83 protein-coding genes, 2 tRNA genes and 1 pseudogene (1 of these 86 cut by a window edge) are annotated in these 88,172 nt (G+C 67.5%); 41 read left to right on the top strand and 45 right to left on the bottom strand.

The window, feature by feature from the left end; all coding sequences use genetic code 11:
• From IG98_RS0104285 to IG98_RS54180, 3 genes are all read right to left on the bottom strand, one after another.
• On the bottom strand, positions 1 to 739 hold the 5' portion of the coding sequence (locus IG98_RS0104285; protein ID WP_030905720.1) for an ABC-F family ATP-binding cassette domain-containing protein. Its footprint begins 872 nt before the window's first position; only the first 739 of its 1,611 coding nucleotides appear in the window; it begins with the start codon at positions 737 to 739; its stop codon lies beyond the left edge, outside the window.
• A gap of 387 nt (positions 740 to 1,126) precedes the next feature.
• Positions 1,127 to 1,732, bottom strand: coding sequence for a hypothetical protein (locus IG98_RS0104290; protein WP_030905723.1), 606 nt, complete (start codon positions 1,730 to 1,732; stop codon positions 1,127 to 1,129).
• Between the two features lie 77 nt (positions 1,733 to 1,809).
• Positions 1,810 to 1,935, bottom strand: a complete 126-nt coding sequence (locus IG98_RS54180; RefSeq protein ID WP_281178424.1) for a hypothetical protein — start codon at positions 1,933 to 1,935, stop codon at positions 1,810 to 1,812.
• 315 nt (positions 1,936 to 2,250) lie between these two features.
• Here IG98_RS54180 and IG98_RS0104295 point away from each other — a divergent pair, with 315 nt between their 5' ends.
• Positions 2,251 to 2,838: an RNA polymerase sigma factor gene (locus tag IG98_RS0104295; RefSeq protein WP_030905726.1), complete on the top strand. Its 588-nt coding sequence runs from the start codon at positions 2,251 to 2,253 to the stop codon at positions 2,836 to 2,838.
• Positions 2,835 to 3,779, top strand: coding sequence for a CU044_5270 family protein (locus IG98_RS0104300; RefSeq protein ID WP_030905730.1), 945 nt, complete (start codon positions 2,835 to 2,837; stop codon positions 3,777 to 3,779). The genes IG98_RS0104295 and IG98_RS0104300 overlap by 4 nt, the downstream gene beginning before the upstream one ends.
• Before the next feature lie 240 nt (positions 3,780 to 4,019).
• Here the strand turns inward: IG98_RS0104300 and IG98_RS0104305 are convergent, their stop codons facing one another.
• Complete coding sequence (locus IG98_RS0104305) at positions 4,020 to 4,301, bottom strand: PIN domain-containing protein (protein WP_030905734.1); 282 nt, start codon at positions 4,299 to 4,301, stop codon at positions 4,020 to 4,022.
• A complete protein-coding gene (locus tag IG98_RS0104310; protein WP_030905738.1) occupies positions 4,289 to 5,395 on the bottom strand; it encodes a hypothetical protein in 1,107 nt (368 codons plus the stop codon). Before IG98_RS0104310 ends, IG98_RS0104305 begins: the two co-directional genes overlap by 13 nt.
• A 484-nt stretch (positions 5,396 to 5,879) precedes the next feature.
• Here IG98_RS0104310 and IG98_RS0104315 point away from each other — a divergent pair, with 484 nt between their 5' ends.
• The gene (locus tag IG98_RS0104315; protein ID WP_051751514.1) at positions 5,880 to 7,712 is read left to right on the top strand and encodes an ABC transporter ATP-binding protein; all 1,833 of its coding nucleotides are present in this window, start codon (positions 5,880 to 5,882) and stop codon (positions 7,710 to 7,712) included.
• The gene (locus IG98_RS0104320) at positions 7,712 to 9,550 is read left to right on the top strand and encodes an ABC transporter ATP-binding protein (RefSeq protein ID WP_030905745.1); all 1,839 of its coding nucleotides are present in this window, start codon (positions 7,712 to 7,714) and stop codon (positions 9,548 to 9,550) included. Before IG98_RS0104315 ends, IG98_RS0104320 begins: the two co-directional genes overlap by 1 nt.
• Here the strand turns inward: IG98_RS0104320 and IG98_RS0104325 are convergent.
• Both IG98_RS0104325 and IG98_RS0104330 read right to left on the bottom strand, forming a co-directional pair.
• Positions 9,493 to 9,807: a hypothetical protein gene (locus tag IG98_RS0104325; protein ID WP_030905748.1), complete on the bottom strand. Its 315-nt coding sequence runs from the start codon at positions 9,805 to 9,807 to the stop codon at positions 9,493 to 9,495. The two genes, IG98_RS0104320 and IG98_RS0104325, sit on opposite strands and share 58 nt — an antisense overlap.
• A 29-nt stretch (positions 9,808 to 9,836) precedes the next feature.
• A complete protein-coding gene (locus tag IG98_RS0104330; protein ID WP_030905751.1) occupies positions 9,837 to 10,286 on the bottom strand; it encodes a MarR family winged helix-turn-helix transcriptional regulator in 450 nt (149 codons plus the stop codon).
• A 70-nt stretch (positions 10,287 to 10,356) separates the two neighbouring features.
• Here IG98_RS0104330 and IG98_RS0104335 point away from each other — a divergent pair, with 70 nt between their 5' ends.
• From IG98_RS0104335 to IG98_RS0104385, 9 genes are all read left to right on the top strand, one after another.
• The gene (locus IG98_RS0104335) at positions 10,357 to 10,827 is read left to right on the top strand and encodes a MarR family winged helix-turn-helix transcriptional regulator (RefSeq protein ID WP_245651391.1); all 471 of its coding nucleotides are present in this window, start codon (positions 10,357 to 10,359) and stop codon (positions 10,825 to 10,827) included.
• A 156-nt stretch (positions 10,828 to 10,983) separates the two neighbouring features.
• Positions 10,984 to 11,769 carry a tetratricopeptide repeat protein gene (locus IG98_RS0104340; RefSeq protein WP_030905757.1) on the top strand — a complete coding sequence of 262 codons (786 nt, stop codon included), beginning with the start codon at positions 10,984 to 10,986 and terminating at the stop codon, positions 11,767 to 11,769.
• A gap of 158 nt (positions 11,770 to 11,927) precedes the next feature.
• Entirely contained in the window at positions 11,928 to 12,500 is a 573-nt protein-coding gene (locus IG98_RS0104345; protein WP_157594146.1) for a hypothetical protein, read from the top strand.
• 257 nt (positions 12,501 to 12,757) lie between these two features.
• A complete protein-coding gene (locus IG98_RS0104350; protein ID WP_030905762.1) occupies positions 12,758 to 13,558 on the top strand; it encodes a GNAT family N-acetyltransferase in 801 nt (266 codons plus the stop codon).
• A gap of 483 nt (positions 13,559 to 14,041) precedes the next feature.
• The gene (locus IG98_RS0104365; RefSeq protein ID WP_051751517.1) at positions 14,042 to 14,698 is read left to right on the top strand and encodes a GNAT family N-acetyltransferase; all 657 of its coding nucleotides are present in this window, start codon (positions 14,042 to 14,044) and stop codon (positions 14,696 to 14,698) included.
• A gap of 218 nt (positions 14,699 to 14,916) precedes the next feature.
• Positions 14,917 to 15,516, top strand: a complete 600-nt coding sequence (locus IG98_RS0104370; protein ID WP_030905768.1) for a DUF1707 SHOCT-like domain-containing protein — start codon at positions 14,917 to 14,919, stop codon at positions 15,514 to 15,516.
• A 73-nt stretch (positions 15,517 to 15,589) separates the two neighbouring features.
• Complete coding sequence (gene add, locus IG98_RS0104375) at positions 15,590 to 16,594, top strand: adenosine deaminase (RefSeq protein WP_051751519.1); 1,005 nt, start codon at positions 15,590 to 15,592, stop codon at positions 16,592 to 16,594.
• Positions 16,595 to 16,748: 154 nt separating this feature from the next.
• Positions 16,749 to 17,108 carry a DUF2834 domain-containing protein gene (locus IG98_RS0104380; protein ID WP_051751521.1) on the top strand — a complete coding sequence of 120 codons (360 nt, stop codon included), beginning with the start codon at positions 16,749 to 16,751 and terminating at the stop codon, positions 17,106 to 17,108.
• Positions 17,086 to 17,274 carry a hypothetical protein gene (locus tag IG98_RS0104385; protein ID WP_030905778.1) on the top strand — a complete coding sequence of 63 codons (189 nt, stop codon included), beginning with the start codon at positions 17,086 to 17,088 and terminating at the stop codon, positions 17,272 to 17,274. Before IG98_RS0104380 ends, IG98_RS0104385 begins: the two co-directional genes overlap by 23 nt.
• On the opposite strand, the gene IG98_RS0104390 is transcribed toward IG98_RS0104385, so the two are convergent.
• Entirely contained in the window at positions 17,261 to 18,418 is a 1,158-nt protein-coding gene (locus IG98_RS0104390; protein ID WP_030905782.1) for an erythromycin esterase family protein, read from the bottom strand. The genes IG98_RS0104385 and IG98_RS0104390 overlap by 14 nt on opposite strands.
• A 91-nt stretch (positions 18,419 to 18,509) precedes the next feature.
• On the opposite strand from IG98_RS0104390, the gene IG98_RS0104395 reads away from it, so the two are divergent.
• Complete coding sequence (locus tag IG98_RS0104395) at positions 18,510 to 19,193, top strand: TioE family transcriptional regulator (RefSeq protein ID WP_030905785.1); 684 nt, start codon at positions 18,510 to 18,512, stop codon at positions 19,191 to 19,193.
• On the opposite strand, the gene IG98_RS54185 is transcribed toward IG98_RS0104395, so the two are convergent.
• Complete coding sequence (locus tag IG98_RS54185) at positions 19,144 to 19,431, bottom strand: VOC family protein (protein WP_342666793.1); 288 nt, start codon at positions 19,429 to 19,431, stop codon at positions 19,144 to 19,146. The two genes, IG98_RS0104395 and IG98_RS54185, sit on opposite strands and share 50 nt — an antisense overlap.
• 99 nt (positions 19,432 to 19,530) lie before the next feature.
• On the opposite strand from IG98_RS54185, the gene IG98_RS0104400 reads away from it, so the two are divergent.
• Positions 19,531 to 21,213, top strand: a complete 1,683-nt coding sequence (locus IG98_RS0104400) for a ricin-type beta-trefoil lectin domain protein (protein ID WP_169750064.1) — start codon at positions 19,531 to 19,533, stop codon at positions 21,211 to 21,213.
• Positions 21,214 to 22,680, top strand: coding sequence for a sigma-70 family RNA polymerase sigma factor (locus IG98_RS46555; protein WP_051751522.1), 1,467 nt, complete (start codon positions 21,214 to 21,216; stop codon positions 22,678 to 22,680).
• 63 nt (positions 22,681 to 22,743) lie between these two features.
• Here the strand turns inward: IG98_RS46555 and IG98_RS0104410 are convergent, their stop codons facing one another.
• Positions 22,744 to 23,136, bottom strand: a complete 393-nt coding sequence (locus IG98_RS0104410) for a DUF3291 domain-containing protein (RefSeq protein ID WP_030905794.1) — start codon at positions 23,134 to 23,136, stop codon at positions 22,744 to 22,746.
• Positions 23,137 to 23,334: 198 nt separating this feature from the next.
• On the opposite strand from IG98_RS0104410, the gene IG98_RS0104415 reads away from it, so the two are divergent.
• From IG98_RS0104415 to IG98_RS48345, 5 genes are all read left to right on the top strand, one after another.
• The gene (locus IG98_RS0104415; protein WP_281178428.1) at positions 23,335 to 23,841 is read left to right on the top strand and encodes a TetR/AcrR family transcriptional regulator; all 507 of its coding nucleotides are present in this window, start codon (positions 23,335 to 23,337) and stop codon (positions 23,839 to 23,841) included.
• A gap of 85 nt (positions 23,842 to 23,926) precedes the next feature.
• Positions 23,927 to 24,211: a hypothetical protein gene (locus IG98_RS0104420; RefSeq protein WP_157594148.1), complete on the top strand. Its 285-nt coding sequence runs from the start codon at positions 23,927 to 23,929 to the stop codon at positions 24,209 to 24,211.
• 109 nt (positions 24,212 to 24,320) lie between these two features.
• Positions 24,321 to 24,596 carry a hypothetical protein gene (locus IG98_RS0104425; RefSeq protein WP_030905803.1) on the top strand — a complete coding sequence of 92 codons (276 nt, stop codon included), beginning with the start codon at positions 24,321 to 24,323 and terminating at the stop codon, positions 24,594 to 24,596.
• 52 nt (positions 24,597 to 24,648) lie between these two features.
• The gene (locus IG98_RS0104430) at positions 24,649 to 25,065 is read left to right on the top strand and encodes a response regulator (RefSeq protein WP_030905806.1); all 417 of its coding nucleotides are present in this window, start codon (positions 24,649 to 24,651) and stop codon (positions 25,063 to 25,065) included.
• Positions 25,066 to 25,242: 177 nt separating this feature from the next.
• On the top strand, positions 25,243 to 25,464 hold the full coding sequence (locus tag IG98_RS48345) for an MFS transporter (protein ID WP_030905809.1): 222 nt from the start codon (positions 25,243 to 25,245) through the stop codon (positions 25,462 to 25,464).
• A 224-nt stretch (positions 25,465 to 25,688) separates the two neighbouring features.
• Here the strand turns inward: IG98_RS48345 and IG98_RS0104440 are convergent, their stop codons facing one another.
• Positions 25,689 to 26,660 carry a PLP-dependent cysteine synthase family protein gene (locus tag IG98_RS0104440; RefSeq protein ID WP_211263873.1) on the bottom strand — a complete coding sequence of 324 codons (972 nt, stop codon included), beginning with the start codon at positions 26,658 to 26,660 and terminating at the stop codon, positions 25,689 to 25,691.
• An 87-nt stretch (positions 26,661 to 26,747) separates the two neighbouring features.
• On the opposite strand from IG98_RS0104440, the gene IG98_RS0104445 reads away from it, so the two are divergent.
• Positions 26,748 to 27,425: a winged helix-turn-helix transcriptional regulator gene (locus IG98_RS0104445; protein WP_063766164.1), complete on the top strand. Its 678-nt coding sequence runs from the start codon at positions 26,748 to 26,750 to the stop codon at positions 27,423 to 27,425.
• A gap of 93 nt (positions 27,426 to 27,518) precedes the next feature.
• Here the strand turns inward: IG98_RS0104445 and IG98_RS0104450 are convergent, their stop codons facing one another.
• Positions 27,519 to 28,058 (bottom strand): phosphatase domain-containing protein, encoded by a 540-nt coding sequence (locus tag IG98_RS0104450; RefSeq protein WP_084195124.1) that lies wholly within the window; start codon positions 28,056 to 28,058, stop codon positions 27,519 to 27,521.
• Between the two features lie 274 nt (positions 28,059 to 28,332).
• On the bottom strand, positions 28,333 to 28,599 hold the full coding sequence (locus IG98_RS51805; RefSeq protein WP_169750065.1) for a hypothetical protein: 267 nt from the start codon (positions 28,597 to 28,599) through the stop codon (positions 28,333 to 28,335).
• Here IG98_RS51805 and IG98_RS0104455 point away from each other — a divergent pair.
• Positions 28,592 to 29,989: an alpha/beta fold hydrolase gene (locus IG98_RS0104455; RefSeq protein WP_051751526.1), complete on the top strand. Its 1,398-nt coding sequence runs from the start codon at positions 28,592 to 28,594 to the stop codon at positions 29,987 to 29,989. The genes IG98_RS51805 and IG98_RS0104455 overlap by 8 nt on opposite strands.
• A 376-nt stretch (positions 29,990 to 30,365) precedes the next feature.
• On the opposite strand, the gene IG98_RS0104460 is transcribed toward IG98_RS0104455, so the two are convergent.
• The gene (locus tag IG98_RS0104460; protein ID WP_030905824.1) at positions 30,366 to 30,725 is read right to left on the bottom strand and encodes a DUF805 domain-containing protein; all 360 of its coding nucleotides are present in this window, start codon (positions 30,723 to 30,725) and stop codon (positions 30,366 to 30,368) included.
• A gap of 783 nt (positions 30,726 to 31,508) precedes the next feature.
• On the opposite strand from IG98_RS0104460, the gene IG98_RS0104465 reads away from it, so the two are divergent.
• The 3 genes from IG98_RS0104465 to IG98_RS0104475 all read left to right on the top strand — a co-directional run bounded on the left by IG98_RS0104465 (position 31,509) and on the right by IG98_RS0104475 (position 33,224).
• Positions 31,509 to 31,967 carry an ImmA/IrrE family metallo-endopeptidase gene (locus IG98_RS0104465; protein WP_157594150.1) on the top strand — a complete coding sequence of 153 codons (459 nt, stop codon included), beginning with the start codon at positions 31,509 to 31,511 and terminating at the stop codon, positions 31,965 to 31,967.
• A 226-nt stretch (positions 31,968 to 32,193) separates the two neighbouring features.
• Positions 32,194 to 32,937 carry a dienelactone hydrolase family protein gene (locus IG98_RS0104470; RefSeq protein WP_030905832.1) on the top strand — a complete coding sequence of 248 codons (744 nt, stop codon included), beginning with the start codon at positions 32,194 to 32,196 and terminating at the stop codon, positions 32,935 to 32,937.
• A 14-nt stretch (positions 32,938 to 32,951) separates the two neighbouring features.
• Positions 32,952 to 33,224, top strand: a complete 273-nt coding sequence (locus IG98_RS0104475; protein ID WP_030905835.1) for a DUF6295 family protein — start codon at positions 32,952 to 32,954, stop codon at positions 33,222 to 33,224.
• A gap of 222 nt (positions 33,225 to 33,446) precedes the next feature.
• On the opposite strand, the gene IG98_RS0104480 is transcribed toward IG98_RS0104475, so the two are convergent.
• Entirely contained in the window at positions 33,447 to 33,905 is a 459-nt protein-coding gene (locus IG98_RS0104480) for an Lrp/AsnC family transcriptional regulator (RefSeq protein WP_030905838.1), read from the bottom strand.
• Positions 33,906 to 34,053: 148 nt separating this feature from the next.
• Here IG98_RS0104480 and IG98_RS0104485 point away from each other — a divergent pair, with 148 nt between their 5' ends.
• A complete protein-coding gene (locus tag IG98_RS0104485) occupies positions 34,054 to 36,402 on the top strand; it encodes a transketolase-like TK C-terminal-containing protein (RefSeq protein ID WP_084195126.1) in 2,349 nt (782 codons plus the stop codon).
• 282 nt (positions 36,403 to 36,684) lie between these two features.
• Positions 36,685 to 37,266 (top strand): P-loop nucleotide/nucleoside kinase family protein, encoded by a 582-nt coding sequence (locus IG98_RS0104490; RefSeq protein ID WP_037969308.1) that lies wholly within the window; start codon positions 36,685 to 36,687, stop codon positions 37,264 to 37,266.
• 380 nt (positions 37,267 to 37,646) lie between these two features.
• Here the strand turns inward: IG98_RS0104490 and IG98_RS0104495 are convergent, their stop codons facing one another.
• A complete protein-coding gene (locus IG98_RS0104495; protein ID WP_157594151.1) occupies positions 37,647 to 38,093 on the bottom strand; it encodes a hypothetical protein in 447 nt (148 codons plus the stop codon).
• Between the two features lie 331 nt (positions 38,094 to 38,424).
• On the opposite strand from IG98_RS0104495, the gene IG98_RS0104500 reads away from it, so the two are divergent.
• Complete coding sequence (locus IG98_RS0104500) at positions 38,425 to 38,937, top strand: NUDIX domain-containing protein (protein ID WP_037969310.1); 513 nt, start codon at positions 38,425 to 38,427, stop codon at positions 38,935 to 38,937.
• A gap of 161 nt (positions 38,938 to 39,098) precedes the next feature.
• Here IG98_RS0104500 and IG98_RS0104505 read toward each other — a convergent pair whose 3' ends face one another.
• The 3 genes from IG98_RS0104505 to IG98_RS0104515 all read right to left on the bottom strand — a co-directional run bounded on the left by IG98_RS0104505 (position 39,099) and on the right by IG98_RS0104515 (position 44,314).
• Positions 39,099 to 41,267 (bottom strand): transglycosylase domain-containing protein, encoded by a 2,169-nt coding sequence (locus IG98_RS0104505; protein WP_084195127.1) that lies wholly within the window; start codon positions 41,265 to 41,267, stop codon positions 39,099 to 39,101.
• A gap of 545 nt (positions 41,268 to 41,812) precedes the next feature.
• Positions 41,813 to 42,757 (bottom strand): pectate lyase family protein, encoded by a 945-nt coding sequence (locus IG98_RS0104510; protein WP_030905852.1) that lies wholly within the window; start codon positions 42,755 to 42,757, stop codon positions 41,813 to 41,815.
• Between the two features lie 135 nt (positions 42,758 to 42,892).
• Positions 42,893 to 44,314: an RICIN domain-containing protein gene (locus IG98_RS0104515; RefSeq protein WP_030905854.1), complete on the bottom strand. Its 1,422-nt coding sequence runs from the start codon at positions 44,312 to 44,314 to the stop codon at positions 42,893 to 42,895.
• 571 nt (positions 44,315 to 44,885) lie between these two features.
• On the opposite strand from IG98_RS0104515, the gene IG98_RS0104520 reads away from it, so the two are divergent.
• On the top strand, positions 44,886 to 45,770 hold the full coding sequence (locus IG98_RS0104520; protein ID WP_157594152.1) for a hypothetical protein: 885 nt from the start codon (positions 44,886 to 44,888) through the stop codon (positions 45,768 to 45,770).
• Between the two features lie 188 nt (positions 45,771 to 45,958).
• On the opposite strand, the gene IG98_RS46560 is transcribed toward IG98_RS0104520, so the two are convergent.
• Positions 45,959 to 47,551 carry a serine/threonine protein kinase gene (locus IG98_RS46560; protein ID WP_169750066.1) on the bottom strand — a complete coding sequence of 531 codons (1,593 nt, stop codon included), beginning with the start codon at positions 47,549 to 47,551 and terminating at the stop codon, positions 45,959 to 45,961.
• Between the two features lie 278 nt (positions 47,552 to 47,829).
• Between IG98_RS46560 and IG98_RS46565 the strand changes: the two genes are divergently transcribed.
• The gene (locus tag IG98_RS46565) at positions 47,830 to 48,756 is read left to right on the top strand and encodes an AbfB domain-containing protein (RefSeq protein ID WP_051751533.1); all 927 of its coding nucleotides are present in this window, start codon (positions 47,830 to 47,832) and stop codon (positions 48,754 to 48,756) included.
• 2,279 nt (positions 48,757 to 51,035) lie between these two features.
• Here IG98_RS46565 and IG98_RS0104535 read toward each other — a convergent pair.
• Positions 51,036 to 52,271 (bottom strand): 5'-nucleotidase C-terminal domain-containing protein, encoded by a 1,236-nt coding sequence (locus tag IG98_RS0104535; protein WP_030905864.1) that lies wholly within the window; start codon positions 52,269 to 52,271, stop codon positions 51,036 to 51,038.
• A 912-nt stretch (positions 52,272 to 53,183) separates the two neighbouring features.
• Between IG98_RS0104535 and IG98_RS0104540 the strand changes: the two genes are divergently transcribed.
• Positions 53,184 to 53,948 (top strand): maleylpyruvate isomerase family mycothiol-dependent enzyme, encoded by a 765-nt coding sequence (locus tag IG98_RS0104540; protein WP_030905866.1) that lies wholly within the window; start codon positions 53,184 to 53,186, stop codon positions 53,946 to 53,948.
• Between the two features lie 449 nt (positions 53,949 to 54,397).
• Here IG98_RS0104540 and IG98_RS46570 read toward each other — a convergent pair whose 3' ends face one another.
• Complete coding sequence (locus IG98_RS46570; protein WP_157594153.1) at positions 54,398 to 55,435, bottom strand: RDD family protein; 1,038 nt, start codon at positions 55,433 to 55,435, stop codon at positions 54,398 to 54,400.
• A 15-nt stretch (positions 55,436 to 55,450) separates the two neighbouring features.
• On the opposite strand from IG98_RS46570, the gene IG98_RS44480 reads away from it, so the two are divergent.
• The gene (locus IG98_RS44480; RefSeq protein ID WP_281178429.1) at positions 55,451 to 56,539 is read left to right on the top strand and encodes a site-specific integrase; all 1,089 of its coding nucleotides are present in this window, start codon (positions 55,451 to 55,453) and stop codon (positions 56,537 to 56,539) included.
• Between the two features lie 70 nt (positions 56,540 to 56,609).
• Here the strand turns inward: IG98_RS44480 and IG98_RS0104560 are convergent, their stop codons facing one another.
• Positions 56,610 to 57,023, bottom strand: a complete 414-nt coding sequence (locus tag IG98_RS0104560; RefSeq protein ID WP_030905872.1) for a hypothetical protein — start codon at positions 57,021 to 57,023, stop codon at positions 56,610 to 56,612.
• A 443-nt stretch (positions 57,024 to 57,466) separates the two neighbouring features.
• Here IG98_RS0104560 and IG98_RS50125 point away from each other — a divergent pair, with 443 nt between their 5' ends.
• The gene (locus IG98_RS50125; RefSeq protein WP_157594154.1) at positions 57,467 to 57,880 is read left to right on the top strand and encodes a hypothetical protein; all 414 of its coding nucleotides are present in this window, start codon (positions 57,467 to 57,469) and stop codon (positions 57,878 to 57,880) included.
• On the opposite strand, the gene IG98_RS0104570 is transcribed toward IG98_RS50125, so the two are convergent.
• Both IG98_RS0104570 and IG98_RS50130 read right to left on the bottom strand, forming a co-directional pair.
• Positions 57,823 to 58,113, bottom strand: a complete 291-nt coding sequence (locus tag IG98_RS0104570; RefSeq protein WP_030905878.1) for a hypothetical protein — start codon at positions 58,111 to 58,113, stop codon at positions 57,823 to 57,825. The genes IG98_RS50125 and IG98_RS0104570 overlap by 58 nt on opposite strands.
• Positions 58,114 to 58,123: 10 nt before the next feature.
• Entirely contained in the window at positions 58,124 to 58,381 is a 258-nt protein-coding gene (locus IG98_RS50130) for a hypothetical protein (protein ID WP_157594155.1), read from the bottom strand.
• Positions 58,382 to 58,637: 256 nt separating this feature from the next.
• On the opposite strand from IG98_RS50130, the gene IG98_RS0104575 reads away from it, so the two are divergent.
• Complete coding sequence (locus IG98_RS0104575; RefSeq protein ID WP_030905881.1) at positions 58,638 to 59,075, top strand: HAD hydrolase-like protein; 438 nt, start codon at positions 58,638 to 58,640, stop codon at positions 59,073 to 59,075.
• Here IG98_RS0104575 and IG98_RS0104580 read toward each other — a convergent pair.
• Positions 59,062 to 60,309: an alkaline phosphatase PhoX gene (locus IG98_RS0104580; RefSeq protein WP_030905885.1), complete on the bottom strand. Its 1,248-nt coding sequence runs from the start codon at positions 60,307 to 60,309 to the stop codon at positions 59,062 to 59,064. The genes IG98_RS0104575 and IG98_RS0104580 overlap by 14 nt on opposite strands.
• Before the next feature lie 762 nt (positions 60,310 to 61,071).
• Between IG98_RS0104580 and IG98_RS0104585 the strand changes: the two genes are divergently transcribed.
• Positions 61,072 to 61,278 (top strand): hypothetical protein, encoded by a 207-nt coding sequence (locus IG98_RS0104585; protein WP_157594156.1) that lies wholly within the window; start codon positions 61,072 to 61,074, stop codon positions 61,276 to 61,278.
• A 42-nt stretch (positions 61,279 to 61,320) separates the two neighbouring features.
• On the opposite strand, the gene IG98_RS0104590 is transcribed toward IG98_RS0104585, so the two are convergent.
• The 11 genes from IG98_RS0104590 to topA form a co-directional block, all read right to left on the bottom strand.
• Positions 61,321 to 61,394: transfer RNA gene (locus IG98_RS0104590), tRNA-Thr, on the bottom strand.
• A gap of 64 nt (positions 61,395 to 61,458) precedes the next feature.
• Positions 61,459 to 62,955 carry an alpha/beta hydrolase gene (locus tag IG98_RS0104595; protein ID WP_030905891.1) on the bottom strand — a complete coding sequence of 499 codons (1,497 nt, stop codon included), beginning with the start codon at positions 62,953 to 62,955 and terminating at the stop codon, positions 61,459 to 61,461.
• A 146-nt stretch (positions 62,956 to 63,101) separates the two neighbouring features.
• Entirely contained in the window at positions 63,102 to 63,947 is an 846-nt protein-coding gene (locus IG98_RS0104600; RefSeq protein WP_425427984.1) for a PSP1 domain-containing protein, read from the bottom strand.
• 208 nt (positions 63,948 to 64,155) lie between these two features.
• A complete protein-coding gene (locus tag IG98_RS0104605; RefSeq protein ID WP_030905897.1) occupies positions 64,156 to 64,827 on the bottom strand; it encodes a permease-like cell division protein FtsX in 672 nt (223 codons plus the stop codon).
• Positions 64,824 to 65,318, bottom strand: coding sequence for a SigE family RNA polymerase sigma factor (locus IG98_RS0104610; protein ID WP_245651393.1), 495 nt, complete (start codon positions 65,316 to 65,318; stop codon positions 64,824 to 64,826). The genes IG98_RS0104605 and IG98_RS0104610 overlap by 4 nt, the downstream gene beginning before the upstream one ends.
• 189 nt (positions 65,319 to 65,507) lie before the next feature.
• Positions 65,508 to 66,662: a glycosyltransferase family 4 protein gene (locus tag IG98_RS0104615; protein WP_030905903.1), complete on the bottom strand. Its 1,155-nt coding sequence runs from the start codon at positions 66,660 to 66,662 to the stop codon at positions 65,508 to 65,510.
• Positions 66,659 to 67,411 carry a hypothetical protein gene (locus IG98_RS0104620; RefSeq protein WP_051751539.1) on the bottom strand — a complete coding sequence of 251 codons (753 nt, stop codon included), beginning with the start codon at positions 67,409 to 67,411 and terminating at the stop codon, positions 66,659 to 66,661. Before IG98_RS0104620 ends, IG98_RS0104615 begins: the two co-directional genes overlap by 4 nt.
• Before the next feature lie 484 nt (positions 67,412 to 67,895).
• Positions 67,896 to 69,077, bottom strand: a complete 1,182-nt coding sequence (locus IG98_RS0104625; protein WP_030905909.1) for a DNA polymerase III subunit delta' — start codon at positions 69,075 to 69,077, stop codon at positions 67,896 to 67,898.
• A gap of 64 nt (positions 69,078 to 69,141) precedes the next feature.
• Entirely contained in the window at positions 69,142 to 71,205 is a 2,064-nt protein-coding gene (gene tmk / locus IG98_RS0104630) for a dTMP kinase (protein WP_030905912.1), read from the bottom strand.
• Between the two features lie 203 nt (positions 71,206 to 71,408).
• A complete protein-coding gene (locus IG98_RS0104635; protein ID WP_030905915.1) occupies positions 71,409 to 72,815 on the bottom strand; it encodes a metallophosphoesterase in 1,407 nt (468 codons plus the stop codon).
• Between the two features lie 132 nt (positions 72,816 to 72,947).
• Positions 72,948 to 75,599: a type I DNA topoisomerase gene (gene topA, locus IG98_RS0104640; protein ID WP_030905918.1), complete on the bottom strand. Its 2,652-nt coding sequence runs from the start codon at positions 75,597 to 75,599 to the stop codon at positions 72,948 to 72,950.
• Here topA and IG98_RS54730 point away from each other — a divergent pair.
• Complete coding sequence (locus IG98_RS54730) at positions 75,526 to 75,942, top strand: DUF5703 family protein (protein ID WP_425427982.1); 417 nt, start codon at positions 75,526 to 75,528, stop codon at positions 75,940 to 75,942. The genes topA and IG98_RS54730 overlap by 74 nt on opposite strands.
• 182 nt (positions 75,943 to 76,124) lie before the next feature.
• On the opposite strand, the gene IG98_RS53105 is transcribed toward IG98_RS54730, so the two are convergent.
• From IG98_RS53105 to IG98_RS0104655, 3 genes are all read right to left on the bottom strand, one after another.
• Positions 76,125 to 78,332 (bottom strand): chaplin family protein, encoded by a 2,208-nt coding sequence (locus IG98_RS53105; RefSeq protein WP_030905921.1) that lies wholly within the window; start codon positions 78,330 to 78,332, stop codon positions 76,125 to 76,127.
• Between the two features lie 248 nt (positions 78,333 to 78,580).
• The gene (locus IG98_RS0104650) at positions 78,581 to 79,201 is read right to left on the bottom strand and encodes a hypothetical protein (protein WP_030905924.1); all 621 of its coding nucleotides are present in this window, start codon (positions 79,199 to 79,201) and stop codon (positions 78,581 to 78,583) included.
• Positions 79,202 to 79,310: 109 nt separating this feature from the next.
• Positions 79,311 to 80,618 carry a M20/M25/M40 family metallo-hydrolase gene (locus tag IG98_RS0104655; protein WP_030905927.1) on the bottom strand — a complete coding sequence of 436 codons (1,308 nt, stop codon included), beginning with the start codon at positions 80,616 to 80,618 and terminating at the stop codon, positions 79,311 to 79,313.
• Between the two features lie 165 nt (positions 80,619 to 80,783).
• Here IG98_RS0104655 and IG98_RS0104660 point away from each other — a divergent pair.
• Positions 80,784 to 80,869 (top strand) — tRNA-Leu (locus tag IG98_RS0104660).
• A 208-nt stretch (positions 80,870 to 81,077) separates the two neighbouring features.
• Positions 81,078 to 81,365: a hypothetical protein gene (locus IG98_RS52335; protein WP_211263875.1), complete on the top strand. Its 288-nt coding sequence runs from the start codon at positions 81,078 to 81,080 to the stop codon at positions 81,363 to 81,365.
• 45 nt (positions 81,366 to 81,410) lie between these two features.
• Here the strand turns inward: IG98_RS52335 and IG98_RS54735 are convergent.
• From IG98_RS54735 to IG98_RS0104680, 3 genes and pseudogenes are all read right to left on the bottom strand, one after another.
• A pseudogene (locus tag IG98_RS54735) lies at positions 81,411 to 82,526 on the bottom strand (recombinase family protein); the annotation flags it as partial.
• Positions 82,527 to 82,907: 381 nt separating this feature from the next.
• Entirely contained in the window at positions 82,908 to 83,783 is an 876-nt protein-coding gene (locus IG98_RS46575) for a hypothetical protein (protein ID WP_157594157.1), read from the bottom strand.
• Positions 83,784 to 84,182 (bottom strand): hypothetical protein, encoded by a 399-nt coding sequence (locus IG98_RS0104680; RefSeq protein ID WP_030905940.1) that lies wholly within the window; start codon positions 84,180 to 84,182, stop codon positions 83,784 to 83,786. It lies immediately after the preceding gene.
• Between the two features lie 699 nt (positions 84,183 to 84,881).
• Here IG98_RS0104680 and IG98_RS0104690 point away from each other — a divergent pair.
• Together IG98_RS0104690 and IG98_RS0104695 are read left to right on the top strand one after the other, a co-directional pair.
• Positions 84,882 to 85,229, top strand: coding sequence for a GntR family transcriptional regulator (locus IG98_RS0104690; protein ID WP_051751542.1), 348 nt, complete (start codon positions 84,882 to 84,884; stop codon positions 85,227 to 85,229).
• Positions 85,230 to 85,515: 286 nt separating this feature from the next.
• The gene (locus tag IG98_RS0104695; protein WP_030905945.1) at positions 85,516 to 85,710 is read left to right on the top strand and encodes a hypothetical protein; all 195 of its coding nucleotides are present in this window, start codon (positions 85,516 to 85,518) and stop codon (positions 85,708 to 85,710) included.
• 137 nt (positions 85,711 to 85,847) lie between these two features.
• On the opposite strand, the gene IG98_RS50135 is transcribed toward IG98_RS0104695, so the two are convergent.
• Complete coding sequence (locus IG98_RS50135) at positions 85,848 to 86,123, bottom strand: hypothetical protein (protein ID WP_157594158.1); 276 nt, start codon at positions 86,121 to 86,123, stop codon at positions 85,848 to 85,850.
• Between the two features lie 341 nt (positions 86,124 to 86,464).
• Positions 86,465 to 86,908 carry a hypothetical protein gene (locus tag IG98_RS0104705; protein WP_157594159.1) on the bottom strand — a complete coding sequence of 148 codons (444 nt, stop codon included), beginning with the start codon at positions 86,906 to 86,908 and terminating at the stop codon, positions 86,465 to 86,467.
• Positions 86,909 to 88,172: the final 1,264 nt, after the last annotated feature.

Here is an 88,172-nt window from a genome sequence, read left to right on the forward strand (position 1 = left end):
AGCCGCCGAACCCCCCGCCGTGCACCCAGATGTTGCCGGACTCGACGGTGATGATCCGGTCCGCCGCGTTGGCCAGCAGCTGCCGGTCGTGGCTGACCAGCAGCACGGTCTTCGGGGTCTCCCGGAGCGCCTGCTCCAGCCAGAGCTTGCCCGGCACGTCGAGGTAGTTGTCCGGCTCGTCGAGCAGCAGCGTCTGGTCGGGACCGCGCAGCAGCGCCTCCAGCACCAGCCGCTTCTGCTCACCGCCCGACAGCGTGTTGACCTCGCGGTACTTGCAGTCGTCGTACGACATGCCGAGCGCGGCCATCGCGCAGGTGTCCCAGAGCACCTCGATGTCGTAGCCGCCGGCGTCGCTGTAGTCGGTGATGGCCTGCGCGTAGCGCATCTGGGCCTTCTCGTCCTCGCGCTCCATCATCACGAGCTCGGCGGCCTCCAGCTTCGCCGCCGCCTCCCGCACCCGCTGGGGGGCGACACTGACCAGCAGGTCGTGCACGGACCGGCCGTCCCGGATGCTGCCGATGAACTGCCGCATGATCCCCAGGCCGCCGGAGCTGGCGACGCTTCCGTCGACAGGTTGCAGGTCACCCGCGATCAGCCGCATCAGCGTCGTCTTGCCCGCCCCGTTGGGCCCGACGAGCGCCGCCTTGACCCCCTCGCCGACCCGGAAGGACACGTCGTCCAGCAATGGCCGCCCGTCCGGCAGAACGTACGTCAGATGACCAACCTCTACGTGCCCCACGACGATTCCTCTCCAAAGGTCCTCGCGCAGGTTACCTGCGAACCGGCCTTCCGGACATTTCGATTTCCGCCGTCCCGGCGCCGTCCGCTCGCGCGGGGCCGGGCCTCACAGCCGATAGGGCACCGAGAACTCCCGGCGGGCCCTCGATCGCCTTAGCTTCTGGCGCCGCAGCCGGCTTCGGTGACCGAACAAGATCAGGGCTTCCACGCCCTGGAGCAGGTCGGCCTTCACTACGTCGTCGACCGCGTGACAGAGCTTGGCGTCCGTCCGATCGTCTCAGAGTCGACGCGGCGACACACGAGATCATGAGAGCTCACGATCGTCCGCGGGTCGCCTTCACCGTTTTCGCAGGCCAAAAACCCTCTCAATACTGAAGGTCGCTGTCATCTACCCTTGTGTGTCGATCGAAGGGAAATCGTAGGCTCGGCCAGGAGCGAGGAACCACCCCTCGTCTATGAAGCGGCCTGTCATGCGTCCCACGATGGTCAGAAAAGCGTGCGCCAGCCGTTCTTCGCCCTCGATTGGATAACCGTCCCGGGGAAGCCCTTGGGCATAGGGCTCGAGCAGCTGCGGAGGCAGCAATTCGCCCGATGGCATCCCTGGAATTTCTGCGACCACGTTTCCATCTCGGTAATAGTCGAGGTCGGAGAGGCCATCGATCTCCCGGTGCCAGCTGGCCATGAGCGTTCCTCGGTTTCCGGAGCTGAGCTGCCGCACTCCCGCGCCGGGGCCGCTGGTGCTGATCACTACAGACCAGCCAGGACTGTGGGGCCCGATCCAGAGGCCGTCTTTCACGGACCAGTCCGTCATCGTGGGCGCTTCCTCGATCAGGCGCACGTCACGCCTGGACTGCGGATCCAGGCGCAGGATTCCGGCGAGTTCGTCGAGGTCGTCCCGTTCCACCCAAAGTCCGAAGAAGGCTTCGTCGAACCCGTGCGCCGCCAGCGGTCCGTACTGATCATGTTCTGGCGATGCGGTTCGGGTGTCGGTCATCTCATCGTCTCCAGTCGCTCGGGGCTCACCCGTGTTCGGGCGCCGCCCAGGCGGCACCCGAACACGGCGTTCACAGATCAGTGCGGTCCTGGGATCAGTTGACTATCCAGACCCAGAACTTGTCGGGTGTAACGCGAAGGCAATGGCACACGTTTTCCGGTCTTGGCAGCTTTTGCTTTGGCGGTTTCCAGCACCTTGTCCACGCGTGCGGGCATGGTTTTACCTGTCGAGGAGCCGGTGCCGGGCGGCTGGGTCGCAGCAGTGGGGGACAGGTTATATGTCGGTTTCGCAGGCGAACATTCCGATTTCCAGCCGGTCCGGTTATCACGCCCATGGCGAGCAGGTCTCCCTGGCACTCGTGAGCTGATGGACTCTCCATGAGGCGCATCGCCACCAGGCCGGACGGGGGTCACTGCGCGGATTGCCGCCGCATTCGCAGGTGAGCATCCCGTCTTCCTCGGGCGAGAACCCGTTCCGGCCCTTCGGGAGACAGCAGGCATGGAATCAAGAGGTCCTAAATGACCGCACAGCCAGTGGAGACGGTCGAGATGGATGACGCCGAGCTGATCCGCCGCTCGCGTGATGATCCTGAGCAGTTCGCCGCGCTGTTCGACCGCTACGCCCACCAGATCCACCACTACGTCGCCCGGCGGCTGAGCACCCAGGCGGCCGACGACATCACGGCGGAGACGTTCCTGACGGCTTTCCGCCGTCGCGACTCCTACGACCTGGCCCGGCCGCTGGCCAGGCCCTGGTTGTACGGCATCGCGACCACCCTGGTCGCCAGGCACCGGCGCGACGAGGAGCGGTTCCTGCGGGCGCTGAGCCGTACGGGGGCGGACCCGCTGCCGGAACCGATGGCCGACACGGTGATCAGCCGCGTCGCCGCGCAGGAAGAGGAACGACGGATCGCGAAGGCGCTGGCGGGGCTGTCGCGCGGTGACCGTGACGTGCTGCTGCTGGTCGCGTGGGGTGACCTGTCCTACGAGGAGGTCGCGCAGGCGCTCGACGTCCCGGTGGGGACCGTGCGCTCCCGACTGCACCGCGCGCGCAAGAAGGCAAGGGCCGCCTTCGGCGGCGACCCGACCCGGGAGGAGAAGCAGTGAAAGAGATCCAGCGGTTCCGCGCGTCCGTTCCGACGATCACCCGCGAGGCGGAGGAGTCGGCCCGTGCCCGCCTCCTGCACGAGATCCACACCCCGCCCGCGCCCGCGCGGCGACGCCTGCCCCGGCTGGCCTGGAGGATCGCGCTCGCCGGTGCGTTCTCGGTGGTGGTCGGTGTCGGTGCGGTCCGGTTGCAGGCGCCCCCGACAACGCCCGTGGCCAGCGTCCAAGAACTCAGCGAACGCGCGGCCGAGGCGGCCGAAGCCCGCGGGGGGGTAAAGCCCTCGCCGGGCCAGTGGCTGTACGTGAGAGAGAAGCTGGCCGCACCCGGCGACGGGGTCGGCGTGAATCTCGACGAACGCACCACCGGTGAGATGTGGACCAGCGTGGACGGCAAGCAGATCGCCTGGTACCAGCCCAGCGGCGAACTGCTCGTTCAGGGCACCCATCCCGGAATCTCCGCGGCCGACCTGGCCGAGCCCCCCATCACCCCGCAGGAGTTGCTCAGCCGGATCGACAAGGTCACGGCGGAGTCCATGGCCAGGCAGTTCAACAGTGACGGCAGCCCACATGAGGAGTCCAGGGAGCAGCGGCTCTTCCAGGCGATCTACCAGCTCATGGGCGAGCAGGCACTCAGCCCGGAGGTGCGCGCCGCCCTGTTCCGCGCACTGCCCCTGATCGAGGGAGTGGCCGTGCGTCCGGATGCCATGGACGCCGACGGTCGGCAAGGGGTCGCCTTCAGCTACACCAACGACTGGGCACGCTACGAGCTCATCCTGAGCCCGGATGATTTCCGCTACCTGGGGACGTACGGGGTCACTGTCGCGGACCGCACGATCAGGTACACGGACTCGGACCCGGTCTTCCTACCGGCGGGCACCCCTCTCGTGCTCAGCGCTCAACTGAAGGCCCACCTGGTCGACAAGGCCGGGCAACGACCTTAGGACATCCTGGCCGATCGTCCCCCTTCCAGGGCAGGAAGGGGGTCATGTCCTGCATGTGGGCCGACCAACCTCTACGTGCCCCACGACGATTCCCTTCCTAGGTCCTCGCGCAGGGTACCCGCGAACCGCTCTGGTGGACATTTCGATTTCCGCCGTCACAGCGCCGCACGTTCACACCGGGCCGGATCCCGTGATCGACGAGGCGCCGACTTCACGATCCACCCTGGTGACCAGGGGAGCTCAGACCTCTCCCATGCCTCGGAGCAGTTCGGTCTTGACCACGCCCTCAACCGCGTGGCAGAGCTTGGCGTCCGTGGTGAGCAGAGGGATCCCCTGTTCGAGCGCCGGCTGGGCGAAGACGGCATCGTACATGCGCAGCGTCAGACGTACCGCCAGCCCGGCGGTCCGCTCCAGATGGTCGGCGCCGATCGGGTGGACCGTCACACCGAGATCGTCGATACGGGATCGCAGGCGTGCTTTGTGAGTGGGGATCGTCAGGTTCTCACCGTTCAGTTTCCACACGACCGATCGGGGATACGTGACAGGTCCACCACCGTGTAACGCTTTCCTCCACGTTCCTGCCAGAACAGGATCGGCTCGTCCGGACCCGACGCTCCCTGGGTGATCGCGCCGGCCGGGTCGGCGTCATCCTGCGTTCCCGGCTGTTCTTCCGCCCCGGCCCGTGCCGATCCGCCGGTACAGCGGTCGTACAGGACCGCGGACGCTTCCGGCCCCTCCGTAAGGATGTGCACCGGTCCGTCGTCGTACACGTACGGCAGGCCGAACAGACCGAACCTGTCCCCGATCAGCGGCCCTCCCGACGATGCGGCGACGGTGGTACGGCCCGAGCCGTCCTTTCGCTCCACCACCAGCGTCGTCAGCTCGTAGGGGCGAGGAGGAACCCTTCCCACGCACCATTCGACTCCGCAGCGTGCATCCCGCTCCTGCGGATCGGATGCGGCCATGGGCCCGGCCCCGGCGGGCTCCGGAACTTTCTGCGGCTTGTCCGTGGTGAGAGAGATCCGATAGGCGGCGTCTCCGTCGTACCAGACGGCATCGTCACCATCGATCATCAATTCGTCCTCGAACGGGACGTCATCATGACCGGTCAGCCAGGTCACCAGTCTCATCGACCCGCCCGAGCGCGGCATGGTCCACAGTTCCATGTGCCGCTTGCCGGCGTTCCAAGATTCGGAGCGGTAGACCTCGGCCGTCCAGGTGATCCGCGTCCGGCCCACGGCCACGCTCCTGACCTCGTAGCACATATCGCACTCACCCCATTTTGGCGCCGTGGCCAGGACGCGGTGCCTTCCCGTCCGGCGGTCGTACGCCACGAACCGAGCGAGCGCGAACGGGGTCATCATCAGCACCTCGTTCGCACTCAGCATGGCGACCGGCTGGACGCTGGGCCCTTTTCTGAGCCTCGTGGGCAGGGTGAACACCGCTTCTGGCCACACCGCGGCAACCGCGTCCAGCTCAGGCGGTTCCGGCAACGTGTCAGGTCGCGGCGGTGTCCGCGGGTCGGCGACGGTGATCGTGCAGGCGGAGGCCGAACCGGCCATGCTCGCAGAGATCAGCAGAATCGTCAGCAGCCGGAGAACCCGCGGACGCCTCATGATCCGTAAAACGGATGATCGACTGTCCTGGTTCCCCGGCTCGTTCCCGATTCCCAGAAGCTCCGGGTGCAGCGACCACGGTTCACGGAGGTCACAGCATGTATAACGAAATCTTCGCCGAGGCTCTCGCGTAGAGCCACAAGGCCTTTGAAATCGTCCTTGTTCACAGAGTCGGTGGCCTTGGCCTCCACACCGACGATCCGCCCGTTGTTCCGTTCGAGTACGAGGTCGTCCTCAGCGCTCTGGCCGACCCTCCGGTAACGGAGTCATATCCCGGTCTCCCTTCCCGTGCCATCGCTCCGTCGGCGGACGCCCAAACGGGGCGTCCAGGTGAGGCGGACCAGCGAACAGCCGACGGCCGGCGAGCTGTGGGCCGGGGAACGCGTGACGCGCCGAGGCGAAAACAATTCGGTGGGAAGTCGTCGGTGGCCGGTGATAGAAAACAGGTTCGACTTTCATTCTCGACCTGCTCGGGGGCGAGCCTGTGACCAGCAGTAGTTCGGAGTTCTCCGTCTCCGGTCGCCCGCACGATCGGCGGGGTCCGGTGCGCTGGTTCTGGTCCCATGTTCGCCGCCACCCGCTCCAGCTGACCGGATTCCTCGGCGCATCGCTGATCATGGTCGTGCTCAACGCCACGGTCCCCGGGCTCACCGGCGCGGCCTTCGACGCCGTGCTGGGCAAGGGCGGCGGCGGGGCGCGGGAACTGGGCCTGATCTCGCTGGGACTGCTGGCGATCGTGCTGGCCCGCGGTGCCTTCGACCTCATCGCACGCCTGGCCAGCGAGGTTCTGGCCAAGCGGCTGGAGCGGGACACCAGGGACGAGCTCTATGTCAGCCTGCTCGGCAAGAGCCAGACCTTCCACAACAGACAGCGGGTCGGCGACCTGATGGCGCGGGCGGCCAACGACATCCGGCAGCTCTCCATCATGATCTCTCCGGGCATCGACCTGATCGTCGACTCCAGCCTGACCGGCCTCGTGCCCCTGGTCTTCATCGCCGCGATCGACCCGCGGCTGCTGCTGGTGCCCGGCGTCTTCGCGGTCGTCTTCGTTCTCGCGCTCTGGCACTACATGAGGCAGCTCAACCCGGTGGCGACCCGCATGCGTGAGCAGTTCGGCGATCTCAACGCCGGGCTGAACGAGGCGGTCCGCGGCATCGAGGTCATCAAGGTGTCCGCGCAGGAAGACCAGGAGCGGCGACGGTTCCGGGCGCGCGCGCGACGCTACCGCGACTCCTTCGTCCGCAACGGCCTGGTCCAGGCCCGTTACCTGCCGACCCTGCTCTTCGCCTTCGCGATGGCCGGGTCGCTCTGGCACGGCCTCTACCTCCAGGCCGCGGGCGACATCACGATCGGCGAGCTGGTCGCCTTCATGAGCCTGATGAACATGATCGGTTTCCCGACCAACATGTCGATCTTCACCTTCTCACTGGTCCAGCTCGGCATCGTGTCCGCCCGCCGGATCCTGAGCATCATGAACACCGAGACCGAATTCGGGCGGCGCGCCGACGGCCACGCCGCACCGATCAGCGGGGCGATCCACTTCGAGAACGTGACGTTCGGCTACGGGGAGGACGATTCGGTGTTGCGCGGGGTGACGTTCACCGTGCAGCCGGGCGAGACCGTGGCGATCGTCGGCGAGACCGGCTCGGGTAAGAGCACCCTGACGAAGCTGGTCCCCCGGATCTACGACGTCACCGCCGGCCGGGTCCTGGTGGACGGCGTGGACGTGCGCGAGTGGGACCTCGACTCACTGCGCTCCCAGATCTCCACCATCGAGCAGGACATCGTGCTGTTCTCCAGGTCGGTGGCCGAGAACATCGCCTTCGGAGTTGGCCGGCAGGTGGAGCCGAGCGCCGTCGTGAAGGCGGCGGAGGAGGCCCAGGCCGCCGAATTCATCGGCGAGCTCGACGACGGCTACGACACGGTCATCGGTGAGCGCGGCATCACCCTTTCCGGCGGCCAGCGCCAGCGCCTGGCCATCGCACGGGCACTGCTGACGGATCCGGCGATCCTCGTGCTCGACGACTCGACGAGCGCGATCGACTCCGCCACGGAGGACAGGATCCAGCAGGCCGTCGACCGCGTTCTCGACGGGCGCACCACACTCCTGATCACCCACCGGCTCTCCCAGATCCGCTGGGCCGACAAGGTTCTGCTGCTCCGCCGAGGTGAGCTGGTCGACTACGGCACGCACGACGAGCTACTCGCCCGCAGTCGCCTCTACCGGCGGATCTTCGCCCACTACGACGAGGTCGACCTGGCAGGCACCACCGACCCGGGCGTGGTCCTCACGGACGAGCAGGGAGGGCAGGGCTGATGGGCTTCATCATGGACGGCCTCGACGCCGAGGACTACGACCGCACCTACAACGATCGTGATCTACTCCGCCGGATCCTGTCCTACTTCCGGCCGAAGCTGGGCGCGATGATCCTGGTCGCGATCATGACCGTGCTCTTCTCACTGACCCAGGCGGCCATGCCGTTGCTGGTCAGCTGGGGGGTGAGCGGGATCGAGGACGGCACGATCACCGACGTGGGCCGGCAGCTCACCGTCGGCCTGCTGCTCGCCGGGGTGCTCGGCTGGCTGTTCAACTTCGTCCGCCAGTGGTACAGCGCGAAGGTCACCGGAGATGTCGTGCTGCGCCTCCGCGAGGACGCGTTCGACGCCGTGCTCAAGCGTGACCTGTCGTTCTACGACGAGAACCCGTCAGGCAAGATCGTCAGTCGGGTCACCTCCGACACCGATGACTTCGCGACCGTCTCCACCCTGACGATGGATCTGATCAGCCAGGTGTTGATGGTTGGCTTCGTCACGGTCCTGCTCTTCCTGCGCAGCGTCGAGCTCGCCCTGCTAACCCTTCTCGTGGTGCCGGTCGTGGTGGGCATCGCGCTGCTGTTCCGGCGGGTCGCCCGCAGCAGCACCCGCAGGGCGCAACGCTCGCTGAGCCGGGTGAACGCCACCCTGCAGGAGACCATGGGCGGAATCACCGTCGCCAAGAACTTCCGCCAGGAGCAGCGGGTCTACGACGAGTTCCGGCCCATCAACGAGCAGAGCTACCAGGTGACGCTCAGGCAGGGTTTCGTCTTCTCCGGCATCTTCCCGGTGCTCTTTCTCGTCGCCGGGCTGGCCACGGTCGCGCTCGTCCAGCTGGGCGGTACCGCGGTGCTCGGCGACAGTCTGTCTGCCGGTGACTGGTATCTCTTCCTCCAGGGCGTCGCGCTCTTCTGGTTCCCGCTGACCTCCATCGCCGCGTTCTGGTCCCAGTTCCAGCAGGGCCTGTCCGCGTCAGAGCGGGTCTTCGCCCTGATCGACGCGCCACCCCGGGTCGTACAGACCGACCCCCAGCCGGTCGGCAGGCTGGCGGGCCGCATCGAGTTCCGCGACCTCCGGTTCGGTTACGAAGCCGACAGCACCGTCCTGCGGGACTTCAACCTCACCATCGAGGCGGGCGAGAGCGTCGCGCTGGTCGGTCACACCGGTGCGGGCAAGTCGACGCTCAGCAAGCTGATCACCCGGTTCTACGAGTTCCAGGACGGCCGGCTGAGCATCGACGATCGTGACATCCGCACGCTGGACCTGGCTGGGTACCGGCGGCAGATCGGCGCGGTTCCGCAGGTTCCGTTCCTGTTCAGCGGCACCGTCGCCGACAACATCAGATACCCGAGGCCGGAGGCGAGTGACGAGGAGGTGCTCGCCTCCGCCACGGCGGTCGGCGGCGGCGACTGGGTCGACGCCCTGCCCGACGGCCTGCGGACCGACGTCGGCGAGCACGGCCGCGCCCTGTCCATGGGCCAGCGCCAGCTCGTCGCGCTGGCCCGCCTGCTCATCCAGGATCCGGCGATCGTGGTCCTGGACGAGGCCACCGCCAGTGTCGATCCGCTGACCGAGGCCCAGATCCAGGAGGGCCTGGACCGGGTGCTGGCCGACCGCACCTCCATCGTCATCGCGCACCGGTTGTCCACGATCGAGCACGTCGATCGCATCATCGTGCTGGATCACGGCCGGATCGTCGAGGAGGGCGACCACAGCACGCTGCTGGCTCGCGGTGGTCACTACTGCCAGGTCTACAACACCTACTTCAGGCACCAGTCGCCCGACTACCGTCCCGGTTCCGGGTTCGTCTCCGTCACGGGCCCCGTCACCGGCTCTACGTGATCGAGGTTGCTCGAACCGGGGCCGGGGACGCACTGGAACAGCCGTCCGGTGTTGGACCGCACGACGAGCAGCGATCTATCGTCGGAGGTCTCGGCCTCGCTGTAGGCGGTGGCCGGCGAATATGTGAACGTCGACTCCGCGACGGTGAGCCCGATGATGCTCTGGATCACCCCGTCAAGCGGTCTGGCCGCCTCGGGGAGAGCTTCCTTGATCTTGCGTAGTCGCTCGCGCTCGATGGTCACCTCGTGCGGGGTCACGGAGGACGGGGCCGGCCAAGGGGAGAGGGTCAGCCTTCCCGGTGGCGTTGGCCCAACTCCGCGACGAAGGCCGTGAGCAGGCGGGCGAACTCCCGCCTTTCGTGCTCGGACCAGCCGCACATCGCCGCGTCGAAGACCTCACGGCGGAAGCGGTGGACCCGCTCGGCGTGCCCGGCGCCCAGTTCGGTGAGCTCCAGCGTGCTGCGGCGGCCGTCAGCCGGGTCGGCCACCCTGCGAAGCAACCCCGCCCCGACGGCCCTGGCCACCAGGCGGCTGGCGCGGGGCTGGTCGACGCCCATCCGACCGGCGACGGAGGTCACCGTCGCGGCCTCCGCCCCTTCTTCCACAGCATCGATCACCCCGAAGAGTGCGGGGTCGAGCTCGACGTCACCCGCGAGGCGCTGGAGGGCACGGCGGGTCTGGCTGCGCCGGATCGCCACCATCGCCCGCTCGACGGCGGCCACCTGAGGATCTTCCATGTCCCGATGATACATGCATTAATACATGTTATTGTCAAAATACATGCATCTGCCAAGAAAAGGCGGCACCGTGAACATCTCCGAGATCACCGGTCAGAGGCGTCCCATCGGCTACTGGATCAAGCACCTCCACGGCCTCGTCGAGGGCTCCCTCGACGGCCTCCTCGCCGGCCAGGGACTGACCCGCCGCCACTGGCAGGTGCTGAACGTCATCGCCACCGACTCCCCCACCCTCGCCGACCTCGACACCGTCCTCGCCCCCTTCCTCGACGACCGGCAGCCCTCCCTGCGCCCGTTGGCGGACGACCTGAGCGAGCGGGGCTGGCTGGAAGGAGAGGAGCGGCTGACCCTCACCACCGCCGGGATCCAGGCGCACGAGGAGTTGCGACGGCAGGTGAACGCCGACCGCGCCCGCCTCACCGAGGGGATCGGCGCCGAGGAGTACCTGGCCACGATCGACGTCCTGACGCGGATGTCGGCCAACCTGGCAGGCCCGATGGAACCCACAAAACCAACCGCTAATATCGGAAATATCGCCTAAATCGTATTAGGCAACACCTAAATATCTATTATTGCCACTCCAAAGGGAGGCAGAACGCCAATCTCAGCGAGATGGCAGAATTACTTATGTCACCTTAATACTGTCTATTTTCACCGTCCTTAGGCTCCATACGGAGTGATGGTGTGGCAATGAGTGATGAGCCGCGATGAGAGCGGCGGCCGGCTCCGGCGGCCGCCCGACATCTCCCACCGGACCGCTGCTCTCCCCGACGGGGCGGGACGGCGCGGGGAGATTCCCACCGCCGGAGGTGGGCGCACCAGTGACGGCCGACGCCTGGCCGAGCCGCCCGGGGAGACGGGCAGGACCGAGGAGGCGATCGCCGCCTACCGGCACGCCGCGGAAACCGGGAACACCGACGCCGGCTGGCGGCTGGTCGAGTTGTTCCAGCGGGTGGGCCGGACCGAGGAGGCGATCATCTGGCTGCGGACCCGCGCCGAGACCGGCGACATCGACGCCCTGTGGAAGGCGGTCGAGCTGCTCCAGGAGTCGGATCGGGCCGAGGAGGCGATCACCTGGCTGCGGACCCGCGCCGAGATCGGCGACACCCACGCCCTCGGGCGGCTCACCGTCCTGCTGTACCAGCTGGATCGGACCGAGGAGGCGATCACCTGGCTACGGACCCGCGCCGAGGCCGGCCACCCCGACGCCCTGGCGCATGCGGTCGACCTGATGTACGAGACCGGCCGCGCCCAGGAGGCGATCACCTGGCTACGGGCCCGGGCGGAGACCGGCGACGTGCACGCCCTGGTATGGGCGGTCCTGCTGCTGTGTGAGACCGGTCATGTGGATAGAGCGGTCCTTGTCCACCTGAGCGCCGCCGAACTGGGCCGCCCCGATGTTCTGGCCCAGGCGATCGGCCTGCTGAGACGGCTCGGCCACCCCGACGAGGCCGAACGACTCCGACGGTGCGGGATCACGTGACCCCGGTGTCGGCCCCCGCCGATCGGCTCGGGCGCTCGACTCCCCGGCCAACGACCGGCTTCACGTAGGCGCCCCCACGCCCCGTCCATCGCGATGATCTTCACTGGCTGCCAGAGAGATCCAACCAGCGCACAAGTGCACCGGATCATCCTCACGCCATGAACACCGCAAGAATCTCCCTCATGACGCTCGCGGCCGGCGTTCTGGCGGGATGTACCTTCACCGTCGAAACGGACCAGGAGAATGGCTCATCGCCCCAGAACCCGCCGAAACCCCCGGGAACCTTCGCGACGCCGTTCCCCACCGCGATCGGGGCACTGGATCTCCAATCGGTGACCCCCGCCGAGGAGCGCTTCAAGCTCCCGGACGGGCCGCATCACAAGATTCTCGGCGCCCAGCTCACCACGTTCTACCAGGACACCCCGCGCCTGAAATCCTTCTACGCCACCGGCGCACAGGCCGAGGTGACCAACCCCAAGGCCGCCGTGGACTGGCTGACCGCCCAGGACCGCGAGAGGGAGAACCCGCAGACGGACTGGGTCTACGTGGGAACCGGTCCGCTCCGCGGTGCGGCCTCCTGCCGGAACACCGACGACGGGACCTACTGCTACTGGGCCGACGCCGACACCGTGGGTTTCCTTGAGATTCCGCGCAGCCTCGCCGGGAAGATCACGGAGAGCTTCGCCATGATCAGGGGCGCACTGGAAGGAGAGCCCGCTAAGAGCCGGTGACCGGCGGGACAGTCGACGGCCACGGTGTCGTAGAACTTCCGCGCGGTGCGCGGGAAGGGTGGTCCGGTCATGGCAGAACACCGCGCCCGACGCGGATCCCCGCCGTACCGATCGTGCCGTCGGCCTGGAGGCCGTCCCCGGGTACCGGTCGAAGCTCTCGGTGAAGGGAACCAGGCAGAACCAAGCCCGTCACCGTCGAGGGCGAGCGGACCCCCGCCGGGCTCCCCATCACCGACGGGCGCCGGTACGGTTTGGCCATGGCTGTGCGGTCGTTGGGATACCGGAGCGATCTGATGTTGCTCAGGCTGCAAGGCAGCGTCGTCGACCGGCGCGACGGTTACCTGGCTGTCCGAACGCCCGCCAACCCGACCTATCACTGGGGAAACTTCATTCTGCTGGACACCCCGCCGGCCCCCGGAACGGTGGCCTCGTGGGTGAGCACCTTCCATCGCGAGTTCCCGGACGCCGGCCACGTCGCCCTCGGTGTCGACGGTGTCACCGGCGACGCCGGTGAGCCGGAAGAGCTGGCGGCGGCGAGCCTCGACGTCGAGCGGAGCACCGTGATGACGGCCGGTGCGGTGCACCCGCCGCCGCGCCCCAACCGTGCCGCTCACTTCCGCGTCCTGAACGGCGACGAGGACTGGTCCGCCGCACTGGCACTGCAGGAGGCCACCAACCTCGGTCCCGACGTCGAGGGATACCGGGTGTTCGCGCAGCGCAATCTGGCGGCCATGCGCCGGCTGCAGGAACGCGGGTGTGGCGCGTGGTTCGGAGCCTTCGTGAACGACCGCATGGTCTCCGGGCTCGGCCTGTTCACCGATGGTTCGGGGCTCGCGCGCTACCAGGCCGTCGACACCCACCCGGCACACCGAAACCAGGGCCTTTCCGGAACCCTCGTGTACACGGCCGGCCGACACGCTCTGGAGCATCTGAACGCGCACACGCTCGTCATGGTGGCCGATCCGAGCTACGTCGCGATCCGCGTGTACCGCTCGGTCGGATTCACCGACGCCGAGACACAGGTCCAACTGGAGCCGTCAACGACTGCTCCGGCCTGAGGGTCCCCGTCGGCTCCAGGCGTGAACCCGTGGCTCACCCTGGTGGCCGTCTGCTTCGGGCTGTTCATGGTCAGCCTTGACAGCAGCGTGGTGGCCATCGCACCCCGTACATCAGCGCCGATCTGAACGCGTCCCTGTAGCAGCTGCAGCGGGTGACCAACTCCTACCTGCTGGCGCTCGGCATGCTCATCCTGGTCTTCGGCATCGTCAAGGGCGAGACCTGGGGCTGGGGCTCCGCCGCCACGCTCGGCTGCCTGGCACTCGGCGTCCTCGTTCTCGCCGGATTCGCTCTCGCAGCCAGGTCCCCGTCGACGCCCCGGCCGCCCACTGACCATCGCGCCATCGCCGGCGGACCTGGAGGGGCACCCGCCATTCGTGGCCGGTGTCCTTTTCCTGTTGCCCCAGGCAGGGTCGGCACAGACTTAATGCGACTTACTTGCAATAAGCTGCCGAGGGCAGGAAGTCATCCCTCAGGAGGACGTCATGAGCGTGATCAATCAGGAACAGCCCGCGGCCACGCCCGACGTGGTCCGGGCCTGGGTCGATGGCTGGGCCGTCTCCCGTTCGGTGCGGCCCCCGGTCGAGGTTGCCGGGGGGTTCCGGCTGGAGGTCGGGCTGCCGGGGCATCGCGTCCGCTACGTGCTCTTCGACGCCCGGCGGGTGGCCGAACTGGCCCCGACGCTGACCGCTCCCGGCACCTGGCTCAAGGTGTCCGCGCCCGCCGAGCGGGTCGCGCCCCTGCTCACCCCGGCCTGGACCGTCGGCGAGCCGGAGTACCTGATGAGCGTGCCCCTGTGCCGGGCCACCGCACTCGCTCCGGACGGCTACACCCTGCACACCGCGACGGACGGCCAGATCACGACCGTACGGATACACGACGCCGACGGAACGACGGCCGCGAGCGGGCAGACGGGGGTGGCCGGCCCGGCAGCCGTGGCCGACAAGATCCTGACCGATCCGGCACACCGCCGCCGGGGCCTGGGCAGCGTCCTGATGACCGCCCTCGGCGACGCCGCCGCCGAGCGGGGCGCCACGACCGGCGTCCTGGTGGCCACCCGGGACGGCCTCGCGCTCTACCGCGCCCTGGGATGGACCCTGCGGGAGACGATCACACCCGCGTACATCCCCGAAAACGGGTAGGCAATACGACTCCCCAGGCTTGGAAACCACACGTGACTCGTGGTCGCGGGAGCATCCGCACGACGAGGGACACCTCGTGAAAGCTCTTCGACATCGTCGGCCATGGCCGGCACGGTCAGATCGCGTGACCCGCGGCTACCGCCTCATCCTCGGTCCACGCGGCTTACGGTGATCGGCAGTGGCCGCGTTTGTACCCACTTCTCCGTATCATCGACTACATGACCGCTGAATACCCGGAATCCTTCCGCCGTGGTGAACTGCGCGTCTCTCATGCCGAGCGCGAAGCGGTGGTGGCACAGCTGAACGAGGCGGCGACCGAGGGCCGTATCGACCTGACCGAGCTCGACGAGAGGCTGGAACGGGCGCTGACCGCCAGAACCTACGCCGATCTGGCACCCCTCACCGCCGACCTGCCGCCCGTGGTCCCGCTGGACTCGGGGCAGCCGCTGGTCCTCAAGGGAGGCCTGCACGGCGCGTCGCGCGTCGGGCGCTGGCAGGTACCCGCGAAAGTGATCGCGTACGGCGGCATGGCCGGTGTCAAGCTCGATTTCACCCAGGCCGACTGCCGGCTGCCCGAGGTCGAGGTGGAGGCACACGGTCAGATGGCCGGGGTCACGATCATCCTCCCTGACGGCTGGGCCGTGGAGACCGGCGGGATGGATCCCGGCCTTGGCGGTCTGAGGGACAGGACCACTCCCGACCGACTGCCGGGCACACCACTGATCCGCCTCGCCGGCACCGGCGGCCCGGCAGGCGTGGTCGTCCGCCATCCCAACACCCTCGAACGCCGCAGGCTGAAACGCGGTCAGGCACGGTGAGCGGCAAAGCTCGGCCTGAGAGAGGCGTTTCCTGATCATTGAAAATGATCAAGAGTCGTCAGCAGGCTCTGACGTGAGAGATCTCCGACTGCTGCCCAAGGCCCACCTGCACGTCCACCTGGAGAGCACGGTACGGCCCGGGACCGTACGGGAGCTGGGCGGTCCGCCGGAGCCCGAGGGCCCGTTCGCGAGCTTCCGCGCCTTCGCCGACCAGCGGTCCAAAGTCCGCGAGTCGCTGCGCACGCCCGAACACTTCCGCCGGATCGCGATGGAGTTCTGCGAGGACGAGGCCGCCCAGGGCACCCGTTACGTCGAGGTGACCTTCACCGCCGCCTCACACGGGGAGCGGGTCAAAGCGTCCGAGATGCCGCTGGAGGCGGTGCTCGACGGGCTGGCCGAAGGCAGCGCCAGGTTCGGGATCCAGAGCCGGGTGCTGCTCGACCACTCCAGGCGGCGTCCGGTGGAGCGGCTGTGGCGGACGTACGAGTTGGCCGTCCGCTACGACGAGGTGATCGGCATAGGGCTGGCGGGCGACGAGAGCCATCCGCTGACGCCCTTCGCCGAGGTGCTCGACGCGGCCAGGGAGGCCGGGCTGCACCTGGTGCACCACGCGGGGGAGACGGCCGGCCCGGCCAGCATCCGCGAGGCGCTGGACGTCGGGCACGCCGAGCGGCTCGGGCACGGCATCCGGGTGCTCGACGACGACGCGCTGGTGACGCGGGTACGCGAGAGCGGAATCCCGCTGGAGGTCTGCCCTACCTCCAACGTCCTGCTCGGGCTCGTTGCCTCGCTGGCCGAACACCCGCTGCCTCGGCTACGCGCGGCCGGGCTGGTGGTCACGGTCAACACCGACGGCGAGACGACGCTGGCCGACGAGTACGCGCGGTTGCGTGAGGTCCACGGATACGGTGACGACCTCATGGCCGAGTTGGCTCGTGCTTCGATCGAGGCGTCGTTCGCCCCTCGGGAGCTCAAGACGGCACTGCTGGCCGAAGTCGACGCCTGGCTGACCACGGCATCGCCTGTGGCGCCAAGTGCCACAGGAGTGTCAGTGGACTCTGCCGCCAAATGTCAGTGATGCTGCCACGACAGCGTCCGCGGATTTCCCGCGAAGGGCGATCATCCCGGCATGTTCGCAGCCCCCACCGACACAATGAGCTCTCCTCATCCTGAGTAGTGGTCCGCATTCGGTGCCTTCGAGGACGAGGATGAACCGCACGTCAGGAGACCCGATGAGCACCCCTCGACAACGCCTCTACCTGCTGCTGCTCGCCATTGGCATCATCGTCCCCTATCGCCACGCCATCGGCTGGCTCGGAGAGCACGGGCTCGACCTGCCGCGCTTCGTCGACGACATGCTCGCCAACGACGTCGCCGCGTTCTTCGCCTGGGACGTCGTCATCGCGGTGGTGGTACTGCTCGCCGCGGCCGTCACCGACCGCGCCCTGCACGTCCGCGATCGCGTGTGGATCGTCATCGGTTCGCTCGCCGGCGCCTCGGTCGGGCTCCCGCTCTACCTGTGGCTGCGGGAACGCCGGCGGCGGCCGGCGGAAGGCGCGCCCCCGGCCGATGGCACGCGGCTCCCGCGCTGAGCTGCACGATCTTCCCGCCGCACTGCTCGCCTCGTACGCCGTCGATCCACCGCGAAGCGGCGGCAGGTCGGTGACCAGCCCGCACAGCGGCGATCGCCTGGCGTTCCCGTGCGCCGCCTTCGGCGAGGGGGCGGGCATGGGACGCGCGCATGTCAGCCCAGCCTGACAGCCTGCTTGAGGAAGACGACGCCGTCGATCATGTCGAGCTGGGCCGGGTCCAGCGGGAAATAGGCGAAATCATGGGAGATGCGCAGGGCGGGCTTCGTGACGGCCTCGGCCAGGCGGCGGGTGTCGATGAGGGAGTGGTCCCACGGGAGCGTGGACAGGATGCCCTCGACGGTGTCCGGGGGCGGGGTGTTGTCGCCGACCGTGCCGAGGGCCACGGCCAGGAAGGCGTACCGGTCGCCCAGGTGCGCTTCGGTGATCGCCCCCGCGCTCCACCACTCCAACTGCTGGTCGCCGAACGACATGAGGCTCTTGTTCCGCTGCAGGTGGAGGTTGTGGGCGAAGACCAGGGCCGGGCCGTGCTCGGCGACGGCACGCAGGTTGGCGGCCATCATCCCGTCCCGTAGGCCCGACAGCCTGGCTATCCGGGCCGGGGACGTGTCGGCCATCCAGTGGTGGTAGCGGAGCAGGCCGACGGCGGTGCGCCCGTACAGTGCCGCCCGCTCCCTGTCCTCCGCGCTCAGCCGCGGCGCCTGCGTGTCGAGCAGTGCCACCAGGTCATCGGCGAGCAGCCGCAGCCGCTGGGCGTCGGCGGACCGGCCGATCGACTGGGACGGGTCCATGACCGTGGCCTCGTTCGTCCACCGGTCGTCCGGGCCGAGCAGCGCGTCGAGGGTTTCCACGGTGCAGGGGAGTGGGCCGTCGAGGAGGGCGTGCAGGGCGGTGAGCGCCTGGCGCGGGCTCTCGGCCCAATACTCCAGTGGCCCGTCGAAGCCGAAGAACCGGAGCTTTTCCTCATGCTCCTCGTTGTACGCCCGCATCCAGCGCACGAGTTCGCGGTTGGCCGGGAGTGCGCCGAAGCGGTGGCTGAAGCCGCGCTCCATGACGTCATCGAGCGTGCCCGCGCCCGTCGTGATGTGGTCGTCGACCACGAGCCCCATGAGGCAGTCGCTCTCGATGGCGAACGACCGGTAGCCCTCGTGCTCGACCAGATGCCGGAAGATCTCGTTGCGCAACTCGCCCAGCTCCCCCACGAAGTGCCTGGCCTCGCCCAGGCCGAGCAGCAGGGGCTTGGCGGGAAGCGACCGCAGGAACGCCGAGACGCCCGCGCCATCGAGTTGCCGGGCCGTGTCCTTGATATCCATGCCTTCAACGGTATCGTTGAACTTTCGGTGTAAACTTTCCCGTGAAAATACCCACTTCCATCGCGATGGACCTTCAATCGGTGATGCATCCATGAGGCCGGTGGACCTGGCGCGCGAGCACGGCCTGTCCACCCAGGCGATCAGGAACTACGAGGACGCCGGCATCCTGCCCGCCGCCGAACGCACCGTCCACGGCTATCGCACCTATACGCCGCCGCACGCGCAGGCCCTGCGCGCGTTCCTCGCCCTCGTGCCCGGACACGGTCACCAGACGGCCACGTCGATCATGCAGGCGGTCAACCGGGGTGCCACCGAGGACGCACTGCGGCTCATCGACGAGAGTCACGGCCAACTCCTCGACGACCGCCGCACCCTCCAGGCCGTCGAAGCCGCGCTCCGCGATCTGGCGCCCGTGCCGCAGGAGCCCGGCGACACGTTCATCGGCCCGCTGGCCAGGAGGCTCGGCATCCGCCCTGCCACCCTGCGCAAATGGGAGAACGCCGGGCTGGTCCGGCCGCGCCGCGATCCGCAGACGGGCTACCGGATCTACAGCGCGGCCGACGTACGGGACGTCCGGCTGGCCCACCAGCTCAGGCGGGGCGGCTACCTGCTGGAGCAGATCGCCCCGTTGATCGCTCAGGTCCGCTCCGCCGGAGGCGTCGCCCCGCTGGAGTCGACCCTGCGCGACTGGCAGGCCCGCCTGTCCGCCCGGGGCCGCGCCATGCTCAAGGGCGCCACCGAGCTGGACGCGTACCTCCGCGCCCGCGAACCCTGAGGCCGGGGCACGTCCACCAATGGAAGGTGGGCCGCTGATCCGCGTATCCGTTACCACCGGCCCCCGGGGCCGGTCCCGCTGTCGGGGGGGTCAACACACAGAACTCGTTGCCATCGGGATCGGCCATCAGCACCCGACTGCCCTCGCGCCGACCGATGTCGATTCGAGTCGCTCCGAGGGAGACCAGACGGTCGACCTCCTCCACGGTGATGGGCCGGGTCAAGGCCTCGAACACCACGGAACCCCGACGAGACCGAAAGAAATTTCCGAAGTCGCGTAATCCAGGCGGGTGGGCGGACTCCTTCCCAGTGAGTGAAAGGAGCTCGGATTGAGCGCAATGAGATCTGCCCTCGTGCTGCCGCTGCTGTTGTCGATGGTGCTGGGCGGGGCGGTCCTGGCGGCGCCGTCGCCCGCCGTGGCAGCGGCCCCGGCGGCCCAGTCGCGGTTCGCCTGCGACGAGGCGGATGCCAAGGACAAGGGCTGGGTGCTGCCGATCTACGTCCACCAGCCCGGTCAGGACGCCTGGGAGTCCGACGGCGCCGCCCTGCTGAACACCATCTGGGAGACCGACCAGACGGTCGACTCAAGCGCGGAGCGGTTCGGGGTCTCCCGGCGGCTCCGGTTCGTGCAGGACGGTGACTGCCGTCCGGTGGTGGCGAAGCTGCCGTTCACCAAGGGGCGCAACCGGGCCGAGATGGGCAAGGCGATGGCGGAGAACCTCGCCTCCCAGCCGGCCCTGGTGCGTACGCTCTGGGAGACCAACCGGGTCAAGCCCTTGTACTTCGTCAGGGACAACGAGATCACGGACTCCTGCACGGGCGGCGGCGCCAACGCCGGGCTGAGCACCGGCAACGTCATCCTCCCGCGCTGGTGCTGGAGCGAGGCCGGGCTCACCCACGAGCTGATCCACAGCTTCGGGCTCTCGCACTGCGACGGGGGCGGCGTGAACGGCAACGACCCGGTCTGCCGGAACATGGGCACCCGGAAGGAGTGCACGAGCGACCCCGCGTCCAACTACCACCTCGACTCGTGCCGGATCGACGACTTCCGCTACTTCGAGCCGACGCCGGTACGGCAGCCGGAGCTGGAGAAGATCAGGAACGTCGCGTTCAGCCCGTACCTGATCCAGGACCAGCCGAGCCCGGTGTGGCGGTTCCGCATCAAGATGGTGGACGGCGGCAGATGCCTCGACGCGAGCGCGGCGCAGGTCGTGCAGCGCGCGTGCACGGACGGCTCCGCGCAGACCTGGCAGCGCAGTATCGACGACGACGGGTACCTCACCATCCGCAACGCGGCGAACGGCCGCTGCCTCACCATGGCGGACACCGTCGTGACCGGCCCGTGCGCGAAGAAGGACAGGTCGCAGCAGTGGCTGCCGGAGGCCGGTCAGGACAAGACCAACTTCGCCGCCCGCGCCGGTGGGAAGCTGTCCGTCAAGGACAACCGTGACGGTGGAGCGGTGGTGCGCGACGGCAAGGGTGAGTTCGTGGCCGAGCTGCTGGGCGGCCTGGCCTCCTCCCCCACCCGGCCGGGCACCCCGGCCCCGACGGCCACGTCGCAGCCGACCGCGACACCGACCTCCGCTCCGGAGCCGGCCGTCACGCCGGCCCCGGTCGAGTCGCCCACCCCCGACCTCGCCGAGACTCCCGCGCAGGGCCGGAAGGTCCAGTTCAAGAGCACGTACGGCACCTGCCTGACCGCGTCCGGCACCAGGGTGCGCCTCGGTACCTGCGGCACCAGGTGGAACGTCGTGACGGTCGGCGAGCACGTGCAGATACGTCGGCAGAACCGCTGCATGGCGCTCGGCAAGGTCGGCGGCGGCAAGCGCTCGGTCGTCCTGGTCAAGTGCGGCAAGGCCGGCAAGGGGCAACGCTGGCTGCTTGAGAAGGCCGGCGGCTCGGTCACCCTGAAGGCCGCGACCACGAAGGCCACCCGGCTCATCGCCCTCACCGCCAAGCCCGCCGGCGTCTACGCCAAGGCCGCATATCAGAAGAATTCCATCAAATTTATAATCAGATAAATGACCAAACCGGAAAGTGAGGACCCGGTCCTGACCCGGTTGGTCAGGGCCGGGGACGAGCGTGCCGTCTCCGAGTTGTACGAGCGGCACTACCCGGCCGTCATCGCTTTCGCCCGCCGCCTGTGCCAGGACCTGCACACCGCCGAGGACCTGGCGAGTGAGGCGTTCGCGCGGACCCTGCGCACCGTCCGGAGCGGCCCGGCCGGCCCGACCGGCGACTGGCGTCCCTACCTGTACGCGGTGGTCCGCAACACGGCGGCGGAGTGGGCGCGCTCCGATCAGCGGTTCGTCCTGACCGACGAGTTCCGCGAGGACGATCTCACGACGGCCGCGCCGGAGCCGTCGGACGATCTCGTGACCCGCGCCTACCGCTCGCTGCCGCCACGCTGGCAGACCGTGCTCTGGCACACCCTGATCGAGAACGAGGAGCCCGAGCGGGTCGCGAAGATCCTTGGCATCACTTCCGGCAACGTCGGCGTGCTGGCCTTCCGCGCCCGCGAGGGGCTGCGCAAGGCGTACCTGGCCGCGCACGTGTCCAGCGCGTCACCCCGCTGCCAGGAGTACGCCGAGCCGCTGGCGGCGATCGTGCGCAAGAGAAGCGGCCGCCTGCCGCGGGCGCTGCGCGCGCACCTGGAATCCTGCGCGAGCTGTGCCCGGGCGCACACGGAGCTGCTCGACCTCAACGCCACACTCCGCGCGGCGCTGCCGATCGCACTGTTCCCGCTCGCCCTGGAAGCGGGAGCGGGGACGCCGGGCACGGCAGGGGCCGGGACGTCGGCCGCCGCGTCGAAGGGGGCCGCGATGCCGGGCTGGGCGATCCCGGTGTCGGGAGCGGCGGCGGTCATCGCCGCCGCCGTGGCCGTGTTCGGCCTGTCCTGGGACCCGGCCCCCTCCCCACCCACGCGGGCCGCCGCTCCCTCGCCGAGCGCGTCACCCACCCCGAAGCCCACCCGTGTGAAGACCCGGGCGCCCACCCGCGTGAAGACCCCGACCGTCCGCGTGACGACGCCGAGACCCGCGTCGCGGTCCCCCCGCAAGCCCACTCCCCAGCCGGGCACCCGGATCGCCTACGCGGGCCGGTGTGTCGGCGCGGCGGGCGGGCTGGTGGCGGCGCTGCCGTGCGCCGATCCGCGTACGGCCTGGCGCATGCGGGGCGGTGCCCAGCGGTTCCAGCTCGTCAACGTCGCCGACGGCCGCTGCCTGGCCGCCGGCGAGCAGTACGACACCGTCGCCTTCAACGGCGGCGGCATGCTCGCTGTCCGGCTCAGGCCCTGCTCCTCCGCCCCGGCCCAGCGCTGGCACCGCCCGGCCTTCAGCGACGGCGTACGCCGGCTGGTGAGCGTCCCCTCCGGCAAGGCGCTGTCCATCGGCAAGGAGTTCGCCGGCAAGCGTCCGCCGACGGCGTTCATCCTCTACGGCCCCTACACCGGCTCGGCCGATCAGCGCGTCACCCTCGTGGACGGCTGACCCGCGAGGGCGTGCGGGGCGGCGACGGAGATGCCGGCAGAGGTCCCGTACACCGCGACCGGATCACGCGCGTTCCTTGGCGATGCGCTCCTGGGCCTCCTCCCAGCCGATGGGCGATCGCCCGGCGGGCGCGTCCCAGAAGACGAATGTGGACTCGTGCATCACGGCACGCTTGCGTCGCATGACCGACCTGTGTGGCTCTGTGCTGGCGTAGGAACGGATGTCCGCCTGCCCCTTCCAGGCGGACAGCGTCCAGAATGTGCGCTTGAACAGCTCGGCCTTCAACGAGACGCCGACCGCGCCCGGCGACTTGAGCGCCTGACGCCACAGCGCGAGCGAGGCCAACAGGAAGCCGGGGACGTGCCGCAGTGAACGCACCTCCAGGCGGGAGGCCATGACGACCATGGTGGAGCCGGTTTCGGGGGTGTTGGTCGCGATCCAGGGGATGGTGGGCATGGGCGTCCTTTCAGATGTCCGCGACGATCGCGGCGCCGGAGACTGCTTGGCGCAGGGCACGAGGGAGCGGCATCATGCCGGACCCCAAATCTTGTCAGTGACAAGTTAGTGTCGCAGCTAAACTAGCCACTGACAAGTTTTGTTCCGGAGGAGGCGAGTGCCATCAGCTACCATCACGGCAATCTGCGCAGGGCCATCATCGACGCGGCCGTCGAGACGATCGGTGAAACGGGCACGGCCACATGGAGCCTCCGCGAACTGGCTCGGCGTGCGGGGGTGTCCCACGCGGCGCCCGCGCACCACTTCGGCGACAAGAGCGGGTTGCTGACGGTGGTCGCGGCCGAGGGCTACACACTGTTCGCCGACGCGCTGGCGGCGGCCGGTGACGACTTGCTGGAGATGGGCTCGGCGTATGTACGCTTCGCCGTTGAACACCGGGGGTACTTCGGGGTGATGTTCAGGCCCGAGCTTTATCACGCCGACGATTCCGAGGTGAGCGCCGCGCGGGAGCGGGCGAACATGGTGCTGGCCAAGGGCGCCACGACCGTGCCCGTCGACGCCTCACGGGCCAGGGATGCCCAGCTCGCCGCCTGGTCGATCGTGCACGGGTTCGCCGCCCTGTGGCTGAGCGGCGCCCTGCCCGCCGACCTGGGCGACGACCCGGTGGCGGCAGCCCGTCCCGTCCTTCGCGTCCTCGTCCGGTGACACCGCTCGACGGCCGGCCCGGCGAGGACCTCCACGACGTCGGCCGGACGGGTGGCCGGGATTATCCGCGGTGAACCTCGTAGGCGTGCGCGGAGTACGAGATGCGGGGCCGGCCGTCGCCATGACCGTGGCGGCGGCGATCACCACGGTGGTCACTCCCGCGGGCCTCCCGATGCCGAACGTGCCGATCAGCGACGAGCCGCCCGTCACCCCTACCGGCATGAACATCCCCGACCCCGACGCCGTGCCCGTCACGACCGTCACCCGCCAGATCGTGACGCCGTCCGAAGCGCTGGACAAGTCCGAGGAGACGGCCGACGACGGCAGGGACTCCAGGTCAATCTCTCCTCCGACGTGCTGTTCGCGGTGAACAGGGCCACGCTCACCCCGAAGGCCAAGGCGGCCCTGGCACGCACCGCGTCACCAACGAGGGCGACCGTGAGGTCTGGTTCAACGAGCTGTATCACGCACAGGACTGGATGTCGTACAAGTACCAGGCCACCGGCAATGTCAGGCCGACCGACACTCAGGCCGGGCGCCGGTATCTGCCCAGCCGCCTTCAGGTTCCCGCCGACAACGGCGGCACCTACCTCTACTGTGCCTGCACCGACGTGTCCGGCGTACGGCTGAGCACCGAGAAGTTCGGACCGGGCCAGATACGGGAGTTCTGGAGCCCGTTCGCGCTGCCGGAGGACGCCGCCACGCTGAACGTCAAGATCGCCGACTTCGGGGAACTGGAGGTGCCCGTCCAGTAGCTTCGACGTCCTTATCCTGACAAAGACAGATTCATCACCGTATGGGAGCCGAGTGATCCGCGTTCTGCTGGCCGAGGACATGACCATGTTGCGCCAGGCACTGACCGCCCTGCTGTCACTGGAGGACGACATCGAGATCGTCGCCGAGGTCGCGGCCGGTGACGTGATCGTGGCCACCGCACTGCGCACCCGTCCCGACGTGGCCGTGATCGACATCGAGCTGCCCGGAATGGACGGGCTCAGTGCGGCGGCCGAGCTGCACGCACGGCTGCCCGAGTGCCGGACCCTGATCCTCACCTGCGTGGGGCAGCCGGGCAACCTGCGGCGGGCGCTGTCCGCGCACGTGGCGGGGTTCATGGTCAAGAACTCCCGGCCGAAGGAACTGGCCGAGGCGATTCGCACGGTCGCCGGGGGCGGCAGGGTGGTGGATCCGCAGCTCGCCTTCGCCGCCAGCGACCTGTCGCGGTAGTCGTCGGCCACCGACCTGACCCGGTCCAGCGCCTCCCGCGCGACCTCGACGATCTCGGCCGGCCGGGTCCGCGCACACTCCGTCCACGACGTCGCCCAGCAGGCGCAGCCGCAGACCCTCGCCCACGCCCACGCCCTGGCCGACTCCCCCGCCGGCCAGCTCGCCTGGATCGGCCAGTTGCCGGCCGAGGTCCCGGACCCGGACCTGATCCTCACCAACGCCACGATCTACGCGCTGGCCTTCGGCGGCCTGCTGCTCGTCGGCGGACGGGCCGGCGACCTGTTCGGCCGCCGCCGGATCTTCCGCCTCGGACTGGTGGTGTTCACCCTGGCCTCACTGCTCGGCGGCCTCGCCACCACCGGAACGCTCCTGATCACCGCCCGCGCCCTGCAGGGCTGACCGCCGTCGCCGACGCGGCCACCGCCGGCCAACCGGCCGGCACCGCGCCGCCCGGCGCGCTCACCCACGGCCATACCTCGGGCATCATCGCCGTCGGGGTCCTCTACCTGGCCGCCGTCCTCGTCGCGGCCCTGACCCTCGACCCGCAGGTCGACCGGCAGGAGGCGAAATCCCGGTAACGGTGCCGCGCCACCTCACCGGTAAGAGGGCGAAGATGGCCTGACTCAGCACTGGCGTCGGTACACGCCGGTGCTGAGATATTTCAGTCCCGAGTCCACCAGCAGGGTGACGACCCTGGCCGCCGGCCCAAGGCGTTGTCCGACCTGGATCGCGGCGAGGACGTTCGCCCCTGACGACGTTCCGGCGAACAAGCCCTCCTCCCGAGCCAGGCGCCTGGCCATCTCCTCCGCCTCGGCGGTGGAGATCGGCACGATCTCGTCCGCCAGGGTCGGATCCCACATGGGCGGCAGGTAACCGATGCCGATGCCTTCGATGCGGTGGGCACCGGGCCTGCCTCCGGACAGCACGGCGGACTCGGCCGGTTCAACCGCGATGACCCGAAGCCCCGGATGGCGGCGCCGGAGAGGGGCCGCCGCCCCGCGCAGCGAGGCCGCCGTACCGATCGACTGAACGAACGCGTCGATCCGCCCGCCTGACTGCTCCCAGATCTCCTCGCCCATCGGGTGATAGCCGACGATACTGTCGGCGTTGTTGAGCTGATCGGTCCAGTAGGTGCCCGGTCGGCGACCGAACTCCCTGGCCTTCTCGATCATGCTCAGGATCAGCGCCCTCGTGATCGAACCCCCCTCACTGGGGATGATGGTGAGTTCCGCGCCGAACGCCGCCATCTGCAGGAGTTTGTCCGCACTGAACGCATCCGAGCTGACGATCCGCAGCCGATATCCCTTCGCCGCGCAGACCAGGGCAAGAGAGGCACCTGTACTGCCCCCCGTGTACTCGGCAACGGTGTCGCCGGGCCTCAGCCGCCCGTCGCCCTCGGCCCCGGCGATCATCGCCTGTGCCATGCGGTCCTTCATGCTGCCTGTCGGGTTCCGGCCTTCGACCTTGACGAAGATCTCCGCACACCCGGGCGGCACGACCCTGCGCAGCCTCACCAGCGGCGTGTTTCCGATCGTCCGCAGTACGTCGCCACTGAGGCCCATGGGGCCGCCGGTCCTTTCGATGCCCTCGCTCATGACCTCGATCGTCGAGCCGACCGTACCGTCACCACCAGTTCAACTTCTGAACCGGCGCCTCCGGTCCCTGGTACGTACCATGCACCGATGAACGGATACGGGCAGTTCTGCGCGGTGGCGCGCGCGCTGGAAATTCTGGGCGAGCGGTGGACACTGCTGATCGTGCGGGAGTTGCTGCTGGGCGCTTCGACCTTCACCGACATCCGCCGTGGCCTGCCTCGCCTCCCGCGAGCGACGCTGTCCGCACGACTACGCGCACTGCGCGCCGCCGGCATCGTCGACGGCGGTTACCAGCTCACCGAGGCGGGCGCCGCGCTGGCTCCGGTGGTGCGGGAACTGGCCCGATGGGCGGTCGCCACCGACAGCGTCGCCCTGACCGAGGACGATCTCGACACCGCCGCGCTGACCTGGGACATGCGACGCCGGGTGGACACCGCCGCCCTGCCCGAACGCACGGTCGTGCTCGCGATCGAGTTCACCGACCGCAGGCCGGCCGACAGCAGATACTGGCTGCACCTGTCCCGGACGAGCGTCGACCTGTGCCGGCAGGACACCGGAGCACCCGTCGACGTCTGGCTCACCGCCCCGACGGCAGCGGCGACCCGGTGGTGGCTCGGTGACCTGTCCTGGGCGCGACTGCTGCGACAGCAAGGAGTACGCGTGCACGGTGACCCGGCCCTGCAGCGCCAGATGCACCACTGGTTCAAACGCTACGTGTTCACTCCGGAAGCCCTCGGCCTGAATCCAGGTGCCGATTTCAGGTGAAACCGTCGGTGCTCAGGCCGACACGCCCAGCAGGTCCATCGGATCTCGTGGGGAAGCCGTTGGCGCTCACGTCCATGCCGACCGCGATGTGGCTCAGTGTGATGTCTCAGGATCAGCATCCTGGTCGCGCGGATTCGAGCGGAGGGACGGTGGGAAGCGCAGTACCCAGCGGCGCTGCCACGGGGTCTCGATGGCCCGGTGGTGGTGATGCTCGCGCGTCCAGGCGACGGCGTCGGCCGGTTCGAGGCCGGCCAGGACGGCGAGGCAGGCGACGACCGTGCCGGTGCGTCCGACGCCGCCCCCGCAGGCGACCTCAACCGCGGTGCCCGCCCGCGCCCGCTCGTGCAACGCGCGAATGTGCCGCACGGCCAGATCGTGATCGCGGGGCAGCAGGAAGTCGGGCCACTGGATCCACTCGTGTGGCCACCGCAGCTTGCTCTCGTGGCGACGGCGGAGCCTGTCGGAGCCTAGATACAGGCCGAAGTCGGGCATCGGCCCCTCCGGCAGCGGATGGCGTAGGCCGCGGCCGCGGATCCAGGAGCCGTCCGGGAGTTGGAGGGCGCCTGCGAGCGGCGACCCGCTCACCGGTCTGCCGACCGGGCCGGCTGTCGCGCTGTCCCCAGGGTCTTGCATCGGGTTCTCCTTGTGTTTTCCACTGCGTCTCTCACTGGTCGGCGCTGCCCAGCCGGTGCCGTGCGCGGTGATTGGCGACATTGAGCCGGTTGCCGCACAAGTCAGGCATACAGGAGATGCGGCCCCCCGCGACCGGTGTCGACGAACACACCGCGGCAGCCCGGAGCGACGCGGGCGCGGAACCGGCCGTGGCCGAGCAATCACGACGACCGGTCGGGGCGCGCTCCCTGTAGGAGATCACCAGGGCACGAATCCCGGTGCATTAGATACCCATTTAGGGGACTACTACTGTTTTTTTCCTGTTTCCGCTTTCGGATATATGGTGATCCGCTACGATCGCACGCTTCAGCAAAAGATCAACTAGAAACTGGAGCATCGTGCGAAGAAAAACCCCCTGGTTTGCCGCCTTACTGGCGATGGCGATGGCTTTACCGGTGTCGACGGCCAGCGCGGACACCGAGGCCATAACGCCGCAAACCATTGCTTGGACGCCTTGTGAAGAGGAGCCCACCGCCGAGTGCGGCACGCTGAGCGTGCCCATCGACTGGTCGAAGCCGGACGGAGCGAAGGTCGACATCGCCGTCGCGCGGCGGAAGGCCACGGATCCGGCCGCGCGGGTCGGTTCGCTGGTGATCAACCCCGGTGGTCCGGGCGGATCGGGGGTGGAGGCCGTGTACGGCGCCCCCTGGTCCTACACCGAGGAACTGCAGCGGCGGTTCGACATCGTCGGGTTCGACCCTCGGGGCGTGGGACGCAGCAACCCGGTGATCTGCTCGGCGTCGGTGTACAACCGGATGCCGCACACCGTCATGAGCAGCCAGGCCGACTTCGACGCCTGGAACGTGTTCACCAAGGAACTGCACGCCGACTGCCGCACTCGTACCGGTCCGCTGTACGACCACGTCGACTCCGTCGACGTCGCCCGCGACATGGACGTGCTGCGCGCCGCCCTGGGTGAGGAGAAGCTCACCTACTACGGCATCTCGTACGGCACGCTGATCGGCCAGATGTACGCCGAGCTGTTCCCCAACCGCGTCCGGGCCCTGGGGCTCGACAGCAACATGGACCACAGCCTCGGCGTCGCGGGCTTCCTGTCCACCGAGGCGATCGCCATCGAGGACGCGTTCGACCAGTTCATCGGCTGGTGCGAGCAGGAGCCCAGCTGCGTCCTGCATGGACGCGACATCCATGCGATCTGGAAGGGCCTGCGAGAGAAGGCGCGGCGCGGTGAGCTGAAGTACCCGAGCACGGGCCAGACGATGACCGAGCTACAGGTCGTCTACAACGCCGCACTGGGCACCGAGGGCCCGGCCTGGGTCATCCTGAGCGAGATCATCAACTGGTTGGACGGTGGACCGGAGCCGTCGTGGGTGCCCCCGCTGTCCGGCCGGCAGCCCGTGGAGGGTGACGTCGCGTATCTGCCGACCGCGGTTCTCTGCCAGGACTACCACCTTCAGGTGCGGAACTACGCGGAGTACGCCGCACTCATGCGCGTCTCCAACCTCCTCGCACCCGACACGCGGTACCACCCGTACCCGATCGACGATCTGCCGATCTGTATGAACTATCCGACCACCAACGCGCCGCATGCGCTGCGGTACACGGGTGACGCCCCGTTGCTGCTCGGAAATTCCCTGCACGACCCGGCTACCCCGTGGATCTGGTCTGCCAACGCGGCCCGTCAGCTCGGGTCCAAGGCTGTGTTGCTCACATACGAGGGCTGGGGGCACCGCATCTACGGCAAGGACAAGTGCCAGACGGACATCTTCGACGAGTACCTGATCTCACTGAAGGTGCCGCCGCACGGCACGCGCTGCGCCGTGGGTACGGGTGAGGAGAGCGTGCTCAGGCAGCAGACGCCGTCGCGGACGTGGCCGACCGGCTCGAACCACTGGGCGGCCGGCCCGGTCGCCGCCTCGCCCGTCCCCTAACGGAGAGCCCTGGGTTCCCTCCAGGTCGTTCACGAGGACTGCGCCTACACGCTCGCCTGCGGTACGTAGGCGAGCGTGACGGCCAGGACGATGAGGAGGGAGCCCATGACCAGGCGTCGGGCGCGGTCGACGACCTGCGCACCGACGTGATCAGATCTCGTTGCACGGGATCGCCATCACGAGATCACATCGATCAGCAGCGCTGATCCCAGCTCAAATAGCGAATGGCGGCTGCCGTATTGGTCGCTACCGTTGTACTGCCACGATATTGCGTTGACGTATTGATCACGTTTTTACGTTGGCAGTCAGCAGGGGCCGGGTGCGACCTCGATGGTTGCGCCCGGCCCCTCGCGTTTCCGAGGATTCGGACCCCGGCTCAGCCCAGCCCTGGGGCGAACTTCGGGTTCGAACCGTATGCGTTGCCGCCCGGCTCACCTTCACTGGCCATGAAGACGAGCAGCACGATGAATCCGATCAAGGGCACGAGGCCGATCAACAGCCACCACCCGGATCGCCCGGTGTCGTGCAGTCGGCGAACAGCCACCGCGAGCCCAGGAATCAGCACCGCAAGCGCGTAAATGGAACTGAGGATGTTGCCCTGCTCGATTACAGCGCCGATCCCCCCCAATACGAGGGAGATAACGATATTAAAAAGAACAAACATCCAGTATTCCGTGCGGCGTGCTCGGCCGCTGAAACCGACATAGTTCTTGAGTACGGCCAAGTACCAGCTCACTGCGTTCCTCTCATAGCCCGCGTATGGTCCTTTTTTATCCTGAATCTTGCGAGAGCTGAACATAGAGTACGAAGGACCGCTGGTCAATAGGCCGGAGGAAGAGCCGTGGCGCTTCAGGTGGATCGGCTTCTGTAGCCCGTCCAAGTAGCTGACGGGTGTGAGCCCTCCGGGGAGATCCGCGAGAGAGTTATGTCCAATTTTGAGTGTTATGTCCGAATAAATACCTTATATGCTGGGCAAACAAGGCAAGTGACCAACTGAGCGACAACGGCCCCGCATGCTCGCGGACACCGATGGATGGCAGGGGACGATCCCAGCAGGAAGAGCGTGGCTCCAAACCAGGTTGAACCGGTACCGCGATTGCTTCGCGTCGAAGTGGTCAAGGGTTCGGACTCGTTCGCGCGTGATGGGTGCCGGTGAAGACTTAATGGAGAGTCCCTGCTACGACAGCCGCCATTCGCCGGCCGAGCTGGGTGTATTGGGCGGTCAGGCGGGCACGGCGATCTGCTTCCGCCGTCTTGACGGATGCTGACGATCGGTCGACTCTCAGCATCCCGCGTCGTCGAGATGAATGCGGTACCAGCCCTGCGTCCATGCATCTCCGCTGCACATCAGATCGTGTGGCGAGCTCCGGAGTAACCGTTCCAGAACAGATCACGAGGATCGCCTGAGCGTTCGCCGTGTACGCCATAAACCTCCTGATTCGACAGCCTGGGTCTTCGTCGTGCGCTGCCTCGGCTGCTACAGCTGACCTCTCAGCCTCCTGAACTCATAGTGCCGATAATGCGGGACATCTGCGCGCAGCACGGGGTGGCGGTGGTCTTTGTCGGAGAGATCACCGGTGCGCGCGCAAGCGGGGCCACCAGGTGGATCTCCACTGACAAGGCCATGCTCCTGCTCAGCCTCCGCTACAAGACCGACGACCATCTCTGGTTCACCTTTTTCCACGAGATCGGGCACATTCTATTGCACGGGAAGAGTGACACCTGGATCGAGAACAACATTCCCGATGATGACCCGAAGGAAGAGGAGGCTGATCAATTTTCCTGCGACCTGCTGATTCCAAAGAAGCATCTTGCAAAGCTTCGTTCTCTGAAGTCTCTCGGGTCAGTTCGTACATTCGCCAGCGACATAGGCGTGTCCCCGGGGATCGTTGTCGGCCGTCTTCAACATGACGGCCTCTGGCCTGCCAGGCAAGGAAACGGCCTCAAGCAGGAAGTCGAGCTGGAAAGCGATTTTTAAGTCACGTGTGCACCTTGTGGCAGGACGTCTTCTTATCCACCTGACCTCGTCATCGGCTCCCTGCGGCGGCGGGCGGAGAGCCCCGGAGGCGGCCGCGGTGAACACGGCCGACGGGATGGCTCGACCACGCGAGACCGCCGGGCAAGATCGTAGACAGGAGCGAGGCAGTGGCACCCGACGGATCCGGCTCCGCGTCCGTTCCGGTGGAGCATGAGGAGGCAACGACATGAACGATGCGATGTGGGCCGGGACGGTCACGATCGCCGGACACGAGCAGTCCGAGTTGGAGGCGTACCTGGCCCGGCCGCTCGGCGAAGAGCCGCGCGGCGGTGTGGTGGTGATCCACCACCTGCCCGGGTACGACGACGCGACCAAGGAGATCGTCCGCAGGTTCGCGGCACGCGGGTACGCGGCGATCTGCCCGAACCTGTACTCCCGCGAGGGCGCCGGGGTCAGCCCCGACGACCAGGCCGCCGCCGTACGGGCCAAGGGCGGGGTCCCGGACGAGCAGCTGGTCGGGGACGTCGCCGGGGCCGCGGCGCACCTCAACTTCCTCGACCACGCCAACGGCAGGATCGGTGTGATCGGATTCTGCTCGGGCGGGCGGCAGACGTTCCTGGTGGCCTGCTCACTCCAGATCGACGCGGCGGTGGACTGCTACGGCGCCTTCGTGGTGAACACCCCGCCCGCGGAGTTCCCGCTCCAGCACAAGCCACTGATCTCCAAGGCCGCCGACCTGTCCTGCCCACTGCTGGGGTTGTTCGGCGCCGAGGACAAATACCCGGGCCCTGAGGAGGTCGCGGTGCTGGACGCCGAGTTGGAGAGGCTGGGCAAGGAGCACGAGTTCCACTCCTTCGAGGGCGCGGGGCACGCCTTCTTCGCCACCGACCGGCCCGCGTACCGGCCCGCCGCCGCGGTGGAGGGCTGGAAGAAGATCTTCAATTTCTACGGCCGTCACCTCAGCGCCTGACCGGAGCAATCAGCATGTGCACCTATCTCACCGAGAAGATCGAACTCGACGGCGCGGGCAAGGGCGGCAACGGCTGGTTCACGCTCAGCCAGGGCGCGGTCTACGTCGACCACCCCTACCATGCCTGTCACGAGCACACGGTGAACATCGACTTCACCAACCCGGCCGAGGGCCCCTCGGCTCGGGTCGCGGTCGAGCTCACCGAGGAGTCCGCGCTGGCGCTGATCGACGCCATCCAGAAGGCCCTGGCCGCGGCGCCTCCGGGACTCGCCTCCGGCCGCCGCTGAAGCGTGTCTCGCGGGTCCTGCCGCGGCCGGGATCGGTCAGGGCCCGATCCGCCCGACCCGGTACGTCACGTGGCCGGCCTCCGTGGTGTGGGCACTGCTCGTGCGCCCCAACACCGTCCGCTACCGCCTCGACGACCCCGACGAAAGGGTGGTGTTGGACCTGCAACCGCGTCTGCGGAGCCGTGCACCGGCCGGTGACCTGGGGAAAGACGACCGCGCGGGTCAGGACGGTCGCTCGACCCGGCGCCAGGAGTCCAGCACCATGAGGGTCTTGGTGCCGATGACGTTCTCGTCGCGGCGGATCTGGTCGAGCAGCCGGTGCAGGTGCTGGAGGCTGTCGACCCGGAAGTGCACCAGGGCGTCGGGGTCGCCGGCCACCGTGAACACCTCGGTGACCCCGGGGATACGGCTGGCCGAGGCGGCGATCGACTCGACGTCCGTGTTGCCGCTGAAGCGGACCTCCGCGAAGGCCTCGATGGTGTCGCCGAGCAGACCCTCGTCGACCAGTGTGGTGTAGCCGGCGATGACACCGAGCCGCTCCAGCCGTTCGATCCGCCGCTTGACCGGGCTCGGCGAGAGCCGTACCCGGGTGGCGATGTCGCGCACGCTCCGGCGCCCGTTCTCGACGAGCAGGTCCAGGATCCGGCGGTCGATCGAGTCCAGTTCGGCGTTCGGAGGCATGGGTGGATGGTAGCGCCGAGAGGGCGGAAAGACGCGCCCACTGGACCGCCTAACCGCCTGAACACGCGCAAAGGGGCGGCTTCCTCCGTCTTTCTTGCCCTGTGGGGCATCTCCGGGTGCAATGAACGTCTCCGCAGGAAAGAGATAGATGATGGCGATCCCCCTGCCCCCGCCCGCCGACGAGCGTGCGGAGGCGTCCACTCGGACCGAGGTGCTGCGGCAGGTCGCGCAGCGGGTGCTCTGGCTCTCCGCGGCCATCGTCGACGCCGCCAACCGAGGACGGCCCAACGACACCGGTGTGAAGGTCGGCGGTCACCAGGCCTCCAGCGCCTCGATGGTCGACATCATGGTCTCGCTGTACTTCTCCGAGCTGACCCATCTCGACCGGGTCTCCGTCAAACCGCACGCCTCGCCGGTGCTGCACGCGATCAACTACCTGCTGGACGACCTCGATGTCTCCTATCTGCCCAGGTTGCGCGAGCTGGGCGGGCTGCAGAGCTATCCGAGCCGGCTCAAGGACCCCGACACCGTCGACTTCTCGACCGGTTCCGTCGGCATCGGTGCGACCGCGCCGTTGTGGGCCGCCATCTCGCACCGCTACCTGCGCTCGCGCTTCGCGTCGGCTCCGGCGGCGGGGCGCTTCGTCAGCCTGCTCGGGGACGCCGAGCTCGACGAGGGGGCGATCTGGGAGGCCGTCGCCGACCCGTCCGTCGCCCGGATGGGCGAGCTGCTCTGGATCGTCGACCTCAACCGCCAGTCGCTCGACCGGGTGGTGCCGGACGTGCAGATCCACCGATTGCGGGCGATGTTCGAGGCGGCCGGCTGGCAGGTCATCACCCTGAAGTGGGGACGCGCGATCACCGCCCTGTTCGAGCGGCCGGGCGGCGACGAGCTGCGGCAGCGGCTGGAGCGGATGCCGAACGAGGAGTACCAGCGCCTGCTCCGGGTCGACGCCGCCGAGGTGGGTCCGCGGCTCATCGAGGAACACAGCGGTGCGGCGCTGCGCGCCCTGGTCGCGTCCCTGCCGGACGCCGAGCTGGCGCGGGCGATCCGCGACCTCGGCGGCCACGACCTCGACCTGCTGCTCGACACCTACCGGGAGGTGGACGAGGACCGGCCCACGGTGGTGTTCGCCTACACGGTCAAGGGGCGCGGCCTGCCGACCGAGGGACACCCGAACAACCACTCGGCGCTGCTGACCGAGGCGCAGATGCTCGCGCTGGCCACCTCCTGCGGCACCGACCTCGCCGACCCCTGGAGCGCCTTCGAGCCGGGCACCGCCGCGGCCGACCTGTGTGCCACCCGAGGCGCGGCGCTGCACCGCCCCCCGGTCACCGGCAAGGCCCTCGGCCCGCTGCCGACGACGCTCGGCCGCTCGTACCGCTCGCCGATCTCGACCCAGGCCGCCCTCGGCCGCTTCCTCGTAGACTTCCTGCGCGCCGCCCCCGAGGCCGGCGCGCGGGTGGTGACCTGCAGCCCGGACGTCGCCTCCTCGACCAACCTCGGCGGGTGGATCAACAAGACCGGGGTGTGGTCGGTCGAGGACCGGCACGACTGGTTCGCCGACGACACCGAACGCCTGCTGCGCTGGTCGGAGGGGACCGGCGGCCAGCACATCGAACTCGGCATCGCCGAGGTCAACCTGGTGGGCCTGCTCGGCGAGCTCGGCGCCACCTGGAGTCGCTGGGCCGAGCGTCTCATCCCGATCGCCACGCTCTACGACCCGTTCATCTCACGCGCGCTCGAACCCTGGTCGTACGGCATCTACGCCGGCGGGCAGTCGATCATCGTCGGTACGCCGTCCGGGGTGACGCTGTCGTCCGAGGGCGGCGCGCACCAGTCGATCACGACCCCGTCCATCGGTCTTGAGCAGCCGGGCTGCGTCGCCTGGGAGCCCGCGTTCGCCCGGGACCTGGAGTGGACGATGCTGGCCGCCATGGAACGGGTCGGCGTCGAGGGCGGCACCTCCTCGTACTTCCGGCTGTCGACCCGGCCGCTGGACCCCGCCCTGGCGCGGGTCCCCGAGGACGGGCCGCTGCTCGAACGGCGCCGGCGGCACGCCGTCGCGGGCGGCTACCGCATCACCGACCACGACCCGGCGACCGAGCAGGTCACCCTCGTCGGCGCCGGGGCCGTCATGCCCGAGGTGATCGCCGCCGCCGAACACCTGGCCGAGCGCTCGATCGTGGCCGGCGTGGTCTGCCTGACCAGTGCCGACCTGGTGTACCGGTCCTTCCAAGCCCGGGGCTCCCTCGGCGCGTCCGGCGACGGCATCGTCGACGTGCTGTTCCCCGCCGGCCACCCCGCGCCCCTCGTCACGGTGCTCGACGGACACCCGCACACGCTGTCCTTCCTGGCCGGCGTACGCGGCGACCGGATTCGCAACCTCGGGGTATCCGGTTTCGGCCAGTCCAGCGACCTGCACGACGCCTACCGCATCCACGGCATTGACACCGCCTCCATCGTCGACGCCGCCCTGACCTTGCTCGGCCGCTGACCCCGGCTCCGAGAGACATTGCCACCCGCGGCCCGTAGCTGGTCAAACTTGCCAGAAACGGTACGGGCGTGTCCTGATGGAAGCCGTACTGGATCCGACTCCAGCTCGTCTGGAGCGGGAACTGCTGCCCCAGGTCTCACTCAGATCAGCGACGTCGTGGCTGAGGGCTGCGAACTCCTGTGGAGGCGGTTCGGTTTCCCGAGCGCCACCGGGTGCGGACGGCCACCCGTGCGCCGGCCGGGAACCAGCCGGAACGGCCGTGCTGAACTGCGAGAATGCGCTATGACATTACCGACGCTAGCCGTCGTGAGCGGTCCACCCGGAACGGGCAAGACGACGCTCGCGCACGAGCTCGCCCACCATCTCGGATGCCCTGCGATCATCCGGGATGAAATCAAACAGGGGATGGTCCTGGCCACCCCGGGGTTCACACCCGGCCCGCAGGACCCGCTGAACCTTCCCACGTTGGCCGCGTTCTTCACCGTGCTGCAGGTACTGCTCAAAGCCGGCGTGACAGTGGTCGCCGAGGCCGCTTTCCAGGACCGGTTGTGGCGCCCGAACCTGGAACCGCTCGCCGATCTCGCACACATCCGAGTCATCCGCTGCACGGTCCCTGCAGCGATCGCCCACGCTCGGATCGCCGAACGCGCCGAGTACGGCAACCACCGGGCGGCGCACGCTGATCGAGACCTCCTCGAAGCGATCGCGACAGGGCGACACTCACTTGAGTCCTTCGTGCCGATCTCGCTGGACGTCCCAACGTTGACGGTCGACACCGCGAACGGCTACCGCCCCGATATCCAGCACATCACCGCCTTTGTCAGGACACCCGCACAGAACGATTCCCCGGCCAACGCAAGCTGACCTCGATGACTCAGCGGGTGCAGCAATTGGAAGGACCGCGCGGAATCCGAGTTACGCGCGGCGTCCTCCGCAGAGGATCAGATGGCGCTGCCCGCGCGGGCCGGGAGCCCGCGGGGTGTCGCACCGGCTGTATTGGTGTTCCTGTGCCCTGAGACGGTCGCCGTGCAACGGCCTGGTCGTGCGCCGCCGCCCGCCGAGCAGCACCTGTTCGTGCTCTTCCCCGGCTGCTCCACCAGGAAAATCGTAGTCACGAGGTTGAGGTCTGGCTCCCGGGCAGCGACGTTGGACCTTCGCCCATGGCTTCGACGGCCCCTCGGCGAACAATGCCCCCGCCAGGTGAGCGGGGGCATTGTCATCATGTCCTTGAGGCGATCGTCGGCTCAAACACCCCGGCAGGTATAGGCGTTCAGCTTGACCGTCTCATTGGAAGAGAAGGAGAACCATCGGTTTCCGTTGATCGTGTTGTTACTGCTGACACGGCTCACACCATTGACGGTGAGATTTATCGAACAGCGGTAGGGGACGCCGTACTGGTCCCAGTCGATTCCGTCGTTCCAGTAGCCACCCTTGTGCTGACCCGGGCCGACCGATCCATTTATCCAGGGGCCGCTGTCACTGTCTTTCCGACGGATGGGCCACGATGTGTTGGTGTAATTATAGATGTCACCGCATGGCGGTACCGTGCACTTCGAAAGTACCTTGGCCTGTCCCGCCGAAGCGGATGTGACCAGCCCCGCCGAAGCGGACACGGTCGGCAGGATCGCGGTGAGCGAGGCCATCATGACCACGATCATGGCGAGACGAGAAGTGAAACGACGTGCGTTCATCGGACTCCTGGATGTCTTAATTGAGCTAGATCGATGAAATGCATGTGGCGGATCGGTGTTCGTCGGACCCGCCAGGTCCAGCGAGGTGATCAGTTCAACGATCTCCGACTTGTTCGGGAGGCGATCACTCCGTCAAATAATCGGTCACAGAACAGGTGTACGGAAACCTGGAAGCTTCCAGGATTGACGAAGCGGTTGCCCGGACGACGTGCCGGACGCGCCTCCGATCCAGAAGCGGCATTCTGCCGACATGATCACGTTCCCGGGTTCTGGTTCGACACCGGGAAGACGTCGGCAGCCATTTCGCCGCGTCGGCGCCTATGATCACGGCATGCCCGAAGTGACCCTCCGGCCGTCCGCACGGATTCTGCTGGTCGACAAGCAGGATCGGCTTCTGCTCTATCGCGGGCTGGGGCTGATGAAGAACCCCGGCTACGCCTGGTTCACCCCGGGCGGCGGCGTCAACGAGGGGGAGCCGCTGAATCACGCCGCGGCTCGCGAGCTTCGCGAGGAGACCGGGCACTCGGTCCTGCCAGGAGAGCTCGGGCACGTCGTGGCCACCAGTTCGGGTCACTGGCGTCACGCCGACGGCCGGCTGTTCCTCTCCTTCGACTCTTTCTTCTTCCTCCGCGGCCGGGAACTGGACGTCGACATCTCCGGCATGGAAGATCATGAACGGTCGATGATCGACCGCTTCCACTGGTGGTCACTACCCGAGCTTCGGCACACCGCCGAACAGGTCATCCCACTCGGCCTGGCCGGGCTGATGGAACGTCTGCTCGCCGACGACATCCCACACGAGCCCGTCAACTTTCCCTGGCACCACCCCGACCCCTTCGGCTAGAAACCCCCAGAGACCCGCAGGACGCTCGACCGGACCACCACGGCTCCGCTCATCGACCGGCAAAAGGCATGGCCAAACGCTGCCCCTGGCGGGTACCAAGCCGACCTGACCTGCGACAAGGGCCCACCCCGCGATCGGGCGGGGTGAGCCGCTGTGCCGCGTCAGTCGTCGTAACCGCCGGGGGGAATGTTGATGCGCTCGCCGCCGTCGGGGGCGTCGTCATTCGACGGAGGCGGTGCGGGCTGGCAGCTCTGGCCACAGCCGCCGAACCGGGCCGAGTTGATCGGGGTGAACGACGTCGGCTCGACGTTCCTCAACGCCGCCAGCATCGTGTCCTTCCAGATCGGGCCCGGGATGCTGGCACCGAAGACCGAGCCGTAGTAGCGTCCGCCGATCGTGACGCCGTTCAGCTTGTACTTCTGCGAGCCGCGCGGGTCACCGATGCTGACCGCGCCGGCCAGGTCCGGGGTGAACCCGGCGAACCAGGCGGTGGCGGAGCTGTCGGTGGTGCCGGTCTTGCCCGCCGCGGCGCGGCCGATGCCGCCGACCGCCCGCATCGTGCCTTTGGTGAACACCCCGGACAGCACGTCCGCCGCCGCGTCGGCCACCTCGGGGTCGAGTGCCTGGCGGCACTTGGGCTGGTAGTTGGTGACCTTGCCGTTCCGGTCGGTGATCCGGCTGATCGCCATCGGCGCGCAGTACTTACCGCGCGCGCCGATCGCGGCGTACGCGTTCGCCACGGTCACCGGGTCCATCTCGTTGATGCCGAGCGTGAACGTCTCGTACTCCTGGAGCGCGAGCCCGTCGGAGCGGTGGATACCCAGCGCCTTGGCGGTCTTGACCGTGTCACAGAGCCCGACGCGCTGCTCCAGCACCATGAAGAAGGTGTTCACCGAGCCCCAGGTGCCGGTCTGCAGGGTCCGCCAGCCGGGGCTGCCCTCGTCGTTGGTCACGGTGTGGGTGGGGTCACCGATGTTCTCGCCCTTGCAGTTCTTGAACGCCGAATAGCCCGGGGCCTTGTAACCGGCGCCGACGGTGAAGCCGTCATTGACCTTCATGCCCTTGGTCAGCGCGGTGAGCAGCGTGAACGTCTTGAAGGTCGAGCCTGCCTGGAAGCCCACGCCACCGCCGTGCGCGGCGTTCGCGACGACGTTGTAGGACATCTCGTTCCTGGCCTTGTTCTGGCCGTACGCCCGGCTGGCCGCCATGGCCTTGATCGCCCCGGTGCCCGGCTGAACCAGGGCCTCGGCCGCCACCGGGTTGTCGGTGGGGTTGACCCACTTTCTGATCGCCCGGTCCGCCGCCACCTGCATGGTCGGGTCGATGGTGGTCCTGATCGTCAGACCGCCACGGTTGAGAAACGCCAGGCGCTCCTTGGCCGTCTTTCCAAAGTCCTGATTTTTCAGGATCTCGTTACGGACATAGACGCAGAAGTACGGATAGTCGCTGACCTCGCAGCCGCCCGGTAGCTTCGTACCCTTGTAGCCGAGCTTGGTGGCCTTCGCCGTGGCCGCCTCGGCTGTGGTGATCTTGTCCAGCTCGGCCATCCGGTTCAGCACCACGTTGCGCCGGTTCAGCAACCGCTCGCGCTGCTTCGTCCCCAGGTTGGGATCGGTGGCGTTGGGGTCCTGCACCGCGCCGGCCAGCGTCGCCGCCTGCGGCAGGGTGAGCTTCTCCGCCGGCACCCCGAAGAACCGCTTGGCCGCCGCCTCGACACCATAGGCACCCGCGCCGAAGTAGGCGATGTTCAGGTACTTCTCCAGGATCTCGTCCTTGGAGTACTTCTGCTCCACCGCCATCGCGTGGCGCAGCTCGTTGAGCTTGCGCGCGTAGCTGGCCTCCAGCGCCTTGTCCTTCTCCGCATTGGTCTCGGCGGAGTTGAGCAGCACCTGCTTGACGTACTGCTGGGTGATGCTGGAGCCACCCTGGCTCACCCCGTCCGCCTGGAGGTTCTTGGCGAACGCGCGGATGGTGCCCTCGATGTCGATCGCACCGTGTTCGTAGAACCGGTAGTCCTCGATCGAGACGATCGCGGTCTTCATGACCTCGGACACCTTGTCGAGCTTGACGACCTCGCGGTACTCCTCGTAGAACCGTGCGATCTCCTTGCCCCTGGAGTCCTGCACGACGGTGACCTCCGCCGGTGGAGGCTCGACGAGCTCCTCGGGGTTGAGGTTCAGCTCGTTGGTCGCCGACACGATGCCGAGCCCCGCACCCCCCACGGCCGGTAGCGCGATCCCCGCGACCAGCACACCCGCCGCCACCCCTATGGCGGCAAGGCGCATGATCTTTGACGCGGTCCCCGACTGATCCTTAACCCACTCCGACATAAGCGTAGATTCTAGACTTTAAACCTGTTTTGTGCACATAAAGCGCTTTCTTTTACATAGCGCATGGCTCTCTCCCGGGACAGCCCGACCGGACAGCCCTGGATCACCCGTGAGCACCCACCCTAGGGGAGCCCGTCGAAGGCGCGGACCAGGATGGCGGCGACCCGGCCCACGGCCGGAGGTCCGAGATCGCTCGCTGGACCGATACGACATCGGCTTGAGCTCCTCGCCCGGCCGAACGGCTTCTTCCGCACAGGGGTCGACCGGCGCCAACCGAGGAGTTCGACCTGACCGCACCCGCGACGGGGTTGATCTGGACTTCCGGGAGCCGGAGGGCATGGCGATCCAGATCGCGGGCGGCAAGCCCCGACTGTGCCCGAGGCTCGCCTCGGGCACAGTCGGGAGCGAGGAAGGCCAGCATCTTCTACAAGACCACCCTCGTCTGACGCCCCGGTTTCCCCCGACGGCGGCTCCGCCGCCGGGGAGACCGGGCACCTCTTGGAGATGAACCACCGCTCAACGACGGGCCGGTCACCGAGGTGGCCTCAGAGGCCGATCTTGCCCACTCCGGCGCCCGCGGTGACGGTCGCCTTCACCGAGCAGTTGCACTCGGGGGTGTAGGAGTAGGGGATCGCGGCCACGCTCGACGGGTTCCTCGACAGCGGCGTTCCGGAGTTGGCGAGGTAGTTGTTGAGCAGCTTGATGTTGCCCTGCGGGGAGGTGCCCTCGGCCAGGGACGTGGGCCTGGCCACGTTCTCGAAATGGTTGCGCTCCACGTAGACGCCCGCGTTCGTGGTGGAGGCCACACCGTAGCTGCCGATGTTGGAGTAGTAGTTGTTGAGTACGTGCACGGGGTTGCCGAACCGCACCCGTGGGTGGCGCTGATTGGTGCCGTCGAACCAGTTGTGCACGTACGTCACCCGCAGGTGGCCGATATCGCCGGTGTTGCTGTCATCGGAACCTAGAAGTACTGACTTGTCGTGGTTGTAGAAGCGGTTCCAGGACACCGTGACGAAGTCGGAGGCGAGCCGGATGTCCACCAGACCGTCGTAGGCACGGGTGAAGTTGTTGTGGTCGATCCAGATGTTGTGGGATCCGTCCTGGACATTGATCGCGTCGTCGCCGGAGTTCTGGATGGTCAGGTTGCGGATGATGATGTTGCTGACCCCGCTCATGGTCAGACCGCCGCCGTTGAGACCGGAGCCGGGCCCGACGCCGAGAACGCTCTTGTTCGAGGCCACCCGGTACATCCCGGAGATCGAGATCATTCCGGAGACCCGGATGGTCAGCGCGCTGCTGGAGGTGAGCGCGCCGGCGAGAGCCGAGGCCGTGGTCACGGTGACGGTGGAGCCTCCGGAACCACCGGTCGTACCGCCGTTCATACTCGCGAATCCCACCGGGCTCGACTCGGCCGCCAGTGCGGGTTCCGCGTTCATCACCACGCACGAAGCCAGTGCGAGCGCCGCGGCGATGGTGCTCGGACGTCCCATGGAAACCTCCTGTTTGCGCTGTCGCGATTGATGAACCGGTACCGGGGGGTGGCGTCGATCACCGACGCGCCCGCGGGACGAACGCGGTGGGACGGTGCCCGGTGACCGGTCCATGCCTCCGGTCACCGGGGGTCTCTAGAGGCCGATGTCGGCCTGCGGGCCGGCGTAGGCGCGCAGCAGCGCCGGGACGTTCGCCGCCGGGTCGAGGGTGTAGGAGTAGAACGAGCTCGGCGTGAAGGCGGATCCGCCGCTCTCCTGCCGGCCGGTGGAGTTGACGACGATGCTGCCCGACTGCCGCAGCTGGGCGGCGGCGTCCCGGTAGTACGGGTCCTTGACGTTCTCGAAGTAGCTGTTCTCCAGCACCATCTTGGTGGCGCCTCTGGCGTAGTTGCCGTAGGAGGCGATGTTCTGCAGGTAGTTGTTGTACAGATGCGCGTAGGCGACGTTGTCGGTGCTGGGGTTGCGCTGGTTGTTGTCGTGGATCCAGTTGTGGTGGATGGTCATCCTCGCGGTGACGTTGTCGGTCCAGCCGATGCCGAAGGACTTGTTGTTCTCCGACAGGACGTTCCACGACACGGTCAGGTAGCCGGTGTCCAGGCGGCTGTCGATCAGGCCGTCGTTCATCCGGGTGATGGTGTTGTGATCTATCCACACGTGGTGGGCGGTGTCCATCTGGATGCCGTCGTAGTCGAAGTCCTTGTCGTCCGGATCGTCGGAGGCCATTCGGGTGTCGCGGATCGTCAGGTTGCGGATGATCACGTTGTGCACGCCGTTGCCGAGGAAGAACCCGCCGTTGACGATGTGACCGCCGGTCCCGACGCCGATGATCGTCTTGTTCGAGGCGACCTTGATCTCCGTACCGTACGGCGTGACCGTGATCGCGCCGTTGACCCTGATGACGTGGGGAGTGCTCGCCGTGGCGTACTTCACCAGGTCCGCGTACGTCGAGACGGTCACCGTGGTTCCGGCCGCACCGCCCGTCGTGGTCGCGTCGCCCATCCCGCTGGTCGAGGCGAATCCGTCGGCCGCGTCGGACCAGCCGCGTCCGCCGCCCACCGAGGTGAAGAGCCACTGCTTGTTGGTGTTGGCGGTGCAGGTCTCCTGAATGATCGCCGCCCCCGAGTCGGTGGAGGCACCCTGATCACTCATGCACAACCCACTGACCACACTGACGACCTGATACGTGCCACTGCCGGAGGCCACCAGACGCCACTGCTGGTTGGGCTTGGTCCCGTCCCCACACCCCCACTGCTGCAACCGCACCCCGGAAACCGTCGAACCACCCGGCAGGTCCACACAGCGCCCACTGTTGACATTCGCGATGGTGTAAACCCCCGAACCAGCCGACCGCAAAACGAACCGCTGCCAGGCATCGGCACTACAACCCCACTGCTGAAGCAACGCACCGTCGACCTTCGAACCGGCCACCACATCCAGGCACTTACCACTCCTGGTGACACTGATCTGATACGTACCGCCCACCACGGGCACCGCCGCCCGCGCCGGAACCACCAGAACAGCCGACACCGCGAGGACGGTGGCGATCAGCAGGACCATGCCCCTGGTGATACGCCGGACTGTTCCGACCGGTTGTGCTCCCGGCGACGGGCGTTGTCCGGGGGTGGATCTGCTCTGTTGGGGCGATATCGGCATGACGGCCGTTCTCCCTTCTGCACGCGGACGCGCGGTGGTCAAGGTCAGCGCCAACCACCGTCACGACGGTATTGTTAGCGTTAACATTTCACCTGGCCGCCGGCGTTGTACGGGTGTTCATCAGCGGCTGTACGGCGGAGCTAACATGACTTAATTCGGTTAGTCAACAAATAAACATGGCGCACTCCCTGGCGGATCGTGCCCTGGGCGGCTCATCTGCGGTTTCGTGCGAGGAGCAGGTGCTCCGCCGGTGGCGGCCTGGGAAACGTTCACGGCCGAGGCCCCGGTCGGTGCCGCGCGAAGACCGGCGTCCACCACACCCGGCACACCTACGCCTCGCTCGATGGTTCGGTGACCGGCTGTGGCACGAACCTTGACGGCGAAGAACTCTCGGCGCGGGTAGCCGGCCCGGTTCCGAAGACCGGACATCCAGCACGGCAAGCCGCCTGCAAGCGGGCTTCACACAATGGCTGGCATGAAAGCCTCCCCCACCGGATGCCTCAGCATGCCCCTCCGGCTTGCCGCCGGCGCGACCCTCGTCCTCCTGACCATCACCGGATGCGGTGCCGGCGTTGACAAGCCCCAGAACGATCAGCCCGTTCCGGAACGCGTGACCAGCACGGCGACCCCCGAGACCGCCCCGACCACCCAGCCCACGGAGAACAGCGAGCCGGCCGAGACGGGCGACCCGGCCCAGGCCCAGACGGCTGTGCTGCCGGGTGGGACCCTCGTCGACGGCGGCACCGTCGCGGCCGAGCTCACCCGCGCCGGGCAGCGGGACAAGTTCACCCTGGACCTGGGCGACGCCAGGGAGTTCTACGTCACCGACATGACCGGTGACGATATCCAGCTCCAGGTGTTCTCCGAGGTCGACGGCCAGCCGGTCAGCCCGTCCAGCATCGCCCTCAGCTGGGGCACTGCGGTCGTCAAGCTGACCAAGACGGGCAGGCACCGGCTGGAGGTCTTCGGGAACACCAACGTCATCGGGCCGTACGGTCTCAGGATCGCGACGGTGAAGGTCCGCACCTTCCCGGCGACGATCGGCCTGCAGATCGGCGGGGGCAACCCGGACGGCGCGGGGCGGCTGGACATCCCAGGACGCATCGACCGCTTCGAGTTCGACGCGGACGGCGCGTCGGCCATCAAGATCCTCGGTGGGGCCGGGGCGTGCACGGCCATCGAACTGGAGCTCACCGATGCCTCGGAGAAGAACGTCGCCGCCCCACGGCAGCCCGTCCCACTCTGCGGATACGAGTTCGACATCCCGCTCTCCAACGGAGACGGCAGGTATGCGCTCGTGGTCAGATCGGGTACGGCGAAGACCGGAGCCTACTCGTTCCAGATCGCGCGGGCGGGTTGAGCATCGACCGGACGCCTGGGGACGTCCCGGCCTTCAACTCGTTTTCGCTCTCCGCGACCCGTATGTCCGGCACCGGATGAGGCGTCTCCAAATCTTGACCTGGCTTCCCGGTCAAGATTTGGAGACGCCGGACATCGACCAGGGACAAATAACGGAGTCCTTGGCCGGGGAGGACGACCGGTCCCGGATCAGGACCGGCTCAGGCTCCCGCGATACTCCAGCCCGCTGACACCCTCCTGGCCCACGAAGTCCAGCGTCGCCGGGTCCTTCAGGGTGAGGGTCATGTCTCCCCCCACGCACTGATCCCGCTGCACGCGGGTCAGGTCGAGCACGTTTCCGGCCCTGGCCCGGGTCAGCATGACCTGCTGCTCACACGCGTCGGCCCGCCATGTTCCGGCCGACCGACCAGGCGGCAGGGTGAGCGTGATGTCGACGGTCTTCTTCCGATCGTCCTGCGAGACGACCTGGCCCGTCCACGTCCCGGCGAACGCCTCCGGAACTCCGCCTCCCGGCTGGACCGAGGTCGGCGTCGCCGGCGCCCCGGAAGACTGTGCCCCGGAAGACGATCGCCCGCCTGCGACAGAGCGTGATCCGGCGTCCCCACCGGTGCCGGTGATCGCCGGGTCGTCACCGGGTGAGCCACCGAGCGTTCCTGTGACATACAGGACCGCTGCCGCCACGAGCACCGCGACGATGCCGGTGATCGTGATCAGTACGGCGGCGGACCTCCGCCCCCGGCGGGTCACCGGCTCACCATGCTGCGGTGCCGTTTCCCGCACCGCCGTGTCGGAAGGGCCGGTATGACGGGTGGGAGCCGGGCCATACGCGGGTCCGGCCGGACTCTGCGCTCCGGGCGAATCGGCTGGGAGCGTTCTGGTCGGTCCGGGACCGGCCACGACCGGAACCTGATCCGCCCGCCCGCTCCAGTCGGCGGGAAGGTAGGCGGTGGGCACCGGGCCGACGTCGGGAACCGTGACGGTGGGGGCTCCGGAGTCGACCAGGCGGATCATGAGCGCCCGTGCGGAGGGGCGTACCCCGGGGTCCTTGGCCAGACAGACGGTCAGCGTCTCCCGCAGGGGCGATGAGATGTCCGTGAGGTCGGGCTCGGCGTTGAGGATCCGGCTGAAGACCGCGGCAACGGTGTCGCTGCCGAACGGCGGCCGTCCGGTAGCGGCGTAGACCATGGTCGCGGCCCAGGAGAACACGTCGGCCGCGGGCGACCCGTGCACGCCGTTGAGCTGCTCGGGAGCCATGTACGGCGGGGTGCCGGACAGGGCCGAGGGCATCGTGCTCGCGTCGAGCAACTGGGCGATGCCGAAGTCGACCACTCGTGGGCCGTCCGGGCCGAGCAGCACGTTGGCCGGTTTGAAATCCCGATGGATGACTCCCGCGCTGTGGATGGCGGCGAGCGCGGTGGCCGTGGCGACCGCCAGGCGATCGAGGTCTCCGCCACGGAGGGGACCCTCGTCACGCACCCGATCCTGCAGTGCGGGACCCGCGATGAACTCGCTCACCACGTAGGGGTCCAGCCGGTCGGTCTCCGCCGCCAGCACCCGGGCCGTGCAGAAGGGGGCCACCCGCAGTGCCGACTGCAACTCCCTGGCCAACCGGCGGCGCGTGGCGGGATCCGAGCCGCTGCGAAGTACTTTGATCGCCACCCGCTCGCCGGACCGGCTCCACCCTTCGTAGACGATCCCCTGCCCGCCCTCGCCCAGCCGCCCGACGACCTCGAACTCCCCCAGCACGCGCGGGTCTCCCGGCTCCAGCGGGCCAGCGGGCATCGGCTCCTCCATGCGCGGCGATCTCTTCACAGTAGCGACACGGGACCCGGCCCACCATGGTCCTCCAGCAGAGCGACGGCCGAGGAAGTAGACGGACCACTGTGACGAGGCCGACTACGACGACTTCACAGACATCACCCTGATGATGGACAACGAATCGGGTACGGCCCGCGGACGGAGCCATTGACCGGCACTCTCCGGAACCTCATACTAACTGAGAGTGCGACAGGTAGAACAAGCGCCGATCATTTTGGCCTGCGACGGCAAAGGGTGCGCGAATGTTAAGTGAGCGGCATTCCTTCGAGGCCATGAAACCGCGCGGTCACTATATTCGACACGCCAACTACCTGGGAGAGATATCTCGCGTCGCCAGCGCGGTCGATCGGGCCGACGCGTCGTTCGACGTGGTGGAGGGGCTCGCGGCCCGCGCCCACGTGTCGTTCAGGTCGGCCAACCTTCCGAACCACTACCTGCGACATCAGAACTTCCGCCTGGTGCTCTCGGAGTTCACCCCGGGCGATCGGCTCATGCATGAAGACGCGACTTTCATGTCGGTCGCCGGCCTCGTTTTCCCGCTCTGGAGTTCCTTCCGCTCGTATAATTATCCCAAGCTCTACATACGGCACCGGGACTTCCACCTATACGTCAGCGAGATCAACGCGAACAGCCCGGAGCCGGATCGATCAGACGCCACGTTCCTCCCCGTCGACGCATTCTTGGCACCCCCCGAGACGATACGCATAGTCGAGATCGCCAACGACAGGAGGATATTCAATTCATCCGGGCCGCGTCCCCCGTTCCTGCGCCTCGACAAGCGGCTTGTCGCCGTGGCGCAGAATCACAGCCAGGACCTGGCCGGCCATCCCGGCCTTTGGGAGCGACAGCTGGACGGCTTTCCGGGGCACTACGGATCGGACAACAGCACTCCGCAGCAGCGGATCCAGATGGCGATGGGTTCCGCCGGAACGGAGAACGTCTACGTCCAGTGGTTCTGGGGCGGTAACGTTCCCCCACCCTCGGCCCGGGCGGCACACGACTGGTGGTGGCAGAGCCCGCCGCACAGATCCAATGTCCTGAACCCGAGCCATCGGTCAACGGGTGTCGGCATCGCCACCGGACAGGGCAGAGTCCCTCAGGGCCAAGCCCATGCGGGTGAACCCGCGACCTTCCACTACTACACCCAGGTGTTCCACTCCTCCGCCTAGCATCGTGAACGGAGGCACCCATCCTAGATCATCTGGGGGCTCCGGGACTCGTTCCCGCTTGATTTTGGCGACCTGGATATACCAGGCGTCGTCCTCCAACTCCAGCAGTGGCGAGCCGTACCGGGGGATCTCCTCGATCGCCCACGCGATGGTCAGCCGAATGGCAGAGGCTCGGGCTACTGGAGCTTCACCGAGGCGACCGCGAGACACGGGAGCCACCATGTTGGCAGGCGATCGAGGCATTGATCTGATCATCCACCGGCCTGCCCATGAACGCTGGACCAAGGTCTGCGACTGAGGATGATTGAGGAAGCCCGCGCATGGGCGTGCGGACCGAAGGTCACGCTTGTTTCCTATGGCTGATCACCGCAACGGAGTCCCGGATCCCATAGGAACAGGATCCGGGACTCCGTTGGCGATCAAAAACCACCCCTATCGCCTATAAACGTGTCCGGCGTAGGCGTAACCACGGGGTCCTGTTGTCCAGGTACACGATGTGTAGTCCCAGTCGTTTAGGGCTGCGTATCTTGCCGTTTCGGATTGGCAACTCCTTGCCGCCTCGGCCTTGGCCTGTTCCCAGGTGCCTCCGCCGGGCGGGTAGAAGTAGCCGATAAACCGGATCGATGCGGCGTTGGCCGGAGCCGCACCGATTGCGACAGGTCCCAGCAAGGCAGCGCTCAACACTGCCACCAGGCCGATCTTTCTTGCCGTTTTCACTTTTCTGACCCCTGACTTCCCATCGCTCTTGTGTTGCCTGAACAGCTGAGGAAATTAGCTCGAATGGCGGTTGTACACTGTGCACACCGAAGCCTTTCTCGGTGTTACCCAGTCTTGTTGCGGCCTCGGGGAGCCGACCTGGCTGGAGCCGAATAGGTGGCATCCAGTGAGTGTCTTGCCGAACCCCGCACAGTGGGTGGTGTCAGCAAAGATTTACTCCATCGAAGCGACGTGGCTCTATGGCCACCCGGCTTCCTATGGTTCCTTGGTGTTCTACCCAGGAACATGTTCCGTCCGCGCCGTACGCCCAGATGATTTTCAGGCGCATTCCGTATCCGCATTGATTCTGCGCGTATGCGGTTTGGGTGACTGTGCCTCTGTTCACCCACCCGGCGACACAGTCCGGCGCGCGCGCCAGGATCTCGACCTGTTCGCTGTCCGGGCCGGGAGAGGGTGGGCCCTGGGCCGCGAGGGCGGGACCGCCGTGCAGGAGGACTGCACTTAATCCTGCCCCAACGGACGCCAGGATCATCTTCTTCATCATTGAAACTCCTTCCCATCATATTGAATTTATGGCGCTCGCAAAGATGCTTTCATAATTAAATACGACCTAACCTTCGAGGGGCAGGGCGAACGGAAATCAAATATCTCATTCACCTGCGACCCACCGGGCCAGGACTCGGCTACGGAGTGGACGTAGCGCCCGCCCGCCTGCACCTGCGAGCCTTCCACGTACGGTGGCGTCCCAGCACGGACGCCCGGTCGGTAGCCCCGGACTCCGAGAAGAACGCGAATATCCATTTCACCGCACATGTTTCGATTACAGTGATTCTTGTAATACAACTTCCAGCCACCGGAAGCGGGGATCACCAGGACGCCGACGAATGGTGCGGACACTGCGGAATGGACCGAAGACGGCTGGACCATTAATACATCCACAGTAACCGTCGACGCCACAACTTCTTCTTTGTAGTTTTGCGGAAAATTCGCTCGGTCAATGAGTTGCATTCTTAATGTATCGACACAGGTAACGGATTAACATACTGTGCAAAGCTGATTCTCTCTGCACCCATGGCGGTAGGCCACCTACAACTTCTGCGGTACATGAACCTGGGGAGACGGCGGCATTGTCGATGAGTGTCGAAGGGGAGCAGGCCGGGTAAGCCGGAAAAGGTTCTGCCCTCGTGTGCGATGTGACGTTTCGGGTTCCTGCGTGGGCGGCAGTTGCGAGGGCGCCCATCTCAGTCGTCGCAAACTGAGTGTGGACACCCTCGTTCTGTCTCCGCGGCTACGTCTCTGTGCCGCCTCCCCTTGGCCCCGATCATCTAGACCGGAAGCGCCTCTTACCTGGGGCCGCCTTGGGGAATCGAACCCCGGACACCTGCATCACGAGTCGACGGCACGTCCCAGGTCGGCGGGCTCAAGCCCTGGTCGGGCGGTAGTACGGGCCGGTGGCGTGTGACCGTGCAAAACGGCGTTGCCGTAGGGCACCACGAGGCGCTGGGTGACCGAGTGGAGTTGGGCACTCTGGCGTTACGCCTGCCTGACCGGGCTCCGGGGACTTATCGAAGAGTGACGCGGTCGCCCTTCGGCGCGTGAACCGGCGAGTGGTTGGCGATGTACGACGCCAGCGCTCCCGTGTCGTCCGGTCCGCCGTGGTACACGTTGGTGCTCCCCTGCCAGGCCGGGAAGCCCTCCTGTCCGCCCATCAGGTTGTAGTTGGCCGCGATCTTGATCACCTGGGTGTCGGACACCGGAGCACCGTTCAGCGTGAGCTCGGTGACCGCTGTGCCGGTCAACGTATAGCGAAGCGAGGCTGACGGGGTCAGTACCCCGACCGTCGGGCTCGCGTACCCCAGCAGCTTCTTGAGCTGCGCGCCGGTCATCGCGTGTACGTCGACGGCGAACCCGGCGGGCTGGACGGCCCACAGGTCCTCGGCAGTGACCGGCCCGGCCTTCAGGCCCGCCTGGGGTGCGCGGATCGCATGCCTGCTGACAAGGGCGACCTGTGCGCCGGAGACCGCCTGGACTGCTTCCAGTTGGGCGTCGGCGACCAGTTCGGCCAGCGGGCCGCCCATGCTGGTCCGCGAGATGTCCTCGGCGACGACGCCGACCGTCGTGTCGGCGCTCAGCGGGCCGCACTTGAAGTAGTAGATGATGTTGGACTTGAGTCCGTCCGGCTGATCGATCTCGATCCGGATCGAGGTCTTGCCCGACTCCCAGTCCCACTCGACCGTCTCCAGCACGGTGGTGAAGACGGCGCCGTGATCGGCCGGCACGTTGACGGCCTTCCACTCCTGGGTGCCGACGAGACGGTACCGAACAGTCTGCGCGCCGGGGGGAAGCCCTTCGAAGTAACCGTGAATCTTGAAGGTCACCGGGCACTTCACCGCGGTGGTCCGCTCGAAGGCGATGCCGGCCTTCCGCACCAGGTTCGGAGCGGGTTCCTCGTCGTCCCGCCGGGTAGGAGGCGGCGTAGCCGGGTCGTTCGGCTTTTCGGCCTCCTGGGCGGAGGTGGCCACGCTGTCCCACACGTCGCCGGTGCCCTGCCCATCAGCGGTACAGGTGACGGAGAACGGGATCTTCTTGGAAGTCTTCTTCACCGGGCCGGCCAGGCGAACCGCGCCCCAGCCACGGGCGTCGCCGGTGGCCTTGATCGACGTGGACAGCCGAACGGTCTTGAAGCCCTTACCGCCGACCTTGTAGACCTTGGCTCTGCTCTTGTCCCCGTCGCTGAAGGTCCACGCGTACTTCAGCGCCACCGGCGCCTTGACCTTCACCGTGATGGACAGCGTCACGGTCGTCGGGCAGACACCGGTATGGGCCCTGGGTGAAGCGGAGGCCGTACCGAAAACAACCGGATTCGGGGCAGCCTGCGCCCCCGAGGCAAAGGCACCGGATGTCAGAGCGACAACAGCCACCAACATCCCGATTCGGCGCCCAGACCTACCTAATAATCCCACAGTGTTCCTCTCCTGCGATCTGCGACGATGAATCGCGACAGATCTAGATATGCAAGGAATAACGGATTAGCCCGTTCCCTTGGAGGAACAGATGCTAGCCGGACCGGCCGACAATTCCACGAGGGCCGAAAAGCGGAAGGTCCGAGCGCTTCAAATCCCAGTGACCGTGAACGTCTACACGCGGGTCCCGTCCCCGGAGACCCGCAAGGCGCCCGACCGGCTGAGAGCCACTGTCAGAGAAAGCCTTACAAGATCATTTCGTAAAGTGACCGAAGTGGTTCAGGTACACACCCTGTGAAACCAGCGGGGCTGGACGATCGACACAGATCGGGGCGGTTCGCCCGCAGGGCGGGCAGAGCCCTCCATGAAATATGTGCCAGAACCCGAAAAACGACAGCGGGTGGGCGGGCCACGCGGTAGCGATACTCCTTTTCCTGCCAACGTGGTCTTTTCCGGGCGCGGCCAGTGCGACGTTCTTCATTGGACGGGCGGATCCACACCGGCCGAGGATGTGGGAAAGGCCGCCTTGACAGATTCGGCTTCTCGGCGACGCTTTCGCCCCCCCGTTGAGGAACGGAGCACTGGCGGGCGCGGATCTCGTAATAGAGGTTGTCGACGTAGGTTGATTCGCACCCTCGCTCGTGGATGGTCGGCGACAGCCGCCAGGATGCGTCCGCGGACATGCTGGGCGACCGGTGATCCGTCGCTGGGCCGAACGAACCGTGAGCGTGTGCTGAACTGTTCGATATGGAATATCCCCGGCTCCTTGACTGCCTCGCGGCCGACTTCGGCCGCCTGCGGGCCGTCGTACCGACCAACCCCACCGCGGTGGTTCCGAGCTGTCCCGACTGGACCGTCGCCGACCTGACCCGTCACGTAGGCGAGGTGTACCTGCACAAGATTCTGACCATGCGCGGGGACGCCGAGCCCGACCCGTGGCCGCCGAGGGAACTCGCCGACGAGCAGCCGATCGCGCTGCTCGACCGTGCGTACGCCGGACTGCTCGACGAGTTCGGCGCCCGCGAGCCGGGGGATCCGGCCGGCTCCTGGTACACCCCGGATCAGACCGTCGGCTTCTGGATCCGGCGGATGACGCAGGAGACGGTCATCCACCGCATCGACGCCGAGCTCGGCACCGGGCAGCCGGTCACGCCGGTTCCGGCGGACCTCGCCATCGACGGCATCGACGAGCTGCTCAAGGTCTTCGTGGCATACGGCGTCGCCGAGTGGGGCGACTACTTCACCGACATCCTGGCCGGCTCGCCGGGCCGGACGTACACGGTGCGGACCGACGGCGCGGCGTGGCGGGTGCGGACCGGCCCGGGGCTGTTCTCCGTCGAAGACGGCGCTGACGACGACGCGGCCGACGTGACCGTGAGCGGCCCGCCGACGGCCGTGCTGCGCTGGATGTGGAACCGGGAGAGTGCCGGCGAGCCGAGCGGCGTGACGGTCGAGGGCGCCCCCGAGGCGGTCGAGGAGCTGCGACGCTGCATCGTCATGGCGACGCAGTGAGGCCGGTCGGTCGACCCGGCGAGCTGAGCGATCCGGCCGCCCGCACCCTTGCCCGATTCGACGGTCCGATCCGGACACAACTCAAGCGGATGCGGTGTCGCCCAGGCCCCTGACGCCTTTGTAGCTCACACCAGTCTGATCACACCGCGCCTCCCTTTCTGGCACACATTTCGTGGAGGGCTCTACCCGTCCCGATCTGCGTTGACAGCCCCGGCCCTGCTGGTTTCCCGGAATGTGTGCCAGAACCAGGATTCAGACATCGTTGACAAACTCGTACACCACCTCCGTGGACGCGACCCGAGGAGGCCTGATGGGCGCGACGTTGTGGGCGGAGAGCGTCAAGGCGATTCCCAACCTGGTCATTGCCCTACTGGCACCATGTGGTGATCTTGACAGAATGCCGCTTCCCACACCGATCGCTTCGACGACATGGAGATGTCGGGTCAGGTCTAAGGCTGAGCGTCCCGCACTCGGTCGCGTACCACCGCGGCGCCCAGCCAACGGTCATGAAGAACCCGGCCTTCGGGATCGAGGAACATCCACAGCCCGCCCGCGAGGAGACACCACAGCCCGACGTCGGGGACGAAGGCGAGGAGAGGGAAGACCAGCGTACGGAGCACGGTCCTGCCCGTGCCCAGCCGTCCACCCGTCCGCACGGCGATGACCCGGACACCCAGCAACCGCTTGCCCAGCGTCCGCCCCCACAGAGCGTGCTGTACCCCAAAGTAAAGGAACAGCCCGGACAAGATGACCAGCTCCTCGAGGTCTGTACCGACCTGAAACAGGTTGACCTGCACCAGAAGCCCGAACCCCATCCGGAACCCCGAGCCGAGGCCGGTTAAGGACCAGACCGGTCCCACGACGACACCCAGGACGGCAACGGCGATCAGATAGTCGACCAGGGCCGCCGCCGGCCGCCGCCACACCGTCCCGACCTGTGACGCGCCCGGCTCGTCTCCGATGACGGGCCGTACTGTACGCGACGCGGCGAACACCAGCGCCGCGGCCGCCAGGAGACACAGCTGGGTAATCCCCCAACCACCGGCCGCCGCGCCGAACCCGCCGACGCTGAACAGCGGGATCGTCTCGCCGTAGATTCCCCGCCCGCCGTACAACCAGGCGAGAAGTTCGATGACCGCGATCAGGACGAGGAGTCCCGCCACTCGCCGGCCTGTCACCCCAGGCTCCCCGCGGCCGAGACACGCAAGGAGGCCAAGGAGAACCACGAGAGCCGGAACCGCCCAGTCCTCCGTGATCTTCATGATTGCTTCGAGATCAATGCGCAGCGGAACAAACGGTGACAGCGTCGATCCATCGCTGTACAGGCGCACGACCCCGTAGATTTGGTCGGCCTCCCCATGGATCCGAGTGAACTCCTCAAGATCGAGTCGCTCGCGCCACAGCTCCCACGTCGGGAAGGCTGCGACGGCCGCAGCCACCACCCATGCCGACAGCGCTGACCACGATAATCGGGAGAACTGCGACACAATGCCCCTTTCGCCCTGAGAGCGACACCTTACGATGCCCCGGCACGCACCACAGACACGACGGCCGGTACCGACAAGCACCCCACGCTCGCCGCGTACCTGACGCGCTGGCTCGCCGAGGTGATCGAACCCAACCGAGAGCCGACCACCTACGCCGGTTACGAGGCGCTCGCACGGCTCTACATGATCCCCGGTCTCGGCAAGAAGCAGCTCGACAAGCTCACGGTCCGCGAGGTTCAGACATGGCTGAACACGCTGGTCATGCTCTGCACCTGCTGTGATCAGAAGAAGGATCACCAACGGCCGCAAGCCAGGCGACGGTGCTGCTCCAAGGGAGAGTGCTGCAGGGAATACCCGTCTCGGAGCACGATCGCGAGCATCCGCCGCATCCTGCGATCAGCTCTCAGCAACGCCATCCGCGATGAACTGATCTCCAAGAACGTCGCAGCGCCGACCATCCTGCCCAACGCCGGCAAGACCAAGAAGGCCAAGAACCACGGCGTGTGGAACGTCGACGAGGCTCGGAAGTTCCTTGAACACCTGCGCTCGGTGGACGAACCGCTCTACACCGCGTACGTGCTGATCCTGATTCTCGGCCTGCGGCGTGGCGAGGTGCTCGGGCTCGCCTGGGACTGCGTCGACCTCGACGGGGAACAGCTCTGGATCTCCCGCCGGCTCAACCGAGTCCGCGGTGAGCTCCTCCACCGGGAGACGACCAAAACTGAGGACTCGACAGCCTCTCTGCCTCTGTTCGGGCTGTGCACAGCAGCGCTCCGGGATCGTCAGCGAATTCAGGAGAAGGCCCGCCAGGATGCCGGTGAGAAGTGGAAGCACTCCGACCTCGTGTTCACCACGAAGAACGGGACCCCGATCGAGCCGCGCAACTTCTACCGCTCCTTTGAGCGCTACTGCGAAAGGGCCGGTGCCCCCGCGTCCACGACACCCGGCACACCTGCGCCTCACTCCTGGCCGCGCTCGACGTTCACCCTCGCGTCGCGATGCGCACCCCCGGCACTCGCAAATCTCGGTGACCATGAACGTCTACACGCAGGTCCCCTCCCCGGAGACTCGCAAGGCGCTCGACCGGCTCAACCAGCACCTTGACGGCTGAGCCACGGAACCGAAAGGCCCTCTCAGAGACTTGGGAGGGCCTTCGCCATGTCCATGACACCGGTCAACGGTCGAACCATGTCCTCACTGACGGAAGAAGCAGCAGAACGACCACGGCGGCCGGCACTACAAGGTTGAAGTCGATCAAGTCAGCGGCTCTGGATTCCGGACCGAGCACAAGACCGGCCACGGAGAAGAGCGCCAGCAGGCTTTCAACAGCAAGTGCTGCGCCCCATATGCTCCGCTTGCGTGAGTCCCAGTTGAACGCCGGCCAGCCGATCAGTCCGGTGCTCACAAGCCCGAGAACGTACGTCAGGACGAGAAATCCCGCAGCGCTCGCCGGCTCGACAGTCCCGCCGAAGAAAAAGCCGGAAAGCAACACGATTCCCACAAGCCCGAGCATCGCCTGGATCATCATGGCGACCTGTGCGCTCTTTACCGCACGCGGCATACGGCCGATCTTGTCTACCGTGACCATGGGACCCCTCGGAAATGTTGATCAGAGCTCATCTTCACCAACTACAGGAAACCCGGCGAAGTTCCAACCGGATGAGAACGATCGGCTCTGCTCACCGAGGTTGCTCTCAGCTGAGACCGTTGCTGTATTTCACTGCTGTACGGACACGACAAAGGCCCTCCGGGATCATCCCGGAGGGCCTTTGACCTGGGAGCCGCCTTGGGGAATCGAACCCCAGACCCCTCATTACGAGTTAAGGGACGATCGTCCAGGACCGTCCACCACCGTCTTTCAGGCCTGGTCGGACAGGTGTTACGGGAGCCCTCAGTCCATGGTCGTCCAGGACCGTCCAGAACTGTTGTTAGCACCCGCGTTAGCAAGATCACGCCAGTGGTGGCCGGTTACGGCTGAGGCTGAGCGTCCTTCACCTGGTCGCACACCACCGCGGTGCCCAGCAAGCGGTCATGAAGAACCCGGCCTTCGGCATCAAGGAGCATCCAGAGCCCACCCACGAGGAGACACAACAGCCTGACAATCTCATCCTGGGCCGCTTCGAGGCCGACCACGGCGACCCGGTGAAAGCCGTACGCCATCTGCGGGCCGAGTGGAATCGAAGAAGGAGCGTGGATGTTGCCGACGCCCTGGGCTGGGCGCTTCATCGGGCTGGTCACAGCGCGGAGGGCCTGTCGTTCGTCCGGCGAGCCGACACTCTGGGCAGACATAACGCGCGCTTCGCCTATCACCGAGGAGAGATCGCCCACGCACTCGGCGCGGTCGCCGAGGCCCGGGGACACCTGACTCGCGCACTTGACATCAACCCTCACCTCGCCGTGGCGCAAAGGGCCCTGAAGAACCTTGAGCGCGTTCGTAATGGTTGAGATGAGCGGGCCCGGCCAGGTCCGGCGGGCAGGCTGGTGATGCCGTACACGATTTCCTTGCTGGTCCAGACGCCGTCCAGGTCGCCGATGTCGCGGCGGAGCCGGAAGGCCTGCCGGGCGCCGGGGAACAGGGACTCATCGGCGGGGGCAGTGCGGATGGTGCGGCGTTCGGTGCGGGCGGCCCACTGCCAGATCGCCGCGATGCTGTCACTGCCGACCACGAGCGTCGGCACGCGGTCAATGTCAAGATAACCACCAGCGGATGCCGCAGGCCGAGCGGCGATCGGGCACGGCCGCCAACCGGCGTATCAACGCCGATTCCACCATGATCGGATCGGCCTCCAACTCGGCTTCCCACAATGCCAAGTCGGCGAGCTGGTCAAGAGTAGGGACGAGACGAGAGCTGGTCAGGGAAGATGGGGACACGAGCGCGACTCCTGCGACGATCTTCGGATTCGAGACCTGAAAGATCAGCAGAAGTCGCGCTCTTCCATGCTCCACTTGGCCAAACGTTCAACGTCGCCATACCGCATCAGAACCCGGGAACGCCGGGGCCCTGGCCGTGACATGGGACGGTCACCGTCTCATCTTCGGGCCCGTGCAAAGTCTCCGAGCAAGGCGGCGACCGCGATGTCCACCCTGGCATGCGTGACGGCTACGCGCACGGGTAGCTGCGAAATCCACACCGACAGCGAACCTCTGGCCGCTCTATCGCGGTTCCGGCAGGCGTTCTATGGATGCCTGACCACGTGCGGCGATGCACGCGGCGACCGATGCCCGCCCATGGCTGACGGTCTTCCAGTTGCCATCCTACGCGCCGGAGCCGAAAGGCGGTCGAAGCGGTCTGCCCGTCGGCGGCGATCTCGACCAGGAACTGCTGGCGGACGGTCTTGAAAAACCGCTCAACGAGCACCTGGTCGCCGCCGGTTTTGACGAGGCGATGCGGGCGGCGCTGCGCGCCGAGGGCGGATGGGCGATCGGTGACAACCTCACCGCCGACATAGCCAGCGGACGTGCCGCCGGTCTTCGTACGGTCTCGATCGACCGGGGATCGCGCCGTCAGGGCGGGATGCGGTACCACCGCGTGTGGGACCTGCCATGCGCCGAATCCGCGTCGTACGGAAACGCGAAGGGCCCCGTCCGCGGAAACGGGGCCCTGTGGTCGGCTTGTCAGCGATGCGTCACTGGCGGGTGATCTTCCAGGTGCCATCCGCCTTCGGCTTGTCCGGGTGCTGGACGTTGAAGAACAGCGTCTTCGGGTCTTTGCCGAAGTAAATGCCGCTGATCTCCGCGCCCGGGTCCTTCAGCGAGCCGAAGAGCTCGACCTTGTCGGCGGTGCCCTTCTTCTTGGTGCTCTTGCCTGCGACCCAGATGTCGCTGGCGTAGTTGTCCTCGGCGATCCACAGGCGGCCGTCAGGGCCCTGGGCGAGGTTGTCCGGGCTGTTGAAGCCGGTGACACTGGCCTTCTGGTCCTCCACCGGCACGTTCTTGCCGGCCTCGACGAAGCTCGTGAGGACGTCCTTGTTCAGGTCGATCGCGACGACGCGGTCCTCGCTGGTGTTGGCCACGTAGAGCGTGTCGCCGATGACCTCGACGTCCTCGGGTCGGCCGAACTCGGTCGCGTTCACCTCGTTGGCCGCGGCGTCAGCGTCGACGACGACCTTGTCCATGTCGAGTGCGACCCACTCGAAGGCACCGACCTTGGCGTTGTAGGTCGCCTGGTTCCACTTCTGCTCGGCATCGCTCAGCTCCTTGATCTTGAGCGCGTAGAGCCGGCCGTTGGAGAGGTCCCCGCGCTTGGTCGGCACGAACTTGTAGATCGAACCGCCGTTGAGCTCGTCGATCACGAAGACGGTGCCGTCGGCGAGCGCCTCGATGCCCTCGTGACGGAGGATGCCGACCTCGCGGCGCTCCTCAATACGGGTGATCTTCGTGCGGTCCTTCGGGTCGAGGAACGCCTCGAAGAGGCGGCCCCCGCCGGTCTCCTCGGCGAAGAGCAGGGTGCCCCAGGGGGTCCAGCGAAGACCGTCGAGCCGACGCCAGCCCTCACGCTGAGCGATGACCTCTGCCTCGCCCGTCTCGAGGTCGACGACCGACAGCGCGCCGTTGGAGCCGACCTCGTGGGTGCGGTAGAGGTACCGGCCGGCTTGCGGTCCGGTCTCGTTGACTGTGTTCATGTCGGTGAGGTCGTCGGTAGTGCCGCCGTAGACGTCGAGGACGGTCTCGTCGGCGACGAGTTTCTGGGTGAAGCCCTTGGGGGCGACGAGCGGCTCGGTCCAGCTGGTCAACATCTCGCTGTAGGCCGAGCCCTTGATCGGCTCGAAGTCCATCGGCCCGGAGGCGGCGAGTGCCGGACCAGCGGCGATCATGCCGAGAGGTAGGCCCGCGCTCAGTGTGAGAGCGGCCGTGCTGAGACAGATGCGGCGCATGTTGCGTCTCCCTGTGGGTGTTTCGCGTTACTTGTAAAGGCAAGATATGGGCGTTTTGTGAACTTTGACCTTCAGTGGGTGACCCACCGGCGTATCGGGCGATGAACATTGAGACCTTGAGCGAGGGGCCGTTCTACTGGGGCGCCCGAAGGACGGCTCAATTCGGGATGTGCATGTCCCGATGTGGCTGTGGGACATGGTCGCCGCGGTCGCGGCCGAGGCCCGCAAGTGCGCGTGCTCGGGGAGCTCGGCGCCGTGGTGTCAGGGGCGGGTCACCCCGTTTCCCGGCGAGCGGCAGCATCATCGGCGATCGGACTTCGCGCGGATGTACTTTCGGCCTGCCGCCGACGGCATGTATCCGGAACAGGGTGGCAAGGCGGCCCGGCTGGCGCGGCCGGTCCTGATCGATGCCGCCGCCCAGTGGTCGGGCGAGCCCCTGGTGGCGTGGCCGGCGGCTGTGCCGGGTGAACCGTATGGCGCGCGGCGGGCGGTCCGGTCGCATCGGATGGGTGCGCCGAAGCCGGTCAACAGCCGGTCGTCGCGGGCTGCGCTGGTTGCCTACGCGATCGAGTGCGGCGCCGACCCGGTGGCTGTGAGGGGCATGACGCGGCCGGAGCTGTTCGACGCGTATGTGCGTCGCCGGTCGAGGTGGTGGCGAGCTGACTGCCGATCCGGCCCGGGCTCACTCCGCACGGTATGCGCCATGGCCACCAGACGTGGCTCGACGATGGCCGGTGCGCGAGGACGGCGATCATCGATCGGATGGGGCACGAGAACCCGACGATCTCCGGCGTATACAGCCATGTGACCGAGGCGATGACGGACGAGATCATCAGGCTGCTCGATCGGCTGTGGGACGCAGCGATCCGGGAGCGGTTCGCGCCGGAGTCGCCAGTGGGGGTCCTCGACACCGCCTTGAGGGCCTACCGCGAGAGGTCGGTCACTCCGCTGCTCTCCCAAACGCGGTAGAACCCGCCTCTCCGGTTAGGGAGAAACGGGTCCTGACCTGGGAGCCGCCTTGGGGAATCGAACCCCAGACCCCTTCATTACGAGTGAAGTGCTCTGGCCGACTGAGCTAAGGCGGCGTGCCATGTTTCACCATGACTTACGGCAGTCTACAGGCTCCCAGGGCCTTCCCGCGCACCGGAATCAGCCGATCTTGGGGCACTGGGTTCCGTCGGCGGGGACGGTCAGATCGATCAGGTAGTCGTCCACCAGGCGATCCACGCACGCCGAACCGGTCAGATAAGCGGTGTGGCCGTCTCCGTCGAAACCGACGAGGACGCCGGAGGAGAGCTGGGAGGCGAGGGCCTCCGACCACTGGTAGGGCGTGGCGGGGTCGCGTCTGGTGCCGACGACCATGATGGGCGGAGCCCCGGGCGCGTCGATCTTCTCCCGGGCCCCCGCCTTGACCGGCCAGTACGCGCAGGGCAGTGAGCTCCACATGACGTACGCGCCGAACAGGGGAGCGACCTTGGCCGCCTGTTCGGCCGCCTTGGCGTAGGCGGCGGGGTCGCGGGGGTAGATGCTGTCGACGCAGTTGACCGCCAGGTTGGACTCGGTCTGGTTGGTGTACTCGCCGTCCTCCCCACGGTCGACCAGCAGGTCGGCCATGCGGAGCAGGACGGTACCGTCCCCCTTCAACGCCTGGGCCAGCGCCTGACGAAGGACCGGCCATGCCTGCCGGTCGTAGAGCGGGGTGATCACCCCGAGCATGGCCCAGGCCTCGGTCACCGTACGGTCGTCGCCGGTCCTGTTGGTCAGGGAGGCGGTGTCCGCCCTGCGGAGCAGCGCGGTGATCTCCGCGCGGGCGGAGGCGACGGAGCCCTGGAAGGGGCAGTCGGTGGCCGCGAGGCAGTTTTCCAGGAACGAGTCAAGGGCGACCTCGAAACCGCGGGCCTGCGCGGTGTTCAGCTCCAGTGGGTCGAGCGAGGGGTCCACGGCGCCGTCCAGCACGAGGGCGCGGACCCGGCCGGGGAAGAGATCGGCATAGACGGCGCCCAGCTGCGTGCCGTACGACTTGCCGAGGTAGGTGAGGTGGGAGTCACCGACGGCGGCACGCAGCAGGTCCATGTCCCTGGCGGCGTCGGCGGTGCCGACGTACGGCAGGAGCCTGCCCGATCGGGTCTCGCAGCCGGCGGCGAGCCGTTGCGCCCCCTCCTCAAGCACGGTGACCTCCCCCGGCGAGTCGGGTGAGTTGTCGAGGCCGACGAAGGCGTCCAGCTCGCTCGACGACAGGCATCGGACGGGCGCGGACTCGCCGACCCCGCGCGGGTCGAAGCCCACGACGTCGAAGCGCTCGCGAACCGTCTCGCTCACCGCGGTGCGGGCACCTCGCGCGTACTGCACTCCGGAGGAACCCGGCCCGCCGGGATTGAGGAGGATCGAACCGATCCGCTTCCCCGAGGCCGGGAGCCGGATCACGCTGAGCTCGATCTTCTCACCGTCCGGCTTGCTGTGATCGAGCGGTACGGCGAGCTTGGCGCACTCGAAACCGTCCTCGCACTCGTGCCAGCCGAGAGCCGCTCCCGCCACGCCGCGGCCGGCTCCGGTGCCGCCACTGGCGTCGGCAGGGACGTCGGTGCCGGTGCACGCGCTCGCGAGCAGGGCCACCGCCGCCAGTACGGCGGTCACACGGGATCTCACGCCTTGTCCGCTCCGTAGTCCGTAGGTCGGGGTCACACGCGGATCCGGCAAGGGGGCCGGCACGCGGAGAGGCTGAACGGTCGAATCCTACGCCCGCACCGAGCCCCCATGACGGGACATCAACCTCAGCGGGGACAGCCGATCGGTCACCCTTCCGGTCCGCTCTCGGCGACCCGCACCGCGCCGCCGTACGCCTCGTCGTGCTGCTTGCGCGGGGAGCAGACCGAGGCCGACGGGCAGGCGCAGCGGCGGCCGCCGTCCTCCAGGCGGACCACGACGGAGTCCGAGGGGACGTTGCGGCCCACGACGGTTCCGGCCCCCTCGGGGGTGTCGACCTTCAGCCCGATCCGGGGCATCCTGCTCTGGGCGTCGAGGTAGAGGGGGTGCTCGTACTTCAGGCAGCACATCAGCCGCCCGCACGCCCCCGCGATGCGCAGCGGGTTGACCGGCAGGTCCTGGTCCTTGGCCATCCGGACGGAGACCGGCTCGAAGTCCTTGAGGAAGGTGGCGCAGCACAGATCACGGCCGCAGGGGCCGATGCCGCCCTGGAGGCGGGCCTCGTCGCGCGGGCCTATCTGGCGCAGCTCCACCCTGGCGCGCAGGTTGCGGGCCAGGTCACGGACGAGGGCGCGGAAGTCGACCCGTTGCGGGGCGGAGAAGTAGACCGTGTAGACGTTCTCCGCGTCCAGGTAGTCGACGCCGACGACCTTCATCGGCAGCGTGTGCCGCTTGATCAGGCGCTTGGAGACGCTCCGGGCCTCGGCGCGGCGCCGTTTGTTGCCCTCGTCGCGGGTGAGGTGCTCCTCGGTCGCGATGCCCGCGCACATCGGCAGCCCGTCGATCTCCTCGCTCGTCCACTGCGGCGCCCAGACGCACTCGGCGACCTCGGGCCCGGCCTCGGTGGGCACCAGCACCTTGTCGCCGACCTTGGGGCTGTGCTCACCGGGATCGAGGTAGTACAGCCTGCCGTAGCGGGTGAAACTCACCGCCATGATCATGCCCATATGGCTCCAAACCTGGGGGTACGGCTCGTGCTCACCCTATGTGTCATGCCCCTGGATGTGCGGTGCCACCCGGTGCGATCATGAACAATCCCCCCGACCGCGGCATCGTCGTGCCGGACGTGCGGCACCGCCCGGCCACGGTCACGGGCCGCTTTCGCGACCTGCCCTTACCACCGTCGCCCGCTCAGTCCGCCCCCTAGGACTCCGGGGGCTCGAACTCCGGGAACGAGCACTGCTCCGGCTCATCCGACCACGGAAGGACATGCTCGACGAGCGACCACGGCGACAACCTTCTCAGCAGGCAGGGCCTATCGATTGCGTTGGACACCCCCGGCAATTCGCCCATGGCACGGGCGACGGCATTGGGATCCGCACCCGGCCTGAGCCAGGCTCGGAAGGACTCCGACATGTCCTCGACGACTATCGCCTTCAGCAGCGCGGGTTTGTCCGTGTTCTGGCTCCGGAAGTTCTCCCATGCCTGCTGCTGGTCCTCAAAGAGGACCCTTTTCACCTCGGGCCGGGCCTCAAGCGTCCGCCGGATCTCCGCTCTCTCGTCCTCGGTTATCACATGATCGCAGTTCGGGAAGCGATCATGCCTCTTGCAGAGGAAGACCGACACGTCGGCATCTCCGGACTGCTCGGGGCCGCTCATCGCCATGGCGACGGTGTTCTCCCGTGACAGGGGGGAGGGCGTGGCGAGCCGTACAGCTCCGAAGACCACCACGGCGACAACCAGGGCCGCAGCGGCGATCCGGAAGGGAGCTCTGAGGCGGCGGCGGGCGGGGACGGTGAGCGGGCGGATGTTCTCGGCGGTCGCGGCGGCGGCGGCGGACAGGGCGTCGCGGAGGCGGTTCTCGGTGTCGGTCATGACTCCTCCTTGAGCATCCGGGCGAGGGCGGCCAGCCCACGCGCGAGGGTGGAACGGGCGGTGCCGGCGGCGATGCCCATGGTCTCGGCGATCTCCAGGTCGGACAGGTCCAGGTAGTAGCGGAGGGTCAGTGCCTCCCGCTGCCGCCTGGGCAGCGTGCGCAGGGCCATGAGCACCTCGCGGCGCTCCTCGCCGAGCAGCGCCGCGTGCTCGGCGGACCAGACCGGCGGCTCGTACGGTGCGGCCCAGCGGAAGGCGACCGCGCGGCGGCGCAGCACCGATCGCGACCCGTTGAGGACCGCCGAGCGGATGTAGGTCAGCGCCCTGCCTGGGTCGCGCAGGCGGCGCCGTCCCGCATGAGTGCGGGTGAACGCCTCCTGTACGACGTCCTCGGCCGTGGCCTGGTCGCCCACCATGAGCAGCGCCAGCCGTACCAGCCCGAGGTGATGTTCGGCGAACAGCGCCGCGATGTCGACACGGTTTCTGGCCAAGGGCTCTCCGCAGGAGAGCAGTTCGACTTCCACATCACAGAGACGCCGTGCCGGGCCCTCTGCTGCTTCACCCGGCCTGCGAGTTCCACCCCGCTCGTGTTCTCCCTGCCTACGACGCCCTTCCGAGTCGCAAACCCCGGCCGGCCCACATGTCCCACCGGATCGGCGTACGACCGTGCCCGTCCCCGCTCAGCGGCCGAGTTGGGCGAAGGACTTCTCCCAGCGTTTGGCGATCACCGAGATGTCGTAGCTCTGGGCCGTCTGGAGAGCGTTCTTGGCCATCCGGTGGCGGCCCTCCTCGTCGTCGATCATCTGGATCAGCCCGTCGGCCAAGGCGTCCACGTCGTCGGCGGGGACCAGCAGTCCGTCGATCCCGGGTGTGATGATCTCGCGAGGTCCACGGGGGCAGTCGAAGCTGACCACCGGCACCCCGGAGGCGAACGCCTCGATGATGGTCATGCCGAAGCCCTCGAAGCGGGAACTGACCGCGTGGATCGACGCTTTGGCGAGCTCGCCCTCGATGTCACCGGTGGGGCCCATGAACGTGACGTTGTTGTGCAGCCGCAGCCTGACCGCCTGCTTGATGAGCTTGTCGCCGACCCGGCCCTCGCCGTAGATCCGCAGCTTCCAGTCGGGCCGTTCTTCGGCCACCCGGACGAACGCCTTCAGCAGCCGGTCGTACCCCTTGACCGGCACCAGCCTGCCCGCGGCCAGCACGATCCGGTTCTCCTGCCTGGATCGTGGACGCGGCCCGCCGGGCAGCCCGTTGCCGATGGTGAACACCCGGGTGGGCGACCCGTTGAGCATGTTCCGGTAGTCGTGCTCGTCGGCCTCGGTGAGGGTGACGACCGCGTCCAGCTTCGGGTACCAGGTCCGGATCTCCTCGAAGATCCCGGGCTGGTGCGCCTCGAAGTGCAGGTGCTCCTGGGCGATCGTGACGACCTTCCTGCGGGCGTACCTCGCGGCCATGATGTTGAGACCCGCGCGGGTGGTGATCAGCACGTCGCTGCGGAGCCTGCGCAGTTCGCGGACGAGGACCTCGTCGCTCCAGGCGCTGAAGGACGCGTAGGCGCGCTCCTCGGGGTGGATCAGCGCGCTCTCCCGCGCCCCCAGCCGCTCGGCCCTCTTCGTGTACGGCCAGCGGACCTTGGCCCCCTCCCGCAGGTCCACCAGCGAACGGAGCCTGACCCGGGAGCTCAGCGGCAGGAAGGGGGTGTCGGTGTGCTGGAAGACACTGACGACCTCGACCTCGTGCCGCTCGGACATGGCGGTGGCGAGGTCGAAGGTGGCGCGGATGGTGCCGCCCATGCCGTAGGCGTTGAGAATGAGAAAGGAGATCTTCATGCTTTCTCCCCTTCGATGCTGAGCGCGACGGCGAGACTGTCGGTCTCGGTGTAGTACGGGCGGACCCTCACCTGCCCGACATGCTGGGCAGGAAAACGAACTTTGGTCTTCTTGTCCGTTATGTCATCAAGGCGGGTCGCCAGCGGCAGCCGGACCCCGGAGAACTCCGCGTACAGGTCCCAGAAGACCCGGCGCCGCACCTGTGCCTCGGCCATCGGCGCGATCTCGATCGCTCCCTCGAACCACCGTCCCTGGAAGGTCGCCGGCCCGCTCACCGGCTCCGGTCCCCGGCGGGCCACCGCCACCAGCCTGGCCTCCCCCCGGATCGGGTCGCCGTACGCGACGGCGCCCTCGACGGCGATCACCCCGTCGTCCGCGGTCACCCGGATCACCTCGACGTACGGTTCGACCTCGCGGACCCGCAGGCCCAGTGTGCCGAGGGAGGTGCGGAACGCCCTGATCTCCCGGCTGCGGCGGGTCTCGGCGTAGGACCAGAGCCCGTCGAGCGAGAACCCCGGGTCGTCGGTGGCGACCGGCTCGCCCCGGCACGAGGCCATCCAGACCCCCGGGGCCAGCACCGTCAGGTCCGCCGCCCCACATTCCTCACCGGTCTCCACATGCCGCAGGACGATCTCCGCGCCCGTCGGTGCAGACCATTCGATGCTCAGCGTGTCGTCATCGCCTACCCGGCTCGTGACGGCCCGCCCGCTCACGGGCGGGACCACCCCGTGGCGCGCCTCGGTGCTCACCAAAATTCCCCCGGCCTTCGCTGCTCATCCCCGTAGAGCAGGACGCTTCCCGTTGCTTTATAACAAAAGCATTGATTTTTGCCGTGAATCCTAACGACCCACACTCATGCTTTGAGGTGATTTAGCGAGCAATGGTTCCATCTAATCGGAAAAAGGCAGGTAGGAGATGTACGGTCGCGGCGGTCGCAGCCCCTCACCAGCCGATATCCGTCACATCGGGTTACCGGAAACTGCGCAGTGTCCGATATCGGCCAAAGTTGATCAGCCCGAACTCCGGTCCCCGCCAGACCACGATGTGCGCCTCCGAACCATCTGTGCCGCCCAGCCGGAAACCTCCCGACCATCGCGGTAGCGCACGTCCGCCTGCCCGCCGCCCCCGACACCGGGCCCGCTGATCGCCCCAGTGGGTTCCGGTCTGCCTAATTCCAGCATTTCAGCCTATATGACCGAAAAACGGGAAAACCGCCTCCCGTCGTGAGGCGGTTCAGAGCCGGGGCTGACGCAATGAAAGGGTCATCGACTCCACGGCCATCTGCGGGCTGACGTTGGCCGCCAGCCGCCTCCGGCAGCGCATGATGGCGTCGATCCTGCGCAGCGTGTCCTCCGGGGTGGAGGCCCCGGCCAGGCCTTCCAGATCGGCGCGGCGGTCCTCGCTGGCCAGTTCCACGTGCGCGCCGAACTGCACGGCCAGCACGTCGCGGTAGAACGCCACCAGGTCGAGCAGTGCCGCGTCGATGACGTCGCGCTTGGTGCGGGTCGCCCGGGACTTCTGCCGGTCCTCAAGGTCCTTGAGCGCCCCGGCACCGCCGCGGATCAGCCCCCTGTTGAGCCCCTTTCCGGTGGAGCCCTCGCCGTAGACCTGGCGCAGCTCGGTGATCTCCGCCTCGTTCAGTACCGCCGTGACCGCGGCGGCCTCGTCCTCGGCGGTCTTCACCAGGCGTTCGGCGGCCATCACGCACTCCCCGACGCCGGTGAGCGACCGGGGGATGGACAGCACCGCCTCGCGACGCGAGCGCGCCTCCTCGTCCAGGGCCAGTCTGCGGGCGCGGTCGATGTGCCCCTGGGCGGCCCTGGCCGCGAACTCCGCCATCGTCGGCGGCACGTTCTCGCGCGTGGCCAGCACGTGGGCGACCGCCGAGGTGGGCGGGGTGACGAGCGTGACGATCCGGCAACGGGACCTGATGGTGATCATCATGTCGTCCGGAGCAGGCGCGCAGAGCAGCCAGACGGTCTTCGGCGGCGGTTCCTCGATGGCCTTGAGCAGCGCGTTGGACGCCCCCTCGGTCGCCCGGTCGGCGTCCTCGAACAGCACGACCCGCCAGCGGCCCAGCGTCGGCGCCCCGGCCGCGCGCAGGATGAGCCTGCGGGTGTCCTTGATGCCGTACGAGAGCCCCTGCGGGCGGACGATCTCCAGGTCCGGGTGGGAGCCGACCGACACCTGGTGGCACATGTCGCAGTGGCCGCACCCCTGCTCGGAGCAGAACAGCGCGGCCGCGAACGCCCGCGCGGCCTCCTCACGCCCGGACCCGGGCGGCCCGGTGAACAGCCACGCGTGAGTCATCCCGGCGCCGCGCCCCCCGGCCAGCAGGTCGGCCCCGGCCGCCGCGGCCCGGCCGAGTGTTACGGCGGCCCGCTCCTGGCCCACAAGATCATCAAAGACTCCCACGGACCCAACCTACCGCCGGCGCCGGTAACCGGGTCGGGACCTCACGGCTCGCGGAGGCACCGGATCAGTCGCGAATCGCCGGGATGGTCCCGGTGACGTCCTCCGACTCCTGTGGCACCGGGTCGGGCATGATCTCGCGGACCCGGTCGTAGATGAGCGAGGAGATCTGTTCCTGGGGCAGGGTCCCGTCGACGACCAGGTAGCGATCCGGCTCCGCGGCGGCCAGCGCCCGGAACTCGCGGCGGACGCGCTCATGGAACTCCAGCGGCTCCGACTCGATGCGGTCGGCGGCCCCGCCCAGCCGGGCCAGCCCCACCGACGGCGGGGTGTCGATGAGCACGGTGAGATCGGGAACGAGCCCACCGGTGGCCCAGCCGTTGATCCTCTTGACCTCCTCGATGTCCAGCGCCCGGCCCGCGCCCTGGTAGGCCAGCGACGAGTCGACGTACCGGTCGGAGATCACCATGGAGCCCCGCTGGAGGGCCGGGCGGATGACCTTCTCCACATGCTCGGCCCGGTCGGCCGCGTACAGCAGGGCCTCCGACCTCGCGGACAGTCCCTGGTGCACCGCGTCGAGCAGGATCGCGCGCAGCCGCATGCCCACCTTGGTCGAGCCCGGCTCGCGGGTCTGTACGACGTCGAACCCCTGGTCGCGCAGCCAGATCGCCAGCAGCCTGGACTGGGTGGTCTTGCCCGACCCCTCGCCGCCCTCGAAGGCGATGAACATCCCGCGTTCCTGCTCGGCGCTCTCGGGGGCGAACCGCTCCCCGCGTGCCGCGGCGATCAGGTCGGCGACGATCGAGACGCCCCTGCGGTCGTCCATCTGCCGTAGCGCGACACTCCCGACGACCACCGCGAGCAACCCGCCGACCAGCAGCACCAGGTTGGAGCCGTCGAACTGGTAGACCGGCTCCTGCCCGACCCTGATCTCCCGCTCACCGAACAGGCCCGCCAGGGTCGGCGCGACCGCGACCACCAGCAGCAGGGTCACCCGGGCGAGCGACTGCAGGAAGGAGAACGTGCGGCCCCGCAGGTTGTCGTCCACCTCCAGCCCGATCATCGTGTAACCGATGATCCAGGCGATCCCCGCGCACGCGCCGAGCAGTACGGTCAGCAGGACGACGATCACCAGGTTGTGGACGAGCGCGATCGCGACGAGGACCACCCCTGCCACCACGATCGACAGGCCGAACAACCGTCGCCGCGACAGCTCCCTCAGCAGCCTCGGCCCGAAGAACATGCCGGACGCCATACCGACGAAGACCGCCCCGAAGACCACGCCGTACGCCGCGTCGCCGCCGCCCAGCGCACCCACGTAGATCTTGGCCACCCCGACCACCGCACCGCCGGCGGCGAACGCGCCCAGCATGCCGATGATCAGGCCGCGGATCAGCCGGTTACCGCCGACGAACCGCCAGCCCTCGAAGATCTGCCGCAGCACCGACGGCGTGGAGGTCGCGGCCTGCGCGCCGGCCTTCGGGATGTCCTTGAGCGAAAGGATGATGAAGGCCGAGACCAGGTAGGCGAGCGCGTTGATGAACAGCGCCAGGTAGGTCTCTCGCTGGGCGAAGAACGGCACCAGGTTGCCCAGGGCGTCGTCGGCGACCGACAGCACCGCGAACAGCAGCGCGGCGATCGGCGCGGTCCCGTAGGTGACCAGGAGGTTGAGCTGGTTGGCCTCCTCCAGCCGCTCCTTGGGCACCAGGTTGGGCACCGTGGCGTCCTTGGCCGGAACCCAGAAGAGGTTGACGCACTCGACCAGGAAGGTAGCGATGATCACCCACTGGTAGTTGCCGATCAGCGGGATCGACAGCACCAGCGCGAAGCGCAGGAAGTCGCAGAAGAACATCGTCATCCGCCGGTCGAACCGGTCGGCGAACGCGCCGGCGAGCGGACCCAGCAGGATGGCGGGGAGCATCTTCGCCACGAAGACGCCCCCGATGGCCAGGCTCTGGACCTTGTAGCCGGACCCCACCGTGAGGTTGCCCGCCAGGGCGGTCAGTGCCAGCAGGTTGAGCCAGTCTCCGAGGCTGCACACCGACATCGCCGTCCACAGTTTGCGGAACGGGGTGTTGGCCAGCACGTGGGGGGGCTTGCGTCGCGCGGTGCTCCGGCCAAGGGTGGTCATAGTGTCAGCGTATCCAGGTGCTCGCTGGGCTGGGGAGAACATGAGCCAGGCGGAAATGCCCGGCTGCCCGTCGCATGAGGGTAACGCCCCCGCCCTGTGCCCCGCAGGTACCACACCCGAAAAGAAGCGTCAGTTGCTCGTGTTTCCAGTGATGTGTCTTCCTCTTCCCGGACCGGTGCGCCTGCTTTCCGCTCGTTGCGAGGTCAGTGGAGTTTCTCGTTCCGGACTTCCAGCAGGGTTATCTCGGGTGGGGCGCCCACCCGGACCGGTGGCCCCCAGAAACCCGCGCCCCGCGTCACGTAGACCTGGGTGCCGTCCACCTCGCCGAGACCGGAGACGACCGGCTGCTGCATCGGGACGATCAAGTTGAAGGGGACCATCTGCCCTCCGTGCGTGTGGCCGGACAGCTGGAGGTCCACCCCGTAGGTGGCCGCCTGGACCGCCTGGACCGGCTGGTGGGCGAGCAGAACCGTGGACCGGGAGCGGTCACGGCCACCCAGCGCCCGCTCGAAGTCCGGACCGTCGCCCGATGCGACGCCGCCGACGTCGTTGACCCCGGCGAGATCGAGCACGGCTCCCCCATGGGCGATCTCCACACGCTCGTTGCCCAGCGGGCGGACGCCGAGTTCGCGAAGTTCCTCGATCCACTCCTGCGGGCCGCCTGCGGTGTAGTACTCGTGGTTGCCGGTGACGAAGTAGGCACCGTAGCGGGATTCGAGATCCTTCAGGGGCCTGGCCAGCGGGCCGAGCTCGGCCACCGTGCCGTCGACCAGGTCGCCGACCACGGCGACCACGTCGGCCTCCAGCGAGTTGATCATGCGAACGATGCGCCGGGTGTGCTCCGTACCGGTGAGCGGGCCCAGGTGAATGTCGCTGACGACCGCGAACCGCAGGCCGTTCAGGCGCGGATCCAGCCTGGGCAGCACCACCCCGACCGACTCGATCACCGGGTCACCGAGAGCGGTCCTGATCCCGAACCCGATCGTGCCGAGCGCCCCCGCCCCGGCGGCGACCGCCGCCGTACGGGCGATGAACAGCCTCCTGCTCAGCCCGCCCGCCGTGTCCTTCCGCTCTCCGCCGCGCGGCGTGCCTCCAGGACCCGGTACGACCACCACCCCACCGACCGCGGCCTCCCCACGGTCCGTCCGGGCCGTGGAGACGGACCGGAGGGAGCGCTCGGGGTGAACGACGGCCACGGACGCCGGTGTGACGGCGGTTTCGGATCGAACGGCGAGCTCCGGCCGCGCGGCTCGTTTCGCACGGCGGGCGACCACCCCCGGCGGCACCCGGCGCCGCTCGGCCCGGTGCTCCACTCCGCGCACCACCAGCAGGGCCACGGCCCTGGGGATCTCCAGGACCACCAGGAACACGAGGAGGTAGAACATCGTCGCGATCCAGAAGAATCCCGGCCACGCCAGGAAGTGCCCCCACTCACTGCGGGAGGCGACCAGCGTCACGGGGGCGAGCACCGCCAGGCCGACGAGGATCAAGGTCAGCACCCGGCGGGTCCGCCCCGGCCGGGTGGTCGAGCGGACCAGCCGACGCCACAGGTAGTAGTGGACCACCGTGATCGCACAGATGACCAGCGACACGAAGCCCACGATCGTCACTTGCCTTCCCTCTCGCGCCCACCGGCCATCCCGGCGCGTTCCGAAGAACGCCCGAAACGGCGAATGCGTTCCCAGCGGGTGCGGAAACCCCGCGAGCCAGAGCCCCGTACGAGGTGCCCTGGCTCGGCGGCGTCAGGCCTTGGCCTTGGCCCGGGTGGTGCGAGGACGCTTGGGCGCCGGACCGCGGGCTCTGCGGTCGGCGAGAAGCTCGGCGGCGCGTTCGGTGGTGATCTGCTCGACCTCGTCCCCCTTGCGCAGCGAGGCGTTGGTCTCCCCGTCGGTGACGTAGGGCCCGAACCGCCCTTCCTTCACCACGATCGGCTTCTTGGAGACCGAGTCCTCGCCCAGCTCACGCAGCGGCGGCGCGGCCGCGGCCCGCCTGCCCCTGGCCTTGGGCTGGGCGAACAGCTCCTTGGCCTGATCGAGGGTGACCGTGAACAGCTCCTCCTCCGACCCCAGGGAACGAGAGTCGGTGCCCTTCTTGATGTACGGCCCGAACTTGCCGTTCTGCGCCGTGACCTCCTGGTCGTCGATCACCCCGAGCACCCTCGGCAGCGAGAGCAGGCGCAGGGCGTCCTCAAGGGTGACGGTGTCCAGGGACATCGACTTGAGCAGCGACCCGGTGCGCGGCTTGGGGGCGTCGGCCTTCTTGGTCTTCTTCTTGCCCTCGGCCGGAGGCGCCTCCACCGGCAGGATCTCGGTGACGTACGGGCCGAAGCGACCGTCCTTGGCCACGATCACGTGCCCGGTCACCGGGTCCTTGCCCAGCTCCCGGTCACCCGTCGGGCGGGAGAACAGCTCCTCGGCCCGCTCGGCGGTGAGCTCGTCGGGGGCCAGGTCCTCCGGCACGTTAACCCGGACACCTTCGCGGTCCAGGTACGGACCGTAGCGGCCCACCCGGATCATGATGTCGGTGCCCCTGATCGAGAACGAACTGATCTCCTTGGCGTCGATCTCGCCGAGATCGGTGACCAGTTCCTTCAGCCCATCGCCGCCGTCCACCCCGAAGTAGAACCGGCGCAGCTCGGGCACCCGCTCCGCCCGGTCGTTGGCGATGTCGTCGAGGACCTTCTCCATGTCGGCGGTGAAGTCGTAGTCGACGAGGTGGCCGAAGTGCTGCTCCAGCAGGTTGACCACCGCGAACGCCAGGAAGGACGGCACCAGGGCGGTGCCCTTCTTGAAGACGTAGCCGCGGTCCAGAATCGTTCCGATGATCGACGCGTACGTCGAGGGACGGCCGATCTCCCGGTCTTCCAGCTCCTTGATCAGCGACGCCTCCGTGTACCGGGCCGGCGGCTTGGTGGCGTGCGACAGCACGTTCAGCGCGGACGCGGTGAGCGGGTCGTTCTCGCTCAGGTTCGGCAGGCGCTTCTCGGAGTCGTCGCGGTCGGTGGACGGGTCGTCCGCGCCCTCGACATAGGCCTTCAGGAAGCCGTGGAAGGTGATGGTCCGCCCGGAGGCGCTGAACTCGACCCGCTCCCCCGAACTGGACGTGCCGTCCACCTTGACGGTGACCGACTCGCCGACCGCGTCCTTCATCTGGGAGGCCACGGTCCGCTGCCAGATCAGCTCGTACAGGCGGAACATGTCACCGGTCAGCCCGGTCTCGCCCGGCGTGCGGAACTCCTCGCCCGAGGGACGGATCGCCTCGTGCGCCTCCTGCGCGTTCTTCACCTTGCTGGCGTAGACGCGCGGCTTGTCGGGCACATAGGCCGAGCCGTAAAGCTTGATGGCCTGGCTGCGGGCGGCGGCGACGGCGGTCTCCGACAGCGTGATGCTGTCGGTCCGCATGTAGGTGATGAAGCCGTTCTCGTAGAGGCGCTGGGCGACCTGCATCGTCGACTTCGCGGAGAAGCCCAGCTTGCGGCTGGCCTCCTGCTGCAGCGTGGTCGTCCTGAACGGCGCGTACGGCTTGCGGGTGTACGGCTTGCGCTCGACCGACCTGACCTTGTACGGCACACCGGCCAGGCGTCCGGCCAGGGCCTGGGCGGCCTGCTCGTCCAGGTGGAGCACATCGGCGCTCTTGAGGGTGCCGTTGCTCGCGAAGTCCCGGCCCTGGGCGACGCGCTTTCCGTCCACGCCGGTCAGCATGGCGGTGAACTCGTGCGGAACCTCGTCGCCACCGGTGTCGAGCAGCGCCTGCAGATCCCAGTAACTCGCGCTGGTGAACGCCAGGCGCTCACGCTCGCGCTCCACTACCAGCCGGGTCGCCACGGACTGCACCCGGCCGGCCGAAAGCCGGGGCTTGACCTTCTTCCACAGGACCGGGCTGACCTCGTAACCATAGAGACGGTCGAGGATGCGCCGGGTCTCCTGGGCGTCGACCAGCCGCAGGTTCAGGGTGCGGGGATTGGCCACCGCCTCCTGGATCGCCCGCGGGGTGATCTCGTGGAACACCATGCGGTGCACCGGGACCTTGGGATTGAGCACCTCGCGGAGATGCCAGGCGATCGCCTCGCCCTCGCGGTCCTCGTCGGTGGCGAGATAGAGCTCGTCGGCATCCTTGAGCAGCTGCTTGAGCTTGCTCACCTGTGCCTTCTTGTCGTGGTTGACGACGTAGAGCGGCTCAAACTCGTGATCCACATTGACGCCGAGGCGTGCCCAGGACTCCCCCTTGTACTTCTCAGGGATGTCGTCGGCCTTCTCAGGGAGATCACGAATATGCCCGATGCTGGACTCCACGACGTAGCCGCGGCCGAGGTACCCGGCGATGGTCTTCGCCTTGGAAGGCGACTCGACGATCACCAGGCGGTTTCCGCCGGCGTTGCCGTTCTTGGCTGGCACGCTGCTTCCTACCTCGCTGTTCGCATTCGTTCCCCGTTTACTTCCCCTCGGGTTACCCGATCTGAGTCGGGAGCACTCCCAAGGAAAGCCGCAAGGACGCAGAATAAAGCCCTATGAGTGTCGACGTCCCTCAGCTCACCCTCGGAGACTAATCGCTGTGCTGGACTACTCCTACTTGGTTCTCCATCTCCCGCGTGGCACCTCACGGGACGCAGCCCGCCGGATACTGACCGAACACGCAGAATACGGTGACTGGGAGCTCGACCGCCTGCGACTGTATCCCGATGGCCGCCGAGACGTCCGGCTGCGCCGGAAGATCATACGTGTGACCAGGACAATGTGATTCCAGACATGGCTTTGCCCGCCCCGGGCCGCGCCCCCGGGACGGGCAAAGCTTTCGTGCCTCGCCACGCGAGCGGGCACCGCACCACGCGGGCACGGTCGTCCTGTCCCGCCGCCGTCGAGGCGTCTGCGCGCCTTCCTCAGTGGCTCTGAGGAAGGCATGCCTAATGGGTGACTAATGCCTTACTTTTTGCCGAAACGGATGCGGCGGGTGGTGCCGAAGACGGTCGCGGAGGCCGCGGCCAACGCGCCGATCAGCAGGGTGACCAGGGAACCGACGTTCATTCCGGTCACGCCGACGGGCTGAGCGGCACTCATCAGACCCAGGTCACGAATCGGCAGGTCACCGGCCGGAGTGGAGGACGTCAGACCCGTGACGGGAGCCAGCGGCGAGCTGCTGTCGGTCGCCGCGGCCCGCTTGCTCACCGGGGTGGCGGGCATGACGGGGAACTCGGGCAGACCGGCGGCGGCCGGAAGCTGGGACTGGCCCGCCTCCTGGGCACCGCGGGCGTCGGACGGCGACGCCTGACCGGCCTCGCCACCGACCCCCGGAACGGCGGGCAGGACAGACAGCAGGCTACTGGTCCTGTGCCTGCTGGGCTTGCCGTCCCAGTCGCCTCGGCCGCCGTTGTAGTCGCCCTTGGGTCCGCTCCGGTGACCACCCCACTGACCGCCGTTGTGGCCACCCCACTGGCCGCCGCCCGGCCCTCCGGCACGGGAGCCGCCGAGGCAGCCCGCAGCCGCGTCGCCCAGGACGGCGACCGCGTTGCCGCAGATGTTGATCGGCGCGGTGATCGGCGCGACCACCTGGTTACCACCCAGGACGCTGCCCCGGCCGGAGGTGCGGTTGCCACCTGCCCCCGCACCCGCACCGCCGGAGACCGAGGCGCCACCCCGGCACCCGGCAGCGGCCCGGCCGAGCACGCCCACCGCGTTGCCGCAGACGTTGATCGGCGCGGTGATCGGCGCCACCACCTGGTTACCACCGCCGATGCTGTGATCACCGTTCGTGCGGTTGCCACCGGCACCGCCGCCGCCGGGACCACCGGTCCCGACGGACGCACCACCCTGGCAGCCGGCGAAGGCCCCACCCAGGACGGCCACCGCGTTGCCGCAGACGTTGATCGGCGCGGTGATCGGCGCCACCACCTGGTTACCACCCAGGACGCTGCCCCGCCCGGAGGTGCGGTTGCCGCCCGCGCCGCCGCCCTGGCCCGTCCCCGCGGACGAGCCGCCCGGGCAGCCCGCCTGGCCGTTGCCGACGGCGCTGCCACAGATGTTGGCGGGCGCGGTGATCGGCGCGACCACCTGGTTGCCGCTACCGGCTCCGAAGCGCCCGTCGGTGTCGTTTCCCGGCCGGCCGTAGCCCGAGCCGGGGCCGCCGGGACGCGGGCCGTGCTCCCAGCCGCCGCCGTGGCCGTCGTGGTCTCCACGCCCTTCGCGGTCTCCGTGACCGCCGTAACCCGGCTTACCCGGCCAGTCGGGCTTGCCAGGGCCGCCGTGCTCTCCGGGGCCACCCGGCCGTCCCGGCCCGCCAGGGTGTCCAGGACCACCAGGCTTTCCGGGACCACCGGGGTGCCCGGGACCACCGGGGTGCCCGGGCCCGCCAGGGTGTCCAGGACCGCCGGGCTGCCCCGGCCTGCCGGGCCTGCCGCCGACGACCTCGGCACCGCCCTCACAGCCGGAGAACGCCTCGCCGACGACGGCGACCGAGTTGCCGCAGATGTTGATCGGCGCGGTGATCGGCGCGACCACCTGGTTACCACCCAGGACGCTGCCCCGCCCAGAGGTGCGGTTGCCGCCGGCCCCACCGCCGCCACCGCCCTGATCGCTCACCGAGGCGCCCCCCCGGCAACCGGCGGTCGCCCCACCGAAAATCGCGAAGGAGTTGCCGCAGGCGTTGATCGGCGCGGTGATCGGCGCCACCACCTGGTTACCACCGCCGATGCTGTGATCACCGTTCGTGCGGTTGCCACCGGCACCGCCGCCGTTCCCACCCTGGTTCCGCACCGAGGCACCGCCACGGCAGCCCGCCTCGGAACGGCCGATCACCGACACCGCGTTGCCGCAGGCGTTGACGGGCGCGGTGATCGGCGCGACCACCTGGTTACCGCCCAGGACGCTGCCCCGCCCGGAGGTCTCGTTGCCCCCCGCGCCGCCGCCGCCGTTCTCGGCGGACGCGCCCCCCTCGGAGGAGGCGGACGACTGCCCAGCCACAGCAACGGCGTTTCCGCTGATGTCGATCGGCAGGGTGATCGGAAGGTTGACCTGGTTGCCTCCGGCGATCGAGTGGTCACCGTCGGTGTCGGCGAAGGCGGTACCACCGCCCATGGCCATGACGCCCAGTGCGAGCAGTGCCGCAGGGGCCGTGCCCCTAACCCACGTACGCATGATTGAAGCTCCTAGCAGTCTCGGGGGGACCTTGAACCCTCGTGAGGGCACGCGAGAGCCATGCGAGGACCGGACAGGCCCGCACAGCGGAGGCCCAGACGGGCCGTCACGAGGAGTTGGGAACTGGCTGACTCGTCGGCCTGCTCATCGCTCACCGGTGGAGCGCCCCTCCGGGGGACGGAGGATCGAGACAGGCTGCGCGACCGGCGGATCACTCGAAGGAGATCAGGCCGGTCTACGGGACGATGTCAGTCGGGAGAGAAAGAAGGGTCGTCCGCCGCTGTGCGGACGACCGGGGGGAGCACGAACGCCAGCGGAACACGCTGCGTCGCCAGTCGCGGGTCGTAGGCGAACCACGCGACATCCCCCGGACCCGAGCCGAAGAGGCTGGATCCACCACCGCTCTGGGGCACGAATCCATTGGTGCCAGAACCGTGGTCGACGGTGGCGGGTGCCGGGGCCCCCGGCTTGGACTGGCTGGTGAGCCCGTCCACACCTCGCCCCGCCATGGCTTCGGCGTTGTCCGTCGCCGACGGTTTGCCGCTGCCCGTGGGGAAATCATCGACCTTCGCAGCCGATCCGGAAGCGACAGCGTCGAGGGTCTGGGAACGGGCCACTCCTGTCACCGCGGTGGCGTCCGCGGCCGCGGGAGTGGCACTGAGAAAGCCGAAGACGATCGCGAGCAGCCATACGGCGGCCAGGAGACCGCCGATGGCAAGGGCCTGCCTGATGCCCCACCGGCTGCCGGCCGCGAACCGCGCCATCCGGTCAGCCCGGTCGGGGATCGTGTCGTCAACGGAGAAGGCCACAGGCACGCGTCGAGCAGCGGGCGAGGACGCCCTCCACTGCTCGTGCGACACGTGCGCCACGCGGCCTCCCAAAGCTCCTGGACAGGCCCGCTTGGACACGGGCCACCCTTCAACGGAGAGTCACGTTAGCACTACATGGAGTCAACGCAACGGATTTCCCGGGAACCGATCAGCAGCCGTCCAGGAATCGGTCAAGAACCCGGACCCCGAATCGCAACGAATCCACCGGCACCCTCTCGTCCACCCCATGGAACATCCCGGAGAAGTCCAGGTCGGCGGGGAGCTTCAGCGGCGCGAACCCGAACCCACGGATTCCCAGCCGGCTGAACGCCTTCAGGTCCGTACCCCCCGACAACGTGTACGGCACGGCCAGCGCGCCCGGGTCCTCGGCGATGAGGGCGTCGGCCATCGCGCGCACCAGCGGCCCGTCGAAGCCGGTCTCGATGGCGATGTCGTGGTAGATGAACTCCCTGGTCACATTGGGGCCGAGCAGTTCGTCGACGGTCTGGAAGAACTCGTCCTCATATCCCGGCAGGAAGCGGCCGTCCACGTGCGCGGTGGCGGCCTGGGGGATCACGTTGGCCTTGTAGCCGGCCTCCAGCATCGTGGGGTTGGTGGTGTTGCGCAGTGTGGCGCCGATCATCCGCGCCAGCGGCCCCAGCTTGGCGACGGTCTTCTCCGCGTCGTCCAGGTCAAGCTCCAGCTCCAGCGCCCTGGAGGTCTCCTCCAGGAACGTCCGCACCGTCTGTGTCATCCGCACCGGCCACTCGTACCTGCCGATGCGGCCCACCGCCTCGGCCAGCTCGGTGACCGCGTTCTCCGCGTTGAGCATCGAACCGTGCCCGGCCCGGCCGGTGGCGGTCAGGCGCATCCAGGCGATGCCCTTCTCGGCCGCCTCGATCAGATAGAGCCTGCGCGCCTCGTCGATGGAGACGCTGAACCCACCCACCTCACCGATCGCCTCGGAGCACCCGTCGAACAGGTCCTTGTGCTGCTCGGCCAGCCACTGCGCGCCGTAGTGGCCCCCGGCCTCCTCGTCGGCGGTGAAGGCCAGCACCACGTCCCTCGGCGGGCGTCGCCCCTCGCTGAGCCGCTGTCGTACCACCGCGAGGATCATCGCGTCCATGTCCTTCATGTCGACCGCGCCGCGCCCCCAGACGCAGCCGTCCACGACCTCGCCGCTGAGCGGGTGGTGGGTCCAGTCGGCGGCGTTGAAGGGGACGACGTCCAGATGTCCGTGCAGCAGCAGTGCGTCCCGCGAGGAGTCCTCCCCCGCGATGCGGGCGATCACGTTGGCCCGCCCCCTGTCCGACTCCAGGATCTGCGGCTCCAGCCCGACCTCGGCCAGCTTCTCGGCCACGTACTCGGCGGCGGCCCGCTCCCCGGGCCCCGAATTGTCACCCGCGTTGGTCGAGTCGATCCTGATCAGGTCGCGGCACAGCCCGACGACCTCATCCTCACCGTTGAACCTGGCCATGTGGACTCCTTGAGTTCGGTACGGCTTCCACCCCCCATCCTCCCGCCGTCCCCTCCTTCTCGGCACCCCGTCCGCACCCGCCCTCCTACCGATATGACGCAAGCTCAAGAGTTTGCTAACCTAAGTCCGCCGACGGGGGATGACGGTCCCACGTGCAGGCACCACGTCCGGGTGGCGGAATAGGCAGACGCGCTAGCTTGAGGTGCTAGTGCCCTTTGCGGGGCATGGGGGTTCAAGTCCCCCCTCGGACACAAACCGGTCGCCTATGGGGTCCTGGTCATGTGTACACATGACCAGGACTTTCTGTTTTGACGGGTGGTAGATCAGCCGCAGTCCGATGTTCGCGTAGATCTTGGTCTTCCGGATCGGGTCAGCATTCGAGAGAACTCGCACCATGTCTCCAAGCCTGTGCGTGATCTCCGCCAGCTCATCACGCCCCAGCCGCCTCTGAGGCGGTACGTGCGCGCGGCCGAGGCGTTGCTCGGCCGCGGTCTTGCGGACAAGCTCTTCCTGGATCCATCCGGCGACGAGCGCCGGGTCGGCGCCCGCCTCAAGGGCAGCCCGATGCTGGGCGAGCTTGCGATCACACTCGGTGATCTGGCGGCGTGCCACAGCGAGTGCTTGGGCCTCGGGCGGTGTCACGTCCTGTGCGGCCGCCAGGACGTCGAGAGTCTGGTCAACGTTGTGGGGCGCGAACAACCGGCCGAGCCAGCGGTCCAGTCGCGGGACCACGCGATCCTCCCGTAAGTAGACGTTGCGGGGATGCATGAGATGGTTGGCCAAGGCGTACTCCTCGGGGAAGCGGCAGCGGTAGTAGGCCGCATCGTTGACCCATTGGCCCTGCATTCTGCGGTCGCAGACACCGCAGTACAGCAGTCCCCGGAGCTGGTACGGCTTGGGGGTGCGCTTGCGGGTCTTGTCGGTGTGGCGATCGCCTCGCCCCGTCAGCGTCATCTGCACGGCGTCGAAGTCCTCCGTGGACACGATCGGCGGGTGAACGACTGCCTTCGACCAGACCCAGTCCTGCTTGGAGTTCCACCTGAGCTTCGTGGTGTGGCCCAGGCCGACGTCGTCCACATCGATGAGGACCTCGTCCTTGCGCTGGCGGTTCCACACCTGGTGGCCGGTGTAGCGGGGATTGGTCAAGATGGCGCGCACCGCGCTCTTGGACCAGGCGATGCCGGAGCGGTGACGGTTCCGGCCCGGATCGTGAGCTGATGGGCTGGGAATCCCGTTGCGGGTCAGTCTCTCGGCAATGGCGAACAGGCCGTAGCCGTCGAGGAAGACCGCGAAGATCTCTTCCACCACGGGCGCGGCGACGGGATCAAGCTCCAGCCGGTGAGCACGCTTGCCGTCGGCCGCCTTGGCCGGGTTGGGGTGTGGGCCCGCGTCGGCCAGCCGGTAGCCGTAAGGCGGCCGACCTCCCAGAAAGCGGCCTTCCATCTGGGCTTGGGCTGACATGGCGCTGCGTACGCGGATCTTGATGCGGTTGCGCTCGCCTTTGCTCATCCCGCCGAACACGCTCATGACCAGGTCATGGGCCTCGTTGTTCGGGTCGATGGGGCCGCCCACCTCGGGCACCCAGAGCGGGACCCTGAAGTGCTCGAAGACGGGAAAGGTCAGGCCGTACTGGTTGCCGTAGAAGGCTCGTTGCGGCTCGCCGATCACCACCGCGTCGAAGCCGCGGTCGGGGTTGCGTAGTTCGGCGAGCAGCGCCGCCGCGTGCGGGCGGCGCTGCCAGGGGATCGAGCGGGACTTGTCGACGTCGAAGAACTCGGTGACGATCACGCCCCCGCGCGACTCGATGAGCGCGCGGGAGCGGGTGATCTGCCAGCCTCGCGAGGACTGGGGATCCTGCTTGTCCTCGGTGGAGACTCGGCCGTAGAAGGCGAAGCGGATGGTGTTCATGGGTCCTATGCGACGTTGGGGCGGTTGACCGGCATGGCTTGGTGAGCCTCCAGCAGGATGGCGAGCAGTTCCGTGGCGGCGCCGGGCGTCAGGCGGGGCGGTCCACTTGGCAAGACGATGTGCGGAGTCCGCTGTTTACGAGTGGTGGATGTGGTCATGATGAGAGGCGCTCCTATGCGTTCGTTGCTGGCGGGTAGGGGTACGGCCCCGGCGACGTGCTTGGCGGTACTGGAGTCGGGGCCGCTTTGCCGCCGTACCTTGGCGTAGATCCGCACGTTGCGGCCGACACCTCGGCAGGGCGGCGGGTCGGATGTTTCCGTGACGTCGAAAGCGCAGGCTGCCCGCGGTGCTTTCTCAAGCAGGACAGTGCTTTACATCTGGTCATGACGCAGGTTTCTTAGCTGCAAGTGGGTGGCACGCCGGGCAGCGCGCCACGGTGTCGTCGTGAAGTTCCATCTGCCGGGTGCGCTCGTCGCAGTGACCGCACCAGTCTGGGGCGATCCTCAGCGACGGACTGGGCTCGACGCCCTCGACCGCAGGCAGGAACTTGTCGGGGTCTTTCTCGATTGCCGTGGCCACGTAGCGACTGCGGTACTTGACGGGCCGGCCATCGAGGATCGTGTGGCGGATCGCGGCCGCGTCGAGGAGACGGATCTCGCGGCCGGTCAACTCAGCCAGGAGCTGGACGATACCGCGATCGATGGAGTCGTCGTCGTTCGCCCAGGCACGCGCGTTACGACGAGAAGACGACTGATTGTCTTCATCTTCTTCCGTCCTAGTCCCCTTCGGGGACTGGACGGAACTGGGTGGCGTTAGTAACGCGTTACGTTCGGCGTTACTAACGCCACCGTCGACGGCGTGTGGCTCGGTCCGGTTGCGATGCCTGTCTCGCCACCTCTTCTGCCGCTCGGCGTTGGCCTTCCGTTCTTTCTCCGCCCGCTCCTTAGTGGGCACGAATGCGAAGAAGTCATGGATCACCCACCCCTTCGCCACAGGCGCCGGGCAGAGATCGGAGGGACACTCTTCGCCAGGCGGATGCCAGGTACCCCGGGACACGAGTTCGGTGATGAAGCGCAGCGGCTTTCGCACTCGCGGACACACGTCGATCAGGTCTTCCTGGAGTACCGCACCGTCGGTCAGGTTGTGGGCACACCAGAAGATCGCTGTGAAATGTATACGGAATGCGGCGTCCGACAGGCCTGCTACCTGCCTCCGAGTCGGGAATCGGTCGTCGAAGTACAACCCTTCCCGTTTCATCTAGTGCCTGCCTCTGTCCGTCAGATGCAGACCGGCCGTGGTGTTGAAGGCACGGTCGATTCGGAGCGCGAGGTCACGTGCCGTCTTCCGGGCCGCCGTAAGTTCTGACAAGGCCTTGTCAAGACGCTCGTCGGGGTCGCCATGGTCGTCACCCAGTTGTCCGGATGCCTGCATGCGCCGCAACGCCTCGCCGAGTTGCCCCAGCAGTTGGTCAAGCCCAGCTGTCGAACTGCTGATACGGCCGAGGACGTCGTACACGGTGGACGGATAGGTGACGCCGACATGGGAGAGCGTGGCGTGGTTGAGGACGCGGACGGCCTCGGATACGGCTGCGGCGACCTCGCTGGTGTAGTCGTCACCATGGGGGCCATCTGATGACAGCCAGACGGTGTCAGCCATCGCTGTTGACTCCGATCGCTGAGATCTTGTCAAGTTGCCTGTGTCCCGTCAGAGTGGTGACGAGAGTCAGCAGCCGACGCATGAGCCAGTGAGGCACCCCTAGGGTGTCCGTGCTCGCGATCGATGGGATGCTGAACATGACCTACTCCTTTCGAGTGGGTCTGATGGGAGGCCCGGCGCCGGCCAGCCTCGAAGCAATGCGGGCGCCGGGTCCTTCTGTAGTGAACGTGCAGAGGGCCAACTTCATGATTCGGCGGGGAGCTGTTCAGCTACGCCGACATGCGCAGTTGTCCGCTTCTCGTCTACCAGTGCTCCCCCAGACGTCTCACCCCCTCGTGTTCCAGGAATCACATACATATCAGGCCTATCTGCCATGATGACACAAATCACTTTGCTGGTCTTGACTCAAGGGAGTCAGAAGATTCGCCTCGCGCTTCAGTGCCTCACGATCCCCCTGCCGTTCTCATCACCTTCACACCGCACCGCTGGCTTGCCATGCGCGCACATCCACCCGGCTAGTGATCCAAAGCACGGCCGACATCACACCAGGCCGGAGCCATCAGCCCATGGCGATCGCTCTCACCTTTCCTCCTTGCCCGGCGATCAGATTAATCTAGGTAGACACTACTGTACTAGTTCAAGACAGGTATAGCTCAATTGTGCTTTCCTAGTACAGCTGAAGGGCTTAGCCTTGGTGTTGTGTCCGTGCCTGATTTCAGCGATCCTCAGCCTGCCTACCTGCAGATTGCAGACGACCTGCGTCAAGAGGTGGCGGCAGGTCGACTCAAGCTCGGCGAGCGGCTTCCGGCGCGGCGGCAGTTGGCCCAGCGCTACGGCGTGGCCGTCGAGACGGTCCGTCGAGCCTTGAACGAACTCGCGCACGATGGCCTGATCAGCACGCAATCGACGCGCGGCACATACGTGGTCAAGACTCCTGACCGGAATGAGCCGTCCTCCGAACTTCAGCAGGCGATGACCGAGGTGCGCCGGCTGGCCGAACGCGTAGAAGGTCTGGAGTCTCGCGTGAAAGACCTCGAAGGCCGCTGACCCCCTCCACGCGTCCCTTCGAGGTTCCTACCTCCCGGGGCTCCGGGCTCTTCCTCAGTAGCAGCCGAATCGGCCGCCGCGAAGCCACAGGTCCAGGTGGAGCGGCCCGAGCGAAGCGAGGGACGACTACCTGGAGGTGTGGCTCCGCGCAGGCCATCATCGGCCTGCGAGGAAGACCCGAGCGACCGCGATGCTCACCCGCCGTTGAAGAAGATCGTTTTTAACGGTTCCGACACCTTGGCACCAGGCGGTGAAGGCCGTCCAGTCGGTGGTGTAGGCGCGCCGGGTGCTTTCCGGGATCCCGGCCTCGACTGCGGCGCAGGCCGCCGGGCTCAGCGTCTGCTCCGCCTCAGGGGCGGGACGCGTGTTCGGGAAGGGCCGGGCGCGCACCCGATCGATCGTGTGCCATCGCGTCTATTTCGACCAGCTGGAGCTGCTCTCTCAGCTCGGCGTCGGGCTCGACCTCGGAGGACACCGGTAGTGCTTTGCCTCAGCGTTGAGCACTAGGGCGACAACGTCGCTCGGTGGCACGCCGACGACGAAGGAGTTGGCGTGGCGTCGATCGCCGTCGACCGTCACGGCGAGCACCGAAGTGGCGATCGCAACCGGTTCCACCCTCTACGCGCTCGTCGAGGGGTCCTCGGGCATCTGGCATCGGCAGGGTGTCATCACCAGCGTGCGGATGCTCTCGTCCAGGTGCGCCACGGTCTTGGAGCCCAGACAGTAGCGGCACCCCAGCACGGCGGCGGCCGCGGAGTCGGACCAGATACGGTGCTCCCACGCTGGCGGCGGCTCAGCGGACGGCGAGGCGGTTCGGCGGGCTCGTGCTCGGCGCCGACCCAGCCCCTGGCCGCCCTCGCCCAGGAGGGGGCGCCGCGCCTGCAGGTCGGCCACGCTCGAACACGAGGGAGAGGCGTGGCGGGCGACGTGCAGCGGAAACCGAACGGCCAGATGAACGCTTGAAGTGAACAGTGTGCGGATTCGGGTGTGCTCTCTTTCGACCATTCACCGATCCGGCCCGATCCGGCCACGCCTCGCTGGTGATCTTCACCTGCACTCAACCTGGGGCTATCGGCCTCGACCATCCCGCCCTGGCGAGGGGCCGCGGCGCTAGCCCGGGAAGGCCAGCACGGCGCGGCCGCCGCGCCGTGCGCCTCCTGGTCAACCTGGCCGACAGACCGGGCCGGACGGGGCGGCCGGGCTGCGGGACGCTGAGCCTCTGACTCGACTGGCTGTCAGGCCTTCTGGGCTGCCGCCGATTTCTGCGCCACGGGCTCTTGCGCACCGCTTACCTCAGCCTCGCTCGCCTCGATCATGGTCATCGAACTGGCCTGCTGTGTCGGCTCCTGCAGGTCGGCAGGAGGCTGATCAGTGGGTTCGGTTCCCGTCCCACGTACTGCATTGATCAACCGTTCCATCCGCGAGACAGGCTTATCCGAATCGTGGAAGATCACTCCGGCCAGGATTCCCAGTACCCCTACCACTACCGCCGCCAGCGCCAGCGCCACCGTGGGCATGAAAAGCGCCGCCGCCAGTGTTCCGGTACCGCCTAAGGCGGCTAGCAGCGCCTTCAATGCTGCACCGTCCGATGCCCATTGGTCTTGCTCCGTAAGGTCCACGCCCTTCCGGAGGCGTCCGGCAAGGCGAGCATCAGCGCGAAGCGCATCCATGCTCGCCACGTCTCCAGCTCTACGAGCTGACCGGTCTGCTCCTCTTGTTGTTGCGTCCGGGACGTAGCCGACAGTAGGCGGCAGGCCGTCTCGGCCAGTTGGTGTGGAGTGGTGTCCCGCCGCCTCACCCACCAATCCGAGGGTCGGCGGTGAGACGGAATCGCCTTTACTTGGGAAACCGCCTCGGCGAGGAAACCCATCATGGTTGGCCCTGACATAGCAACCTGTGAAGCGGATTCAATCCGTACTCCCGACGGGGAAAGACAAGTCGCAAGGGGCGTGACTTCGCTGATCTCCCGCACGGCACGTATGCTGTCGTACAAGTACAGCCTCCTGAGGGGGTTGCGCTTACCCATGAATGACGGCCTCCCGTTGCGAGCGGGGGGCCGTCGTCATTTGTCGCGCCAGCCCATCGCCGTCATCCGGCACCTATCTCCCGGGTGCCGATGGAATTAATGTAGCGCGACTCGCCCTCCTGCGTGGCAGACAGCAGAGCCTGTTGCTGCACTCCAGGCGCCACTATGAGGTTCCCGATGCAAGAAATAAATAAGCCGGAAAGCCTTACTTGGGCAGCAAATTGACTAGCGCTAATTTGCTTCGCTTTTGAAGCGAAATTCAAGGTTGATCGCCTTGTTGAAATGGCAGGCCTTGTTAGGGAAGTGAGGCGTGAAACTTTTAATTTCGTTCGAAATGTGCGATATTGTAAAATTCTTATAGACAGAAAAAGGGAATTTACTATGGCACCTCTTTGTTGCGGGCATTTAATTCAAACTTCCATAGCCTCGAATTAAATGTGCTGTTAAATTTGTCAATCCCCCACCGTGAAGGCATGTATCCCAAAAGAGGTCCGGCGAGAAGGTTTGAATAAGAGCACTGAAAGCGAAGCGGCCTTTCTTGTGAAAATTATGTAGCGCTAATTAAGCAACATAAGTGTCATAACTGAACGTGACAGCGAGTGCCAGGGGCTGCAGCCATCGCAGAGTCGTCAGCGCTCTAGATCAGGCGATGTCAAGATCCATCGTTGCCCCACCTCGTCCGTCCCCAAGCGCTCTACCCCCGACCTCCATGCGGTCTGGCGACCCCGGTGCTCCAGCCCAATTCAGGAGGCAGCCGCCCACCTGCTGCCGGTGCTTACGGGCAGCAGGTGGGCGGCTGCCGGAAACTTTCGTCGGCGGTGGAACGCTTCCGGCAGCACGTGGTGGAACTTTCCGGCGGTGGAACTTTCCGGCAGCGGCAGCGGAACACTTTCGCCGGCGGTGGAACACTTCGGGTC

The sequence above is a fragment of the Streptosporangium amethystogenes genome, from assembly GCF_000721075.1.
GTDB classification, from domain to species: Bacteria; Actinomycetota; Actinomycetes; order Streptosporangiales; family Streptosporangiaceae; genus Streptosporangium; species Streptosporangium amethystogenes.

What these genes read in the sequence shown, in the direction of transcription:
- IG98_RS0104290 (WP_030905723.1), bottom strand. Translation starts at nt 1,732, where the DNA reads ATGACCGACACCCGAACCGCATCGCCAGAACATGATCAGTACGGACCG.
- IG98_RS0104295 (WP_030905726.1), top strand. Translation starts at nt 2,251, where the DNA reads ATGACCGCACAGCCAGTGGAGACGGTCGAGATGGATGACGCCGAGCTG.
- IG98_RS0104310 (WP_030905738.1), bottom strand. Translation starts at nt 5,395, where the DNA reads ATGAGGCGTCCGCGGGTTCTCCGGCTGCTGACGATTCTGCTGATCTCT.
- IG98_RS0104320 (WP_030905745.1), top strand. Translation starts at nt 7,712, where the DNA reads ATGGGCTTCATCATGGACGGCCTCGACGCCGAGGACTACGACCGCACC.
- IG98_RS0104330 (WP_030905751.1), bottom strand. Translation starts at nt 10,286, where the DNA reads ATGGAAGATCCTCAGGTGGCCGCCGTCGAGCGGGCGATGGTGGCGATC.
- IG98_RS0104340 (WP_030905757.1), top strand. Translation starts at nt 10,984, where the DNA reads ATGAGCCGCGATGAGAGCGGCGGCCGGCTCCGGCGGCCGCCCGACATC.
- IG98_RS0104345 (WP_157594146.1), top strand. Translation starts at nt 11,928, where the DNA reads ATGAACACCGCAAGAATCTCCCTCATGACGCTCGCGGCCGGCGTTCTG.
- IG98_RS0104350 (WP_030905762.1), top strand. Translation starts at nt 12,758, where the DNA reads ATGGCTGTGCGGTCGTTGGGATACCGGAGCGATCTGATGTTGCTCAGG.
- IG98_RS0104365 (WP_051751517.1), top strand. Translation starts at nt 14,042, where the DNA reads ATGAGCGTGATCAATCAGGAACAGCCCGCGGCCACGCCCGACGTGGTC.
- IG98_RS0104370 (WP_030905768.1), top strand. Translation starts at nt 14,917, where the DNA reads ATGACCGCTGAATACCCGGAATCCTTCCGCCGTGGTGAACTGCGCGTC.
- IG98_RS0104380 (WP_051751521.1), top strand. Translation starts at nt 16,749, where the DNA reads ATGAGCACCCCTCGACAACGCCTCTACCTGCTGCTGCTCGCCATTGGC.
- IG98_RS0104385 (WP_030905778.1), top strand. Translation starts at nt 17,086, where the DNA reads ATGGCACGCGGCTCCCGCGCTGAGCTGCACGATCTTCCCGCCGCACTG.
- IG98_RS0104390 (WP_030905782.1), bottom strand. Translation starts at nt 18,418, where the DNA reads ATGGATATCAAGGACACGGCCCGGCAACTCGATGGCGCGGGCGTCTCG.
- IG98_RS0104395 (WP_030905785.1), top strand. Translation starts at nt 18,510, where the DNA reads ATGAGGCCGGTGGACCTGGCGCGCGAGCACGGCCTGTCCACCCAGGCG.
- IG98_RS0104400 (WP_169750064.1), top strand. Translation starts at nt 19,531, where the DNA reads ATGAGATCTGCCCTCGTGCTGCCGCTGCTGTTGTCGATGGTGCTGGGC.
- IG98_RS46555 (WP_051751522.1), top strand. Translation starts at nt 21,214, where the DNA reads ATGACCAAACCGGAAAGTGAGGACCCGGTCCTGACCCGGTTGGTCAGG.
- IG98_RS0104410 (WP_030905794.1), bottom strand. Translation starts at nt 23,136, where the DNA reads ATGCCCACCATCCCCTGGATCGCGACCAACACCCCCGAAACCGGCTCC.
- IG98_RS0104425 (WP_030905803.1), top strand. Translation starts at nt 24,321, where the DNA reads ATGTCGTACAAGTACCAGGCCACCGGCAATGTCAGGCCGACCGACACT.
- IG98_RS0104440 (WP_211263873.1), bottom strand. Translation starts at nt 26,660, where the DNA reads ATGAGCGAGGGCATCGAAAGGACCGGCGGCCCCATGGGCCTCAGTGGC.
- IG98_RS0104445 (WP_063766164.1), top strand. Translation starts at nt 26,748, where the DNA reads ATGAACGGATACGGGCAGTTCTGCGCGGTGGCGCGCGCGCTGGAAATT.
- IG98_RS0104450 (WP_084195124.1), bottom strand. Translation starts at nt 28,058, where the DNA reads ATGCAAGACCCTGGGGACAGCGCGACAGCCGGCCCGGTCGGCAGACCG.
- IG98_RS51805 (WP_169750065.1), bottom strand. Translation starts at nt 28,599, where the DNA reads ATGGGCACGCTCAGCGTGCCGCACTCGGCGGTGGGCTCCTCTTCACAA.
- IG98_RS0104465 (WP_157594150.1), top strand. Translation starts at nt 31,509, where the DNA reads ATGCGGGACATCTGCGCGCAGCACGGGGTGGCGGTGGTCTTTGTCGGA.
- IG98_RS0104470 (WP_030905832.1), top strand. Translation starts at nt 32,194, where the DNA reads ATGAACGATGCGATGTGGGCCGGGACGGTCACGATCGCCGGACACGAG.
- IG98_RS0104475 (WP_030905835.1), top strand. Translation starts at nt 32,952, where the DNA reads ATGTGCACCTATCTCACCGAGAAGATCGAACTCGACGGCGCGGGCAAG.
- IG98_RS0104480 (WP_030905838.1), bottom strand. Translation starts at nt 33,905, where the DNA reads ATGCCTCCGAACGCCGAACTGGACTCGATCGACCGCCGGATCCTGGAC.
- IG98_RS0104485 (WP_084195126.1), top strand. Translation starts at nt 34,054, where the DNA reads ATGATGGCGATCCCCCTGCCCCCGCCCGCCGACGAGCGTGCGGAGGCG.
- IG98_RS0104490 (WP_037969308.1), top strand. Translation starts at nt 36,685, where the DNA reads ATGACATTACCGACGCTAGCCGTCGTGAGCGGTCCACCCGGAACGGGC.
- IG98_RS0104495 (WP_157594151.1), bottom strand. Translation starts at nt 38,093, where the DNA reads ATGAACGCACGTCGTTTCACTTCTCGTCTCGCCATGATCGTGGTCATG.
- IG98_RS0104500 (WP_037969310.1), top strand. Translation starts at nt 38,425, where the DNA reads ATGCCCGAAGTGACCCTCCGGCCGTCCGCACGGATTCTGCTGGTCGAC.
- IG98_RS0104505 (WP_084195127.1), bottom strand. Translation starts at nt 41,267, where the DNA reads ATGTCGGAGTGGGTTAAGGATCAGTCGGGGACCGCGTCAAAGATCATG.
- IG98_RS0104510 (WP_030905852.1), bottom strand. Translation starts at nt 42,757, where the DNA reads ATGGGACGTCCGAGCACCATCGCCGCGGCGCTCGCACTGGCTTCGTGC.
- IG98_RS0104515 (WP_030905854.1), bottom strand. Translation starts at nt 44,314, where the DNA reads ATGGTCCTGCTGATCGCCACCGTCCTCGCGGTGTCGGCTGTTCTGGTG.
- IG98_RS0104520 (WP_157594152.1), top strand. Translation starts at nt 44,886, where the DNA reads ATGAAAGCCTCCCCCACCGGATGCCTCAGCATGCCCCTCCGGCTTGCC.
- IG98_RS46560 (WP_169750066.1), bottom strand. Translation starts at nt 47,551, where the DNA reads ATGCCCGCTGGCCCGCTGGAGCCGGGAGACCCGCGCGTGCTGGGGGAG.
- IG98_RS46565 (WP_051751533.1), top strand. Translation starts at nt 47,830, where the DNA reads ATGTTAAGTGAGCGGCATTCCTTCGAGGCCATGAAACCGCGCGGTCAC.
- IG98_RS0104540 (WP_030905866.1), top strand. Translation starts at nt 53,184, where the DNA reads ATGGAATATCCCCGGCTCCTTGACTGCCTCGCGGCCGACTTCGGCCGC.
- IG98_RS0104560 (WP_030905872.1), bottom strand. Translation starts at nt 57,023, where the DNA reads ATGGTCACGGTAGACAAGATCGGCCGTATGCCGCGTGCGGTAAAGAGC.
- IG98_RS50125 (WP_157594154.1), top strand. Translation starts at nt 57,467, where the DNA reads ATGAAGAACCCGGCCTTCGGCATCAAGGAGCATCCAGAGCCCACCCAC.
- IG98_RS0104575 (WP_030905881.1), top strand. Translation starts at nt 58,638, where the DNA reads ATGCACGCGGCGACCGATGCCCGCCCATGGCTGACGGTCTTCCAGTTG.
- IG98_RS0104580 (WP_030905885.1), bottom strand. Translation starts at nt 60,309, where the DNA reads ATGCGCCGCATCTGTCTCAGCACGGCCGCTCTCACACTGAGCGCGGGC.
- IG98_RS0104585 (WP_157594156.1), top strand. Translation starts at nt 61,072, where the DNA reads ATGGGGCACGAGAACCCGACGATCTCCGGCGTATACAGCCATGTGACC.
- IG98_RS0104600 (WP_425427984.1), bottom strand. Translation starts at nt 63,947, where the DNA reads ATGGCGGTGAGTTTCACCCGCTACGGCAGGCTGTACTACCTCGATCCC.
- IG98_RS0104605 (WP_030905897.1), bottom strand. Translation starts at nt 64,827, where the DNA reads ATGACCGACACCGAGAACCGCCTCCGCGACGCCCTGTCCGCCGCCGCC.
- IG98_RS0104615 (WP_030905903.1), bottom strand. Translation starts at nt 66,662, where the DNA reads ATGAAGATCTCCTTTCTCATTCTCAACGCCTACGGCATGGGCGGCACC.
- tmk (WP_030905912.1), bottom strand. Translation starts at nt 71,205, where the DNA reads ATGACCACCCTTGGCCGGAGCACCGCGCGACGCAAGCCCCCCCACGTG.
- IG98_RS54730 (WP_425427982.1), top strand. Translation starts at nt 75,526, where the DNA reads ATGGTCTTCGCCTTGGAAGGCGACTCGACGATCACCAGGCGGTTTCCG.
- IG98_RS53105 (WP_030905921.1), bottom strand. Translation starts at nt 78,332, where the DNA reads ATGCGTACGTGGGTTAGGGGCACGGCCCCTGCGGCACTGCTCGCACTG.
- IG98_RS0104655 (WP_030905927.1), bottom strand. Translation starts at nt 80,618, where the DNA reads ATGGCCAGGTTCAACGGTGAGGATGAGGTCGTCGGGCTGTGCCGCGAC.
- IG98_RS46575 (WP_157594157.1), bottom strand. Translation starts at nt 83,783, where the DNA reads ATGAAACGGGAAGGGTTGTACTTCGACGACCGATTCCCGACTCGGAGG.
- IG98_RS0104680 (WP_030905940.1), bottom strand. Translation starts at nt 84,182, where the DNA reads ATGGCTGACACCGTCTGGCTGTCATCAGATGGCCCCCATGGTGACGAC.